This window comes from Bacillus sp. JZ34, assembly GCF_053903205.1.
In genome coordinates this window covers 3,905,645-4,020,987 of record NZ_CP096403.1, presented here as the reverse complement: position 1 = coordinate 4,020,987, position 115,343 = coordinate 3,905,645, and the positions used below count along the sequence as shown (strand labels likewise).

Genomic DNA, 115,343 nt, shown 5'->3' with positions numbered 1-115,343 from the left:
AACAAGAGCGGGCATGTGTGCCGTATTTGGACGGAAAAGTGACACTGACTCAGAAGAAAGGGGAGACGGCTGAGCGCTATGAATCAAGAGATTAATATTCAAAACGCCCTGGTCAATGATGATGAATGGAAGCAGATCATCAAGAAGCCGCTGCCGGAGAGAACCCCGTATGAAAAAAACGGACATCTGATGATAAGCCGTCTGGCGGGACGGATTCTCGGAACGCCGCACGATGAAACGGATTACTACATATATCTCCATGAGCTGTATGAGTCCGGTGATGTGCATGTGTTAAGCGAGACGCTTGATAAGACCATTTCTCCGGAAAGGTTTCAGGCCATACAGCGCATCCATATGGTCAATCAGAAAGAAAAAGGGCTTTCCGTCAATCGGTTTGCCGCTTTTCTCGACGGGGAGCAGCTCATTCCTAAGCACCCTGACGCCGCGATGCACCGCCATTTAAGGAAGGCGCTTATCGAAGTGCTGCAGATGTTTCAGTCCTTTCATGAAAAAGGATTGAACGATTCGGAGTTTCGCCGGGTCCTCCTCGACCTTGTCAAATGGATGGGCAATCATTTGGAGAAGTGGCTGAAAGAAGCCGACTGCGAAAATGCGATGCCGAAAGTGGTTTGGTATGGGGACACCACAAAGAGCCAACGGTATTTTTTATACTATTTGATGCTTGTCGGATGTGATGTGCTGCTGTTTCATCCGGAGGGAAAAGACGAATTTCGGCAGCTTGATCCTGAGCAAAAGCTTTCTTTTGTTTTCACATACCCGGGCACGTCTGCATTAGAGCCGTTCCCGACTGAAAAGCCTCAGCGAAAATCAACGGTGGCGTACCGTTCCGCGAAGGAGCTGGATACTGTTCTGCACAATGAGGATTCGCTCATGTACAAACCTTGGCAGTTCAGGGAGCATACCCCGGTCTCCGTGACTTTGAAGACCACGTATGATGAACTGTTTTTAATTGCGAAGGAACGCGCCTTTATCAGACCCGATTTTCAAGCGTCTCAATCAACGGTCAACATTCCGAACTTATTCGCGATGGTCATGGGCGTCTCCAGCAATGAAAAAGAGTATTGGGACCGTCTGCAGACGCTGACGGAGTATAAGGAGTCGCATACGATCCGACGCTTCCCGTTTACAAAGGAAGAGACGTCCAATTATCAATTCCATTACAGCCATGCGCTTGATCAAACGGGGGCGATCGATCCGGGCCGATTAATGGAGAGCAATATATGGCGCTACAAGCATTTGCCTGAGGGAGTGCAGCGCGGCATTGCCCAAGCGGTTTCCAGGCTGTGCAAAAGCCCGAAGATGCTGGCCTTGAACAATGAAAAATCAGCCGATGTGCAGCTGTATTTGTTTACCCAGGCGGTACAGCTTCCGGCAGCGCTTTTGAATATGATTCAGACATTTGACTATTCACAGACAGTGCCGAAGCTGATCTTGTACCACACTGAACAGACGGGAACACTCACCCGTTCAGACGCGGCCGCCTTGCTTTTGTTAAATGAAATCGGCATCGATATCATCATCTATAATCCGCCGGGCTATAAGTGTATTGACCGCTATATCGATGGACAGCATTTCGATACCCATTGGCTTGATGACATGTCCTTCAACCAGGAATTTAAAGAGCCGTCAATCGTCCGGAAGTTCATCAATAAAATCTTTTAAGGAGGGAGCCACTCTGATGGCAAATCCAAATGAAACAAGCATCGTCAATATCAGCAAAGAGGAAGAGATCACGATTGAAAAAGCGGAAGACATCCGTGCCAAACTCCGCCGGGAGCCCGATGTGCAAGCTCTGACACGGCAAATTGACGTAAAAAACCAAGTGGAGCTTTTAGAATTCGGAAAAGAGCCCGCTCTTGAAATATCCAAGTTCTCAGACCGTATTCTCTCTATGATGAGAACAAACAGTGTGACAGATTCAGGTGCGATGTTGACGCAGCTCGGTAAAATCATGGACCGCTTTGACAAGAATGACTTTGAAGAACAGAAAGGCCTGCTTTCCAAGTTATTTAAGCGCGGCAACAGCATGATCGAGAAAATATTTAAAAAATATCAAACGCTCGGCGGTGAAATCGAAAAAATCAACGTCGAAATTTCGAAATATAAAGATGAAATGACAAAATCGACCGTGACGCTTGATGAAATGTATGAAAGCAACCTCAATTACTATGTGGAGCTGGAGAAATACGTCGTAGCCGGCCAGATGAAAATAGAAGAATTGCAGCAGCTCATCCCTGAATATGAAGCGAAAGCGGCCAGCGGTAACCAAATGGCACAGATGGAGCTTGATACGCTTCGAAATGGTATTCAAGCGCTGGAAGAACGGGTGTATGACCTCGATATGGCGCGGATGGTTGCGATTCAAACCGCGCCGCAAATCCGTCTGCTCCAGCGCGGAAACACAAAGCTGATCGGAAAAATCAACTCGGCATTCATCATTACGATTCCGATTTTCAAAAACGGCATCATCCAGGCGGTGACCGCCAAGCGCCAAAAGCTTGTCGCCGATTCAATGAGCGAACTCGACCGCCGCACCAACGAAATGCTGAAGCGAAACGCGGAAAATATTTCGAGCCAGTCCGTTGAAATCGCGAGAATGTCCGGAAGGCCGAGCATCGATATTGAAACGATCGAACAGTCTTGGAATACGATTGTCAAAGGCATGCAGGAGACGAAGCAGATTGAAGATGAGAACAAACGCCTGCGCGAAGAAGGGGCAAAACGCATATTGGAACTTCAGGACAATATGAAAAAAGCCGCTTTAAACGGTTAAAAAGGATAGTGAAGAAGCCGTCCGCCGGATGATCTGGCGACGGCTTCAAATATACAAAAAATCACCGCCATGATAGGCGGTTTTTTATGTTATGCTAGAGAAAGAGAATCACATGGTAAAAAATATATAAACATGAAGGGGATGGAAGTATATGGCCGCTTTATGGCTGGCATTCGGCGGCGGTTTCCTGTCGTTTATTTCTCCGTGCTGCCTGCCTTTGTATCCATCATTTATTTCCTACATCACCGGGATTTCGGTCAGCGATTTGAAAGACCGAGATGCAAAGCGCATCAAACAATCGGTGATGATTCACGCGGCTGCTTTTTTGGCCGGCTTTTCTGTAATTTTTTACATATTGGGTTTCTCCGCCAGCTCGTTTGGCCTGCTGTTTTTGCAATACCATAACTTGATCCGCATGCTGGGTGGAATATTTGTCGTCGTCATGGGCCTGTTCCTCCTCGGCGTTTTCCGGCCGGCTTTCATGATGAAGGAGCGGCGCCTTTCGTTTAGAAGAGGGAAAATAGGCTTGTTGAATTCAATGCTTGTCGGAATGGTTTTTGCGGCGGGCTGGACGCCGTGCATCGGGCCTATATTCGGAACGATCGCATATGCAAATTTTCAGAACCCTGATTTTGGGAGCGCATTCATGATGATCACCGCATATTCTCTAGGTTTTGCCATTCCTTTTTTGCTCATGGCGTTTTTTATCGGAAACATCAGGCCGCTTATGAAATATTCGAATATGCTCATGAAAATCGGCGGCGCGCTGATGATCGTCATCGGCATCCTGCTTTATACGGACAACATGATATGGATGAATATCTGGTATTCGAATTTGACGAATCTCTTTTGAAAAGCTTCCCGCGCCGCATTATGCGAGTAAGATTGTGAAAAACAGCAAAATCGCGGAGGATATCATGTGCTTGTTTGATCACTCATTTAAGGGACATGAGGATTTAGCAAATCGATTTTGGAAGGTTCGCAAATCTGAAGAGCCAAACGGGCTTTATCCGCTCGATAGCGGGATGCTGGAATTCGCGAAAAAAGTGCTTGAATCTTCATTTCAACAATCGGGAGGATCAGGGGGATATACGCTGCTTCTATTCACACGAGCATCCAATCGTCACGGTCCTGGCAGGAATAGAAAACCGCCCGAAAAGAATCGAGCGGCTCCCTTTATATTCGAATTGATTTCTCCTCGGTTTTCCACTGTTTTTTCCATCCGGCCTGAGCAAGCAAAAGCAGTCCGAGTGCCAAAAATGCGATAACGGTAAAGGTGAGGAATCCGCTTGAATACGTACCCGTGATTTGCTTCAGCGTTCCGAGAATATTCGGGAGGAAGAATCCGCCGATTCCCCCCGCAGCGCCCACGACTCCCGTCACCATCCCGATCTCTTGCTGAAATCGCTGCGGTACAAGCTGGAATATCGCGCCGTTCCCCATCCCGAGGCAGCCCATGCCGATAAATAATACGGCTGTGACAACGCCAAGAGACGGGAGCATACTGACTGAGAACATGCACAGAGCCACCCCGATAAAGAGGAATTGCAGCAGACGCACGCCGCCGATTTTATCGGCAATCAACCCGCCGACAGGGCGGAGGCAGCTTCCCGATGCAACGACGAGCGTGACAAATTCGCCGGCCCTTACCGCCGGAACGGCATACTGGGATGCAAAAAAGTAGCTTAAAAAGTTGGACAAGCCGACAAAACCTCCGAATGTTACGCTGTAGAGAAGGCAAAAATACCAAGTGTCCCTTTCTTTGAAAACAGCAAAATAGTCTTTGAGCGGTTTAGGCGCCGGCTGATTCGGAGGTTCTTTTGCCATAAGGAAATAGCTGAATAACACGAGTATCAGAGGAATCAGCGCCAATCCCATGACGCCGTTCCAGCCCACTTGCTCCGCCAGGCGAGGGCCGAATAGTGTAGCGAGCAGTGTTCCGCTGTTTCCCGCTCCGGCGATCCCCATGGCAAGGCCTTGCAAGTGCGGCGGATACCAGCGGCTCGCCATCGGAAGGGATGCGGAAAAGCTTGCGCCTGCCACACCGAGTAAAATTCCGATGATATACAGCTCGGCGACCGATGAACCGAACTGCCACCCCCATATCAGCGGAATCATCGTCAGCAGCATTCCGCCAATAGCCGTTTTTTTCGGTCCGAAACGGTCGGTTAAAATGCCGAGCACAATCCGGAAAAACGATCCGGCCAAAGTAGGTATGGCGACAATCAATCCGACCTGTGATGGAGATAAATCAAAATCAGCCGTAATATAAACACCAAGCGCCCCCAGCAACACCCAAATCATAAAGCTGACATCGAAATATAAAAAAGATGACAACAAGGAAGGCGCGTGTCCGCTCTTCCTCAAATCCGCCAATTTCAATTGCAACACTCCCCATCCGATAGATTCTAGAATTTATCATGACAAAATAGAATAGGGTTGGCAGTATTTTTGTCAGCTTTACTAACAAACTAAAAGATTGAATATTTAAAATGTTAATTTGGACGGCATTATACCCGGCGATGATTGAATGTTGCTGAAGATTTGATGTGTTATGACTGTTGAAAAGGGGAAACTTAGATTGGAATGGGCCTGATGCACTTGCAGATAAAGCAGTCTTTTGCAGCACGTTTACCAATTTTTCTTTAGCTGTAAGGCATATTTTTACCAAAAAATGTACAAATTTAAGGAAGAAGTATGTAGAGACACAAAATAGACATAAATAAAAATGTATATCACTTGAAAAAGTATGTGAAGTATTGCACAATATGAATGTGAAGAGTTTCACAAACAGCTTAGATTTTAAAACAAACGGCAAAGGAATGATGAGTCATGAGAAACCAAAAAGTCAACCGTACAGTTTTGATCGGTGCGGGTTTTGTTGGAAGCAGTTATGCATTTACGTTAATTAACCAAGGTATCACAGACGAACTTGTGATCATTGATTTAAATAAAGACAAAGCAATGGGCGATGTCATGGATTTAAACCACGGTAAAGCATTTGCCCCACATCCTGTGAAAACATGGTACGGCACATATGAGGACTGCAAAGACGCCGACATTGTCTGCGTATGCGCCGGAGCAAACCAAAAGCCGGGTGAAACCCGTCTGGATCTTGTCGAAAAAAACCTGAGAATTTTCAAAGGAATTATCGGAGAAGTCATGGCCAGCGGTTTTGACGGCATCTTCCTTGTCGCTACAAACCCGGTCGACATCTTGACTTACGCGACTTGGAAATTCAGCGGACTTCCGAAAGAACGCGTGATCGGAAGCGGTACAACACTTGATACAGCCCGTTTCCGTTACTTGCTCAGCGAGTATTTCGGTGTCGCTGCCCACAATGCCCACGGCTACATCATTGGTGAACATGGAGATACGGAGCTGCCTGTCTGGAGCCACGCGAATATCGGCGGAGTTCCCGTCAGCGACTTGCTGAAAAGAAATGAGAAATACAAAGCAGAAGATCTTGATCAACTGTTTGACAATGTCAAAAACGCCGCTTACCACATTATCGAGAAAAAAGGTGCGACATACTACGGAGTTGCCATGAGCCTCGCGCGTATCACGAAAGCGATTTACCGCAATGAAGAAGCGATTTTAACCGTGAGCGCACATCTTGAAGGCGAATTTGGGGAAAATGATGTTTATATCGGAGTTCCGGCGGTTGTCGGCCGATGCGGAGCGAGGGAAATTGTTGAGCTCGACCTGAATGAAAAGGAAAAACAGCAATTCAAGCATAGCGCAGGTGTGTTAAAAGCAATTTTAAAACCGCATTTTGAACTGCAGGCATAACTGAACATCATGAAGATACTAACACCATGAAGATTGCGAGATGATGAAAATGTGGCAGCAGATATACGATCCGTTTGGGAATCTGTTTATCAGCGCTTTTGCCGCCATTCTGCCGATTCTTTTCTTTCTCCTTGCATTGACCGTGCTGAAGATGAAAGGAATCATCGCGTCATTTTTGACGCTGGCGGTCAGCTTTATTGTAGCGGTTTTCTTTTTTCACATGCCGGCTGCGAAAGCTGTCTCAGCCGTTTTACTTGGAATTGCAAACGGTCTTTGGCCGATCGGATATATTGTCCTGATGGCTGTATGGCTTTACAAAATTTCTGTCAAAACCGGAAAGTTTAAAGTGATCAGAGCGAGCATTGCCGGGATTTCGTCTGACCAGCGGCTTCAGTTATTGCTGATCGGGTTCAGTTTTAACGCCTTTTTGGAAGGCGCGGCAGGCTTCGGCGTGCCGATTGCGATCAGCGCCGTTCTTCTTGTCGAGCTTGGTTTTAAACCTTTAAAAGCGGCATCTCTATGTTTAATTGCGAATGCGGCATCCGGGGCCTTTGGAGCGATCGGAATTCCGGTAATCACAGGAGCACAGATGGGAGGCTTGACACCGGTTGAGCTTTCCAGAACGCTCGCTTTGATGCTGCCGTTCATCACTTTCTTTGTCCCGTTCCTGCTCGTTTTCATACTGGACGGGTTTAAAGGAATAAGGGAAACGCTGCCGGCTCTCCTTGTATTAAGCGGAAGCTATACGGCGGTGCAGACTTTAACGATGATTGGATTGGGGCCGGAACTTGCGGACATTTTGGCCGCTTTAATCAGTATGGGAGCGCTGGCGCTGTTTTTGAAAAAGTGGCAGCCGCGCCACATATACAGAGAAACCGGGAATGAACATGAACCCGCTGAAAAATATCATGCAGCAGACATTATGAAAGCCTGGTCTCCGTTTTATATCTTGACCGCCGTCATTGCGGTGTGGAGCCTGCCCGGTTTTAAAGGACTTTTTCAGGAAGGCGGATGGCTGAAACAATCGACGATTTTATTCAACATGCCTTTTCTTCACCGGGAAGTGCTGAAAACGCCGCCAATCGCTCCGGAACCGGCACCGCTTGATGCCGTGATGAAGCTTGACTTCATTTCAGCGACGGGTACGGCGATACTGATCGCCGTGATCTTCACGATTGTGCTGAGCCGAAACATCAGTTTCCGCGGAGGACTTTCCAGCCTGAAAGAGACGGTCAAGGAACTGTGGCTTCCTGTTCTGACCATTTGCTTTGTGATGGGTTTTGCAAACCTGGCCAATTATGCCGGATTGAGTTCAACCATCGGACTGGCGCTTGCCAAAGCAGGGGATATTTTTCCGTTCGTCAGTCCCGTATTGGGCTGGATCGGCGTGTTTATCACAGGTTCAGTCGTCAGCAACAATGCATTATTCGGCCACCTGCAAGCTGTCACCGGAGCGCAAATCGGGACAAGCTCAGCGTTGCTGCTTGCCGCCAATACCGCGGGAGGCGTGATGGCCAAGCTGATCTCACCGCAGTCGATTGCGATTGCAACAGCCGCGGTCCAAGAGACAGGGCAGGAATCAAAGCTTTTCAGCCAAACCGTTAAATATAGCTTGATCCTGCTTTTCATCATTTGCATTTGGACATTTGCACTTTCAAAGCTTGGCATATAAAGAAGAGCCTTTTCCCGCAATGGGAAAAGGCTTTTTAATCTGTTTGTTCTATCATCTCCTCTTTTTGAATACATTGTACAAGTTATCCGCGGAAGGAGGACGAGATATGATAAACATCTTCCTGAGTTATGTGTTTTTGGGCTTGTCTTTGGCCGCACCTGTCGGCCCTGTGAATGCGGCGCAGATCGACAGGGGGATGAAAGGTGGCTTCTTTCATGCCTGGCTGTTTGGTCTTGGCGCTGTGACGGCGGATGTCTTATATATGGCTTTGATCTATTTTGGAGTCGCTCAATTTTTGACAGCGCCATTTTTAAAAACATTTTTATGGCTGTTTGGTTTTTTTGTTTTGACCTATACGGGGATCGAGAGCCTGGTCAAGGCGAAGGAAGTATCGCTGATGAGAGGTGCGGGAGAGAAAGGTTCATACCGCAAATCTTTCTTGTCTGGGCTGGTGATCTCCCTTTCAAACCCGCTGAGCATCATGTTCTGGCTCGGCATTTACGGAAGCATTTTGGCGAAAACGGTAGAGACGTACGAATCATACCAGCTGCTAATATGCAGTTCAGGCATTTTAATCGGACTTTTTTTGTGGGACTTGGCCATGTCTTTTCTTGCGGGGACATTCAGAACATTTTTAAGCCCGCGGATGATCCAAGCAACGACTTGGCTCGCGGGCATCAGTCTAATTGTTTTCGGATGTTACTTCGGCTATCAGGGGATGCTCGAACTGCTGAAGGCGGGAGGCTGATTATGTCTGCCCGTTTTTCTGTTCCTGATGGGCCCACCTTTTTTTCATCAGCATTGTCACAACAGCAATAACGGCAAGAAACAGAAGGCTCACAAAAAAGCCGGGTCTACTGTTTTTTTCAAATAACGTACCTGAAACGGCAAATAAAATCAGGACAAGCGCTGTGATAATCTGGACATTCCCTTTCATTTTTGGCTTTGTGAGCTTTTTGCTGGAAAGCAGGATAAACATCCAGTTATAGAGCAGCATTAAGCTGGCGGCCGTTGTCATATGTTCATAAAGCTGCTTCGGCAAAAGCAGTGACAGAACGATGGAAGCAGCGAGAACGAGCACCGTCAGGCCGAGTGCCGGCCACGATACTTTCGCCTTTTCTTTTTTCGCAAAGCAGGCCGGTGCATCTCCATTTTTCGCCATTGTTCCCATTAGTGTGGTGACAGCGAACAGGGAAGCAGTCAGCGTTGAAAAACCGGCGATAATGAAAATGCCGTTGAAAATATCCATGATCAAATCGAGATGAAAGTCTTTTAATGACGTAATAAACGGGCTGTTCTGTTCGGTAAATGCCCCGTGGGGGACTAGGAGCATGGCCAGTCCGATCGATGCGACGTAAATCACAGCAAGGGTTATGAGCATCAGGCTCCCTGATTTTGATGAATCTTTCGGGTCTTTTAAGTGAATCGCCATCAGACCCATGACTTCTATTCCTCCATAGGCGTAAAATGTGTAAATCAACCCCGTCCATAATCCCATAAAGCCGAAAGGGAACAATTCGTGAACCCGATCAGGGAACTGCGCGTCAGGCGTTTTTCCTGGCAACAGCCCGCACAATGCCAAGACAGCGATGATGATAAACATTAAAATGGCCGCCGTTTTCAACACGGCCAGTATGTTTTCCGTTTTTTCAAAACTGCTGCGCCCTGTGAAAATGACGATCAGCCCGAGAATCGCATAAATGGAGGCGAACACCCACAGCGGAACCTGGTTAAACCAATGGCGTGTAAACAGGGAGATCGCCGTCAACTGACTCCCGATAATCAGCATTTCCGATGACCAGTAGACCCAGCCATTGCTAAACCCCGCCCAATTGCCGAAGGCCTCCCTGGCATAAGAACAAAAAGACCCTTCAACAGGATGATCCGCCGTTAATTTCGCCAGCTGCTGAAAGACGAGAAAAGTGCCAAGGGCAGCAAGAAGAAAGGCGGCTAATACGGAAAAGCCGCTTTTCTTAATCGCGATGCTTGAACCGAGAAAAAACCCCGTTCCAATTGTGCAGCCGACTCCGATCATGGAGAGCTGCCACCATTTTAAATCTCCTTTTTTCGCTTGTCGTTTCATCGTTTCAACCCCTCTAAATCTTCTTGTTATTTTGCCATGGGGAGCCTTTTTTATTCACGAAGAAAAGAGGGAGGAAAGGCTCTCTGCGCACCTCAATATTCACTTTGAAATAAAACATATGCTATAGTTAAAGACATAATCATTACGGTTCATTCAGTCAAAAGGAGGAATGACGGATGACTTTACAAGAAAAAATCATGCAGGAACTGAATGTAAAGCCTTCTATCGAACCGAAACAGGAAATTGAAAAAAGGGTCGGTTTTTTAAAAAGCTATTTGAAAAAAACGGGTGCCAAAGGTTTTGTTTTAGGCATCAGCGGAGGACAGGACTCCACATTGGCGGGCAGGCTTGCCCAGCTGGCTGTTGAAGAATTGAGAGAAGAAGGCGTTCAGGCGGAATTTATTGCGGTCCGCTTGCCTTACGGCGTTCAGCAGGATGAAGATGACGCCCAGCTGGCACTCAAATTTATCCAGCCTGACAAGTCTTTTGCTTTTGACATTGCTTCAACTGTAGGCTCATTTGCTGATCAATATCAGTCAGTCACGGGAGAGGCGCTTGCCGATTTTCACAAAGGCAATGTAAAAGCAAGAGTCCGGATGATTGCCCAATATGCGATCGGGGGTCAAAATCAGCTGCTAGTGATCGGAACAGACCATGCTGCAGAAGCTGTTACCGGATTCTTCACAAAATACGGAGACGGAGGGGCAGACCTTTTGCCGCTAACAGGATTGACAAAGCGCCAGGGCAGAAGCCTGCTGGAAGAACTGGGAGCGCCGGAGCGGCTTTATACGAAGTCTCCGACCGCCGATTTGCTTGATGAAAAACCTCAGCAATCCGATGAAACAGAGCTCGGCCTGACGTATGATAACATCGACGACTACCTTGAAGGAAAAGCCGTCTCCAGCGAGGTGGCCGAGGCGATCGAAAAACGCTATAAGGCATCCGAGCACAAACGCCAAGTCCCTGCTTCAATGTTTGACGACTGGTGGGAATAGCAAAAAAGAGGCTGACTTCAGCCTCTTTTTTTATTAACAGGCACCCTATATCATTCAAGCTGAATTTGCCATATAATTAAGATATTTGATTCCTTTATGCAAGGAGGAGTAGAAGCTGGAAATGAATGCCGCAATGAGAGATAAGAATATCGTGCTGATCGGGTTTATGGGCGTCGGGAAAACAACCATTGGTCAGCTTCTGTCAAAGAAATTAGACCGCGACTTTATCGATATCGACCAGCAGATTGAAAATGACTTTCAAATGACTATTCCGGAGATGTTTAAACAAAAAGGGGAAGCGTTTTTCAGACAGACTGAAAAAGAATATATTTTTCAGATGTGCGAACATACAATGGGCAGCATCGTATCTTTAGGGGGAGGCGCTTTCCAACAGGAGGACATCAGAAAGAAGTGTCTCGAACACTGCTTTGTCATCTTTCTGGATTTAACATGGGAGAGTTGGAAGCAGCGGATGGATCTCTTGATTGAGAACAGGCCGGTTCTTCATAACCGCTCAATCGAAGAAATGAAACAGCTGTTTAATGAGAGAAAGAGCATGTATGCATTCCACAACTTGAAAGTCGAAACAGATCACCGGTCTGCCGAGGAAACGGCCGACTACATTGTGGAGATGCTGGGGCTTAGCTGATCTTAAACAAACGTTTAATTAAGCTGTTTCTATCGCTGTGTCAATATATTGAGCCAATGATTTGTCTGATCATTGGCTCTTTCGGTCTTGTTTGACCGTTTGGCGTCCCGCCGCCATAAAAACGGGCAGGCCAAAGAATACACGGCAGCCACTTCTCTGGATAAGATCTTTTCTGGCTCTGCGACCGCAAAAAAGTCGCTTAATGCCTGAGCAGACACTATAATGTAAATAATAGAAACGATAAACTGGCGGTGCACTTATTATGAAACAGCGAATTCAAGAAGAACTGAAAAACATTGAAGCGACATACGGTGTTAAAATCCTCTATGCGGTTGAATCGGGCAGCAGAGCCTGGGGCTTTCCCTCACAGGACAGTGATTACGATGTCAGATTTATTTATGTCCATCAAAAAGACTGGTATCTGTCAATTGATGCAAAGCGCGATGTGATTGAACTGCCGATTGACGATTCTCTCGATATCAGCGGTTGGGAGCTGACAAAAGCGTTAAGACTGTTTAGGAAATCAAACCCTCCGCTTCTCGAATGGCTTTCCTCGGGAACGGTTTATTATGAAGCCTATTCGCTGGCGGAAAACATGAGGCGGCTGAAAAGCCGCGCCTTTTCTCCAGTCTCCTGCATGTACCATTATCTCAATATGGCATCAGGGAATTTCCGCCACTATCTGCAGCGGGAAGAAGTGAAAATCAAAAAATATTTTTATGTGCTCCGCCCAATTCTGGCTTGTCAGTGGATTGAAAGCCGCCGGACGGTTCCTCCGATTGAATTTCAGGTTTTGCTTGACGAACTTACGGAAGATGGACCGCTGAAAACGGAAATCCAACAGCTGCTTGAGAGGAAAAAGAAAGGGGAGGAGTTCAATCTTGAACCTCAAAACCCTATCCTCCACGCATTTATTGATCGTGAATTGGAGCGGCTTCAGACGGTTGCCAAAGCATATAAAACAGATCATGAAGATCTGACGAAGGAGCTTGACCGGCTGTTTATAGAAACGCTAGACGAGGTGTGGGCATAACATAGTATTCCCTTTAAGTATTCTTAAAGGGTTTTTTCTTTGCATTCATAGGGAAATGGTTGAGTATAACAGAAAGCGTTTTCAAATAAAGCGGCGCGGAACGGCAGAAAGGGCATTCGCAAAAACGGGTTCGCCGAAAACGCATCCTGTTCTTTACCGAAGTTTCTTCCTGATTCTATTGTCGTATACCATCCAAGTTTTAGGAAGAAAGTTTCTGAAAAAATCCCAGCAGATGTAAAACATTGTGGAAAAACCACAAAAATCGTCAGCTTTTTTGTTTTTTCGAAATATTGTGAATCGACCCTTTGCTCTTATAAAATTAAGAATATAAAGAAATATTTCATGAGATGGCGGGGTGTGATAATGGAAGTGATAACAAGAGACTTTTTCCTATTCTTATCTAAAAGCAGCATCCTGAATCGCCTGGCGAGAAATTGGGGGAGTTCCGTCGCGACCGGAAAAATTATCGGAGGAAAAGATTTTGAAGCTTCAATTCCGATTATTAAGGGGCTGAACGAACAAGGATTGACTGTCACAGTTGATCATTTGGGCGAATTTGTAGACAGCAGGGAAGTCGCAAGGGAACGCACGCAGGAATGCATTCGGGCCATTCAGCTGATTGCTCAGGAACAGCTTAATTCACATGTTTCATTAAAGATGACGTCACTGGGGCTCGATATTGACCTTGACCTTGTCAGGGATAATATGACCAGCATTCTGGAATGTGCCGAACAGCACAAAGTGATGGTCACAATCGATATGGAAGATGAAGTACGCTGCCAAAAGACGCTTGACCTCTTTAAGGAGTTCAGGCAGAAATACGAGTATGTCAGCACGGTCCTGCAGGCTTACTTGTACCGGACCGAACAGGATTTGGAGGAGCTTAATCCGTATAATCCGTTTTTCCGACTTGTGAAGGGAGCTTATAAAGAATCGCCGCAAGTGGCGTTTCCTGACAAAAAAGATGTGGATGAGAATTACAAAAAGCTCATTAAAAAGCAGCTGCTGAGCGGCCATTACACAGCCATCGCAACTCATGACGACAAGATGATTGATTACACCAAAGAAATTGCGAAAGAGCATCAAATCGGCAAAGACCGCTTCGAATTTCAAATGCTGTACGGGATGCGCAGCAAAACTCAGGTGGAATTGGTGAAGGAAGGCTACAATATGCGTGTGTATCTTCCTTACGGAGACGACTGGTACGGATACTTTATGAGACGGCTTGCCGAACGGCCTGCCAACATCGCTTTTGCGTTTAAAGGCATGACGAAGAAATAAAACGATAAAAAGGGGAGATTAGCATGACAACACCTTACAAACACGAACCATTTACAAATTTCGGGATCGAAGAAAACCGGAAGGCATTCGAAAAAGCTCTGGAAACGGTAAATAACGAATGGCTGGGTCAGTCCTATCCTCTTGTTATCGATGGAGAAAGGTATGAAACGGAAGACAAGATCGTATCGATCAATCCTGCAAACAAAGAAGAAGTTGTAGGCACGGTATCCAAGGCTACTCAGGATCATGCGGAAAAGGCCATCCAGGCGGCTGCGAAAGCGTTTGAAACTTGGAGATACACAGATCCTGAAGAAAGAGCGGCTGTTTTATTCCGCGCGGCTGCCAATGTGCGCCGCAAAAAGCATGAGTTTTCTGCGCTTCTAGTCAAAGAAGCAGGTAAACCTTGGAATGAAGCGGATGCGGATACGGCAGAAGCGATCGATTTTATGGAATACTATGCGCGGCAAATGATTGAGCTTGCGAAAGGAAAGCCGGTTAACAGCCGTGAAGGCGAACGAAATCAATATGTGTACACACCGACTGGTGTAACGGTTGTTATTCCGCCTTGGAACTTCCTCTTCGCGATCATGGCCGGAACGACGGTTGCGCCGATCGTGACAGGAAACACGGTTGTTCTGAAGCCTGCAAGCGCAGCGCCTGTCATTGCTGCCAAGTTCGTTGAAGTGCTTGAAGAAAGCGGACTTCCAAAAGGAGTAGTTAACTTCGTCCCTGGAAGCGGAGCTGAAGTCGGGGATTACCTGGTGGATCATCCGAAAACAAGCATCATTACGTTTACAGGTTCAAGGGAAGTCGGAACGCGCATTTTTGAGCGCGCAGCGAAGGTTCAGCCTGGTCAGACACACTTAAAACAAGTGATTGCTGAAATGGGCGGAAAAGATACGGTCGTCGTTGATGAGGATTGTGACATTGAATTGGCTGCACAATCAATTTTCACATCTGCCTTCGGCTTTGCAGGCCAAAAATGTTCAGCAGGTTCACGGGCTGTCGTGCATGAAAAGGTATATGACGAAGTATTGAAGCGCGTAATCGAAATTACGGAGTCCAAGAAAGTCGGAGAGCCTGACAGCGCGGACGTTTATATGGGACCTGTCATCGACCAGGCATCGTATAATAAAATCATGGACTATATCGAAATCGGAAAAGAAGAAGGCCGCTTAGTCAGCGGAGGAAAAGGCGATGATTCAAAAGGCTACTTCATCGATCCGACGATCTTTGCCGATCTGGATCCGAAAGCCCGGTTAATGCAGGAAGAAATTTTCGGACCTGTTGTTGCTTTCTCAAAAGTCAGCAGCTTTGATGAGGCGCTGGAAGTTGCCAACAACACCGAATACGGCCTGACAGGCGCGGTCATTACTAAAAACCGCGACCATATCAACAGAGCAAAACAAGAATTCCATGTCGGAAATCTGTATTTCAACCGCAACTGTACAGGGGCGATCGTCGGCTACCATCCGTTTGGCGGTTTCAAAATGTCGGGAACTGATTCTAAAGCGGGCGGCCCTGATTATCTTGCGCTTCACATGCAGGCGAAAACGATCAGTGAAACGTTTTAAGGTGTAAGAAAAGGGGTTAAACAGGGGGACGAAGGCAGCCTTTCATAGGCTGCCTTCAAAAAAAGAGAAATTAGTCTAAAAATTTAGATAAACGGCAACTTGGGGGGAGATTCTTATTCAGAACGTACAATTGATCATTTCCATCGTGATTTACATGGTAGGGATGCTTTATATTGGGTATTACGCTTACAAACGGACAGCAAACCTCTCAGACTATATGCTTGGCGGACGGACGCTCGGGCCTGCTGTCACGGCGCTCAGCGCCGGCGCATCAGACATGAGCGGCTGGCTTTTGATGGGGCTGCCGGGCGCCATGTTTGCAACAGGCCTGAGCGGTTCATGGATTGTCATCGGCCTTGTACTCGGTGCATGGGCGAACTGGATTTTTGTGGCGCCGCGCTTAAGGTCATACACCGAGGTAGCAGGCAATTCGATCACCATCCCTGCATTTTTAGAAAACCGCTTTCATGACAAATCAAAGATCCTGCGAATATTTTCCGGAGTCGTCATTATTACCTTTTTTACGTTTTATGTATCATCAGGAATGGTTTCCGGGGGCGTTTTATTTAACAGCATGTTTAATTTGGATTACCATACAGGGCTGTGGCTCATTTCGGGCGTCGTCGTGGCTTACACGCTTTTCGGCGGGTTTTTGGCAGTCAGCTGGACGGACTTTGTCCAAGGTATCATTATGTTTGTCGCGTTAGTTCTTGTTCCGATTGTGACGGTCATTCAGACGGGAGGACCTGGAGAAGCCTTCAGCGAAATCCAGTCGATCGATCCTAACCTCCTCAATATTTTTAAAGGAACGAGTGTCCTTGGCATCATCTCCTTGTTCGCATGGGGCCTCGGCTACTTTGGACAGCCTCACATTATCGTGCGCTTTATGGCGATATCCTCTGTCAAGGAAACGAAGAAAGCGCGCCGGATCGGCATGGGTTGGATGATCTTTTCAAGTGCGGGCGCACTGCTGACCGGATTGCTCGGTATTGCGTATTACTCGAAGAATGGGCTTCACTTGGATGATCCGGAAACGATCTTCATTCAATTGGGGAACATCCTGTTTCACCCTCTGATCACAGGCTTTTTAATCTCGGCGATTTTAGCAGCGGTTATGAGTACAATTTCCTCCCAGCTGCTAGTTACATCAAGTTCTCTAACTGAAGATTTATACAAAACGCTATTTAAACGCTCTGCATCTGACAAAGAACTCGTCTTTTTCGGACGGCTTTCGGTTCTGGCGGTTTCCATTGTCGGACTCTGTCTCGCCTGGACAAAAAACAATACGATTCTCGGTCTTGTCAGCTATGCTTGGGCGGGTTTCGGCGCGTCGTTCGGCCCAGTGATCATCTTAAGTTTGTTTTGGAAGAGGATGACAAAATGGGGGGCGCTTGCCGGAATGGTTGCCGGAGCAGTTACCGTTATCATTTGGGCGGAAGCCGGACTTTCCGATGTTCTTTATGAAATGATTCCGGGCTTTGCCGCCAGCTTGCTGTTTGTGTTTGTCGTCAGTCTATTGACATCAAAACCGGAGCAGCAGGTGCTTGATGAATTCGAGCAATACAAACAAACACTGCAACGATGATGGAGATGGGGAACCATTCTCCGTCTCTCTTTTTATAGGCCTTCTCCCCCCTTCTAACAGGGGATTGATCCCATTTTTTTAAAAGTCGCATATAAGTCTATACAAGAGTGTAAAGGAGAAGTATGATTAAGTTAAAAACGAGTAGGAGAAAGGATATGGAAGAGCTATTAGAACAAGTTGTTTCTCTTTCAAACATTAATGAGATCATTGACTTTATCAGCGGCGAGCTGAAAAAGCCGGTCATACTGGAAAGCGCAGATTTTTTCTTATTAGCTTATAACTCCTATTATATTAACCATTTTGATGCAGCAAACCAGCAAACGATTTTCTCCAAAAAATGTCCGCTGCCGATCTTTGAAAAGTTCGTCGAAGAAGGCATTATTGATCAATTGAAAACGATTCCGACTCCTTTTAGGGTAAAACAGATTGAAGAAATCGGGTTAAACCAGCGGGTTGTCGTCAGCGCCAAGTATAAAGACGAAATTATGGGCTATATCTGGGTGCAGGAGATTGAAGACGACCTGTCTGATGAAGAGCTTGATTTCTTATACAAAACATCCTTTCATGTCGGGAAGATCATTTATAAGAAAAAACGCCTCAAACAAGAAAAAGAAGAACAGGCGGAAGAGCTTTACAAAAAGGCAATTAACGATCAGTTTCAAACGGAAAAAGAGCTGAAAGCAGCCGCCGATAAGGCGAGCGTTGTCCTGCCGGCCGTGTTTACCGTCATGGTGCTTCAAGTCGTTGACGGGGAGGATGAACTGCTCGAGGATCTGAAGGAAACGATCCGGTCTTATTTAAACCTGAAAGATAATATCAGTCACGTATTGGAGGATCATTCAAATATCGCCATCATTGTCGGCAGTGTGTCGCGCAAGCGTTCCGCGCTGGCTGCGGCCTCAGAACTGATCAACCGTCTGTTGACCCATTTGCGCTCGCAAATGCTGCCTCTTATTTTAATCGGGGTCGGCAATGAGTACAGCAGCCCGCTGTCCCTTGGCAGAAGCTACAGAGAGGCACTCCAAGTGACGAAAGCAGCGGAAATCACGGGAAGCCAGGAACACATTCCCTATGAATACCAAAAGCTCGGGCTTTTCAGGTATCTTGACCAAATCGCCGCAAAAAACGATCATCTGCAATATGTAAACCCGGACCTTCAGCTGCTGAAAGAAAAAGATAAAGAAAGCCACACCGAATTTTTGAGAACGCTTGAAATTTATCTCGTCAACAACTGCAAGGTCAAGCCATCCGCAGAACAGCTGTTTATCCACCAAAACACGCTCAACTACCGTATCAAACAAATATTAGAAATGACATCGATCGATCTCAATGATTTTAATACTAGATGTCAATTGTTTATCGATTTAATGCTGATGAAGAAAGCAGGCTACAAATCGTAAACAGAAAAAGAAAAGCCGGTGCATGAAGTGCCGGCTTTTAATATGTCCGATAAACGTAAGGATCTTTCGGCTCTTTTATAGGAGACCAATCCTTCACCTTCATCACGGGAATCGTAGATTTGAAAGGCTGATAGTATTCGTTAGACAGCGTTCCTTTTACATGGAGCCACTGATCGTCTTTAATATTCGTATGTTCAGGGAATTCGACCAGCATACCGTAGACTCCCGAGTCGGCGATGCAATGAATGATTCCGAAGCGGAGAACAAACAGCTGTTTATCATTGATCGCTTCCCCTTTAAAGGCAAAACCGTCGAATTCGATCGTTCGGTCAAGGAATTCTCCCGGATATTGATAGATCGTTTCCATGCCCTTCAAAAAATCATCGTCTTTTAATGAAATATGCTGTTTTCCTTTATAATTTTTCAGCGCTTTATTCATCAATTCATCGTACCCTTCCTCGCCGTAGTAGATGCTTGTATCAGGGCGCAGGTACTGGGTTTGGGCATAATGCTCCGGCTGTTCGATCGCTTTGAACGAGAAGCCCTTCGACTTGACGATATTGGAATCAAGCGTCGCTGCCGGCAGAAAAAGTCCGGTGCATAAAGGGAAGATGAACACGAAATAAATGAACATCCTTTTCAGAAAAGGCTTATCTTTTTCATGATCGTGATCATGGCCGCATCCGCAGTCGCGGTCACATCCTTTTTCGTCTGAGCCTTTCATATAAATGTAGAATTGCACCGCTGTCAAAATGGCCAGAAGAAAAATAGCGATGTATGAAAGGTAAGCATATTTCATATTAATATATTTTGTCAGATTGCCGGATGCATGAAGATGAAAAAAGAAAAACGTAAACAACATTAAAATGAATGTGCGAAACATGTTCTCACCCCTTTACCAACAGTGATCCGGCTAAGACAATAACGGCGATGTAGGCGATTAAGACAAACACAAAGCGTTTTTTAAAGATGCCGAGCATCATCAGCAGATTTTTGATGTCCACCATCGCCCCGAATACAAGAAAGGCGATAAGTGAGCCGAGTGAAAACGTGCTGCTGAAAGAAGAAGCAATAAAAGCGTCGACCTCTGAACAAAGGGACAGCACAAATGACAGCCCCATCATAACAAGGGAGGAAGATACATCATTCTGCCCGATCGCCAAAAGGGTAGATGTTTTAATATACGTCTGCATTGCCGCTGCGACAAATGCGCCGATGATCAAATATTTTCCGACTGAGAAAAACTCGTCAACTGCATGGCGGAGCGTCCCGCCGAGCTTTTGCAGGAAAGACTGGTTCACATGGGCATGGTGGTGATGGCCGCGTGTCCCGTTCTCGATCAGCTGATTCCCTTTAAATTGATAAGAGATGATCAGCCCGGCAATGAGAGACACCGCAATCGCCAACCCGCCGCGATAGAACACAACATCCCATTTGTTCCCGAAAGCGATGAATGTCGAGAATAACACAATCGGATTGATGATCGGGGCCGTCAGCATGAAGGCGACCGCTGCGTGAAGCGGTACGCCCTTTAAAAGCAGCCTGCGGGCAATCGGAACGATGCCGCACTCGCAAGCCGGAAACAATACCCCGGCAAATGTCCCTGACAAAACGGCGAGAAATCGGTTTTGCGGGATGATTTTCGCCATCATCTCCTCCGTCACAAACATTTGAATCAAACCTGATATAAAAACCCCGATCAAAACGAACGGAATCGCTTCTATTAATATACTGATAAATATTGAGTTCAGCTGCAGAAAGGATTGTGAAGCCACAAAAAAACCTCCGCGCAAATGCATATTTTTAGTTTCAATCTAGCATTATAACATAAATTGAAAAAGCGGTTTTGTGCGGCGGGGTCAGATAATGGGAGGAGCAGAAGTGACAGAATCAATACATATAAAATCCATACACAGCCTTGAAGGGGAATGTTATGATAAGAATATTCAAAAAATGAAAAGAAGAGGGGAAAGACAAGATGCAGCAGCCTTATGATATGCCGCTAGAACAGCTTTACCAGTATAAACCGGAACGGACGGCACCGGCTGATTTTGAAGAGTTCTGGAAGGGTTCATTGGAGGAATTGTCAAATATAAAAGCGGAGCCTGAGCTTGAACCGCATGAATATCCGGCTGACGGGGTAAAAGTCTACTGGCTTACATACAGAAGCACCGGGGGAGCGCGAATCAAAGGCTGGTATGCAGTACCCGACCGCCAAGGGCCGCATCCTGCGATCGTCAAATATCACGGCTATAACGCCAGCTATGACGGAGACATTCATGATATTGTCAATTGGGCTCTTCACGGTTATGCGGCATTCGGTATGCTGGTCCGCGGGCAGAGCAGCAGTGAAGATACAGAGACCTCTCAACACGGACATGTACCCGGCTGGATGACAAAAGGAATCCTCGATCCGAAAACATATTACTACAGAGGGGTCTATTTAGATGCCGTACGAGCAGTCGAAGTGGTCAAAGGTTTTGCTGAAGTCGATGAAAAGCGGATCGGAGTGATCGGGGCAAGCCAAGGAGGCGGGCTGGCTGTCGCGGTTTCGGCGCTGTCCGATATTCCAAAAGCAGCCGTGTCCGAATACCCTTATTTAAGCAATTTTCAACGAGCGATCGATATAGCGATCGACCAGCCTTATCTCGAAATCAACTCCTTTTTCAGAAGAAACACCAGCCCGAATATTGAACAGGCGGCCATGCGGACCCTGTCTTATTTTGATATCATGAACCTTGCTCAAGCGGTCAAAGCGCCCGTTCTCATGTCGATCGGACTGGTTGACACCATCACACCGCCATCCACCGTCTTTGCGGCTTACAATCACTTGAAAACGGATAAAGAAATAAAAGTGTACCGCTATTTTGGACACGAATACATCCCGCCGTTCCAAACCGAAAAGCTGGCGTTTTTGAGAAAGCACCTGAAATGAATAAAAGTGAACACCCGGTGAAGCCGGGTTTTTTTATGTCTTGATTTAAGAATATATCGTATTATAAGATATAATTAGAGAGGGTGATGAAAATGAATACAGAGAAAATCATAGAAATGATGAATCAGGACTGGACGGATATTTACTACCATCTGCACACAAAGCATGATGATCATTTGTCTCACCACGCGGTTAGAATGCTTCAGCATATCGAAAAAAACCGCTTGGTGACCATTGGCCATTTAGCAAAATTATTGGATGTCTCTCATAATACGGCATCAGAACATGTGAAAAGACTGATACAAAAAGGACTTGTACAGAAAAACCGGGACAGCAGCGATGAACGCAAAGTCTACGTCACGTTAACGCCTGAAGGTGAAGAAGCAGTGAAACGGCATACGAGACTTCATCCGAAAAAACTGCAAAAGGTGCTGGAGCAATTAAATGAGGAAGAAGTCGAAATGATTAAAACAGCATTTTCCTTGTTGAGCCGGGAGGCAAAATCATGTTTTTAATAGTGAAAATCGGGGTTTCTGCAATATTGATCGCCATTATAACCGAAATTGCACGAAAATCGCCTGAAATGGGTGGAATGATTGCGGCATTGCCTCTTGTCAGTCTGCTGAGTTTATTTTGGTTTAGTGTACAAGGGGAATCTTTAAAGCATTTAAGCCAATTCGCGAAAGGCGTGCTATGGGGGTTTCCCGCCACGGCGGTTCTCCTTTTGATCGTGGTTTTGAGTTTAAAAGCATCATTTCCGGTTGTCATTTCTGTTGTGTTTGGAGTATGCGGATGGGGCGGGTGTTTAATGCTGCAAAAGGCTCTCATCCATGCGATATTCGGGTGAAGGGGAATGGAATAAGAAGCCGCTTGTGCTGCCGCACAAGCGGCTGAAACGATCAGGGAGCGGCATACCCCCCCTGTATGAGACTGTCACGTATAAAGCTTGGAGTAATAAATCATCCTCGCCGGAAAAGGAACGTCTCTGTATGGCCCCTCGGGCGGGATGGATGTCGACAGAAATCGGAAATAATGGCTCCCGAGTATTTTTAAGTTTATCGGATAAGTCTGGACGGTTTCAGGAGCGAGTTCATAGGAGAATGCTTGAGCTTTAGATTGACTGACCATGAACTTTTGATATTCCCCGTTTTCAAAGCAATATAAATAGCCCTTTAAACGATGCGCTTCCTGGTTGACCAAAGAGATATACAGATCTTCTCGGCCGTTTTTTTCAACCGGGTTTCCTGCTTTGTCAGACAAGTAAATCAATCTTGTTTGAGATGGGCTGCCGCTGTTCATTTGACAGTTAACAGGTTCAATGCAAGCAGGATGAGTCGAGAGCCGGTCAGAATGCGGGGCATGTGAAATCAATTCAAAATAGTAGGGTGCTACATCGTCGGCATCCCGATTCCATTTGCAATCGTGCTCAGCCTTTGGGTCGAACATGAAGGACTGGGTGATGATATAAACGATGTGTCTGCCCGCAGGAACATGCTGGAACCTGATTTTGATTTCCTTGGACGAATGAGCGGGAACGATGGATGGAAAGGTTTGCGAGAGCCGGTCATTTCCTTCAAAGAAAACGGATATATGGATGCGGTCTTCGGCATTCGTATGGTTGCAGCAGACGTATGATGCTTGGAAATGGCCTGATGGATCGGTTTGATAGCTTAATTTGTTTCTGTCGATCGTATAAAGGTGATCTGCGTGAAAATAAGTCGATCTGAGGATATGGATAATACCGCCTCCGTTTCACAGTATGGAAAGCCGCCGGAGCACCCGGCAGCTTCTTGCTATTTTTTGATATAAACCTCTGTCCGCTTCTCCAGGAAATCCTGGAGCAAAGCGATCGCCGAGCAAACGGCCCAGTAAATCAAGGCAACTAAAATATACATCGTCATATAGTCGAACTCCCGTCCGCCGACGATCTTTGCCTGTTGAAACAATTCAGGCACGGTGATCATGGCGGCGAGGGAAGACGCTTTAACGAGATCAAGCATTACGTTTGCAAGAGGCGGGAGTGCAATTCTAACCGATTGAGGGACAATCACGTGGCGCATCGTCTGCCAGTAGGAAAAGCCGATCGATTTTGCAGCGTCCCACTGCCCTCTGTCAACGGACGACAGGGCCGAGCGGATAATCTCGGCAATGTATGCGGCGCTGTTCATGCTGAAGCCGATTAAGGCAGCAGTCAAAGCCGTAAATTGGATTCCGATATAAGGAAAACCAAAATAAAGAATAAATAGAATGACAAGGATCGGAACGCCTCTCATAAACGAAATATAGATTCTTGCCGGCCAACGAAGCAAAGAGATCTCCGACATGCGCCCAAGCGCGATGAAAAAACCGAGAATTAAACCGGCAAACATGCTCGCAAATGAAATAAAAAGCGTATTCCATATGCCTTGCATCACATAAGGAAACGATTTCGCAGCCAATTCTGCATTAAAAATATACTCCCATTGAATAGAGCCCAATTGACATCCCTCTATTTATTCATATCGACATCGACAAAGTCGATATCCTGCTTTTTCGAAACGTCGGCACCGCCGAAAAACTTTTTCGAAATCTTTTTAATTGTGCCGTCCTTCAGCATTTCGTCAATCGTTTTGTCGAATTGTTTTTTTAGTTCTGCGTTTCCTTTTTTCATGATCATGCCTTGCTGATGCGGATAGTATTTAAGATCGGGATGAATAGTCAGATCCAGATCAGGCATTGCGGCGAGCGCGAGTTTTTGAAGGTAGTAGTCGTTTAAGATGACATCGGTTCTTCCATTCGCTACATCCTTTAAAAATTGGTCATTTGTTGCGTTGTCGTAAATGACTTCCTCAGCTCCGTATTGGCGCGCGATATCCATGTAAACTGTCGTAGCTGCGCCAGCGGCTTTCTTTCCCTTTAAGTCCTCAAGCGTGTGGATGCCTGATAGATCTTTTTTGCGGACGATAGCCGTTCCGAATGAATATTTATAAGGCGTAGAGAACAAAAACTTTTCTTTGCGGTCGTCGGTCATTGTAATATCGTTGGCAGCAGCGTCCACTTGTCCGCTCCCCACCGCCGTCAGCATGCCGTCAAAGCCCATTTCTTTAAATTCGACATCCAGGTCGAGCCGTTTAGCCGCTTCACGGATGACTTCCACTTCGTAGCCGGTCAGCTTGTCTTTGCCGGAATCAGTGTCATGATATGAAGTAGGATAAAGGGTTCCCGAAGTCGCCACAACGATCTTCCCTTTTTCCTTTATCTCATCCCAGGCTGTTTTTTGATTTTCAGCCGTATTTTGAGTAGTGCTGCATGCAGCTGTTATAAGAGCGAGCGCTAACACCGTTATCAACAATGAAATGCGCTTATACGTATGCAATTTATTCACTTAAAAAATCCTCCTATTCCTTTAGTCAAGTAAACCATAGCACTGAAGTAGGGATTAGGCAATAAGATAATTAGTATTGGGAAAAAATAAAATAATTGATTGTGCAACCTGCTTTACTTTTTAAGGTGAAAGATGGAATCATAAAGATATTGGTAAATTGAAACACAAGGAGGATAAGAAAAGATGAAAAATATTTTAATCATCAACGGACATGAAGCCTATCCCCATGCAAGAGGACAGCTAAATCACACTATTTTTACAGCGATGGCGGACAAGCTGGGTGAAAAATATGAAGTGAAAAAAACAGTGGTGGCAGACGGCTATCAAATCCCGGAGGAGCACGAGAAATTCAAGTGGGCTGATGCTGTTATTTATCAGACGCCTGTTTACTGGTTCAGTGTTCCTGCTTTATTTAAAAAATATATTGATGAAATTTATGAGTACGGGCTTTTTTATCAAGGGTCTGAAGACTACGGCAGAGGCGGGCTGTTTACAGACAAAAAGTATATGTTTTCAACCACATGGAACGCGCCCAAGGATGTATTCTCCAAAGAGGGGACATTCTTCGAAGGTAAAAGCCTTGATGAAGCGCTCTTTCATTTGCACAAAATGCAGGAATTCGTCGGCATGAAGCCTTTAAAAACATTCTCTGTCCATGATGTCATCAGCAATCCGCAAGTAGATCAATATTTAGCTGATTTGGACGCCCATTTAAAAGAAGTATTTTCGATTTAAGTCAAGAGGTTTGTGCTCAGGCGCAAACCTCTTTTTTCGTTATCCTCTAAGAAAACGTGATACAGTTGAGTAAAAGCAAAGCAGGGGGTGCTCGCATGTTTTTAAAAAAGCTGACTTTACTTCGGGAAAAAGTTCCTTCTTATGCAAAATATCCATTTTCAATTCCTGCTATTCAACATTTAAAAGAACTGACGTTTCAAAAAAACGTAACATTTTTTGTGGGGGAAAACGGATCAGGCAAATCGACGCTGCTTGAAGCAATCGCAGATAGATGCGAATTTAACACGGCTGGCGGGGGAAGAAATAATACATATGAAGTGTACGGTTCCGGTTCGGGTTTGGGAGACTATATCAGATTGTCATGGCTTCCTAAAGTAACAAACGGCTTTTTTCTGCGCGCCGAATCTTTTTATCATTTTGCCACTCATATTGATGAAGTAGACATCACCGGTTTTCGAGGCTACGGAGGCAGATCTCTTCACGAGCAATCACACGGTGAATCTTTTTTATCGCTTTTCAAACATCGTTTTAAAGAGAAGGGAATCTATCTTCTCGATGAGCCTGAAGCTGCTTTGTCCCCGGCAAGACAGCTGGCATTTTTGAAAATTCTTCATGATTTGACGAAATCAAACCAAGCTCAGTTTATTATCGCCTCTCACTCCCCCATTTTATTAGGGTATCCGGAAGCCGACATCTTCAGTTTTGATGGTGAACGAATCACTGAAGTGAACTATGAGGATACGGATCATTACACCTTAACCAAGTATTTTCTTCAGCACCGGGAAAAGCTTCTGGCGGAGCTGTTTTTAGATGATGTTTGATCTGAAACGCGTTTCATAGGATATGATAAAGTGCATCCGGATCAAAATACGAAACAGGAGTTGAGCCATATGATTCATCAGCAATTACGCCCATTTCCAAACCATTTCCTATGGGGATCAGCTTCAGCAGCCTATCAGATCGAAGGGGCCTGGAAGGAAGACGGCAAAGGCCTCTCGGTTTGGGATGTGTTCACAAAGATTCCCGGCAAAACGTTTAAAGGAAGCAATGGAGACATTGCGGTCGACCATTACCACCGTTTTAAAGAAGATGTTGCTTTAATGGCCGAGATGGGGTTAAAAGCATACCGTTTTTCAGTCAGCTGGCCGAGGATTTTTCCCCAAGGCAGGGGAGAAGTCAATGAAGCGGGCTTGAGATTTTACGATGACTTGATTAATGAGCTCCTTGCTCATGATATTGAACCCGTTTTGACGCTTTATCATTGGGATCTTCCCCAGGCTTTAATGGATGAATACGGCGGCTTTGAATCCAGAAGGATTATAGAGGATTTCAATACGTATTGCGTTACGCTCTATAAGCGGTATGGGGACAGGGTCAAATATTGGGTGTCCCTTAACGAGCAAAATTACAATTTTAATCATGCCTTTATCACAGCGATGCATCCTCCGGGTGTGAAGGACAGGAAACGCTTCTATGAGGCTAACCATATTGCATTTCTGGCGAATGCAAAGGCAATCGATTCTTTTCGCCGGTATGTTCCCGATGGAAAAATCGGACCGAGTTTTGCTTATTCGCCTGCATATCCGCTCTCCAGCCGTCCGGATGATATCCTCGCTTTCGAAAATGCTGAGGAATTTACAAATTATTGGTGGCTTGATGTGTATTGCCGGGGAACATATCCGGGCATTCCTTTGAAATATCTGAAGGAAAAAGGCTGGGCGCCGACAATTGAGGAGGGGGATATGGAGCTTTTAGCAAAAGGAAAACCTGATTTCGTCGGTGTGAATTATTATCAAACCATCACATATGAAATGAATCCTCTAGACGGAGTAGCGGAAGGAAAGATGAATACGACCGGCCAAAAGGGCAGCAACCAGGAAACAGGTATGCCCGGTTTATACAAAACAAAGAGGAATCCTCATCTTGAGACATCGAATTGGGATTGGGCCATTGACCCGATCGGTCTAAGAATCGGGCTTCGCAGGATTTCCAGCCGCTACGGGCTTCCGCTTTTCATAACGGAAAACGGGCTTGGGGAATTCGATAAGGTCGAAAATGACGGCACAATTCATGATGATTACAGAATTGCCTACTTGCGTGCGCATCTTGAACAGTGCAGACAGGCTTTAAACGACGGAGTCGATTTAATCGGCTACTGCAGCTGGTCTTTTACAGATTTATTGAGCTGGCTGAACGGCTACCAGAAAAGATACGGTTTCGTTTATATTAATCGTGATGAAGAGAATGTAAAGGACTTGAAGAGGATTAAAAAAGACAGCTTTTACTGGTACCAAAATGTCATTCAGACAAACGGGGAAGAGCTTTAGGAGAAGGGCGCCGGTGACACCGGCGCCTTTATTCTTTGATCAGGCCTGTTTAAAATCGAGAATATAGGTGATCTTCGCAGTGCTGCTTTGATCAGGCATAATCGTATAGCATGTCAGCTGATAGACGCCTTGCGGGATGTCGCATGACAATTTCTTGGATAGGACGCTTGCAATTTCGACCCCGCCATGAAGCACGTCGAAAGAAACGGTGACGCGCCTGTTAAAGGAGGGAACCTGTTCCTGGACATTCAAACGAACTTCTACTAATGATGCCGTATTATCGAGAGCTTCAAACGAGACCGCGTGTTCTCCCGCTGTGTAGCCTCTTTTAATATCCTCGTCTGTCCAATCCATAATGGGCGGCTTTCCGCCTTTTTGATAAACGGTAAACTGATGGTATGACATCGTCATTTCTTCTGCTTCCCACTTTTTGATCAAAGAACGTACCTCCAGTGTTATTTAATCTTGAAAAGTATTTTCGTGCCGTCCGGATAATCGCTTACCTGATTGCCCACCCAAGATCCTGCTCCACGGTTATCAGAAGGACTGATATACTCGACGGAAGCACCTGTTCCGCCTTCTTCGCACATGGCCATCGGCCACTCGTCGCGGTCATAGCCCGATTTGGAAGGAACATCTTTTAACGATTCCTTTCGGCGTTCGTCGGCTCCGTCCCTGTCGATCGTACAGATTTTAGAATGCCCTTTCTTGATGGCCTTTCGAATGTGCGCGCCTGTTTCAGGATAGCGGTCCGACGGGAAAATCAGCACTTCATCATAGTCTGAGCCGTTTTGCCGGCCTGAAGGCTGGTGTTCTGAAGTGAAAAAATCGCCGGATATAATGCCGATGATCACGACGGCGACGGCGAGCAAGGTGATCAGCAAAGATTTAATTTTGTCCATTCGTGTTGTCCTGCTTTCTTATAAGTTGAATCACTCAGCCGCAGCGGGCCGGAAGTAAATACAACTTTATTATCGTAAAAATGATTTGAGAAATAAAGGGGAGATTAATAGGTTTTTCCTCCTGAAAAGCTGAATTTTAGTCTATCATATCGCCTTTTTTAAAAATTTTGCCGGTTCGTTTAGAAGGTTTTAGAGGTTCAAAATTTAAATTTCTCATATGGAAGAAAAACTTTCGAGCCCCCTTTATCAAGCTTTCCTGCGCGAATGATATGAAATACAAGACATAAAAGGAGCTGACTGAGTTGCTTCGTAAGCTATTGAAGGCACTTCAAAACGGTAAAAACCGACGATACAGCAGCAGTGACTACGGACGGAAATCATACAAAAAATACAGCAGCAGCGATTATAAAAGAAAAGGGTACGGTCATCACCATTACAAAAGAAAGCATAAGAAATTTTTCGGCAGCAGCTAAATCGCGTGAAAACATTGATGAGATGGCTGTTTGACCGCCCGCTCAAAAAAGGAACCGTCTTGGAGGGGAGATATCGAATCAACCGTGTGCTCGGGATGGGCAGCTACGGTATCACATATCTTGCCGAAGAACTTGGGAGAGCCGGTTTCCGCGTCATCAAGCAGCAGAGAAAGACAAAAGCATGGACATCAGCCGGCCGGAGGTCTTTCAACCGCGAGGCTGAAATTTTGCGGGAATTGGATCTGCCTGCCGCGCCCCGTATATATGAGGTGCTTCAAGCGGCCGGCGAGCGGTTTATCGTAATGGAATATATCGAAGGAAAAACCTTTGAAGATTTGCTCTTTTATGATGGACATGTCTTTGATGAACAGCAAACGATCAGCATATTGAAGGAAGTGCTTCACAGCGTTTCATTTCTTCACAGGAGAGGGATTATTCACCGCGATTTGAGGATTCCCAATTTGATTGTGAGCGGAGGAACGATCCGCATTATAGATTTCGGACTAGCATGCCATCTGACTGAAAGAGAACGTGTTGATGACCGGCACCCGGAAAAAAGGCTGATGCGTGCTGTTTCCGTCAAAAGTGACTTTTATGCGCTGGGACATTTCGCATTGTTTCTCCTGTACTCCGAGTTTACTCCGTCCGGCGAGGAAGAAAAAAGCTGGGAAGAAGAACTCTGCCTATCGTCCGGGTTTACATCCGTTCTGAGGAAGATGTTGCAAATTGATCAGCCGTATGAGCGTGCAGAAGATATTATCGGCGACTTGACTTCCTGTACGGCGAAAAAGATGAAGCAGCCGTTTTAACGACAGCCCAGCGTGTCGACAAACCCTCGCAGTCGTTGTCAGGCCTGCTAAGTCGGTCTGACGAATAGAAGGAGGATCGGGAGGCTGACGTTCTGAGGCGTCCTGCCTGAATACCGCGTCATTATATCCTGTGAAAGTCTTCTCCGATGCTCGGCATTCTTAGACTACAAGGGATGAGGGTCACGCTGAAAGGATGACAAAATCCCAAAACTAAAAGTCGTTTTGGGATTTTGTCAACGCGAGAAGATTAATTTTTGTCCCCATTTTCAATTTAAATCGTTTTCTCTTTTACTGCATTCCCCCTTTTGTTTCACCAGTATATACATATCGGTTAAGACGGAGACGTTTTGACAAGATGAACAAAAAACCCCGTTGTGAAAACGGGGTTTTAAACAATTTGAAAGCCTAAAGTTCCTCTGCTTTTTCGGCTTTTTTTGTTTCATACTGTTTTTGTTTATTTGCGATGTAGCTTCTAGCCTCTTGATGCATACGCTGTTTCAGTTTGTAGACTTCGCTGTTTTGATAGATATGTGAATTGTAGTTTAGCGGAGATGCATTTTTCCCTTTTCCTGTTGCGTCGATCAAGGCGGAGTAGTCGGACTGGATCATTTGCTGAATTTGCTCAGAGGCCGAGTATTCTCTTTTGAGCAGCCCGTCAAGATCCTCGACAGCTTTAATCGTGTCTTTTCTGTTTTGGTTTGCAGCATCGAGCTGCTGTTTGATTTCATCGGAAGAGAATGGCTGTAGCGATATTAAATCATCAATCTGTCCTAAAATATTCGACAGTTCTTGTTGCTGTGCAGAGACCATGTTTTGAGAGTGAATGTGGACATTTGCAAGCTCCTGTTCAAGAAATTGAACATCAACGAATGTGTCCTCTGAAAGTCCGGCATTTTCGGCGGCAGCAGATACACCATTCAGAAACTGAATCTGCATATCAGCTAAATCCAGCCAGCCGTCTACGATCCCTGATTGGTCTCTGTAAAACGCTTTAATGGCATCGGCGCCTTTTCCTTGGAACTCATCAAGTTCTGCGATGCTGTTTAACGATTGTTTTAAGCTGACGAGCTGTTCTCTCAAGTTTTTATATTCATCAGATCTTTGCTTCATAGCTGATAATAGGGTTTCCGCTTCGTAGACTTTCATTGGAAATCTGCCCTTCCTGCGACTTATTTAGTACAGAGTGTACCACTTTGTCACATGGGATTGGGCAATAAATCCTGAATATCCATGAAAATGAATCTTTGTGATCAAATTTGTAAGCTCTTTAGGCTTTTTGTCGTGATAGGAGACTTTTGATTTAATAGTTAATTAGTCCCTTTTATGGCGGAGTTGTGTCGTCAGACTGAAGAAAAGCAGACAACTAAAAATGTGAAATACTGTGAACAACACAATTGAAAATGTGATGATATGGTATCTTAAAATTAAATATTAAATAAAAAAGACTCGGAATATTGTAATTAAACATAATTGACTACTTTCTCATGCTTGATTAGTATAATAGTAAAATATTTTTAAAAAAGGATATTTTTAAAAGGGGGGGATCGGGATTGAATGAAGAAGGTTATCGGCTTGGAATTGATATTGGAGGAACTTTTACCGATCTTACATTGTTAAACCAGGCGGACGGGAGCATGACCGCAGTTAAAACGCCGACCGTTCCCGAAGATCCGGCCCAAGGGATCATCAACGGTTTGGCTCTCTTGAAGACCCAGGGTGTTCACCCTTCAGAAATTCATCACTTCGTACACGGCATGACAATCGGTTTGAACACATTATTACAACGCAAAGGGGCTGATATTGCTTTATTCGTAACCGAAGGTTTCCGTGATATTCTTTCGCTTCAACGCCTCCGGCTTCCGATACCGTACGATTTTAGATCGAGAATGCCGGAGCCCCTTATTCCCCGGAAAAACGTGTTTCCCATTCAAGAAAGAATGCTTTATGACGGCTCTGAAAAGCTGCCGCTCCATAAGGAAGAGATCGATGAGGCGGTTGGACAAGTTTTAAGAAAAGGATTAAAAGGAATCGTTGTTTCTTTTTTGCACAGCTATCGGAATCCGCTTCATGAACGCCAGGCTGCAGAACGGATCAGACAAATAGCACCTGAGCTTGAGGTTGCAACGTCTGCGGAGCTTTGGCCGCAAATGAGGGAATACGAACGGACGGTTATTGCCGTCGCAAACCTATACATCAAACCGAATGTCCATCACTACTTTCGAACGCTGAAAGAGAGGCTCGCCCTGGAAGGAATTTCAGCACAGCCGTTTATCACCCAGTCTAACGGAGGACTGATGGACATTGAATCGGCTGCCGAGGCACCTGTCAAAACGCTTTTTTCCGGACCGGCAGCAGGGGTCATCGGAGCCATCAGAACGGCGGAAACCGCCGGAGAGGCGAATATCATCACATTTGATGTTGGAGGAACTAGCGCGGATATTTCGATTGTTGAAGAAGGGGAGCCGACTTTTACACAGTCAAATCAAATCTCTGGATTTCCGATTACGATTCCGTCTGTAGCGATGTATTCGATCGGTGCTGGCGGAGGATCGGTGGCATGGATTGACAGCGGAGGTCTCTTGAAAGTAGGACCGGAGTCAGTTGGATCTGATCCGGGGCCGGCTTGTTACGGAAAAGGAACAAAGGCCGCACTTACAGATGCGTTTCTTATATGTCATTATTTAAATCCAAACCGGTTTGCATCAGGAAATATGAAACTGTACCGGGAAAGATCCGAAAAAGCGCTCCTCCCGGTTGCCAAATATTTAGGCACAGATGTGGAGCAGGCCGCGGATCAGATGATTCAGGTTGCGCTTGCCAATATGTACACGGAACTAAGCAATGTTATGGAGCAAAACGGGTTTGACCCGCGTGAATTCAGCCTCATGGCCTTTGGAGGCGCAGGACCGGTCACTGCTAATTTTTTAGCGGAGGAAATTCAGGCCAAAAATGTGCTGATCCCGCCGCATCCGGGAACCTTGTCCGCTTTGGGCGCACTGACGGCGGATTTTATTTATGATGCTGTATGTTCAAGACAGGTGCTGCTTGAACAAATAAAAACGGCCGAGTTAAAAGCGGAGTTTGTAAGGCTGCAAGAGCAAGCGGAAACATGGCTGCGGAAACAGCAGGCGGAGATGCTGCCGGAAACCTCTCTTCTTTACTTGCTTGATGCCCGTTATAAAGGTCAGGCATACGAAATTGAGCTCCTTGTTTCACCGGAATGCCTGGAAGGCAAAAGCACGAGTGAAATCGCGGACTCCTTTCACCTCTTACATGAAAAGCAATATGGACACAGCGATGAGAAAGCAAGCATTGAGTTGATGAATATACGCGTCCGCATCATAGGCAAGACACCGAAGCCGCCAGGCGGAAAAGGAGGCCGAAGTGAGCTGCCCGAGGCTGAACCGGTCAGCCAAAGAAAGATCATCATAAAAGGCGGTACATATCAAACCGCTGTATACCAACGTTCAGATTTAAGGTGCGGTCAGAGAATAAATGGGCCGGCCATTGTTGAGCAAGATGATACAACGACGCTGATTTTGCCAAATTGGAGCGGAAAAACTGATCATGCCGGAAATTTGATCATTGAACGGAAGGAGAGCTGACCATGCGCACAGATCCTGCCCGGCTGGAAATGATGAGAAGCTACTTTAACGCGATAGCCGCGGGAATGGGACACGTTATTGAACGGACGTCCTTTACCACATTTGTAAAAGAGTCAGCTGATTTCGCTACTGCGCTTGCGACGCCGGAAGGGGAGTTTTTCGTTTATCCGAAAACGGTCGGCGTCACGATTTTTTTAGGCCTTTCATTAAAACGGATCATCGAAGAAAGCGGCCCATTTGAACCGGGAGACATTATCCTCACAAATGATCCCTATACAACGGACGGATTAGCGACCCACTTGCCTGATATACATGTAGTGAAGCCGATTTTCATGGAGGGCGAGGTCATCAGTTACGCGTGGTGTTTTGTCCATTGCAGCGATGTCGGCGGCCTTGTTCCGGCAAGCATTTCGCCGACAGCGACAGACATCCATCAGGAAGGCCTGAGGATACCGCCGGTGAGAATTTACAAAGCGGGAAGAGAAAATCGCGATATATTGAATGTGCTGCGGGCAAACAGCAGGGTTCCCGACTTAAATGAAGGGGATATTCATGCGATGGTGGCCGCGGTCAATACGGCGGAGAACCGATTGACAGAGATGGTCGGCAAGTTTGGAAAAGAAGCGGTCCAACAAGGAATGGATGATTTGCTCGAACAAGCAGCGATGAGAGCCGGCCGGGTTATCAGCGGGATTCCGGAAGGCACATACAGTTTTTCAGACTATCTTGATGACGATATGATTTCTGACGTTCCGATCCGCTTAGCTGTTACGGCAAACGTCTCGGGAGGGGAAATCACATTGGACTTTTCAGACTGTGATCCCCAGGTGAAAACCGCATTTAACCTTGTCACTAATGGAAGCAAACATTCATTTCTATTTCAGGGCCTGATCAACTTTATCATAAGTGAAGACCCGTATATTCCGGTTAACGGGGGACTGACAAGGCCGATCAAAGTCATCGCTCCGAAAGGTACACTGGTTCATCCGGAATATCCAGCGGCCGTCGGAATTCGTCATTCGATTACGATGAGACTTTATAATGCCGTACTGGGCGCTTTGGCCAAGGCGCTTCCGAAAGCTGTGCCTGCAGCAGGCGCCGGTCAGTCAGCGATTGTCGTACTGTCGGTTCCCGACGAATCAAAGGGCGGCCGGAAGATGTCTGTGGTCGAACCGATGGGAGGCGGAGGAGGCGGCCAGCATGACATGGACGGAGCAGACGGTATTGACCATGCATCCGGATTTTTGAAAAATACGCCGATTGAAAGCCTTGAACAGCACATTGACATCCATGTCCGCCGCTATGAACTGATTAAAGATACCGCCGGAGCCGGTTTTCACAGGGGCGGCCATGCAATCGGGCTGGAGTTTGAAGCGACGGCGCCAGAATCGATTGTGACCGCAAGAGGGATGGAGAGAATGCGATTTCATCCGTGGGGGCTCGCCGGGGGAACGGCAGGAGCGCTCGGACGGGTGCGTCTTTATCCGGAGCAGCCTCAGGAGAAAACGATTTCGAAGATCGACGTTTTAAAGCTCAACAAAGGGGATGTTATCAGCATTCATTCGCCTGGCGGCGGAGGCTGGGGAGATCCATACAGCCGGGAAGCTGAATCGATTTTGAGGGAAGTTGAATCGGGCTTGCTGAGCCCGGAAGCGGCATACCATCAATACGGCGTTGCTGTAAAAGAAAACGATGCAGGCTCATTCATTATTGATCTGGAAGAAACAGCTGAAATCAGAAAAAAGAAAGCAGGCGAACCTCGGAAACATTGGGATTTCGGGCTTGCTAGAGAAGAATACGAACGGTGCTGGACAGAGGAAGCCAGCAGCACATTGGCCCGGATTCTGCGACAGTTTCCGGCTCATCAAAGATCACATGTTAAACATCTAGTCCACCGTTATTTTTCAAAAGAACATAACGGTTCGATCAGCAAAGGCGATGTTGCGGCCGCTGTGGAAAAACTGGCTGGCAAAAATAACACGGGAATGGTGAGATGACAATGAAAAGTAAAATTTCTGCTTTATTTATTCTGTCTCTTGTAGCGGTGCTCCTTCTTTCGGGCTGCGGCGGAAAAGGTAGTCAGGAAAGCAAACAATCAGATACAGTCGTTATCGGCGTCTATGGAGGCGATTGGGAAAAACATATTAAGCCTAGCCTTGAATCTTTTGAAAAAGAAACAGGGCTGAAGGTCAAAGTCGTCGCAGGGACAGACTCTGAGTGGTTTACAAAGCTCAAAGCTGCAAATGGCAGAAATGCTCCGTATGATCTCTTAATCCTGCAGCCGGATACGATTCACAGGGCACAGTCGGCGGGATTACTGGCGCCGATTGATCAGGAAAAGGTTCCGAATGTCCGCGATCTGTATCATTCCGTTCAGAAACGCTTCACTGATGATGGAAAGCAGTATGCGGCCGGTTTCAGTATGGGGCAGCTCGGAATTGTCTACCGAAAGGACCTTGTACCGCAGGAGCCTAAACGCTGGACGGATCTTTGGAACAGCAGCTATAAAGGTCATGTGGCCATATCATCGCCGGCTTATTCGGCGGGACTTCAGTTTTTTGTAGGATTAATCAATGCCCAGGGCGGCCTGGAGTCAAATGGGAAAGACGTGGATAAAGCGTTCAACAGTTTGACGGATTTAAAGAACAACATAACAGCCTATCCCGATAATCCGGGCTCGATACAAACGCTTTTGGAACGCGGGGATGCATGGGTTGTCCCGTTTTGGGACGGACGCGCTTTTTCTTTGCAGGACGCCGGTCTTGACCTGGGATTTGCATATCCCGAGGAAGGTGCCGTCGCAGCAGTTGCAAGCTGGGCTTTGATGAAAGGAAGCCCTAATCAGGATAACGCATACAAGCTGTTAAATCACCTGCTCAGTCCAAAAGTGCAAGGAGATTTTGCCGATAGAACATTTTACGGCATGGCCAATAAAAAAGTGAAATACAGCGATAAATTAAAAGGAAAGATTAAAGTAGGGGAGGACTATTACAGGAATTTAAAATGGGTTGACTATGAAGTCGCGGCAAAAGATCTAGGCGATTGGACAAATCGCTGGAATCAAGTACTTGGCGGAAAATAGGTGACAAACATGAGCGCAATTCAGATTCAGCATGTCAGCCGGCATTTCGGAAACACCATCGCATTGGAAGACGTACAGCTTGAAGTCAAAGAAGGGGAATTTTTCTCTCTCCTCGGTCCGAGCGGCTGCGGAAAGTCAACGCTCCTTCATATCATTGCCGGGTTCCTTGAACCGACGTCAGGGTTTGTATATATAGGAGGAAGAGATGTAACTGATTTGCCGCCATACGACCGACATATTGGAATGGTTTTTCAGGATTATGCTTTATTCCCGCATCTCAGCGTATTTGACAATGTTGCATACGGATTGAAAGTTCGAAAATGGCCCCGCCGCAAGATTGAAGAACGGGTGATGGAAAGCCTCGCCCTTGTCAGGCTTGAAGCGTTTGCTAATCGCATGCCCCGTCAGCTGAGCGGGGGCCAGCAGCAGCGGGTGGCGATTGCCCGGGCATTGGCGATTCAGCCGTCTGTGCTATTGCTAGACGAGCCGCTGAGCAACTTGGATGCGAAACTTCGAAAAGAAATGCAGACGGAGCTGCGCAGCATCCAAAAGCGCGTCGGTATTACAACGATTTTAGTGACGCACGATCAGGAGGAGGCTTTAAGCTTATCAGACAGAATTGGAATCCTCGGCTGCGGCAGGCTTCAGCAGCTTGGCACTCCGTTGGACGTGTACCGCACGCCTGCTAATCAATTTGTCGCCGAATTTATCGGACAGGTCAATTTGCTGAAAGCGCGTGCGTCGAAGATACAGCCTTCATCAGGCGTTTATGGCTATGAAGCGGTCGATTTTGAAATATATGAAGGTGTTCCGCTGACTTTTGAAATCAGCCGGAATCTCTTAAAAAAATCCTCTGTATTGTTCATGGTGCGGCCCGAGAGAATCTCAGTCTCTTTCGAGAAGCAGAAGAACAGGCTGATTGAAATGCCTGCAACGATAACGGAAGTCAGTTATGCCGGGCATGCTCTCAGGCTGAAAGCCGCTGTTTTCAAAGGAGAATGGATCATTCAGGCGCCCGATCCTCAATTTCCAAGATTGCCGAAGGCGGGGGATCAAGTGTATCTTTCTTTGGATCCGGACGATTTTGTTCCGCTCGATGTAAAGGAGGATGCAGATGGGTGCTCTTGAACAAAAACGGTTTTATTGGGTTTTGCTTGTTCCCGTCCTTTTATTTCTCGGCGTTTTTCTCGTGTTGCCGCTTGTTCTGCTGCTGTTATTAAGTTTCAGAGACGTGGACGCTATGATGAATACGCTCGATACGTACAGTTTTTCTCAATATGTCGAAGTGTTCTCTTCGGACATTTATTTGAAAACAATCGGTATAACGCTTTGGACGGCGTTGAAGACCACTGTATTATGCCTTGTGATGGCGTATCCGGCGGCATATTTACTCGTTAAGGCGCCGACCGGCAGGCTGCGGGCTTTGTTTTATATATTGCTTGTTTCTCCTTTACTGACCAGTGTTGTCATTCGGACGTTTTCCTGGATTGTGCTGCTTTCGCAAAACGGGATCGTCAATGAGGCGCTTATCAGCTTGAAGCTGATTGAAAAGCCCCTGCCGCTTTTATGGAATATGAACGCCGTCATCATCGCATATGTCCAGGTTATGCTGCCGTTTGCTGTGCTGCCGCTTGCCGGTTCTTTAAACGAAATGAAACCGGATCTTAAATTTGCTTCGATGAGCCTTGGAGCGGGGAGGCTGCGGACATTTTTTTTCGTGACCTTGCCAATGACGGTTCCAGGATTGCTGACAGGAGCAATGATCGTGTTTTCGCTTTCGGCCGGAAGCTATATTACGCCTCTTCTCGTCGGCGGAAGGATGCAGCCGCTGCTGCCGTTATCAATCTATCAGCAGGTCATGCAAGTCTTTCATCTTCCTCTTGCAGCAGCTATGTCGATTACTTTATTGGCCGTTGTCAGCGTGGTTATTGGAATCCTTGGCTTTTTCCAAAAGCGTTGGGAGGCGAGAATAAATGGGTAGACAATTGCGCCGTTTGTCTGGGGGAAAGTGGATTGATGTGTGCGTTTGGGCGGCGGGTTTATTGGTATACCTTTTTTTGGCGCTGCCTGTATTTGTGATTATACTGTCGGCTTTCAGCCCGGACGAATATCCGAAGTTCCCGCCATCCGGCGTCTCGCTGCGCTGGTTTGCCGGAGTTTTCAGCAGCAGCGGCTGGATGGAATCGATTTGGGTCAGCGGTATGCTGCTTCTCGTTGTAACGCCTCTTGCGGTGATCCTCGGAACAGTTGCAGCTTATGCATTGGCGCGGCTGAACTTTCCTGGAAAACAGGGCATTCAGGCTTTTATTTTATCGCCGTTGATGATTCCTCAAATCGCATTAGGCGTGTCATTTCTCTATTTATTGACAATGCTTGGGGTAAACGGCACATTTGCCGGCCTGGCTGCCGGGCATATGCTGATCAGCCTTCCGTATGTCTTACGGACGGTCGGGGTCAGCATGGCGAACGTGGATCCGAAGCTTGAACTGGCATCCATGAATCTCGGCGCAGGTCCATGGTATACCTTTTTTCATGTTACCTTGCCGCTCATTAAACCGGGAATCATTGCGGGAGCCGTTTTTGCCGCTGTGACGTCATTCGGGGAAGTATCAATCAGTCTGTTTGTTTCTTCACCTGCTGTCACGCCTGTACCGGTGCGCACGTTCAGCTATATTGACCAGACGTTTGATCCGAGTGTTAATGCGATTTCGGTTATTTTTATCACAGTTTCAGTGATCGCGCTGATCATCATCGAGCGGACGATCGGGCTTTCAAAAACCGTGTAGCAGGCGAAACTCAGCCTGCTTTTTTGTATGGAACGCCGAAAGTATTTCAAGATACCGTTTAGGAGGAGACAGTTCAGTGATTTTCCGTTCTGCTTCAATGTTTTCGCAAGCTGTTTGTCTTTTCTCGTATTAGTTTAAACGGCTGGGTAAAAGAAACGTTTTATTTGAATGAACATTGTAAAAGAAAACGCCTAAGCCTTAACGGATTTTCATGATTTATTCATGAAGTTAAGGCTGTTTTTTTAATATTTTAATATATTCTTTATCTAGGATTTGGAATTTTTTGCGGAATTAAGCGGTTTTTTTCGTTTTCCCGCATATTTTTTTGTCAATTTCGGTATCACGCATTAACATTCATGGATAACATTCGGCATCCCGCATGAAACTTTTCACCTATTTTTCGGTGAAAAAAACAAAATTTTCATTTAAAGTGAACTGTGAGCAGAAAATGAATTTATAGCAATAAAAGCAGATAAAGGCAAACCTGCGGAAACGCAGGGACGCAAAGCCATGGCCTAAGGTACTGACGGTGCTACGGTTGACAGGTTGCCGAATAAACAGGGAGTTCGCCCGTTTTTATTCGGGTGGACTCTTTTCTTTTTTATTTCCAAAATAATGTTTTATTGGAAATGACAAATCTGTGACAGCGTTTTTCGCTCATCGCAATACCGCAACATTGCATTGCGGCTTGGCTGTTCGCATCGTCATACATAGCAAAAGATAAAGGAGGAATAAAAAATGGGAAACACATGTTACCCGCTGACACATGCTCAAAGGAGAATTTGGTACACTGAAAAGTTCTATCCCGGCACAAGTGTTTCAAATTTGAGCGGCTTTGGAAAATTAAAATCTGCCTCCGGAATCGATTCCGGGTTATTGACTGAAGCCATTCGCCAGTTTGTCCGTACAAATGAAACCATGCGATTCAGACTGTTGTTTGATGGAGGGGATGAGCCGAAGCAATATATAGCGGAAGACGAACCTTTCCGGATTGAATATTTCGACGCTTCAGAAATCGGAGGAGCGGACGGCGTTCTTAAATGGGGACAAGCTGAGGCGCGTCGACCCCTGCCTTTGTATGAAAGTCCGCTGTTTAAATTTGCCGTCGTTCGCATTAGTGAGGAAGAAAGCTGGTTTTTTGCAAAAGTTCATCATATCATTTCCGACGGTATTTCGATGACGATCTTGGGCAACCGCATTACAGACATTTATTTGAAGCTTGCTAAAGGGGAAACCGGCCTCGAACCTGTTCAGTCATTATTTACGGAACATATTCAGAGTGAATTGGAGTATGAAAATTCGAAGCGGTTCCAGAAGGATAAAGCATATTGGAACGCACAATATGAAGTGATTCCGGAGCCCGTATCGTTAAAGGCGAGCGACACGTATCAGAGCCAATTGGATGCAGCCCGCTTTTCAAAAGAGATTTCCCCTGCCCTGTATAAAAAAATTCAAACGTATTGTAAGGAACATAACATAAGTGTACTCTCCCTGTTCTTATCCATTTTGCACATTTATATGCACCGGATAACCGGACAAAAAGACGTCGTTCTCGGAACATTTATGGGTAACCGGACAAATGCAAAAGAAAAACAGATGCTCGGGATGTTCGTATCGACGATTCCAATGAAAGCCTCCATTGATGTACACCAGGACTTTAGTGCATTTGTGCAGGAAAGAATGAAAGATCAGCTGAAGATCATTCGGCATCAAAAGTATCCGTACAATCTGCTGATTAATGATTTGCGGGAAAGACAGCCGCATGTCAGCAAATTGTTCGCCGTCTCACTGGAATATCAAGTTATGCAATGGCAGCGGAAAGAAACGTTGTCATTTCTTACCGAGCCGATTTTCAGCGGCAGTGAAGTAAACGATATTTCCATTCACGTGAAAGAGAGATGGGACACAGGGACGCTTGCGATTGATTTTGATTACAGGGAGGAGCTTTTCACCTGTGAAGAAATGGCCGTTTTATATGAACGGCTGATGACGCTGCTTGAAGATGCCCTGTTGTTTCCGCAAAAAACAATCGCTGAACTGGAGATTGTTCCCGCATTTGAAAAAGAGCGGCTGTTAAAGCGTGCATCAAGCCAAACCATCGCATATGACAAGAACATGACCCTGCACGGTTTATTCGAACAAAAAGCAGCCGATCATCCCGAAAAAACCGCCGTTGTATATGAAGGACAAAAACTTTCGTACCGTGAGCTGAATGAACAATCGAATCGTCTGGCAAGGGCGCTTCGAAGAAGAGGCATCGGGCCTGACGCTCCGGCTGCGATAGTGATGGAGCGGTCAGAGCGGGTTATTACGGCGATGCTGGGCGTTTTGAAAGCCGGCGGAGCTTATGTACCGATCGATCCCGGATTTCCGAAAGAAAGAATTCGCTTTATGCTGGAGGATTCAAAGGTCAAAGCGGTTATCACAGACAGCGGGCTGACTTTTGAAACGGCCGAAACTGTGCGGTTCAGCGAAGCGCTTTCTGAATCGTGGGAAAACGGTTATCCGTCTTCAGAGGCAGGCGCCGGGCACCTTGCATATATCATTTATACTTCCGGGACAACGGGCCGTCCAAAAGGCGTCATGATTGAACACAGGCAGGTCCACCACCTTGTAAGAGGGCTTCAGCAGGCCGTTGGTGCATATGATCAGGATGATTTGAAGCTGGCACTTCTGGCTCCGTTTCATTTTGACGCTTCCGTTCAGCAGATTTTTACGTCTCTATTGCTTGGCCAAACGTTGTACATCGTACCGAAAAAGACGGTTTCCGACGGACGCGCTTTATCGGATTATTACCGCCGCCATCAAATCGATGTGTCAGACGGTACGCCGGCTCATTTGCAGCTTTTGTCTGCTGCCGATGATCTTTCAGGTGTCAAACTGAGGCATATGCTTGTTGGAGGAGAGGCATTATCAAGGGCCGCAACGGAAAGGCTGCTTCAATTATTTGCAGAAACAGCTGAATCCGTGCCTGCTGTTACGAATGTTTACGGCCCGACTGAAACTTGTGTGGATGCTTCTTCTTTTACGATGACAAACCACGCAGATCTTCAAGGCGATACGGCCTATGTCCCGATCGGTAGACCGATTGGAAACAACCGTTTTTATATTTTGGATGAAAACGGTGCACTCCTTCCTGATGGTGTCGAAGGGGAATTGTATATTGCAGGAGACGGAGTCGGCCGAGGCTATTTGAACTTACCTGACATGACCGCAGACAAGTTCTTGGAAGACCCGTTTGTCCCCGGAGGTTTCATGTATCGAACAGGGGATGCAGTACGTTGGCTTCCTGACGGTACGGTTGATTTCATCGGCCGAAAAGACGATCAAGTGAAAATCCGCGGCTACCGGATCGAGCTTGGCGAGATAGAGTCGGTGCTGCAAGGAGCCCCTGCTGTCGGAAAAGCAGTTGTCCTCGCGCGGCCCGAAACCGGCGGCAGCCTTGAGGTTTGCGCTTATGTCGTGCCAAAACAAAGCGGGGAAATTCACCTTCAGGGGCTGAGGGAGCATTTATCCAAGCATCTGCCTGACTATATGATACCTTCCCACTTTGTCGAGCTTGATGAAATACCGCTGACGGGAAGCGGCAAAGTCGACCGGAAAGCGCTGCTTCGCCATGAAGTCTCTGTCAGCGGGACTGCAGAGTATGCGGCACCGAGAAATGAATATGAAGAAAAAATGGTGGGTATATGGCAGGAAGTGCTCGGAACTGAACAAGTCGGAATCCACGACCAGTTTTTTGAACGGGGCGGCCATTCTCTCAAAGCGATGGCCATGCTGGCAAAAATTTATAAAGCTTTCGGTGTCGAGGTTCCGTTGCAAGTCCTGTTCGAAAAACCGACAGTGGCGGCGTTAAGCGGCTTTGTTTCTGAAGCGGAGAAAGACGGATACACGGTAATTGAACCGGCGCCGGAAAGTGACGATTATCCTCTCTCATTGGCGCAGCAGCGAATTTATATCGTCAGCCAGCTGGAGGATGCCGGAGTCGGCTACAATATGCCGGCCGCGGCGATGCTTGAGGGCACCCTCGATGTTCAGCGCATTGAAGCTGCTTTTCAAAAACTGATTGACAGGCATGAGGCGCTGCGGACTTCGTTTACAGTTGTCGATGGCGAGCCGAGACAGAATATTCATCAAAGGGTTCAGTTCAAGATTGAGAAGGTTGAAGCAGATGGGAAGCCGATCGAACAAATGGCAAAATCTTTTGTCCGCCGCTTTGATCTCGCCAAAGCTCCGCTGATGAGAGCCGGTCTCGTCCGTCTCGCAGACGGCAGACATGTGCTGTTGTTCGATATGCATCATCTTGTGTCTGACGGCGTGTCGATTTCGATCATATTGAATGAGCTGGCCGCACTGTATAAAGGGGAAGAACTGCCGGAGCCGAATTTGCATTACAAAGATTATGCTTTCTGGCAAAGGACGCAGGCACAAAAAGGTTTTCAAAAAGAAGAGGCTTATTGGCAAAGCGTGTTCGCCCGAGAGCTTCCCGTACTGCAGCTGATAACGGATGAGCCGAGGCCGTCTATTCAAAGCTTTGAAGGAGACAGGGTATCCGCAGTCCTGCCAAAAGACATGAAAGAAAAATTAGCCGTGCTGGCAGAGCAAAACGGCGCGACATTGTATATGGTCATGCTGGCCGCATACAACATGCTGCTAGCAAAGTACTCCGGGCAGGAAGATGTGATCGTCGGAACGCCGGCGGCCGGCCGCAGACATTCCGATCTGGAAGGAATCATCGGCATCTTTGTCAATACGCTGGCGATCCGTTCAAAAGTGGAGTCGGGCAGAACGTTCAGAGACTTCCTGCATGATGTAAAGAAAACGGTAATCGACGCTTTTGAGCATCAGGATTATCCGTTTGAGCGGCTTGCGGAAAAGGTTGGTGCATCGCGCGATTTAAGCCGTCATCCCGTCTTTGACACGATGTTTATTTTGCAAAATGCATGGGAAGACATTCCGATGCTCGGCGATTTGCACCTCTCGATTTATGAAACGAACTTCAATATTGCAAAGTTCGACCTGACGCTGCAGGCGAAAGAAGAGCAGGGAGAATTGATTCTCGATTTGGATTACAGTACGAAGCTGTTTAAAAAAGATACGGCAGAAAGGATGCTGAAAGCATATTTGCACCTTCTGGAGGGCATGACGGCTGATCCGCTGCGCAGAATCGGCGAGTACAGCCTTTTGACAGAAGAGGAAACGAATCGTCAGCTCGTCGCGTTCAACCCCGCGGCAAGCGATTATCCGCGGGAGAAAACGATCGTTCAGCTATTTGAGAAACAGGCGGCAGAAAGAGGCGGACATCCCGCCCTGCAATTTGAAGACAAAGTATGGTCATACGGTGAGCTCAATCGGAAAGCGAACCAATTGGCGAGGCGCCTCCGCGAAAGAGGTGTGCAGCCCGGCACGACGGCAGCCATTCTCACCGCCAGATCGGCTGAAATGGTCATCGGCATTCTCGCTGTGCTGAAAGCTGGCGCTGCTTATGTGCCGATCGATCCGGATCATCCTGAAAAACGTGTGCAACATTTCTTCGAGGACAGCGGAGCGGCGGTTCTTTTAACACAAAAGGCGATGAAGCCGTTCGCTGAGGCGGCTGAATTTGGCGGCGACATTCTATTTCTTGAGGATGAACACCTTTATCTGGGAGATGCGTCTGATTTGCGCCTTCCGATTTCACCGGAAGCAATGGCCAATCTAACGTATACATCCGGAACGACTGGGACGCCTAAGGGCAATATGGTTTCTCACCGGAATATATTGCGTACGGTAAAAAACACAAATTACTTGGATGTGATGACATCCGATATCGTTCTTTCAATTTCAAATTACGTGTTTGATGCCTTTATGTTTGATGTGTTCGGTTCATTGCTGAACGGCGCCAAGCTGGTGATAGCTCCAAAAGACACGATTCTTGATATGAGCCGGCTCGCACATGTACTTGAAAAAGAAAAGGTTACCGTCTTAATGATCACGACCGCATTATTCAATCTGCTGACAGACATGCGGCCGGACAGTTTGAAGGGACTCCGCAGGGTTCTGTTCGGCGGCGAACGTGCATCTGTCGATCATGTCAGAAGAGCTCTGAACACAGTTGGCAAAGGACGGCTGCTTCATATGTACGGCCCGTCTGAGAGCACTGTCTTTACAACCTATTATCCAGTCAACGAAGTGCCGGACGATGCGCAGGCTATACCGATAGGAAAGCCTGTCAGCAATACGGAGGTTCTGATTCTTGATTCATTCGGCAATGTACAGCCGGCAGGGGTTGCGGGAGAATTGTGCGTCGGCGGAGACGGCCTTGTCCGCGGCTATTTTAACCGCTCTGAACTGACGGCTGAAAAGTTTACGGAACATCCGTTCAAAACCGGTGAGAAGATTTACCGGACGGGCGATATGGCGAGATGGCTTGCCGACGGATGTCTCGAATTTATCGGACGGATTGATCATCAGGTCAAAATTCGCGGACAGAGGATCGAGCTGGGCGAAATCGAGCACCATCTCCTCACACATGAAATGGTTCAGGAAGCCGCTGTTCTTGCTGTTGACACCGGGAAGAGAGATCAAATGATCTGTGCTTACTTTACGGCCGATCAGGAGCTTTCTAGTGAAGAGCTTCGCCGATATGCGGCAGAAGGTCTGCCGGGCTACATGATTCCGTCCGTGTTTATGCAGCTGCAGGAGCTTCCGCTCACAGGCAATGGAAAGGTCGACAGAAGGGCGCTGCCTGAGCCGGATGTCACGCAGGCCGCGCAAAAGGAATATACGGCGCCAAGGAGCCGAACAGAAGCACAGCTTGCCGATCTTTGGCAGGAGGTGCTCAATGTACCGAAAATCGGTGTGCATGACAATTTCTTTGAACTTGGCGGACACTCTTTAATCGGAATGACGCTCATTGCCCGTATCCAGCAAGAGATGAATGTTGATCTGCAGCTGAAAGATTTGTTCCAGGCGCCGACAATCGAAACCCTGGCGCAGGCTGCGGAAAAAACTGAGAAAAAATCAGCCGTTTATATTGAAGCGGTGCCGGACCGGGAAACGTACCCGGTATCTTCGGCGCAAAAACGGCTGTACGTCCTACAGCAGATTGAAGGCGCTGAGAAAAGCTATCACATGCCGGCCGTTCTCCAGCTTGAAGGGAAGCTTGATTTGAAGCGCCTCGAGTCTGCCGCGCAAATGCTGATCAAGCGCCATGAAGCATTCCGCACGACATTTGAAATCAAGGACGGCGAACCTGTTCAGCGGATTTGGGAAGCTGCGGAATTGACCATTGATGTCATCGATGCAGATGAACAAGAAGCGGAAAAGCTGATTAAAGAATTCATCAGGCCGTTTGATTTAACAAAAGCCCCGTTATTTAGAATGAGCATCATACGTTTCACGGGAGAAAAACATCTTTTGCTTGTGGATATGCATCATATCATTTCAGACGGCGCTTCTGTCAGCGTCCTGATCGATGAAATGACAAAGCTTTATGCGGGAGAGGCGCTTGAACCGCTGAGGATTCAGTATAAAGACTTTTCTGTATGGCAGCAGCATCTGCTGACAGAACGGCACAAAGTGCAGGAGGAATACTGGCTCAAGGAGCTGGCCGGCGAGCTGCCTGTTTTGACGCTTCCGGCAGACTATCCGCGTCCTTCTATTCAAACGTTTGAAGGAAGCCGTCTCAGCTTTGCGCTGAAACCGGAGCTTGTCCAGCAGCTGAGAAAACTGGCCAAGGAAACGGACAGCACTTTATACATGGTGCTCGCTGCCTCATACAGCGCGCTTTTATCCAAACTGAGCGGACAGAGCGAGGTCATTGTCGGCTCTCCGGCTGCCGGGCGGCCGCATACTGATTTGAGCCGGATCATCGGCATGTTTGTCAATACGCTTGCAATAAGAACGCGTCCTGAAGGAGACAAGCCGTTTTCTGCATTCCTTGAGGAAGTGAAAGAAACGACGCTCGGCGCGTTTGAGCATCAAGATTACCCGTTTGAAGAACTCATCGAGAAGCTGAACATCCAGCGCGACATGAGCCGAAACCCATTGTTTGATGCCGTCTTTTCAATGCGAAATGCCGATTTGAAGGACTTGTCAATGGAAGGGATCACACTCAAGCCGTATGATTTTGCCCATCAGACCGCGAAGTTTGACCTGACGCTGACAGCGGCGGAAGAGGACGGACTTCTCGTTTTTGAAATGGAATACAATACAGCTCTCTTTAAGCATGAATCGATCGAGCGCTGGCGCGGGTACTGGGTCAATCTGCTCGAAGCGGTTGCCGAAAATCCGGATGCCCGCCTTTCAGAGCTTTCGTTTCTGGATGAAGCAGAAAAACGGCGAATCGTCCAAAATTGGAATGAGACGAGACTGGCTGTGCCGCAGGACAAAACGATCCATGAGCTGTTCGAAGCGCAAGTTCTCCGCACGCCTGACCGTGGGGCAGCGGTGTACAACGGCGTGAAGTGGACGTATAAAGAGCTGAACGCACGGGCGAACCGTCTGGCTCGGCTGCTGATCGAAAAAGGAGCCCGTCCTGAACAGCGGATCGGGATCATGGTCAAGCCTTCGCTTGAAATGGCCGCTGGCGTGCTCGCGATTTTGAAAGCGGGAGCGGCCTATGTGCCGATCGATCCTAGCTATCCGGCTGAACGGATCAGATACGTGCTGAAAGACAGTGGCGCAGAGCTGCTTCTGACGCAAACAAACTTAGCCGCACCTGAAGAATTCAGCGGTGAAACACTTCTTCTCGATTCGATGCTGAGCGAAGAAATCACAAAAGACGATGAGGTGAACCCACAGGCAGGTACACAGTCTGACAACCTGGCCTACTTGATCTACACATCGGGCACGACCGGCCAGCCGAAAGGCGTCATGGTCGAACACCGGTCGCTTGTGAATTTGTGTTATTGGCATAATGACGCCTTTAAGGTCACCGAACAGGACAAAAGCGCGAAATATGCCGGCTTCGGCTTTGACGCTTCCGTTTGGGAGATGTTCCCGTATTGGATCGCCGGAGCGGAGCTTCACATCATTGATGAAGCGACCCGGATGGATATTACGCGCTTAAATCAATACTTTGAAGAGAACAAAATAACGATCACGTTCCTGCCGACACAGTTGTGCGAACAGTTCATGGAGCTGGACAACCAGTCGCTGCGCGTGCTGCTTACGGGCGGAGACAAGCTGAAACGGATCGCAAAACGCTCCTACACGCTCGTCAACAACTATGGACCGACGGAAAACACGGTCGTCGCGACGAGCACGGCGATTGATCCTGATAAAGGAATGCTTTCAATCGGAAAGCCGATCGCCAATACGCGGGCGTATGTGCTAGGACAAAACAACGAAGTCCAGCCCGTCGGTGTCGCGGGTGAGCTGTGCATCGCCGGCCGCGGGCTTGCGCGCGGCTATCTGAACAAGCCAGAGGAAACGGCGAAGCGTTTTACGGAAGACCCGTTTGTGCCGGGCGAGCGCATGTACCGGACGGGGGACGCGGTCAAATGGCTGGAAGACGGACGGCTTGAGTACATCGGCCGAATCGACCAGCAGGTGAAAATCCGCGGCTTCCGGATCGAACTTTCTGAAATCGAAGTCCAGCTCGCGCGGCTCTCCGAAGTGCAGGAAGCCGTCGTCACCGACATCGAAGACGCCTGCGGCAACAAAGCGCTGTGCGGCTATGTCGTTGCGAATGAACAGCTTGATACAGAAAGCCTCGCCCGGAAGCTGGCGCAGACGCTCCCGGACTACATGGTACCGTCATTCTGGGTGCAGCTTAAAGAGCTTCCGGTTACGGCGAACGGAAAAGTCGACCGAAGGGCGCTGCCTCAGCCTGACGTCGAAGCGCAGACAGCCGAATACAAAGCGCCGCTTACAGAAACGGAACAGCTGTTGGCGGACATTTGGCAGGAGGTTCTCGGTATAGACCGAATCGGGATCACAGACAATTTCTTCGCGCTCGGCGGAGACTCGATCAAAGGAATTCAAATGGCAAGCCGGCTTCAGCAGCACGGATGGAAGCTGGAGATGAAGGACTTGTTTCAGCACCCGACGATCGGAGAGATCAGTTCGTATATTGAATGGGCCGATGCTAAACCGATCAATCAAGGACCTGTCGAAGGGGAAGTCACATTGACGCCGATTCAGCGCTGGTTCTTTGAGCGCCGATTTACGAACGAGCATCACTGGAATCAGTCGGTCATGCTTCACGCTTTAACGGGATTCGACCCGGAAACGGCAGGCAAGGCTTTAAGCAAGCTGATCGAACATCATGACGCACTTCGCATGGTTTATCAACGAAATGGAGACGGGATTGTTCAGTACAACAGAGGGCTGGAAGAAACAGCGGTTCGCCCTGAAGTCATCCGCTTCAATGAATCGGGCGCTGAACTTGAAGCTGCCGTGTTGAAGGCATCAAACCGGATTCAAAGCAGTATCGATTTAACCGAAGGCCCGCTTTTGAAAGCGGCGATCTTTAAAACGGATCAAGGCGATCATCTTCTCATTGTTATTCATCATCTCGTTGTGGACGGAATCTCATGGAGAATCCTCCTTGAGGATTTCGCCGCCGGGTACGCCCAGGCTGAAAAAGGGGAGCCGATTATTCTTCAAGACAAGACGCACTCTTTTGCTGAATATGCGGCTCGCCTGGAAGAATATGCAGGGTCAAAAGCTTTCGCAAAAGAAATCGGCTATTGGCAGGAAATCGAACAGGCGGAGACGGCAGCGCTCCCGAAAGACGATGAAGCAGAGGACAAGCGGATGCGCCATACGAAAACGGCTGAGTTTTCCCTCTCAAAAGAAGAAACGGAACAGTTGATGACAAAAGTTCATGAAGCATATAACACGGAAATGAACGACATTTTGCTTACGGCGTTGGGCTTGGCGCTGAAAGAGTGGACGGGGCAGGAAGACTTTATCATCTGCTTAGAGGGACACGGCCGGGAGGACATCATAGACGGCTTGAATATTTCCCGGACGGTCGGCTGGTTTACAAGCCAGTTCCCGGCGCTGATTCAAATGCGCCATTCAGGGGATATCGGCTATCAAATCAAACAGATCAAAGAAGAATTGCGCCACATTCCGAATAAAGGAATCGGCTATGGCATTTATCGTTATTTGACCGAAGAAGGCAAAAAGGCGAAGCCGATCAAGCATGATATCAGCTTCAACTATTTGGGCCAGTTTACAGAGATGGCGGATTCGGGTCTGTTCACGAGATCAACTTTGCCATCCGGCGATCCGCTCAGCCCGGAAACGGAAAAACCGAATGCGCTGGACATCGTCGGCTATATCGAAGACGGTATTTTGACAATGTCAATCGCTTATCATTCACTCGAATATAAAGAAAGCACCGTCGCCGCTGTCGCCGCAAGCTTTAAAACTTATTTGCTGCAATTGATCGATCATTGCTTAGAGCGGGATGGGGGCGAACTGACCCCGAGCGATCTTGGAGATGACGAACTCACGCTTGAAGAATTAGATAAATTGATGGAGATTTTCTAACAAAAAAACGAGGTGCCTTATGGGGAAACAAAAGATTCAAAAGGTGTATCCTTTGACACCGATGCAGGAAGGGATGCTGTACCACGCAATGCTTGATCCGGAATCTTCCTCTTACTTCACACAGCTGGAGCTATTCATAGACGGGGAATTTGATTTGGGGATCTTTGAAAAAAGCGTGAATCAGCTCGTGCGTTCATACGATATTCTCAGAACGGTTTTTGTTCACCAGCAATTGCAAAAACCGCGCCAGGTTGTCCTGGCTGAACGGCAGGCAATAGTGGAATTTGAGGATCTTGCGGACTTGGATGAGGAAAGGCAAACAAACCGCATTGACCGGTATAAACAAGAGGTACAGGCTGCCGGGTTTAATTTGGCGAAAGACATGCTGTTTAAAACGGCGGTCTTTCGGCTTGACCGGAATAAGTACCTTCTCGTCTGGAGCAACCATCATATCGTGATGGACGGCTGGAGCATGGGGATATTAATGAAACGCCTTTTTCAAAACTATGAAGCGTTTCGAGCAAACCGGACGGTTCCGCTTGATCAGGGAAAACCGTATGCGGACTATATTAAATGGCTCGGCCGGCAGGATAAGGGTGAAGCGGCATCCTACTGGGAACACCGCCTTTCGGGTTTAGAAAGTCCGAGCGTCATTCTCGGCGGCAAACCGCGGCCGGATTCAGAATCGTACCGGAACGAGGAGTTTACGTTTGTTTGGGACAAGAATATGGTGGATGCCCTTCAACAGGCGGCAAACCGCTATCATGTCACAGCTCCCAACCTTTTTCAGGCGATTTGGGGAGCGGTTCTTGCCAAATATAACAGAACCGATGATGTGGTGTTCGGCACGGTTGTGTCCGGGCGCCCGTCGGAAATTGACGGAATCGAGCATATGGCAGGGCTATTCATCAACACGATCCCTGTCCGTTTAAAGGTCGATCAAAACGCATCGTTTGCCGAGCTGTTCAAACAAGCACAGCAGCATGCGATTTACGCGGAGCGGTACGACTACCTACCGCTCTATGAGATTCAAAAGCGGTCGGCATTGGACGGCCGCTTGATCAGCCATCTTGTCGCGTTTGAGAACTATCCGCTTGATAAGGAGCTTGAAAACGGAACGATTCATGAGAGGCTCGGCTTTTCCATCAAGGCTGCCGGAGCTTTTGAACAAACGAATTACGACTTTAATTTGATCGTTTATCCGGGAGCTGAGTGGACGATCAAATTGAAATACAACGGTGCGGCTTTTGATGCGGCTTTCATTGAGCAGGCCGCCGGGCATTTAACGAGACTTGCAGAAGAGGCGATTGCAAATCCCGAGTCAAAAGCAGCCAGCGCCGCCATGTTATCAAAACAGGAGCAACAAACGCTGCTCGCTTTTAATCAAACAAAATCCGATTATCCAAGAGAAAAGACGATCCCGGAGCTGTTTGAAGAACAGGTTAAAGCGTCTCCTGACAAAACGGCTGTTGCCGCTGACGGAAGAAGCCTGACTTACCGCAGGCTGAATGAGAAAGCCAATCAGCTCGCGAGAAGACTGAAAGCTAAAGGCTTGATGCACGGAAATGCCGCCGCCATTATGATGGAGCGGTCGCTTGAAGCAGCCGTCAGCATGCTGGCGGTGCTGAAAGCAGGCGGCGTGTACGTGCCGATCGATCCCGGATATCCTGAAGAGCGGATTCGCTTTTTGCTCGAAGACAGCGGGTCAAAGATCGTCCTTACAAAAGACAGTACGCAGATTTCGCTGGAAGGGTATGAGGTGCTCGCCGTAAATGCGATGGATGCAGAAAAAGAAGATGCCGCCAACCTTGAACATGTCAACAAGCCCGAAGATCTTGCCTATTACATTTATACATCCGGATCGACGGGCAGGCCGAAGGGCGTTATGGTCGAACACCGCAATATCGTCCGCCTTGTCAAAAATGCGGGCTACATCCCGCTGAAGAGCGGCGTGAAGATGGCGCAGACAGGGGCTGTCAGCTTTGATGCCAGTACATTTGAAGTATTCGGCGCACTGCTAAACGGAGGAACCCTTTATCCCGTCCCGAAAGAGACGCTCCTTGATGGAAAAAGGTTCAACATGTTTCTGAAGGAAACCGGAATCACAACAATGTGGCTGACTTCGCCTCTTTTCAATCAGCTTGCTCAGCAGGATCCGGGAATGTTTGCAACCTTGAACGATCTGATTATCGGCGGAGATGCCCTTGTTCCGGGAATCGTCAACAGAGTCAAACGCGAATCACCGGAACTGTCGCTTTGGAACGGATACGGGCCCACCGAAAATACGACATTTTCGACCTGTTTTTTGATCGATCAAGCATATGAGAGAACGATCCCGATTGGAAAGCCGATCGGAAATTCAACCGCCTATATCGTTGATGAACACGGCTCGCTTCAGCCGATCGGCGTGCCCGGTGAACTGTGTGTCGGCGGAGACGGGGTGGCGCGCGGCTACTTGAATCAGCCTGAGTTGACAGATGAAAAGTTTGTCGGCGATCCTTTTGCCGAAGGGAAGCTGATGTACCGTACGGGCGACTTGGCAAAATGGCTTCCCGACGGGAATATCGAATTCCTCGGCCGAATTGATCATCAAGTGAAGGTTCGCGGCTTCCGGATCGAATTAGGCGAGGTTGAAGCGGCTTTAGCCCGCCTTGAGGGGATTTCAGAAGCGGCCGCTGTCATTCGGGAAAACAACGCCGGAGAAAACGAGATTTGCGCCTATTACACTGCCGTTGGCACGAGGCCGGCCGCGCAGCTGCGGACAGAGCTGTCCCGGTCGCTTCCGGAGTATATGATTCCGGCCCATTTGATCGAACTCGACAGCATGCCGCTGACAGCCAACGGAAAGGTTGACAAACGTCAGCTTCCGGCTCCTATCGCTGAAGAGACTGCTAGATTCGAAGCGCCAAAAAATGAAACGGAGGAAATTCTGGCGGCAATCTGGGAAGAGATTCTCGGCATCAAGCAGCCGGGAATCGATGACAACTTCTTTTCCATCGGCGGACACTCGCTGAAGGCGATGATGCTGACTGCCAAAATACAAGAGCAGCTCCAAAAAGAGGTGCCGATCAAAGTATTATTTGAAAAACCGACGATCAGAGAGCTGGCCGAATTTCTTCAAGGAGAAACAAAAGAGGAAACCGCTTCGATTACGCCGGCACCATCCCGTCCGAATTACCCGGTTTCGTCCGCCCAACGGCGCATGTACATCCTCAATCAGCTCGAAGAAGCAAGCACGAGCTACAATGTGCCGGCGGTTCTGCTTTTGGAAGGCGAATTAGATAAGGAGCGTTTGGAAGCCTCGTTTCGGGCTTTGATCGGCCGCCATGAAACATTGCGGACATCGTTCGAATTAATCGATGGAGAAATCGTTCAAAGCATCCATCAAGACGCGGTTTTTCACCTGACGGAATCAGTGGCGGAAGAAGCGGAAGCCGAAGCGGCGATCAGAGAATTTATCCGGCCGTTTGAGCTGAATAAGGCGCCGCTCGTCAGGGCGGAGCTCGTGAAGCTTGAAGAAAAACGCCATCTGCTGATGATCGATATGCACCATATTATTACGGACGGAAGCTCCACCGGCATACTGATTCGCGACCTGGCCGGCTTCTACCACGGAGAAGAGGCGCCTGCCCCTAAGCTCCACTATAAAGATTTCGCTGTGTGGCAAAACGGACCGGAGCATCAGGAGAAATTGAAAGAACAAGAACAGTATTGGCTTGACGTTTTTAAAGGCGAGCTGCCTGTTCTCGATCTGCCGTACGATTTTCCACGGCCGTCAAAACGCAGCTTTGAAGGTGACCGTGTCGTCTTCGGAATCGATCAAAAACTGACGGCAGACATTCAAAAGCTGCTTTCTGAAGCTGATGCGACACTTTATATGTTCCTGTTGGCTGCATTTGATATCCTGCTTTCCAAGTATGCGTCACAGGATGATTTGATCGTCGGATCGCCCGTGGCAGGCAGAACCCATCCGGATTTGCACAACATTCCGGGCATGTTTGTCAATACGCTGGCGCTCCGCAATCGTCCTGAAGGAGAAAAAACGTTTAAGCAGTTTTTGCAGGAAGTCAAAGAGACAAGTCTTCAAGGCTTTGCCAAGCAGGATTATCCGCTTGAAGAACTGATTGAAAAACTGCCATTGCCGCGGGATACAAGCCGAAATCCGCTGTTCAGCGTCTTTTTCAACATGCAGAACATGGAGGTCCCGACGCTGAAACTCGGAGATTTGCAGATTTCGTCTTACTCGGTGCGCCACCGCACGGCGAAGTTCGATCTGTCGCTTGAGGCTGTGGAGCATGATGGCGAAATCGGTTTGAGTTTTGACTATGCCGTATCCTTATTTAAAGAAGAAACGATTAGGCGCTGGAGCGGTCACTTCTTAAATGTGATTAAAAAAATCTGCGAAAACCCCGGCATTAAGCTCAGGGACATCGAACTGCTTTCAGTCAAAGAGCGCGCACTTCTGCTCGAAGAAGCGAGGCGCAGCCAGGCGGAGCGCCTTGAGGAGCGGCCGTTTCATGTACAGTTTGAAGAAAAGGCGGACGAAATGCCTGATCAGCCGGCCGTTGTCTGCGGGGAAACGATCCTCACATACCGCGTGCTCGACGAAAAAGCAAATCAGATCGCAAATGTGCTGCGCAGTGAAGGCGTCGGAAAAGACGATGTTGTCGGCATTATGCTGAATCGTTCTGCAGAGGTCGCCGCAGCGATTCTAGGTGTAATGAAATCAGGAGGCGCTTTTTTGCCGATTGATCCGGAAATGCCGACGAGCAGGGTGCAATATATGCTGGAAGACAGCGGAGTCCGCTGGCTCTTAACAGAACCTTCCCATCAAGCGGATCTCGCGGATTGGTATACCGGGAGACTGATAGATGTCAGAAAAGACACGCTGATGGCAAGTAATAAACGGCCGCATCCAACTACGGACGGAGCGAGTTTGGCGTACATCATCTACACATCCGGAACGACTGGCCGGCCGAAAGGTGTTCAGCTCGAACACCGGAATCTGGCAAACTATGTTTCCTGGTTTATCAGTGAGGCGCACCTGTCAGCTTCGGATAAAACGATGCTTTTGTCTTCCTATGTGTTCGATCTCGGATACACGAGCTTTTTCCCGGTGCTGCTTGCCGGAGGAGAGCTGCATATCGTCCCGAAAGAAACGTATACAGAACCGGAGGCATTTACTCATTATATCGGTGAACAAGGGATCACATATATGAAGCTGACGCCGTCGCTTTTCCATACGGTCGTTCAGCCGCAAAGCTTCGCTTTGGCAAAGGGGCTTCAGTCATTGAGACTGATTGTACTAGGGGGAGAAAAAATCAATCCGAAAGATGTGGAGCGGTTCCATTCCCGCTATCCGGACACCAGATTCATCAATCATTACGGTCCGACGGAAACGACGATCGGAGCAATCGCTAAACCGCTCGAGCCGGACATGATCGGACAATTCGCCGAGCGTCCGACGATTGGACGGCCGATTTCGGGCGCCGGAGCACTGGTATTAGACGCCTCCCACCGGCTTGTTCCCGCCGGAGCAGCAGGCGAGCTGTATATAACGGGAAGCGGGCTTGCAAGAGGATATGTGAACAACCGGGAACTCACGGCTGCGAAGTTTGTCGAAAATCCTTACACGCCGGGCACATTCATGTACCGAACAGGGGATCTCGTCCGCCGTCTTCCGAATGGAGAGATTGAATTTTTGGGGCGGACGGATGATCAGGTGAAAATCCGCGGCTACAGAATCGAATTGAAAGAAATCGAAGAAGCCTTTAACGGGCTTGATGATATAGAGCGGGCTATCGTTCTTTCCTTTACGACTGACTCGGGGTTAGACGAATTGTGCGCTTATATTCAAGCGAAACGACAGCTGCCGGTTTCCGAACTGAGAGAGCGTCTTTCCGAGCGGCTGCCGTCGTACATGATCCCGTCATACTTCGTAACGGTGGATAAAATGCCGCTTTCGGCAAACGGAAAAGTGGACCGCCGCGCACTCCCGGAGCCGCAAGGTCTAAACGGACGAAGCGATTCGTATAGAGCGCCGTCAACCGAAATTGAAAAAGCCCTCTGCGGCATTTGGGAAGAGGTGCTTGGCGTTCAGAAGGTCGGACTTGACGATAATTTCTTCGATCTTGGCGGACATTCATTAAAAGGAATGATGCTGACAGCGGAAATCCAATCCAAGCTCGGAAAAAAAGTACCGTTAAAAACATTGTTCGATTGTCCGACAGTCGGCTTGCTCGCCCGCAGTATTGAAGCATCCGAAGGACAGTCACAACAAAGCGGGATTCAGCCTGCCGAAAAACGCGACTGGTATCCGGTTTCATCCGCTCAGCAACGGATGTATGCCCTCCATCATTTTGAAAAGAACGGAACGGGCTACAATATGCCGTCTGTTCTCATGATGGAAGGCGTGCTTGATACGGATCGTTTAAGACGGGCGTTCGCCGACTTGGTGAACCGCCATGAATCATTGCGGACCGTATTTGTTGAAATCGATGGCCGTACCGTTCAAATTGTGCATGAAAAAGCGGACATTGACTTAAAGGTTATTCATATTCATGAAGACGACGCAGAAGCGGAAATCAACCGCTTTATTAGACCGTTTGATCTCAGCATGGCTCCGCTGATCAGAGCCGAGCTGCTCTCCATCAGCTCTACGCGCCATCTGCTTTTGATTGATACACATCATATTATTGCGGACGGCGTTTCCAGAAGCTTTTTCGTCAAAGAAATCGCACAGCTTTATAAAGGCGCTTCGCTCCCTGAACCGAAACTGCACTATAAAGATTATGCGGTGTGGCAGCAAGAACCTGACCAGCAAGAAAACATCCGGAAACAGGAAGAGTTCTGGCTTCGGCAGTTTAAGGAAAGCGTTCCGGAACTTAGCCTTCCGCTCGACTTTCCGCGTCCACCTGTCCAAAGCTTTGCCGGGAATCGGGTTCACTTTAAAGTATCAAAAGACACCGCCCTTAAAATCCGCCGTTTGACGGCGGAAACGAACACGACGCTGAATATTGTGATGCTCGCCGTTTTTAACCTGTTTTTAAGCCGCCTTGCCGGCCAAAAGGATATTGTTGTCGGCTCAGCGGCAGCGGGCAGAACGAATGCTGATCTGAAAGACATGCCGGGGATGTTCGTCAATTCGTTGGCGCTGAAAAACCATGTACCTGATCAAGCATCATTCAGCGAGTTTTTGGAAGAGGTCAAAAACAACAGCCTCGCAGCCCTCGACCATCAGGACTATCCGTTTGAAGAGCTGATCGCCAAGCTTGATTTGCCGCGCGATATGAGCCGGAATCCGCTGTTCAATGTCATGCTGACAACGGAAGATCCTGATAAAGAGACGCTCGATTTAGACGGTCTGACAATCAAGCCGTATGAGATTTCACATGCTGCTGCCAAGTTCGACCTGACACTGGGGGCTTTTGAAAAAGATCATGAAATCGGCCTTCAGTTCGAATATGCAACAGATTTGTTTCAGAAACAAACGATTGAACGCTGGAGCGGATATTTGCTTAACCTGCTCGAAGCGGTTGCCGAAAACCCGGATGCCCGCCTTTCAGAGCTTTCGCTTCTGGATGAAGCGGAAAAACGGCGGATCGTTCAAAATTGGAATGAGACGAAGCTTGATGTGCCGGAGGACAAAACGGTCCATGAGCTGTTCGAAGCGCAAGTCCTCCGCACGCCTGACCGCGGGGCAGCGGTGTACAACGGCGTGGAGTGGACATACAAAGAGCTGAACGCGCGGGCGAACCGCCTGGCTCGGCTGCTGATCGAAAAAGGGGCCCGCCCTGAACAGCGGATCGGGATCATGGTCAAGCCTTCGCTTGAAATGGCCGCTGGCGTGCTCGGAATTTTGAAAGCGGGAGCGGCCTATGTGCCGATCGATCCTAGCTATCCGGCCGAGCGGATCGGATACGTGCTAAAAGACAGTGGCGCAGAGCTGCTTTTGACGCAAAGCGGATTAACGGTGCCGGACACATTTACCGGAGACGTGATCGATTTAAATGGAAAAGGCTCCATTCTGGACGGCGAGCTTTATCCAGAGGATGACATGAATCCAAACGCGCAAGCTCAGTCAGACAACCTGGCCTACTTGATCTACACATCGGGCACGACCGGCCAGCCGAAAGGCGTCATGGTCGAACACCGGTCGCTTGTGAATTTGTGTTATTGGCATAATGACGCCTTTAAGGTCACCGAACAGGACAAAAGCGCGAAATATGCCGGCTTCGGCTTTGACGCTTCCGTTTGGGAGATGTTCCCGTATTGGATCGCCGGAGCGGAGCTTCACATCATTGATGAAGCGACCCGGATGGATATTACGCGCTTAAATCAATACTTTGAAGAGAACAAAATAACGATCACGTTCCTGCCGACACAGTTGTGCGAACAGTTCATGGAGCTGGACAACCAGTCGCTGCGCGTGCTGCTTACGGGCGGAGACAAGCTGAAACGGATCGCAAAACGCTCCTACACGCTCGTCAACAACTATGGACCGACGGAAAACACGGTCGTCGCGACGAGCACGGCGATTGATCCTGATAAAGGAATGCTTTCAATCGGAAAGCCGATCGCCAATACGCGGGCGTATGTGCTAGGACAAAACAACGAAGTCCAGCCCGTCGGTGTCGCGGGTGAGCTGTGCATCGCCGGCCGCGGGCTTGCGCGCGGCTATCTGAACAAGCCAGAGGAAACGGCGAAGCGTTTTACGGAAGACCCGTTTGTGCCGGGCGAGCGCATGTACCGGACGGGGGACGCGGTCAAATGGCTGGAAGACGGACGGCTTGAGTACATCGGCCGAATCGACCAGCAGGTGAAAATCCGCGGCTTCCGGATCGAACTTTCTGAAATCGAAGTCCAGCTCGCGCGGCTCTCCGAAGTGCAGGAAGCCGTCGTCACCGACATCGAAGACGCCTGCGGCAACAAAGCGCTGTGCGGCTATGTCGTTGCGAATGAACAGCTTGATACAGAAAGCCTCGCCCGGAAGCTGGCGCAGACGCTCCCGGACTACATGGTACCGTCATTCTGGGTGCAGCTTAAAGAGCTTCCGGTTACGGCGAACGGAAAAGTCGACCGAAGGGCGCTGCCTCAGCCTGACGTCGAAGCGCAGACAGCCGAATACAAAGCGCCGCTTACAGAAACGGAACAGCTGTTGGCGGACATTTGGCAGGAGGTTCTCGGTATAGACCGAATCGGGATCACAGACAATTTCTTCGCGCTCGGCGGAGACTCGATCAAAGGAATTCAAATGGCAAGCCGGCTTCAGCAGCACGGATGGAAGCTGGAGATGAAGGACTTGTTTCAGCACCCGACGATCGGAGAGATCAGTTCGTATATTGAATGGGCCGATGCTAAACCGATCAATCAAGGACCTGTCGAAGGGGAAGTCACATTGACGCCGATTCAGCGCTGGTTCTTTGAACGCAAATTTACGAACGAGCATCACTGGAATCAGTCGGTTATGCTTCACGCGCCTTCAGGGTTTGACCCGGAGCTCGTTGAACAGACATTGGCGGCATTGACAGAGCATCATGATGCCTTGCGCATGGTGTATCAAAAGAAAAACGGCCGCCTCATTCAGTATAACCGCGGGCCGGGCGACCGTTCGTTCGCCTTTCGAGTGGTTGACCTTCGATATGTCACTGACATTGAAACGGAAATCGCCGCCCAGGCAAACCGTCTTCAGGCAAGCCTTGATCTCGAAAACGGGCCGCTTGTAAAGGCAGAACAGTATCAGACTGCGGAAGGCGACCATTTGCTGATCGTCATTCACCATTTGGTGATCGACGGCGTGTCATGGCGGATTCTGCTGGAAGACTTTGCATCAGGCTATTCGCAAGCCGCACAGCAGCATGACATTGTCTTCCCCGACAAAACCAATTCGTTTAAAGACTGGGCAAAAGAGCTTGAGGCATATGCACAAAGCGAACGCTTTCTTAAAACGGCCGATTATTGGCGCAGACTTGAACAAGAGCGCATTTGCGAGCTGCCGAAAGATCGGGCTGCCGCAGAAAGAAAAGCGGAAAACACTTCTGCAGTTACGTTTGAATTAAGCGAAGCGGAGACGCGTCTGCTGCTGACGAAAGTGCATGAGCCGTATGGAACGGATATCAACGACATCCTGCTTTCCGCCCTCAGCCTGACAATCAGAGAATGGACGAACGGCTCCAATATTTGCATCAATATGGAAGGGCACGGCAGAGAGGAAATCATTCCGGGGATGAATATTTCGAGAACGGCGGGATGGTTTACCGCGCAATATCCGGTTATTTTAAAAAGCGAAGCAGCGGCAGGATTGCCTGAGACCATTAAAAACGTCAAAGAAACCCTTCGGCGCATTCCTGACAAAGGAATCGGCTACGGCATTCTTCGCTACTTAACAGACCGGAAAAAAGCCGGTGCCGATTTCTCGATCAAGCCTGACATCAGCTTTAACTACCTGGGGCAGATCGACAGGGAGGTGCAGACCGATTTCTTCGGACCTTCTTCTTATGATATGGGCAGACAGGTTTCTGAAAGGTCTGAAGCGCTCTATGCGCTGAGCTTCAGCGGCATCATCAGCAAGGAAAAATTCATCTTGTCATGTTCATTCAATACAGAGGAATATGACAGACAGACCGTACAAGGGCTGATGGACAGATTCAAAGCTTCCCTAACGGCATTGATCGACCATTGTACAGCTAAAGAGGAGCGCGAATTTACACCGAGTGATTTTTCTGCCGGCGATCTTGAGATGGAAGAAATGGGCGACCTGTTTGACGTTCTTGAAGAAAACTTGAAATAAACACCGAGGACTTGCCCGCTTGTTAAGCGGGCGAGCCTATGAAAGGGGGATACGATTTTGAGCCAGTTCAAAAAAGAACATGTCCAGGACATATACTATTTGTCGCCGATGCAGGAAGGGATGCTTTTTCATACGCTGCTGCATCCGGGACAAGGCTTTTATATTGAACAAATCAGCATGCAGGTGAAAGGCTCTTTTCAAAAAGATATATTGGAAAAAAGCATGAATGTCATCATCGGCAGGTACGATATATTCCGAACCGTTTTCGTTCATGAAAAAATGAAACGTCCGGTTCAAGTCGTTTTAAAGGAAAGGTCGTTTCAGGCAGAAGAAATTGATCTATCAGGACTTTCTGAAGCAGAACAAAATAAGAGAATCGAAGATTATAAACGAAAAGATAAAGAAAAAGGGTTTAACCTCTCAAAAGACATTCCGATGAGAACCGCGGTTTTTAAAAAGGGACAGGACCGTTACGAATGGGTGTGGAGCTATCATCATATTCTTCTGGACGGATGGTGCTTCGGGATCGTCGTACAGGAACTGTTTGAAGTGTACAACGCGCTCCGCGAAAACAGGCTATACAGCCTCGGGCCCGTCAAACCTTACAAAGACTATATTAAATGGCTCGAAAGTCAGGACAAACAAAGATCGCTGGCTTACTGGGAACATCATTTAGCCGGATTCGAAGGGCAGACGACATTCAGCGAACAGCGGAAAAAACCGGAGCAAGCCGGCAATCAGCCGGAAGAACTGCTGTTTACACTTCCAAAAGAAGATACAGAAGTGTTCACACAGCTTGCAAAAGAGCATCATACCACGTTGAGCACGGCTCTTCAGGCGGTGTGGTCGGTGCTGCTCAGCCGCTATCAGCGATCCCGCGATCTGATCTTCGGTACAGTTGTGTCAGGCCGCCCCGCTGACATTCAAGGTGTCGAGCACATGGTCGGTTTGTTTATCAATGTCGTCCCGAAACGGGTAACCTTTGGCGCGCAAACGACCTTTACAGAGCTGGTCGCTGAATTGCAGAAGCAGGCGCTTGAAGCTGAGCCGCATCAATATATGCCGCTCTATGATATCCAAAGTCATATAGCAGCGCCGAACTTGATCGACCACATTATCGTTTTTGAAAATTATCCGCTGCAAGAAGCCAACAAACAGCACGAAGAAAAAAATCTCGGCTTCACAATGGATGATATCACCGTTTTCGAAAAATCGAATTATGATCTGAATTTGCTTGCCTCACCGGGTGAAGAAATGCTGCTGAAACTCGCATACAACAGGAATGTCTTCGAACCATCTTTCATCTTGCAGCTAAAAGAACAGCTATTGACAGCTATTCGCGAGATCATCAGAAATCCGGAGCAGCCGCTTGACGACATTTGTGTCGTATCCAAAAAGGAAAAAGAGCGCCTTCTCCATGAATTTAACGGTCAAGTCCAACGGAAGCAAACCGGGCTGACGATCCCGCAACGGTTTGAGCAATGTGCTGAAGCGCTCCCGGAACAACCCGCGGTATCAGCGGCCGGGCGGACGCTGACATATCGGGAATTGAACGAAAAGGCGAACAAGGTTGCGCATCTTTTGCGCAAAAAGAACGTCGGCCGCGGCGAACCTGTCGCTCTTTTGTTCCGTCGTTCGCCAGAAATGGTCATCGCGATACTCGCCGTCTTAAAAGCAGGGAGCGCCTATCTGCCGATTGACCCGGAATATCCTGAAGCGCGGATTCAGTATATGCTGGAGGACAGCGGGGCTGTTTGCATGCTGACACAAGAAGAGCTTGCCGGACATGCGGCGTCGCTTTCTTTTCATCAGAATACGATCTTGATCGACGATCCGGCGGTGTCTGCAGAAAGCGGGCGAAACCTTGAAATTGCCGCCGAACCGGACGACCTTGCTTATATCATGTATACGTCAGGCACAACGGGAAAACCGAAAGGCAATCTGACGACCCATGCCAATATTACAAGAGTTGTAAAAGAGACAAACTACATCAGCCTTTCCGAGAAAGACACCTTGCTGTCCCTTTCAAACTATGCGTTTGACGGCTTCACATTTGATGTGTACGGCGCGCTTTTAAACGGAGCAAAGCTGGTAGTGGCCGATCAGGCGACGATTCTCCATATCGGCAAGCTGACAGAAACGATTCAGAAGGAGAACATCACGGTCATGTTTGTGACAACGGCGCTGTTCAACCTCCTGGTCGATGCGGGAACAGAGTGGATGAAAGGGATTCGCAAAGTTCTGTTCGGCGGAGAGCGCTCATCTGTCAGCCATGTCAAGAAAGCATTTGCCGCCATGGGACCGGACAGGATCATTCATGTATACGGGCCGACGGAAACGACCGTCTTCGCGACGTTCTATCCGGTCAACCGCATTGAGGACAGCGCGGTTTCCATTCCGATCGGCAAGCCGATAAACGAAACCAATGCATACATTCTGACGGAAAATAACCGGCTTCAACCGATTGGAGCGGTAGGTGAATTGTGTCTGAGCGGTACAGGGGTATCGCGCGGCTATTTAAACAGGCCGGAACTGACTGCGGAAAAATTCGTGCCGCATCCGTTCAACAGCGGTGAAACGATGTACAGGACAGGGGATCTGGCCCGCTGGCTGCCGGACGGCAATATCGACTTCATCGGCCGGATCGATGATCAAGTGAAAATCCGCGGCCACCGAATTGAGCTCGGTGAAATCGAAGAGGAGCTGATGCGCTGTCAAGACGTAAAGGAAGCCGTTGTAATCGCCAAGAAAAGCGGGAATGGGGATGCGGCGCTCACCGCCTATGTCGTCCCGGTGCGGGGAGCTGTGGTTTCGAACGAGGAGGTTCGCCGCCAACTGGCTCGGAATCTCCCGGCTTACATGGTGCCGGATGCATATATCATGCTTGAAGAGCTGCCGCTCACCGCAAACGGAAAAGTCAACCGCCGCCTTCTTCCTGAAGCAGATGGCCGGCCGAATCCAACAGAGCACCGTGCACCTCGCAATATGACGGAAGAAAAGCTTGCGATCATTTGGTCTGAGGTTCTCGGTAGACAGCAGATCGGAATAGACGAGAACTTTTTTGAAATCGGGGGACATTCATTGAAAGCTATGGCTGTCACCTCCCGGATGCTGAAAGATCTCGCCATCGATGTTCCGGTGAATGTGTTGTTTGAAATGCCCACAATCGAGGGCCTCGCGGCTTATATCGACCAGGGCGGACATACGGATGACGTGAAAAAAACCGTCTTCAATCAGGAAAGCACCCGCCATTTGTTCGCATTCCCACCTGTCCTCGGCTATGGCATCGTGTACGGCAAACTGGCCGAACAAATGCCGGAATACAAGATTCATGCGTTTGACTTTATAGAAAGCGATGACCGCGCCGTGCGCTACGCAGAAGCCATCTCCGGCCTTCAGCCTGAAGGGCCGCTGACATTGATCGGCTATTCGGCCGGCTGCGGACTCGCCTTTGAAGTGGCGCAAACACTCGAAAAGAACGGGCGGAAAGTCGAAAAGCTGCTGATGATCGATTCATATATGAAGAACGGTGTCAGCGATTTAGAAGGGCGGTCAATTGAAGCTGATACAGCTGCTCTGATGGAAGCCAACAAGGACAATGAATATATGAAAATCAAGACGGTTGCCGATGGCATCGCCAAAAAGATGGCAGCCTATTATTCTTACTTTGTTAACCTTGTCCATCAAGGAACGGTCAGCTGCGAGATTCACTTGATCAAATCAGAGCACGCGAAACCGCTCCCGGAATGGCTTTCGACGTGGAAAGAAGGAACGGAGTCTTCTTATGATGAATATCAAGGTGCTGGAAGACATGATGAAATGCTCGCGGACGTCTTTGTCAAAACCAATGCAGATCTGATCAGACAGATTTTGGGCGAACGTGCCGCTGTAATCGGGGGTGCATGATAAATGAACGAGATCATTAAGCAGTTTGGAGCGCCGGCAGGCGGCACGCAGTTGATCTGTTTCCCGTTTGCCGGGGGATATTCGGCATCATTCAGACCGCTTTATGAACATTTAAAAGCAGATTTTGAAGTACTGGCCATCGAACCGCCTGGACACGGAACAAATCGAATGGCGTTTGTCGACAATTTGGAAGAACTCGTCGATCTGTATATAGCGGCGCTCAAGCCGAGGCTCTCCGCTCCATTCGTACTGTTCGGCCACAGCATGGGCGGGATGGTTGTTTACAGGTTGACGCAAAAGCTTGAACAAGAAGGCATCTTTCCGGCAGCTGCGGTGATTTCAGCGATTCAGCCGCCTCATATTCAGCGGCAAAAAGTGTCTCACAAAAATGATGACGCATTTCTCGACCATCTCATCCAGCTTGGCGGAATACCCCAACAACTGAAAGATAACAGGGAAGTCATGAACTTTTTCCTGCCGTCATTCAGAGCGGACTACAGAGCGCTTGAGACGTTCTGCCATACGGATCATACGCCGCTCATGTCGCCTGTTCATATCCTGAACGGAGATCGCGATGAAAAATGCATGAAGGATGCGCATGGCTGGAAAAAGTGGGCGCGTACGATCGATTTCCACTATTTCAAAGGCGGCCATATGTATCTTTTAGCAAAAACGGAACAAGTAGCCGCGAAGATCAAAACGATTGCCGCGGCCAGCCGCAAGGAGGCCGGCCCGGCAATATAAAGAAAAACGGAAAATCGGTGTGTTGAAACAGCCGATTTTCCGTTTTTCAGCCTTTTTTCAGCCGACTTTCCGGCCTGACCATCGTCGCTCCGATCAGTCCGGCAATAATCATCCCCGTTCCTGCGAAGTGAAACCATTCAAGTGATTCTCCCAGCCATATGATCCCAGCCAAAATCGTCACCAGTGTCGCCAGATGATTAAACATGCTGATTTTCGCAGCTTCTATTTTTGAGAGAGCATAATTAGATAAAAATGATGTCGCAAACGATGACAACACGCCCAAATACAAAACCGAAAGAATAAACACCGGATCAGTGAAGGGAGCAAAAAATCCGCTCAGCGTGCCGTCTGCCATGTGACTGATCCCGGCGATGCCGTTGAAAAAGAGAAATCCCGCACCAGTGGTCACATATGTTAATTCAAGCGAATTGAAGGTGCGTGTCATCTTTCTCGCGAGCACACTGTAGCCCGCCGATGAAAGCGCCGAAAGCAAAATCAGCGCCGCCCCTCTCAAATCGGAGCTTCCGGTGCCTGCGCTTTTCATCATAAAGATGCAGGCCACCCCCGCCGCTGACAAGACGGTGAAAAAGAATTGCCGCTTCGTAAACCGTTCATTTAAAAAATAAGCGGCGAATATCATCGTAAAGATCGGGATCGCCGCTTGAATGATGCCGGCTTCAGACGAAGACGTGTAGACGAGCCCAAACACTTGAAAAGCAAAAAACATGACAGGATAAAATAAAGCTAAAGGCAGTACCTTCAGCGCATCTTTCATGCTGATGCCGATCTTTACCCATCCAAGCAGAAGGGGAAAAAGCGCGGCCAAAAAAGCGACCGTAAAGCGATGGGCCAGAATATCGACCGGATTCGCTGCAGTGAGAGCCAATTTGACAAAGAAAAAAGAAAACCCAATGATAAAAGCATAGAGCAAAGCTGCCGCATAAGCAGATTTGTTCAAAGTCGATCATCTCCGTTAAAGTATGCATGCAATACAGATATTTTACCGGCTTCTGTCATCTTATACGGAAGCGAAATCTGATACAATACAAAAAAACGGAATCTGTACCGTTACAGATTGGCGAAGGAGACGAACATGCACAAATATGTAGCGCTGATGAACGAATTGGAGGATATGATCGAAGACAAATCCTTTCAGGAAGGGGACAGGCTGCCGTCCATCCGCGAGCTGTCCGTACGCTTCAAAGTAAGCAAAAGCACGGTCATCAGGGCGTTTAGCGAGCTGGAGAGACAGCACCTCATCTACTCAGTGCCGAAAAGCGGCTATTACGTCGTGAAAAAAACGAATCAGCGACCAAATCCCGGAAAGGCTGTGATCGATTTCTCAGCATCTGCTCCTGATCCTGATGTCTTTCCATACATCGATTTTCAGCATTGCATCAATAAAGCCATTGACACATACAAAAACGATCTGTTTATCTATGGGACGCCGAAAGGTCTTCCGTCATTAATCGAGGCCATACAAAAAGAGCTTGCCAACGGCCAGGTGTTTGCGAAAGAGGAACACATTTTTATTACATCAGGCGTGCAGCAGGCCCTCGCTCTGCTCGCTTCAATGCCTTTTCCCAACCGGAAGCGGAAAATTCTGATCGAACAGCCGAGCTATCATTTACTGATTCAATACCTTGAAGTTCACGGCATACCCGCAATCGGCATCGAGAGAACCGCTGAGGGCATCGATATGGACGAGCTGGAGCAAACTTTCCAAACCGAAGACATCAAATTCTTTTATACGATGCCGAGATTCCACAATCCGCTCGGGACTTCCTATACGGAACGGGAAAAAATGGCCATCGTCAAGCTGGCGGAAAAGTATGACGTCTATATCGCCGAGGATGATTTTTTAGGAGATTTGGAGAATCATAAAAAGGCGGACCCGTTACATTATTATGACGTTTCTTCACACGTCATTTATTTGAAAAGTTTCTCCAAGATTATTTTTCCGGGTCTGCGGGTCGGAGCCGCTGTGCTGCCCGATTCTCTGACAGATGTGTTCAACCGGTACAAACAGCTGCTCGACATTGACAGTTCCATGCTGTCTCAGGCCGCTTTGGAGATCTATTTGAAGAGCGGGATGTTTGAAAAGCATAAGCAAAAGATCCGTTCTTCCTATCAAAAAAGATCATGCCTTCTGCATGATCTGCTAAAAGAATGTGCCGCGTCACTGGGGGATGTGCTTGAATTCCATCCACACGGCCATCCGGCCATCCACACCCACATCGAATTGGACCGGACGATCCCGGCGTCCCGTCTGATCAAAAGCTTACAAAAACGGAACGTCCTGCTCGAACCGGTAAACGCTCATTATATGTCGGCCTTTCCAAAAAAAAATCTATTAAAAATCAATACGTCCAATGTAAAGGAAGACGACATCCGCCGCGGCATCGACCGCTTGCGGCAAGCGGTGGAAACCGCTTATTTTTAGAGCGGAACTTTTTAAAGCGTTGACAGTTCAGCGCAGCTTTTCATCACAATGCGGTCTGGAAATTCAGGTGCGGCGGAACACACCGCCATTTTATAGCCTGGGTCAATTTCATAGGCTTGGATATAGCAAGGCGGATAGCATGGGGGAGTTTCCACCGAAGCGCGTCCTTGTTCGTTCAGTTTGACGGAGAAGGAATCAAGCGGCAGAGACAGGCCTTTTCCCGCCTGTTTGATAAAGCTTTCTTTCATCGTCCACAAATGATAGAAATACGACAGGCGCTCTGAGTCGTCCTTTTCCATGAGATCATGGTACTCTGAAGGAGAAAAAAACCGCTCGGCAATGTCGAAATTGATCGGCTTGATTTTTTCGACATCCACTCCGATCGGCTTGGTGCCAGCTCCGCACACGATCCAGTTTCCGGAGTGGGAAATGTTGAAATGAAAGTCGTTCAGACCTTCAGCAGCCGGTTTGCCGTACCTTCCTTCCGTAAAACGGATCTGATCGTTCGGTAAATGAAACGTTTCACTGATGATGTGCCTCGCCAGCACTTCCCCGATCAGCGTCCTGCTGGCATCTTCGGGATATCTGTATCTGCCCACTTTTTTGCGCTTTTCTTCAGACACCATGGCCATCATTCGGTTAAATTGGCCGGCTTCCGGCAGCTGATCCATATAAACGGCGTAAATCTTCATCAAATGCAACCTCTTCACATGATATTTTTTCTGCTTTCATTTTAGCAAACAGGCAGCAGGAAAGATAGGCATGATACCTGTGCAGAATGGAGTGATGAACATGATAGACGGAACATTGATAAAAGATACATACTTCGGGAGGGAGCTTTTGATCTATCTTCCTCCTTCATACGGAAGCAGTAATAACCGCTATCCCGTCCTATACGTACACGATCTGGGCGATTTGTTCGATCCGGCACACAGCGGCAGTTTGCCCTCAATCGAAAAGCTGTTTTCGAATCAGGAAGTGCCGGAATTGCTGCTGGTCGGAGTGGCTCCGAAAGACAGGGAAAGCGAATACACGCCTTTTCCCAAACCGCATTTGCTGCCGAATAAACGGGCGTACGGCGGGAAGGGCAACGAATATGCCGCTTTTTTGGCCAATCGGCTCAAGCCCTATATCGACGGGCGCTACCGAACAAATCCAAGCCGTGAACATACAGGAATCATCGGAAAGTCGTTCGGCGGATTGATCTCGGTTTACACGGCGTATTTAGCATCTAAGACATTTGGGAAAATCGGATCTTTGTCAGGGTCTTTCTGGTTTGAAGGAATGACCGAGTTTATGAAGAATAACCGCTTTGAAAATGAGCATCTGCGCATTTATATGGATGTTGGAAGCATGGAAGGAGCAGACAGGAATAATCTGCAGAAGGAGATGATACCGAGGACGAAGAAAGCCTTCAGCCTGTTAACCGAAAGCGCCGCCTCTGAAAAAGAACTGAAATTTGTCATTGATGAAGGAGGCTCACATCGGCTTGAGAGGTTCGCAAAGCGTTTTCCGGAAGCCGTCAAATGGCTGTTCGGCTCCTGTCACAACAACGCACGGAATGACCGGAATTTCTGATTGGCATGAAGTATCGTTGTAAATGAGAGGAGCGGAAACAATGGACATTCTGAATCGTTTGGCTGAAAGCATCGATTATATTGAAAAGCATTTGGATCAGCCGCTGAAACACGAAGAAATCGCCCAAATCGCATACTGTTCGAAATTTCATTATCAGCGGATGTTCTACATGCTGACGGGTGTTACCCTTGCCGATTACATTCGGAAAAGAAGGCTGACAGTCGCCGCGCAGGAGCTGGCTGCTTCACATATAAAAGTGGTTGATGCTGCTTTTAAATACGGCTACAACACACCGGAATCATTTTCAAAGGCATTCAGCCGCCTTCACGGTATCAGCCCTTCACAGGCCCGTGAAAAAGGCAGGACGCTCAGGGCATTTCCGCGTCTATCCTTTCATATTCAAATAAAGGGAGTGGAGGATATGAATTACAAGATTGTTGAAAAAGAACCGTTTCAGGTGATCGGCAAAGCGTTGGGGGTTACGGTGAAGGATGATCAAAACAAAAAGGACATTCCGGCTTTTTGGAACGAATTAAATCACAACGGCTTTACCGATTCTTTAAAGCCGGATATCGGCCCGCTCGGCTTCCTTGGCGTCTGCATGGATTTTAACGATCAAGCCGATACGTTCAATTATGTCATCGGGGTCGAAAAAACAACCGCCGATACGCCTGCCGGCTGTGTCGAAAAATCGATTCCCGCCGCAACTTGGGCCGTATTTGAGGCCATCGGTCCCGTCAATCCGGCTGTTCAAGCCACATGGGAAAGGATCTTCTCAGAATGGTTTCCGGCGACGGGCTATGAACTGGCGAACGCGCCGCAATTTGAAGCCTATCCTGAGGACGGGGATATTATGGCGCAAGACCATATCACCGAAATTTGGATACCGGTGGTAAAACAGAAATAATCTGAACGAGAAAAACGGATGAAACGCTCATCCGTTTTTTTTCAGCGACATATGTACAGGCTTGGCAGCTCTGATGCGCCTTCCTGTCATAGCTGTTTTTAAAAGCTGTTTGGACTGAGGCAAAGAAAACCGCAAAATCAGGCCTGTTAAAATGGCGGTTAAAACAGTGCCGATGCCGATCGGCCCGCCGAGCAGCCAGCCGATCAGTAAAATCGTCAGCTCCATTCCGTTGCGGACCCACTGAACGTTCCAGCCCGTTTTCTCGGAAATCAAAAGCATCAGGGAGTCGCGCGGACCCGCACCAAGATCTGCCGACACATAAATGCCGACTCCGTAACCGATAAAAATGACGCCGATCACGAATACGACAGTGCTTGAAATATACGTTTCCGGGTCTGGAAGAATATAAGTAAAGAAATCTATAAAAATACCGATTAACAGCATATTAAGCACGGCGCCGATTTTCGGCCATGCTTTTGTAAATAAGGACGTTAAACCTACGATAACCGCCCCGACAATAATCGCCCATTGGCCGACTGTAAGGCCCAAAAGCATATACAACCCGTAGTGAAATGCATCCCAAGGACCGATGCCGAGCACTTTCCCTTCAATCGTAAGAGAAACCCCAAAAGACAAAACAATCAATCCGACAAAATAAAAAAGCCAGCGCAAAACAAGTTCCCGCTTCAATGGATTCCCCTCTTTTCAAAAAAACAATCGATTGTCATTGTATCACATTCTTCAGAACGGATAAATGCGGATTTCGGAATGCGGCTCTTCAATTTACATAATTATGATTATATTCCAATTGATGAAAATGATGTATGATAGCTGTAGAGATACATTTTCCATTGTGGAGGGGAGAAATTCAGAGTCTGATAAGGGTCCTGGACCCTTTTGTTTCTTTCGAGGAAGCATCATCTGCCAGTTCTATTCGACAGAGCCAATGGGCGAACCGAGCGCTTGGGCCGTTCTTGTAGGCTGGCTCTTTGCTGTCATTGCGGTTCAGCAGTTTGCAGGGAAAAAACAGCAGATGTTATGAAAAAAGGAGGGGAATGGCGTTGATTTTTTTAGTAAGGCTGATCTGTCTTTCCGTTTTAGCCTGTCTCGCACTGTTGCTTATATTGAACTATGCACCTTTTCTGGCGATGCCCGTTTGGATTGCTTTGATCATTGCCTTGATCGTCTGTCTGTATCTTGCCTTTAAAGAGGAAACGAAGGAATGGAGAAGACGAAAGCACTAAGTTTTTCTTCAGCGTTTTTTCTTGAATGAAAGAACATTTGCCAAAACGAAATAGATGATGGCCGTCCCGGACACAAACAAAAAAATTCTTTCCACTCTCTTGCCGTCATGTATACAAAGCGGCAGATCTCGAGATGTTCATCCAAGTAAAAAGCCTGGGTATATGCGCTGACTATCATGCCGGTAAAGACGAATAGGCCGACCATATTGAGCAGCATTCTCATACTGAATGTTTTTTTCTCATTTTCTTGTTTCATTTTAAAGAAATCCTTTCCAATATGAATTTATCATTCTATTGTACGGAAATAGCGCTCAAATGTTTCGAAAACTTCTTAATATATCGTTAAGAAGTTTTTTTATTTAAAAGAAAATGTAAAAGATTAAACAATTTCATGAACTTTTTGAGCGAAGGCCTAAAAATATAGGAATATTATACCGATATGGCAAGTGAAAACTTTTTCCGAAATATTAAAGACAAGGCAGGAGAGAAAATCATGCAGCAACGCAATACACCGGATGTACAGAAATGGTTTCCGAGCGAGGACGGAAATGAAGCGAAAAGACATGAATTCCTATCATTGATTGAACAGCTGATCGAGGGAGTGGACGAGCTGAAAAATCCAGATCAGGTCAACCTTGGCCGCGAGAAGAACCGTGAGGGCTTCTTTTATGAAAAGCTGGTCGCAGAGAGCCGGATTCCGCACGAAGGTGCGCCGATGAAAGAGGTCAACGAAGAGCTGTTGAAGCTGTTGCACGGCCATCCGTATCATACCAAATACTTTTTCACAAACATTCTGCCGATGGCGAGCATCCCGGGGATATTAGGCATGCTTACGACGTTCATGGTCAATGGGAACAACCTGTGGGATGTGTACGGTCCAGCCGGAGCGGAGGCGGAAGTGAAAGTTACGGCGATGATGTCAAAGCTTGCGGGGTATGATGCCGAAACAAGCGGAGGCTACACGACGTGGGGAGGACAAGGTGCGGTATACAGCGGCCTCAGAATCGCGATTGCCAAAATGGCGCCGTCATCGCTGAAAGAAGGGGTTCCCGGCAATTTCTACGCGTTTTGTTCTGAAGCGGCTCATTACAGCTTGTATAAGTCAATGGAAGCCGCAGGACTCGGGAGCGATCATTTAATTAAAGTCAAAACAAATCTCGACCATTCCATGGATACGGAAGATTTGCGGGCGAAGCTTAGACAAGTCTGCGAAGCCGGGGGGATTCCCGTTTATATCGTAGCTACAACAGGAACGACAGATGCGATCGGCATCGATGATGTGAGCGCTGTCCGCCGTGCGGCTGAAGAAACGGCGAAAAGCTTCGGGCTGCCGGTTCCGCATATCCACGCCGATTCCGCCCTGGGAGGATTTTTTGCCTTTTTTAATGAGTACGATCTGAATGAGAACGCTTTATCCTTCAGTCCCGGTGTTCTTAGCATGATCAAGCCGATTCAGGAAAAAATGAGGCATCTGCACGCAGCCGATTCGCTTTGTTTTGATTTTCAGAAGCTCGGACAGACGCCTTATGTGACGAGCCTGTTTCTTGTGAAAGATCGCAATGACTTAAAACGGATCGATCTGGATCCTGATGAGACGCCGTATGTCGGCCACCGCGGCTATGGGGACTACCATACGGGCTACACGCTGGAATGTTCGCGCATGGCCAGTTCGATCAGTATGTACAGCGCGTTGATGGCATTTGGCTATGAAGGCTATCAAAAGCTGCTCGGACAGTTTCTTGAAGTCAACCTGCATTTTAGGGAACAGCTTTCTCAGCAGATTCCGGAGGCCGATATTGTGAACCCGGACAACTTCGGCATGTCTACGCTGTTTCGCATTTATCCTGAAGGTGCCCCTAGATTTGAAGACGAAATTTCGGGAGCATGCACCATTCAAGAGCTGGAAAGAAACAATGCACTCACTGAAAAACTATTTGAAAAGCTCGGAACAAAAAGGGACAAGATGTTTTTTGGCGATACGAAAAAGCACTTGCTTGTGAAATCCTGTGAAGGGACTGAGATACCGCTTTGCGTCAGCAAATTTTTCGTCATTTCTCCGTATACCATGCCTGAACATGTCCCGGGAATTATCGATTATTTAAAAGAAAATATTGAGGAAGTCTGCCGGGAGCATGGATCTCTCATGACAAATTAAAGGGGATATAGACGATGAAAACGTTGAAGAAAAAGCTAACAGAACACATTTCAGTCAAAATTATGATTGGCGTCGCCTTAGTGCTTTTAATCACGATCGCATCATTTTCAGCTGTGTTTACTTATATCAGCAAAGACTTGTCAGAGCAGCTGAGACAGCAGTTCCAAAACCGTCTTTATACCGATATTCATCTTGCTGAAAACCAAATCAAACGTCTGGACGGGAATCCGCTTGAAATCGATTCTGCGGACAATCCGCTTTACAAGCAGACAAAAATGGCTGTGGACAGCCTGAAAAAGAAAAACAATCTTGAAAATATCTATATCCTTTCCAATGAGGGCGGGAAGGAGCGGATTCTCGTGCTGTCGGATACGTCCGATGATTTCGGCACGGATTACAGTTTTTCTCCTGAAATGAAAGAAGCCTTAACGACAAACAAAGAGACGGTAAGCGACGTGTATGAGGATGAATACGGCATTCACCAGTCGATTTTTCAGCCGCTTGAGAACAGCTCCGGCGAAAAGGTGGGAATTTTGGGGATCGATCTTGATGCTTCCGTGATTCCGGCGACGGCTGCAAAAGCGAAGTGGTATACAATTGCGATCGCAGCATTTGTCTTGCTGCTCGGAATGGCCATGGCCTATTTTCTCGGTTCTTTTATCGCGAAGCCGATCAGGCAGCTGATGAAGGCATCAGAAAAAATTGCCGACGGCGATCTGTCGGCCGACATTTCTGTCAAGAGCCGTGATGAAGCCGGAAAGCTTGCCGAATCGTTCAAGCGGATGAGCGAAAATTTACAACAATTGATTGGACAAATTTCAGCTTCCTCTGAAGAGGTATCCAAGACGAGTCTCCAGCTGAAAAATGTATCGGCTGAATCGAGCGAAAGCGCGGCCCAGGTGGCTGAATCGATGAACAGCATGAGCGAGGGGATCAACGAAGTGGTCTCGTCCGTTTCGGATTGCCACACATCGGCTGCCGAAATCGATCATCAGCTTACACACGTCACAGAAGAAGTGAACGAGATGAAGAATGTTGCCGAAGGCGTCAGCAAGGATTCCAAGACCGGACAGGAGCTTGTCGAAGAAACATTGCGGCAGACCCAGACGATTAAAAACGTGATGGAAGAGTCCAAACAAGCAGCAGCAGAGATGCAAAACCATACCGAAGAAATTGAAAAAGTCATCGGAATGATTTCCTCTATTGCCGAACAGACGAATTTGCTGGCGCTCAATGCTTCAATTGAAGCCGCCCGGGTCGGTGAAGAAGGCCAGGGCTTTGCTGTTGTAGCGGGAGAAGTCAGAAAGCTTTCTGAACGCTCGGCAGATGCCGCTTTATCCGTTTCCCAGCTTGTGGCGGGCACGCAGGAGAGCAGCCGGCTTGTCATGGAACGCATTCAGGAAGGAAACGCAGCGGTTGACAAAGGGCAAATATTAATCAATGGCACTTACGAGAACTTTTCAGGAATTTTTAAAGGGATCTCTCAATTTGCCGAACGGACCGATCAGTTGCTTCAGTCTTTGTTAAAAGTCGAAAAATCGTATCAAAACATTTCGGCTGCGATGGAACAGATTTCCGCCGTTACCGAAGAGCAGGCGGCAGGTTCTGAGGAAGTCGCGGCAGCAGCGGAGCAGCAAAGCGCCGGCATGCAGGAAATCGCATCGGCCATTCAGCAGCTCTCCGCTTTGTCGGAAGAATTGAATCAAGCGGCATCCAAGTTTAAACTGGCCGCAGAATAAAAAAGAACAGCCTGATCCAGAGAGATCAGGCTGTTTTGTTTATACAGGATTCAAAATCCGGTTTAAAAACTGTTTTGTTCGTTCTTCCTTAGGGGCTGAGAAAATTTGTTCAGGCGGACCCTGTTCGACGATGACGCCGCCGTCGATAAAGACGACTTCGTCTGCGACATCCTGCGCGAATTTGATTTCGTGGGTGACGACAACCATCGTCCAGCCCTCATTTGCAAGGTCTTTCATGACTTTCAGCACTTCACCGACCAGCTCGGGGTCAAGCGCCGATGTGGGCTCGTCAAAAAGCATCAGTTCTGGCTTGATGGCCAGAGCACGGGCGATCCCGACGCGTTGCTGCTGTCCCCCGGAAAGCTGGAATGGATAAAGGTCCATTTTGTCTTCTAGGCCGACCTTTTGCAGAAGCTGAACGGCTTCCTTTTTGACTTCTTCTTTATTGCGCTTTTGCACTTTTACCGGCCCTTCCATCACATTTTCAAGCACGGTGCGGTGCGGGAACAGGTGATAGGCCTGAAACACCATTCCCGACTTTCTCCGCAGTCGAAGGAGGTCAGCCGGTTTATTTTTCTTGGAAAAATCGATGGTGAAATCGTCAAAAGAAAGAATGCCGCGGTTCGGAATTTCCAAAGCGTTCAGGCAGCGAAGCAGCGTCGTCTTGCCGGAACCGGAAGGCCCTAAGATGGCGATCACTTTTCCTTTTTCGATGTTCAGGTCGATTTTTTTTAAGATCTCGTTTTCGCCGAAGGATTTATTCAGCCCTTTGATCGCAAGCATTGTCTATTTCCCTCCTTACCTGGCCACATACCGGTCCAATCGCCGTTCAATCTGCTGCTGAACAAGCGCGAGAACAAAGCAGATGATCCAATAGATGAATGCGGCTTCCATATAAATGATTAAAATTTGGTCTAGATTGCTGGCCCCGATTTCCTGGGCTTTCCGGAATAATTCAGCAACAAGAATTTGTGACGCAAGCGATGTGTCTTTAACCAAGCTGATGAATGTATTGGATAATGGCGGAATCGACACGCGTACAGCCTGCGGCAGGATGACCCTGGTAAGGGCCGTTTTTTGAGTCATTCCAATCGAATAAGCCGCTTCCCACTGCCCTTTCGGAACGGAAAGGATGGAAGCCCTGATGATTTCCGAAGCATATGCGCCGACATTTAATGAAAAGGCAATGATCGCGCTCGGAAACGGGTTAATCGTGATTTGAAATGCTGGAAACAAGTAAAAAATAATGAATAGCTGAACGAGCAGCGGCGTTCCGCGGATCGCTGAGACATAAATGCCGAAAACCGCTCTTAAAATGCGGGATTTGGACATTCTCGCCAGCGCCGTGATCAATGCGATGATCATACCGAATATAAAAGAGAGAATGGCAAGGGGAATCGAGTAATAGATTCCCCTTAAAAAGATCGGCCAAAATGATTCACGCACAAGATCCCAGGGGATCGCCGCGCCGATGGCCGCCGCTTGTATATTATTTAGAAACATCTTCGCCAAACCATTTCTTCGCTATTTTCGCGAGTGTGCCATCCTCTTTCATGTCTTTCAGCGCGGAGTTGACCTTGTCAACCAGCTCGCCGCTTCCTTTGCGGAAAGCAAAATGCGTAGTTTGCGGCTCGCCTGTTTCAAAAGCGACTTTCAGGTTTTTGTTTCCTGATGTCTTCAAATAGTTCAGCACCGCCAGTTTATCGTTAAAGGTGAGGTCGACACGGCCCTGCTGAATCAACTGAAACGCTTGAGCCATTCCTTCCACGCCTTCGATTTCAGCGCCGGCGTTTTTCGCAAGGTCATTATAGTTGCTTGTCAAAGATTGTGCAGCTTTTTTCCCTTTGACGTCCCCTTCAGCTTTTATATCGTTGTTGTCCGCTTTTGTGACAACGACGGCTTGGGAAGTTGTATATGAATCGGAAAAATCATACTGATTTTCACGGTCTTTTTTCCCGACTTGGTTGGCAACGACGTCAAAACGCTTGGAGTTGAGGCCGGCAAACATGCTGTCCCACTGCGTTTCTTTAAATTCAGCTTTCAGGTTGAGGCGCTTGGCGACTTCCTGCATCACTTCGACATCATAACCTGTTAATTGATCTGTTTTTTTATCGTGGAATGTAAATGGTTCGTACGTTCCTTCAGTACCGACGGTCAAAACGCCTTTATCTTTAATTGAAGACCAGAGGCTGTCGCCTGCTGCGTTTTTATCCTTGGAATTGTCCCCTGACGCGCCGCATGCGGCCATCACGGTGATCAACAGCGTCAGTAATACAGCGAATATTGCTTTCTTCATTTTATTCCCCACTTTTCTGATTGGATTTAGTTGATATGATTGTACTTAACGGTCTTACAAAAGTAAAGCATAAACCTTTTTTAGTATGAGTCAAGAAATTCGTTTTTAGTGATAATCATTCTGATTCCTGATCAAAACGGATCTTCCATTTTTTAAGCCTGTATTGCAGGCTCTGCCTGCTGATCCCCAGAACCCGCGCCGCTTGGGACACATTGTAATTGCATTTTTTAACGGTTTTTTGAATATAATACTTTTCGGCATTCTCGATTTGTTCCTTCAAAGGAGCTGCCGAGACGGAAGGAAGCGGGGCGAACAGATCATAGCCCTGCTGCGGCAGCTGCTTTTTTGCCGCTGGTTTTGTCCTGTATTGCAATGGAAGGTGCGTGAGCTCGAGTTTGTCTTCGTAAGACATCAAATTCATGGCGCCTTCAATTAAATGTTCAAGTTCTCTGACGTTTCCCGGCCAATCATATGAAAGCAGAAACCGCTGCACTTCTTCTTCAAAACCTTTGACCTCCATTTGGAACAATGCGTTGTATTTGTCGATAAAATGCTGGGTGAGCGGCATGATATCTTCCTTTCGATCTTTTAATGGAGGAATGAACAAGGTGACGACACTCAGCCTGTAATACAAATCTTTTCGAAGTCTTTGCCCGCTGACCGCGTCGACTGGATCTTCGTTCATCGTCGCGATGATCCTGACATCGATCGGAGTATCCTTCGAAGCGCCGATCCGCCTGATCGTTTTTTCTTGAATCGCGCGCAAAAGCTTTGCCTGCAAGCTGAAGTCCAAAGAATTGATCTCGTCAAGGAGAAGTGTGCCGCCGTCTGCTTGTTCGAAAAGACCCGGGCGATCGACGGCACCCGTGAATGCGCCTTTGGCCGTGCCGAATAAAAGGCCTTCAACGAGGCTTTCCGGGAGGGCTGCGCAGTTTTGTGAGATGAATGGGCCAGTCGACCGCTGGCTTCCGTTATGTATACTTTGGGCGAACAGTTCTTTTCCGGTTCCGGTGTCGCCGACAATGAGAATGGAGGAAGAGGTCCGGGTCGCCCGCTTTGCATGTTCAATGACTTCCTTGAACGCCGGGCTGACGCCGATCAGACTGTCAAACGTATACTTTGTGTTTTCTGTTTTGTTCATATTTTCTCTGATCAGCCGTTCAAGCTTTGTGACATCTTTGGCAATCTCAACCGCTCCTTTCGTATTCCCGTTTTCCATAATGGGAAACGTATGATTGACGGTCGTAATTTCCTGGCCCTTGTTATTGAAGTAGGTCTGCTTGACGTTTTTGTTCGTTTTCCCGTGATGCAGCGCCTGCAGGAGAGTGCTGTCATATTGGCTGGCAAAGGTAAACACGTCCAGCACGTTTTTGCCGAGCACATCGTTGACATCCATCCCTTCAATCTGGCTCATTTTTTTGTTATAGACAACAGATGTGCCGTTTTCGTCGACGACATGCAAGCCGATATCGATTTCATCTATAATTCTTTGAAAAATAAGCTTGAGTAAATCATAATTCTTCAGCAAGTGACATCCCCCTTTGTTCGTAACTGTCTCTCCATTGTAAGTGAAGATTTGATAAGGGTGCAAAAAAATATGCATTTATTTTTGCACCTTTGAATAAAGACCGCAAAATTTTTTGCGAATTATACATGCAATGTTCTGAAAATTTGCGGTTTTAAGGATTGGCACGATCCTTGCATATAAAATAGTGTGAAACAAAATACGACATCTGGCATGTATGTCCAAAAATAAGAAGGAGGAATCAGAATGACGGTTCTATCAAAGTCCGAGAAAATTATGAAGCAAACCGCACATTTTGGCGCGAATAACTATCATCCTCTGCCGATCGTGATTTCTGAAGCGGAAGGCGCGTGGGTGAAAGATCCGGAAGGCAACCGATACATGGATATGCTGAGCGCTTATTCCGCAGTGAATCAAGGGCACAGGCATCCGAAAATCATCCAGGCGTTAAAAGATCAGGCCGACAAAATCACATTGACGTCGAGAGCTTTTCACAATGACCAGCTTGGTCCTTTCTATGAAAAGGTCGCTTCATTAACGGGGAAAGATATGGTTCTGCCGATGAACACCGGAGCGGAAGCGGTTGAGTCCGCGATTAAAGCAGCCCGGCGCTGGGCTTATGATGTAAAAGGCGTTCCGGACAATAAGGCTGAAATTATCGCATGTGTAGGCAATTTTCACGGCCGGACGATGCTGGCTGTGTCGCTTTCATCAGAAGAAGAGTATAAACGTGGTTTCGGGCCGATGCTTCCTGGCATCAAGCTGATTCCATACGGGGATCTGGAGGCGCTGAAACAGGCGATCACACCGAATACGGCCGCTTTCTTAATTGAGCCGATTCAGGGTGAAGCGGGTATTGTCATTCCGCCGGAAGGCTTTTTGAAACAGGCTGCAGAAGTCTGTAAAGAACGCAATGTCTTGTTTATCGCTGACGAAATACAGTCAGGGCTTGCACGAACAGGCAAAATGTTCGCCTCTGATTGGGAGGATGTCACACCGGACATGTACATTTTAGGAAAAGCGCTCGGAGGCGGCGTGTTCCCAATATCGTGTATTGCTGCAAACAGGGATGTGCTTGGCGTGTTTAATCCCGGCTCACACGGGTCGACTTTCGGAGGGAACCCGCTTGCATGCGCCGTATCGATCGCCGCCCTTGAAGTGTTGGAAGATGAGCGGCTCGCTGAACGGTCGCTGGAGCTCGGGGAATATTTTAAAGAGAAGCTCTCGCAAATCGATAATCCAAAAATCAAAGAAGTGCGCGGCAGAGGGCTGTTCATCGGGGTTGAGCTGACCGAGGCGGCGCGTCCGTATTGCGAGCGTTTGAAAGAAGAAGGCCTGCTCTGCAAAGAAACGCATGAAACGGTGATTCGCTTTGCGCCTCCTCTTGTTATTTCAAATGAGGATTTGGATTGGGCGATTGAAAAGATTACCCGTGTTTTGTCGAAGTAAAGCGGACGGCTGAACAATAAGGGGATTGTTCAGCCCGTTTTTTCGCCGCATGTGCGAAGTTTGTCAAAAATTGAAATATCAGGAAAATGTTCAGAAGATTTAAAAAATAGTCTATATGTCATAGGGGGAGATGACATTAGGGAGAATGGAAACGGAAGGGGTGAAGGCGGTTTGAACCATGAAAACCGTGAACAATATACACTGAAAAGAACGATGAAATCACGCCATTTGTTTATGATCTCGCTTGGCGGCGTCATCGGAACCGGCTTTTTTCTTGGAACAGGATATACGATCAATGAAGCCGGGCCGATCGGCGCGATTCTTTCTTATTTAGCGGGCGGAATGATCATGTATTTTACGATGCTTTGCCTCGGGGAGCTCGCAGTGGCAATGCCGGTTTCAGGCTCTTTTCAGACGTACGCGACAAAATTTATCGGGCCTGCCACAGGATTTGCCGTCGGCTGGATCTACTGGCTCGGCTGGTCGGTTACGGTTGCTTTGGAATTTCTGTCGGCGGGGCAGCTGATGAAAAGGTGGTTTCCCGATGTCGGCGTCTGGATATGGTGTTTGATTTTCGGTCTGCTGCTTTTTTCGCTTAACGCGCTATCGGCGAAAGCCTTCGGGGAATCGGAATTTTGGCTGTCCGGCATTAAAATTATCGTCATCCTTCTGTTTATTATCCTCGGCGGAGGCGCGATGTTCGGATTTATCGATATGAAAGACGGACAGGCTGCACCGTTCTTTTCCAATCTGATTGGAGACGGAATTTTTCCAAACGGATTCGGCGCGATCTTTATCACGATGATCACCGTCAACTTTGCCTTTCAAGGGACAGAGCTGATCGGGATCGCGGCGGGGGAAAGCGAAAATCCGGAAAAAACGGTGCCCCGCTCCATCAAACAGACGGTCTGGCGGACACTCGTGTTTTTCGGCCTGTCCGTATTTGTCCTGGCGGGGTTGATTCCATGGGAAAAAGCGGGGGTTGTTGAAAGCCCGTTCGTTGTCGTATTTGAACAAATTGGCATTCCGTATGCCGCCGATCTGATGAACTTTGTTATTTTAATTGCTTTATTATCGGTGGCGAATTCGGGTTTGTACGCATCGACAAGGATGCTTTACTCTCTTGCGAAAGAAGGAATGGCCGCTCAGGCTTTAAGCCGGGTCAATAAAAGAGGGATCCCGATGAATGCGCTGTGGATCACGCTCGGTTTTGCGGGTTTGTCCCTCGTCTCAAGCGTAGTTGCCGCGGAAACGCTCTACATCTGGCTTCTGTCTCTAGCCGGTTTAAGCGCACAAGTCGGCTGGATCACGATTACGGTATCACAGCTGCTATTTCGCAGAAGATATGTTAAAGAAGGCGGTAAGGTTGAAGACTTGAAATTTAAAACGCCTCTTTACCCTTATTTGCCGCTGACGGGATTTATTTTAAACAGCGCCGTCCTTGTGAGCCTTGCCTTTGATTCAGAGCAGAGGATGGCATTGTACTGCGGGATTTTGTTCATGTCGGCCTGCTACTTTGTTTATCACGTATTTGTGAAAAAACGCCAGGGTCTTGAGCGACAAGAAGCATTGATCTATCAAAACAAAACAAACGATGAGGTGGTTATTGATGAATAAGCAAGTTTCTCTGATTGGAATGCCGATGGACTTGGGACAGGCGCGGCGCGGTGTGGATATGGGACCGAGCGCGATTCGCTACGCTCATATCGTGGAACGTCTGACCGAGCTTGGCTATGATATCGATGATCTGGGCGATGTGCCGATCAATCGCGATCAGCCAAAAGGAGACGAAGGGCTGAAAAATTTAGTTTCCGTACTCGAAGGAAACCGCAAGCTGGCTGATATCGTCGACAATGTCATCGAGCAGCGCCGCTTCCCGCTCGTGTTGGGCGGAGACCACAGCATAGCCATCGGGACATTGGCGGGGGTAGCCAAGCATTATCAACAACTCGGCGTGATTTGGTATGACGCACACGGCGACTTAAATACGCTGGAGACATCGCCGTCAGGCAACATCCACGGTATGCCGCTGGCGGTAAGTCTCGGTGTCGGCCACGAAAAGCTGGTCAACCTTCACGGCTATACGCCGAAAGTCAAGCCGGAGCATGTCGTCATCATTGGTGCCCGCTCGCTTGATGAAGGAGAGCGCAAATATATCCGTGAAACCGGCATGAAAGTCTACACCATGCACGAAATCGACAGGCTTGGCATGACGAAGGTGATAGAGGAAACGATCGAGTATCTGTCAGCAAATTGCGACGGGATTCATCTGAGCCTCGATCTGGACGGTCTTGATCCGAGCGACGCTCCGGGAGTCGGCACCCCTGTCGTCGGAGGCATCAGCTACAGGGAAAGCCATTTGGCGATGGAAATGCTTTATGACGCAGATATCATTACTTCTGCCGAGTTTGTTGAAGTCAACCCGATACTTGATCATAAAAATAAAACCGGTGAGGCGGCCGTCGAACTGATCGAATCGCTGTTAGGGAAGAAGCTGCTATAACCAATGAAAAGGAGAAGGCATCGGCATGATGCCTTTTCTTTTTTATTATCAAAATAAAGCCAAAAACTCTCTTACGGGCTTCGGCAGAAAACTGCCGGCCCGCCAAACGACAGATGGCTGCAGAATAAACGGATTGTCTTGAATCTCCAATGTCTGAACATGACGCGCAAAATGCGCCGGCAGCATGGACAGCGGCAGAATCGTTGCTCCGAATCCCGAGGTGACAAGGCTGAGGAGCGTTGTAGAATCATGGCACTCACAGACGACCCTCGGCTCAAGGTCCAATGAGTGAAAGTGATGGACGACCTCATCATAAATCCCTTTTCCGTGCGACGGTCTGAGCAGAATCAGCGGCAGACCGGCAATTTCTTTCATTCCGGCTTCCCCTTTTAAGCCATACGACTGATTCCCCGGAAGAACGAGCTTGCATGGGACCTCCGGCAGGCTCTTTGCTTCGATATTTTTGCTGTGGAAAGGCGTTGTCGTGACCGCCGCATCGATCTGCCGGTTTTCCAAGAGCCCGCTCAGCCGTGAAGGCTCACCTTCCCAAATGTTAAACATTAAATTCGGGTACATTTCCCTGATCTTCGAGACTTTTGAGAGCAATAGAGCCGCACAGTAAATCGTTGAACCGACGGCAAGGGTTCCGTTGACTTCTTCACGCAGCTCCCGAACCTCCAAGATGGAATCCTCAAGCTTGTGCAGGATTTCTTTTGCTCTTTTCAAAAACACTTCTCCTTCATAGGTCAGCGTCAGGTTTTTCTTTTTGTTCCGGTCAAATAAAACGACTCCGAGCTCCTCTTCCATCTGCTTCAACTGTCTGGAGAGGGGCGGTTGGGCGATATGAAGCCGTTTCGCCGCCGTTGTAATCTTTCCTTCCTGTGCGATCGTAACAAAGTACTTTAACTGGCGAATATCCATTTTCTCGGCACTCCTTTTTATACCTTTAAAGTATTATATATAGATTTAACAGATATTTTCAATATGGTAAATAGAGGCGTATCATTTTAACTGAAGCACCAAGAGGGAAAGGGGGGCGCATATGAACATCATCGTCGGAATTACGGGCGCGACCGGCGCGATATTTGGCGTGCGGATGCTGGAGTGGCTGAAGAAAACCGACGCAGAGACACACCTAGTCATCTCTCCGTGGGCAGCGGCAACGATTCTGCACGAAACGGGATATACGATGAAAGACGTAGAAAAGCTCGCATCTTTTACGTATTCCCACAAAGACCAGGCGGCCCGCATTTCAAGCGGTTCCTTTCAAACGGACGGAATGATTGTCGCACCGTGCAGCATGAAGACGTTGGCGGGCATTCGCACCGGTATGGCGGATAACCTGTTGACCCGTTCGGCGGACGTCATGCTGAAGGAACGGAAAAAGCTTGTGCTGTTAACAAGGGAGACGCCGCTGAACCAGATTCATCTTGAAAACATGCTTGAGCTGACAAAAATGGGCGCGGTGATCCTGCCGCCGATGCCGGCTTTTTATAATCATCCCCAAAATCTGACCGAAATGGTCGACCATATCGTATTCCGGACGCTGGACCAATTTGGAATCCATCTGTCTGAAGCGAAGCGCTGGGAAGGAATGAAACAGAAGAAATAAGGAGGATAACAGAATGGCTTATCAAGATTTTAGAGATTTTTTAAACACGCTGAAAAAAGAAGGACAGCTTCTTGAAGTTCAGGAAGAGGTGAAGCCGGAACCCGATTTGGGTGCCGCTGCACGCGCCGCCAATAACCTCGGAGACAAATCACCCGCTCTTTTATTCAACAACATTTACGGCTATAACAATGCCCAAATCGCCCTGAATGTCATCGGCTCCTGGCCGAACCACGCGTTAATGCTCGGCCTTCCGAAAGACACGCCGGTCAAAGAACAGTTCTTTGAATTCGCACGCCGCTATGATCAATTTCCTGTAAAAGTGCAAAGAGAGGAGACAGCGCCGTTTCACGAAAACGACATCACAGAAGACATCAACCTGTTTAACATTCTGCCGCTCTTCCGCATCAATCAGGGCGACGGCGGCTTTTATTTAGACAAGGCATGCGTCATTTCCAGAGATGTCGAGGATCCGGAACACTTCGGCAAACAAAACGTCGGCATGTACAGACTGCAGGTAAAAGGAAAAGACCGTCTCGGCATTCAGCCCGTCCCGCAGCATGATATTGCAATCCACCTGCGTCAGGCTGAAGAGCGCGGCGAAAACCTGCCTGTCACGATTGCGCTCGGCTGCGAACCGGTCATTGCAACGGCGGCATCCACACCGCTCTTATACGATCAATCAGAATACGAAATGGCAGGGGCCTTGCAAGGTGAACCTTATAAAATCGTCAAATCAAAACTGTCTAACTTAGATATCCCATGGGGCGCGGAAGTGGTTCTCGAAGGTGAGATCCTGGCGGGCGAACGCGAGTATGAAGGCCCGTTCGGCGAGTTTACCGGCCACTATTCAGGCGGAAGAAGCATGCCGATCATCAAAATCAAGCGGGTCTGCCACCGCAACAACCCGATTTTTGAACACCTGTATTTAGGCATGCCTTGGACTGAGGTTGACTACATGGTCGGCATTAATACATGTGTGCCGCTTTACCAGCAGCTAAAAGAGGCCTATCCGAATGAAATTGTCGCGGTAAACGCGATGTATACACACGGCTTGATCGCCATTGTCTCAACGAAAAGCCGCTACGGCGGATTCGCCAAAGCTGTCGGCATGCGCGCGCTGACGACGCCGCACGGCCTCGGCTACTGCAAAATGGTGATCCTCGTTGACGAAGACGTCGATCCGTTTAATCTCCCGCAAGTGATGTGGGCCATTTCAACGAAAATGCATCCAAAACACGATGCAGTCATTATCCCGGATTTATCCGTTCTGGCGCTTGACCCGGGTTCTGAACCGGCGGGAATCACCCACAAAATGATCTTGGACGCGACAACACCTGTGGCCCCGGAAACAAGAGGACACTATTCACAACCGCTCGATTCCCCTATAGGAACGAAAGAGTGGGAAGCGAAACTAATGAATCTGCTAAATCAATAAAAGAGGAGAGTGTTTCATCATGCATACATGTCCGCGCTGCGAATTAAAAAAAGCGGAAACCGTCAGCAAGTCACCCGTTGAAGGAGCCTGGGAAGTTTATCAATGTCAGCACTGCTTTTTCACTTGGAGATCATCGGAGCCGGAGACGATCACAAATCCTGAAAAATACAATCCGGCCTTTAAAATCGACCCTTCTGAAGTCGAAACAGCCGTACAAGTGCCAGCGGTTCCAGATCGGAAAATCTAAAGGGAGGCATCCGGCATGGCTCAGCTATCAAACGAATTATTTCAGCTGTTAAACGGAGAGAAACTCGCCGGAAAGCGGCGCGAAGCGATGATGCTCCAGACCGTCACAGAAGAAGGCTGGCCGCACACAGCGATGATCAGCGCCGGCGAAATCCTCGCCTTGAACAAAACCGACATCCGCCTGGCTCTCTGGCAAGGCACAACGACAACCGCGAACATCGCGAGAACAGGCCGGGCGCTCTTCGTCACTTGCTGGAAAGGCAAAGCACATTATGTGCGGCTGTCTTTAAAAAAACTGCCCGAATTAAAAGACGCCAAACACCCGAGAGCGCGCTTCGCCGGCACCGTCGAAGCGGCCCGGGAAGATATCGCAAAATACGCCGATATCATCTCCGGCGTTCAGATTGAGCTGAAGGATGAAGCGGCGGTTTTGCGGCGGTGGGAAGAGACGCTGGAGGAGCTGAGGAACTGAAGAAAAGGACCATGGCGAACCATGGTCCTTTCAATTATTTCTGCAGCATCTTATTCGTCACTTTATAAGCCAAGATACAGCCAATTGTAATAAAAATAATCGCGATCGAAAGGATCACGAGCTTTTCAGCAACGGTATATATCGACATAGGAAGAATAACAGCGCAGACGGAAAACACGCCGCCAAAATAAACAAACAGGATCAGCGGCTTTTTGTATTTTTTCCAAATTACTTGATTAATCCCGTTTCTTTCGGGGGCTGCCGGATGTTTGCGGTCTTCATCTTTCATCAGTTTATTTAGCAGCACATAAATGAGAAATGCGAATAAAGTTGCCGAGAAAATATTAAAACAGAGGATAAACAGCTTTTCTCCCAGACTCATCACCGGATTCAGAACAGAGCTGAGAACGGAGCCGCATACGAAAAACAGGTAGACGGATAAGATAGCTTTGTTTCTTGGTTTTTGTAGAAATTTAGACATTCAGATCTCTCCAATCGTAAATGATTTAAACGCTGAAAATGAGATGGATCAGAAAAGAAAAAATATAAAAGATGATGATGCTTAAAATGCCTCTGCCCAGAAGATAGAGGGCGAAATACAGTTTTCTCAGGAACCAGTTGTATTTTAATAGCCGTTTGTAAACAAAGTAACCGGTTCCGACAAGAAGAAAAACGAGTGTATTTGTGATTTTATGGGACCATTTTTCAGGTTTTAAAAAGACCATTTTTTCATATTCAATGATCATGTGACTCGCAATGATTAAAAAACCCAAACTGTAAGCGAAATGAGCGGCCAACATACCGGCGATGAAATATTCGGTATATTCAACAAAAGTTTCTGGTGACATCATTACTCCTTTATGAATGGCGGACTCCAGCGTTTTTTAACAAAACTTTTTTTCTGCTAAAAAAAGCTTCTCATTCTTCGTCAGGCATTCTTTCCAAACAAGACCGGTTCAGCATTTGATTCGCCGTTTGATAAACAGTAAAAAAGCCGCCAGATATCACGGCAAACAAAATTGCAAACACGCCGGATTTCCAAGCGAGTGAGAGTTCGGGCATGAAAAACACGGATGTTCCCACAATCAGGATGCCGACGAAGTAGAAAGAGAGCATGAACGGTTTTCTGTATTTCTTCCAAAAGATTTTCGCGACGATGTTGCATCGGGGCGCGCTTTGATCTTTCTTCGGCTTATTTATGAACACATAAGTGATGATGGCGAATAAAGAAATTGAAACGAACATAAATCCGATGACGGCAAGCTTTTCCTTCCAGTTCATTGAAGGTTTGACAAGGCCGGTCAAAATAATGATTGCTGCAAGTAGGGAATAAACTGAGAGAATGATTTTATTTCTGCCTTTCAAACATGACCTCTCCTTGTGTGCCTTAAATCCTATGCTGTCTGATGATATCTTGATTCGCTTTGATGAAGAAGTATTTGTGGATGAATTTGACCCCCATCATAGAAAATAAACAAGCCATAAGCAGATAGACGGTACACATCAACAAATAAACGGCAGACTCGGAAACTCGCAAAACGGCATGACTTATTACAAAACCGCCTGCCGGAACAGCTGCCAGGAGCATCCTTGTCGGAGCTGCTGTCTCCCTTTTGCCTTTTTTAGAATCAGGGAAAACAACCAGGTAATACCGGATGACGAGGAAGATAAAGGCGGCAAAAATGAATAGGGACAGACTGATCAGCGGTACATGAAAACCGATAGCAGAAACCATCATTTTTAGCGCTGTGATCAACTGGCAATATGACATCCCGCTGAATGATACACCCATAAAACGAACATATTGAAGGTGATGATGATATCCGGTCATGCTTTTGGTATTCATGATGATCATCCATATATTGATCAGGATAGCAACAGGAACAGCGGCGAATATGAAAAAATCTACTTTGTTCACCAGCACAGGTAATATGCTTAAAATATCCAGCATCAACACGATAAAACAAGCCATTCCCCATTTCGTTTCCCGGCTGATGGGAGCTGTCAAATGAGACTGAATATTGGTAGGTAAATCTTTGTATAGTATAGTATCTTTCAATTTAAGCAAGCTGTCTTTCCTCCGGTGTTGAAAATGAACATAAGAGAAAGCATCCCGGGAGAGATGCTTTCGGAAAACATTTACTTATTAGTGTGATTGATTAATAATTGTACAATGTTTGTATATTTTTTTACCTATTTGAAACTCCCTAAGAAAATTCTGTTGCATATCTTATAACCTATAAAGATAACTATACTCAACATAACAAATTGAATGGTAAATAAACCTAGTCGTTCGCTCCATGGTATATCAGGAATGACTACAGCGCTAAACCCTATTCCAAATGTAAAAAAGCAGTAGATGAATATGACTATCTTTTTTCTGTAATTCTTCCAAATTTCCAAATGTTAAATCTCCTTATCGTGCATTTTAGGACCTAAAGTTTTTTTGTAGTTGAGTTCTTCATTTGTTACATAGCCCATGTAAAGGATTTCTTCTATCATATGGTGATTAAAGAATAGGTTGTAGTCTTCGGTAATATTGCCTTCAGGATATGGGACTGAAACATAATCGAATTTTTTTTGGCTGGATGATTGAATTTGATTTCTTCCATAAACCATGACAGGTTTGCGGACGCTCTTGATTTTCACTACTGTACCGATAGGAAGCCAATCTTCAGATATATGTTCTTCGTCTTTTTTTTCGTTAAACATGATGCTTATTCCTCCGATTTTCCATTTTTTCGTTGTAATTCAGGATGTTTTTTAAGCCAAATTTTTTTTCTGTAAATATGTAAGATGATTGGAAAAATGAAAAAGAATATGCTAATAACTGATATTGCAAATGGAATCTCTGAAGGCGCTTGTTCTGCTAGGCCCCATATCGCCATGATGACAAAAAAGATACCTACTACAGGGAATAAAATAGTGAAGATTATCATAGCTTCATTTATTTTTTTATTTAGAAAATCCTTTCCATGATTCATAAAAAGCCTCCTATTCGTCTTTTTCGGCTCCTAATTTTAAACCGATGCCCACACCGGCGGCGACTTTAAGTTCAGTTTCTGTCCCGAGTTTAGCTTCAACACCTGCTCCTCCAAAAGTAAATTCAACACCGATATACGGATTATAATCCCAGCCAAACCATTCTTCAAGAGGTTTATAGCCGTTCCAGTTAAATGGGCTGACAACGACTTCTGCGTCTGCAATGCTTGCCGAAGCTCCTATGCCGACTCCATAGTCTTCTATACCTGCACCTGCCTCGGCATGACCGATATCAATACCAACACGCACAGGTGAATTTTCGTGATCGAAGTTTGCCTTTATTCCATTAACTTCTCCTTTAGCACCCATGAAATTGTTTGTAGCATAATTGTCTACAAATTTATCTGGATGATATGGAACACTGATTTCGCCTTCGACGTCTCCCAACTGAAAATAAGTTTCTTTTTCATCTTCTCCTTTATCTTTAAAACCTTTATTTGTATCTAAAATACTTGCATCAAAATTCATATCAACTTCATAATCTTTTCTTGAATACTTAAAACTGGCATTTCCAGCACCAGAATACCCAAATCCCCCTGTTACTTCTGTTTTAAATTCTCCGTCAACTTTCTCGTTACTTGATGTATTACCTATACCATAAAACTCTTTTACAGTGTTCGACTTTTTACCATTCTTAATATTATCAATTTCAGTTGAACTAGTATTCCTTTTCTGCAATTCATTAAACAGGTTTTGAATTGCAGGTTCTTTTTTTAAAACACTGGAAGAGTAATTTTGAATCTCAATCTTCGGCCCCGTATACATCCTCTCCAGCTGCTGGATGTACTGCTTCATTGTGTCGAGGTCATCCCTCGCCGCTTTTAGCGCATTTGTCTGTTCGCGGTCAAAGGTATGAAGCTTTTCAAGCGTCTCGCTGATTTGTCTTTGGGCTTTTTTGGCGTTTTCGTTGACGGCTGAATCGTCGAGATCGGGCAGGTCGACGATGTTTTTGACCGTTAGAATAGTCATATTGGCTTTTGACGTCAATCTGCCTGTCAGCGATTCGGCTTGACTGACGCCGTCATGGAGTTCGTTTTCAAGAAAGCTTTGCGAGATAAAGCCGTTTTGGTTCGGTTCAAGGGAATGAAGTGCGCTTTTCGTCTTTTCTAAAAGTCCTTTATAGTCGGAAATAAAAGATTCATAAAAAAGAAGAAAAGTGGTGTGGCACTCTTCATAGAACGAGCGGATCGCTTCACCGCCCGCGCCTTTTAAGGCGTCGTCAAGGGAGGTGAGACCTTTGACGCTTTGTTTGACTTTTGAAATCTCGTCAGTCTGGTTTTTTAATTCGGTCAGCGTTTTGTCTAGGCCGGTTTGAAAAGCCTGAACATCTAGAGTTTTCAATGCGTAGTCCCTTCCTTCTACTTGGCTTTGATCGATGACGACAGCTTTTTGTCGGCGTCTTTTATAGCGTTGACAGCCTGTTCGGTTTGCGCAATCTGTTTAGCGAGAGCCGAAGCGTATGCTTTTGTCAGGCTTTTCAAATCTTTGTTCATGCTTTCGATTTTTTTGACGACGTCAAGGTTGTTTTTGCCGCTGATATCTGTCGGCACGTTCGGTTTTACAGCTTGGGCTGAATGCTTCAGCTTCGAGAGCGCCTGTTTGACTTCGCCTGTTTTGACTTTGATTTCTTGACCCATCGTAATCACTCCTTTAGCGGCGGGCTTCTCTTTCTTCTTTTTCCAGCTTTTCAATTTTCGTTTTTAATGAGCTGATATCCTTACCTAGTGAATCAATGTCATCATTTAAGGAAGAGATTTTCTCTTTTAATTGTTTAAACACTTCATTTAACTGTTTTCCGCAAATATCATTGTAGGCCGTTTTCATATCGCTTCTAACATTTTTAAAAGAATCAGCAAGGCTGCCCTGCCATGTTGTCGGCGACAGTTCGGGCTTTTTGATGCTGTCTTTTGAATCGTCAAATTCCTTTTTATCTGCTTCTAATTCAGTTTGGCAATTTTTCAGTTGTTCGAGCTGTTGTTTTTTGATGAGAAGTGTACCTTGCAGCCCGTATAAAACTGTTTTTTCCCAGATCATGTTACTGCCACCTCCCGGAAATTTGATTCAAATGACCTGTTGGGATCCGTTCATTAAAGGACCTTATTAATGTTACAACATGGTATAAATGAGTTGAATAGGAAAAATGTACCGTGATTAAAGGATCGAATCAAGCGGTGGAGCAGGGGATTCCTTATTATGACTGCGATTTTGCACATTTCTCCATTTTCTTTCAAGGACAAAGGTCATGGTTCCTAGGGCTGTGTTTTTTGTGATATTTATTTTTTGTTTCACAAACTTTAAGGTAATTTTAAGAAAGAGGCGATCTTGTCGAACACTAAACAAGGTTTTTCGGGCAAAATGTCAAATAGATTAGATATTTCATATAAACAAGGGGGGAAATTGTCTGTTTGTGATGAAAAAGGGGACGGGCGAAATTTCTGTCAGGATGCCTCAGCTGGATTCTAAGAAAAATATGCGGCCAAATATATACTTCATGATAGATTGTAAACGCTGTCTTGTCCTCTGACCAACAGGGGGATGAAGATGAAGAAGCTGTTAGTTGTTTATGCCGTGATGCTTTGTTTGTTTTTTCTGTATGTCTACGACTACTCCCGGGGCGATAAAACCGGATCTACAGAAGCAAGCAAAAGGCCGGCGGCCGGAAGTCTGTCCGAAAAATATGTGATGGTCACGTTTCAATCGGGAATCGAATATTGGAAGAGCGGCCTGAAAGGCTTTGAGGATGCCGCGCAGCTTTTCAACGTCTCTGTCGAGTATCGGGGGGCGGCCCATTATGATGTCCATGAGCAGACGACCGTCCTTGAGCAGGTCATTGCAAAAAAGCCGGCGGGGATCGCACTTTCGGCAATAGATCCCAAAGCTTTAAACCCTGTCATCGACAAGGCGCATGAGCAGGGTATCCCGCTCGTTTTATTCGATTCAGACGCCCCGCTCAGCAAAGCCTCTGCATATGTCGGCACAAATAATATGAAAGCGGGTGCTGAGGCCGCAAGGCGAATGGCCGAGTTTTTAGATGGAAAGGGAGAAACCGCAATCATTACCCAGCCGCGGCAGTACAATCACCAGGAAAGGACGAAGGGCTTTGAACAAACGATCAAGCAAAAATACCCGAACATGAAGGTCGCCGCGGTTTTGGACGGAAAAGGGGATGAGCTGACGTCGAAAAAAGAAGCAGCGAAGATTCTGGAAAAAAATCCATCCATTAAAGGGATTTTCACGACAGAAGCCAATGGAGCGAACGGTGTGGCCCGGGCTGTGAAGGCGGCGGGACTTGAAAGGGAAGTATGTATTATCGGCTTTGATAAAGACAAGAAAACGCTGGACGGCATCAAAAGCGGGTCGATTTCCGCGACAATGGGTCAGGACACATGGCAAATGGGCTATTGGTCGCTGCACATGCTGTTTTTCTCAAATCACCATTTGAAGCATGAACGCCCGCTTCCGGCAGCGATCGATACAGGCATTACGATCATAACGAAAGAAAATGTGGCAGCCTATTATGCGAATGATTAAACGTTTGATCAACAATGCGCCGATCCGTCATAAGCTGATCAGCCTTCTCTTGTTAATCAGCATGCTGCCGACGATCGGCCTCGGTATTTTATCGGGATGGGCCGTTGAAAATATTATTGAAAAACAGGTGATCGACCAAACACTGCAGCTGATCGGCGAAGTGAACAAGACGGCTGAAGTATATGTCAGCCACATGCAAAACCTGACATATTTAATATCAATGAATGAAGAAATGGAAGCATTTTTTAATCATGAAAAGGAGGATGGAGAGGCGGATTATAAGCGAAGGACGTTTTTGCAGGGCCTGACTTCTTTATATTCCGAAGCCGCGGGCATTCTCGTCGTCAATGATAAGGGTGAGATGATCAGCAATGAGATGTATGAACGGACGCCGACAGATTTGACAAAAGAACCGTGGTATCTGGCGGCTGTAGCTAATGAAGGGATTTTCAAGATGATCGGAAAGCCTGTCAACCGGAATATCAGAAGCCATGTGCACTACAGAGAAGACGAGGTCGTTTCTGCCGTCAGAGCTGTTATCGATCCTGAGACACAGCGTGTGAAAGGTGTTGTACTCATCGATTTGAAGCTGCGCGTCCTCGCAGAAGCGACAAAAAATATCCGCTTGGGGAAAACGGGTTATTTGATGATCATGGATGAAAATGGCGGCAATATTTATGCACCGGAGACCTCAAAGCTGTTTCTGCCGAAAAAGTGGTTCAGTCAAGACCGGTCCGGATATTTTTCGAAGCGGATCAAGGGAGAGGAATATCAATTCATTTATGAGACGTCTTCCTTTACGAACTGGACAACGGTCGGCGTTTTTAAAGCGGGTGAACCCGTATTCGAAGTGAAGGAAATCCACTTGTATGTGCTTTTGTTTTTACTGACGGCGGCGTTTCTCGGAATGTCTGCTTCCTATTATTTGTCCCATTCCATGTCGCGGCCGATTTTGAAGCTGAATGCTGTCATGAAAACGGCGGAAAGCGGGAATTTTTCAACATTTTATCAGGAGGAAAGGGAAGATGAAATCGGGCTTTTGGGAAAAAGCTTCAATCGCCTGATGATGAGAATCAGAGAGCTGATGTCGGTCACAGAAAGACAAGAGCGCCAAAAAAGAGAAGCCGAATTAAGGGCGCTGCAGGCGCAGATCAACCCTCATTTTCTCTACAACACGCTGGATACAATCAATTGGATGGCGAGGAAGAAAGGAGCGGTAGAGGTCAGCGGTCTTGTGCAGGCTTTATCCAAGCTGTTCCGCATCTCCTTGAGCAAAGGGAAAGATATCATTCCGCTGTCTGATGAATTTGCACATGTTGAAAACTATTTGAAAATCCAAAAAGCGCGATACCGCGAAAAATTAAACTACTCAATCGAAATGGCCGGACTTTGTGACGACCGCCTGATATTAAAGCTCGTGCTTCAGCCGATTGTCGAAAATGCGATTTATCACGGAATTAAAGAAAAAAAGGGGCCGGGTCATATTACGATCAAAGGCATGGAGGAAGACGGCTCGCTGATTATCAAAATCGAGGATGACGGAGCCGGAATGGATGAAGAGACGCTAAAGCAAATAACCGATCAATTCAAACACAGGGATGATACAGCGGGCTACGGCATGATCAACGTCCATGAACGGATCGCCCTTACATTTGGCGAGCCGTACGGTTTAACGGTTCAAAGCCGAAAAGGAGCCGGAACCGCCGTCACAATACGGCTCCCAATCTTAACAAAAGGGGGAACAAGCCTTGAGTGAATGTTGGCGCGTACTGATTGCCGATGATGAACCGTGGATTCGGGAAGGAATACGGGATGCCGTCTCTTGGGAGCGCTATCAAATGTCGGTGTCGGCTGAAGCGGAGAATGGCGAGGAGGCATTTGAGCTCGCTCTCAAACACGGCATCGACTTATTGATTGTCGACTTGAATATGCCGATCGTCAACGGAATCACGCTGATGAAAAAGCTCCGCGGCGCCCTGCCGCAGTGCCGCTTTGTCATCGTGACGGGCTACGATCAGTTTGCATACGCGCAAGAAGCAATCCGGCTGAATGTCGATGATTATTTGTTAAAGCCGGTCGATCCCGCTCATCTGGAACAAGTGCTCGAAAAGATCAGCTTGTCGCTGGCAGCTGAAAAAAAGAAGCTCAGCGAGCAAAAGCTTGCCGAGCAGCATATTCAACAAAACCTCGGCCTTCTGAAAGAGCATGTTTTCAGAAGCTGGATCGAAGGCCGGGCAGTGGAAGAAGGCGTTTACCGGCAGCTCGAATGCCTCCGTCTGCCGGCCCGCGATCCTGAGACGCTCGGTGTCATCGCGGCCGGGCATGTATGGAACAAGCCGTTTGAAGCCGACAGTCTGAAAGAAAAAGTAGAACGCTTCTTTGTCGCTGAACGGGATAAGGCTGTTTTTTTCGACGGAGACCGCCTGATCGTCGCCTGCCTGTGGCGCTCTGTTACAGAAGCTGAACAGCAGGCGCTTGCAGAGATGATCGAAGCTGAAATGCAGGCAAGCGCCGCCGTCTGCTTCGCGAAGCTTGCTGAAAACGGCCGCTCAGCCGCGCAATGCTATCAGCATTGCAGACAGCAAGTCTCGAAAGCATTTAATATCTCGCCGGTTGTCACGAGGGCCAAAGAATATATGCAAAAGCATTTCACTGAAAGGGAGTTTTCTTTAAAACAGACGGCGGATGCGCTTCAAGTCTCGTCCGTCTATTTGAGCAGGATCATGAAGAAGGAGCTCGGCATGACATTTGTTCAGCTTTTGACCGAGATGCGCATAGATCAAGCGGTTCACCTGTTAGAGACAACCCCTCTTTCGATTCACGATATTGCCGAACAAACGGGGTATGATACACAGCACTATTTCAGCACGGTATTTAAAAAAACGATGGGGGTATCTCCCAATCAGTACCGACGCATGTCGGGAATTGAACGAACAGGGAGAAAATTGTAATGTAAGCGCTTTAAAAAAGTATGATTTTTATAAAAATAGTTAATTAATTCAAAAGACGGACCTTCGAAAGACATGGTACAGTTGGCATGATTCATGATGGGAGAAATCAAAAGGGGGATACCAAGCATGAAAAAATGCTGGCTGTTGATCACTGCAATGCTTTTCTGTCTTATTGTTTCCGCCTGTTCGGGGAATCAGGCGAGCGGAGGTGGAGACAAAGGCTACGTCGGAATCTCAATGCCGACAAAGTCATCGGAACGCTGGGTGTATGACGGGAAATATATGGTGAAAGAGTTTGAAAAACTCGGGTATAAAACGGATCTGCAGTATGCGGAAGATGTCGTTGAAAACCAAGTCTCACAAATCGAGAATATGATTACAAAAGGCGTCAATGTCCTCGTCATTGCTTCGATTGACGGGGAAGCGCTGACCGACGTCCTTGAAAAAGCAAATAAGCAGGATATTAAAGTCATTTCCTATGACCGGCTGCTTATGAACAGCAAACATGTCGACTATTATGCGACATTTGACAATCATAAAGTCGGAGAACTCCAAGGGAAATATATTGAAGAAAAGCTTGGCTTAAAAGACAAAAAAGGGCCGTTCAACATCGAATTGTTCGCAGGATCGCCCGACGACAACAACGCGCATTTCTTTTTTGACGGCGCCATGTCTGTTTTGAAGCCTTATATCGATTCGGGCAAATTAAAGGTATTGAGCGGCCAGACTTCATTTGAGCAAGGTGCGACGCTCAGGTGGGACGGCGCAACCGCGCAATCCCGGATGGACAATTTGCTGAGCGCGCATTATACAAAAGCGAAGCTTGATGCGGTGCTTTCACCTTATGACGGGATCAGCATCGGAATCATTTCCTCTTTAAAAGGTGCGGGCTACGGATCGAACAAGAAGCCGCTGCCGGTTATTACGGGACAGGATGCGGAGCTTGCTTCCGTGAACTCGATCATTAAAGGGGAGCAGACCTCAACCATTTTCAAAGATACGAGAGAGCTGGCGAAAAAAGCCGTTGAGATGGCGACATCCGTCTTAAAAGGCGAAAAAGCGGAAGTCAATGACACAAAGACGTATGACAACGGAGAGAAGGTCGTTCCGTCCTATTTGCTTGAGCCGGTCGTCGTCGATAAAGAGAACTATAAAAAAGTGCTCGTTGACGGCGGTTACTATAAAGAATCGGAATTAGGGAAGTGATCCGATGTCCGATTGCATTTTGGAGATGAGAGGCATCACGAAGGAGTTTCCCGGCGTCAAAGCGCTCGACAATGTCCACCTCCGCGTTAAAGCGGGCGAAATCCATGCCCTCTGCGGAGAAAACGGGGCGGGCAAGTCGACTTTGATGAAGGTGCTGAGCGGTGTATATCCGTACGGTACGTATACGGGCGACATTTTGTATAAAGGGGAAGTATGCCAATTCAAAAATATTAAGCAAAGCGAGGAAGCGGGGATCGTCATCATCCACCAGGAGCTGGCGCTCGTCCCCCAGCTTTCCATTGCGGAAAATCTTTTTTTGGGCAATGAACAGGCGAGCCGCGGCGTCATCAATTGGCGAAAAACGAAGCTGGAAACGCTCGAGTTAATGAAAAAAGTCGGGCTTCATGAATCTCCGGATATGCTTGTTTCCCAAATCGGCGTCGGAAAGCAGCAGCTTGTTGAAATCGCCAAAGCGCTGGCGAAAAAGGTGCAGCTCTTGATTTTGGATGAACCGACTGCGGCTTTAAATGAAGCGGACAGCGAGAATCTGCTGCGGCTCTTACTCGAACTGAAAAAACAGGGGATCTCTTCAATTATGATTTCCCATAAATTAAATGAGGTTACGAACGTCGCAGATTCGATTACCGTGCTCCGCGACGGACAGACGATCGAAACGCTTGATGTGCAAAGCGGGCAATTGACCGAAAACCGGATCATCAGAGGCATGGTCGGCAGGGAGCTGCAAAACCGCTATCCTGCCAGAAGCGCCAAGATCGGGGACGTCATCTTTGAAGTGAAGGATTGGACAGTTCATCATCCTCTTCAACAGGACCGCAAAGTGGTAAACACGGCGGCCCTTTCCGTCAAAAGAGGAGAGATCGCAGGAATTGCCGGCTTGATGGGCTCCGGAAGGACGGAGCTGGCGATGAGCATCTTTGGAAGATCATACGGAAAAAACATCTCCGGCACAATCGAAAAAGACGGGCGGGAGCTTTACATCCGCCACCCTGAAGAAGCCATTAAAAACGGCATCGTCTATGTGACGGAGGACCGGAAAGGAAACGGTCTGATTCTGGATGACAGCATTAAAGAAAACATTACGCTGTCCAAACTGGAGAAGGTGTCGAGCCGATTGGTGATGGACGAGCGCCGCGAAAAACATGAAGCGGAGGATTTTCGCAGGAAATTGAACATCAAGACGCCCGACATCGGCCAGCGGACCGGAAATTTAAGCGGAGGCAACCAGCAGAAGGTCATGCTGAGCAAGTGGATTTTTGCGGAGCCTGACATTTTAATTTTGGATGAACCGACGCGCGGCATCGATGTCGGCGCCAAATACGAAATCTATGGCGTCATCAATCAGCTTGCCGAAGCAGGTAAAGCGGTTATTATGATTTCTTCGGAGCTTCCCGAGCTGCTGGGAATGTGCGACAGAATCTATACGATGTGTGAAGGGGAAATCACCGCTGAATTTTCCAAAGAAGAAGCTGATCAGGAGAAGCTGATGAAATATATGACCATCCGCATGAAGAGAGGGGGAGAGGCGTATGCAGACACCGGTGCAAACGGATAAAGACCGCGCTCAGCCCGGTTACTTTCAGCTGTTTCGCGACATGTATAAGCAGAACATCCGGAAATACAGCATGGTCATTGCGCTCGTGTTTATTATGCTGCTGTTTCAAATACTGACAGACGGAATTTTGCTGAGGCCGCTGAACATTACGAACTTGATTTTGCAAAACAGCTACATTCTCATTTTAGCCATCGGGATGATGCTCGTCATCATTACGGGACACATTGATTTATCAGTCGGTTCAGTCGCCGCTTTTGTCGGCGCCGTCTCCGCGATGATGATCATCGAAAACGATATGCCGCTGTTTGCGGCGGTCGTTCTGTCGTTGCTTCTGGGAGCGGCAATCGGCGCCTGGCAGGGATTTTGGATCGCTTATGTCAAGATTCCGGCCTTCATCGTGACGCTGGCGGGAATGCTATTGTTCAGAGGACTCACGATGATCGTGCTTGAGGGGAAATCGATCGCTCCATTTCCCGTGTCCTTTCAAAAAATGGCGTCCGGCTTTATCCCGGACTGGCTGAACGGAGGCGCGCTCCATATGACGACGATTGTCGCCGGAGCGGGAGTGTCGATTCTTTATCTCGTGTATCAGCTTCAGCAGAGAAACATGCAGAAGAAATTCCAATTTGACTTGCAGGGAAAAGGTCTGTTTGCAGTTAAGGTGTTTTTTATCATCGCCATTATCAACCTTTTTACCTACATTCTCGCGACGTACGAAGGCATACCTCTCATTTTGATCACATTGTTCATCTTAATCGCCGGGTATACATTCGTTATGAAAAAAACCGTCATCGGGCGGAGAATCTACGCAATCGGCGGCAATGAAAAAGCAGCCGAGCTTTCAGGAATCAAAACAAAACGGCTTACCTTTATGGTTTTCGTCAATATGGGCGTCTTAGCTGCTCTTTCCGGATTGATTTTTGCCGCCCGTTTAAACGCGGCCACTCCGAAAGCAGGAAACCTGTTTGAACTTGACGCCATTGCGGCCTGCTTCATCGGCGGTGCTTCAGCTTACGGCGGAATCGGCACGATCGGCGGGGCCATCATCGGCGGCCTTGTCATGGGGGTCATGAACAACGGCATGTCGCTGCTCGGTCTGGGCATCGACTGGCAGCAAGCAATTAAAGGCCTCGTCCTTCTGATTGCCGTTGCATTTGATATTTACAATAAGAATAAAACTTCTTAATTGATAAAGAAAAACCTGTTTTTGAACATCAAAAACAGGTTTTTTCATTATTGCTGGACTGAACGTCCTTCCTGATTCAGTGTGGGGTTTATTTTTTTAGGTTCCGGCAGCAGGATATTCAAAATGCTTGCTGCCGCCAAAATAACGATTGAAAGGTAGAAAGACAGGTTATAGTTGCCTGTTTGGCTGTACCAGACGCCCGGCAAATAAGCGCCGAGCGCCGAACCGAGCTGGTGGCTGAGGAACAGCCAGCCGAGAATGAACCCGACGGAGTACTGCCTGAAATACTGGGTTGCGAGCATTTGCGTCGGGGCGACGGTCGCAAAGTCGACCAAACCGAACAAAACCGCGAAGCAAAGCAGGAGGACCGAGTTGTGGCTCGACAACAAAATGACAAGCGACAGCGCCCTTACGGCATATAAAAAGCACAAAATTTTTCGGCTGCTCCAGCGGTCAGCGACGACGCCGGAAATCAAAATTCCGATGATGTTAAACCCGGCCAGCAGGCTGACAGCGGCGCTTGTTACTTCGGTCGAAAACCCGTGGTCATGCGAAAAAGGGATAAGATGGGTATCCATTAACCCCGTCGTTGTAAATCCGCAAATGAAAAACGGCAAGACGAGGAACCAAAACGTTCTTTTGAGAAAAACGGCTTTGTATGGAATTTTTTTAGGCTGGGCGTCCGGCTCTTCTTTTATCTCGCCGCCCTGAGTGCCGCCGATCGGCTGTACATTTTTTTCCGAAGGATGATTCCGCAATAACAAGATGACGATCGGAAATACGATAACAGCTAAAAACAATCCGAGAACGATGACGGTCACTTGCCAGTTAAACCAGTGGATCAACATGAGCGATCCAGGGACAAGCAGCATCTGCCCCGCGCCGAATCCCGCTTCCATAATGCCGAATGCAAGCCCCCGCTTCTCATTGAACCAGTTGGTCACGATCACGGTCGATGCGACATTCGACGCACCGCCGACGCCGAGAGAAACGATGATGCCGTACAAAATAAACAGTTGCCACGGAGAAGTCACGAGATATGTAAAAAAGATGCTCAAGCCGACCAGAAGCGTGCTGAGAGATAAAATGATCCGCGGTCCGAACCGGTCGACAAGCCTGCCGATTACCGGCTGGGATACGCCGTAGACAATGAAGCTCAGCATGGAAATAAGCGAAATCGTGCCCCTGTCCATTGAAAATTCCTCTTCCCAAGGCTGAATAAAGGCCCCGAAAGAAAGGCGCACTCCTTGGACGGCCAAAAGCGTCAAAAACGTCACAAAAACGATAATCCAGGCGTAGTGTATTTTCCGTTTCATAGATCCTCCATTTCGTCAGCCTAACTCGGCATCCCAGCGTTCTTCCCGGAGCCGCTGTCCCCATAATAAAGTCTCGTCTTTCACTTCCGTCAGTCTGAATCCGAATTTTTCATACAAAGGCCGCGCTTCAGCCATCGTACTTACCGTCCATAGAAAAATCCGCTCAAATTGATTGTCTTTACAATAATCGATGAGATGCTTCAAAAGGCGCGTGCCGACTCCCTGATGCCGAAAAGCGGCATCGACCAGAAACCATCTGAGCTGTACGGTTTTGCCGGGATGTTTGACGAGCCCGACGCATCCCGCAAACCTTCCGGCGCTCTCTGCGATCCAGATGTTTTCGATATCGGCATCAAATGTTTCGTGAAGGTAATCCAAAAATGAATCGTCCCAGCCGTGTGTCTCCGCATAAAACGCACGTTGTTTTTCGATCATTAGTTTGATATCGTCCGATATATAGTAATCTCTTATGGAAACGTCCGATTTTTCGGGCGGCAGGTGTTCCGACAATATGGATTCAATTGTATTCATCGCCTCCGTCAGCTTTTCCTGATGAGGGCCGTCGATATGCTTCAGCATGTATTCGATTTGCTGATTGGCTTTTGCCTCCAGCTTCTTATAAATGGATTCGCCGAAGCTTGTTAAATAGATATAGTGGTTGCGGCTGTCCTCCTCGCTTCTCTTTTTATAGACCATATTTTCCTTTTCGAACCGTTTCAGGATCCGGCTGACATAGCCCCGGTCCAGGCCGAGCGTATCTTGAATCAGCTTGGCTGTACAATCGGCCGTATTGTGAATTTCGAATAATATCCGGGTTTCCGTCAATGAAAAAGGGCTGTCATAAATATGTTCATTCAGAAAACCGAGCACATTTGTGTAGAATCGATTGAACTTTCTGAATTTTAATGTGATAGAATGATTGATTTCTGTCATCTCAAAACCTCTCTTTCTATAAATCGTTGCTTTAATCAATTATAATAAAATAGTTGATTTAGTCAAGTGTATGGAAATAAAGTTAAAAATGTTAATGATAGATTATATTTTACAAATAAAGAAAGATAAATTCAATCGTACAGGAAAATTCATCCACCAGGCAGGAAAGAGGGAAGAAAACAGAGTATATAATCTAACAACCTGTTTTTGTAAGCGTTTAATGTCTGTCTCCGCGTCATATGAAAACGAGGAAGAGAGGATGAAACTTTACGATGGTCAAACCGTATCCCCCGATCAGCCGGAAAGTTCCCCGACTATTGCATGGAGCCGATTACAACCCTGATCAATGGCTTAAATATCCGGACGTTTTAAAAGAAGATATCCGCCTGATGAAGCTGTCCCGCTGCAATGTGATGTCTGTCGGCATTTTCTCATGGGTTTCGCTCGAGCCTGAAGAAGGAAGGTTTACATTTGATTGGCTCGATCAGGTTCTTGATACTTTCAAGGAAAACGGAATTTATGCGTTCTTGGCTACACCGAGCGGTGCCAGACCGGCTTGGATGTCCAAAAAGTATCCCGAGGTGCTGAGAACGGAGCGCAACCGGATCAGAAACCTTCACGGAAAGCGGCACAATCATTGCTATACGTCGCCTGTCTACCGCAGGAAAACGGCGATTATAAACGGAAGGCTTGCGGAGCGCTATGCGCATCACCCGGCTGTCATCGGCTGGCATATCTCCAATGAATACGGCGGAGAGTGTCATTGTGAACTTTGCCAAGATAAGTTCAGAGAGTGGCTGCTCGCGAAATATAAAACGCTGGACCGCCTTAACCATGCATGGTGGACATCGTTTTGGAGCCACACCTATACAGATTGGGACGAGATCGAGTCGCCGGCTCCGCACGGCGAGGATGCTGTTCACGGTTTGAATTTGGACTGGAAGCGTTTTGTCACGGATCAGACGGTTGATTTTTGCCGGCATGAAATTGCCCATGTCCGTTCTTTTAACCCCGACCTGCCCGTGACGACGAATTTTATGGGAACATACGCGGGATTGAATTATTGGAAGTTCGCCGACTTGCTTGATGTCATCTCGTGGGATTCTTATCCGGCATGGCACAACAGCCGGCAGGAAGACAGCCGGCTTGGAGCCGATATTGCTTTTGTTCATGATATCAATCGGTCTCTTAAAGGCGGCCGGCCGTTCATGCTGATGGAAAGTACGCCGAGCATGACGAACTGGCAGGACGTCAGCAAGCTGAAGCGCCCCGGTATGCACGAATTGTCATCATTACAGGCAGTCGCTCACGGATCGGACACTGTTCAGTATTTTCAATGGCGGAAAAGCCGCGGCTCAAGCGAAAAGTTTCACGGGGCAGTCGTTGATCATGCGGGATCAGAGCATACGCGCGTTTTCCAGGAAGTAAAAAAACTTGGGGAAAAGCTCGAAAAACTTGAGGATGTCGCAGGAACGACAGTCGAACCCGAGGCCGCGATTATATTTGACTGGGAGAATCGCTGGGCCTTGGAAGACGCCCAAGGTCCGCGCAATATCGGCATGCATTATGAACGGACAGCCAAATCGTTTTATGAACCGTTTTGGCGTGAAGGTGTACCGGTTGATGTGATTCATATGGAGGCCGATTTCTCCCGCTATAAGCTTTTGGTCGCCCCGATGCTCTACATGCTGAAAGAAGGCACCGCCGAAAGGATTGAACAGTTCGTTCAAAACGGGGGTACATTTGTCGCCACTTATTGGTCGGGCATTGTCAATGAGAATGATCTTGTGTTCTTGGGAGGGTTTCCTGGAGGCTTAAGAAAAACGCTCGGCATTTGGTCTGAGGAGATCGATGCGCTTCATGACGGACAGAAAAATACGATTGTGATGGATGCAGATAACCGGCTCGGGTTAAGCGGGAGCTATGAAACCAGCGAGCTTTGCGACCTGATTCATTTAGAAGGAGCCGAAGCGCTCGCTCTGTACGGGGAAGATTTTTACGCGGGCCGGCCCGCGCTGACGGTCAATTTTTTCGGAGACGGGAAGGCCTACTATATCGCTTCAAGGAATGAGGCGGCGTTCCAAGAGGCGTTTATATCGAGGCTCATTGAAGAGTGCGGGATTGCCAAAGTGCTCGATACAGAGCTTCCGAAAGGCGTCACCGCCCAGCTCCGCACAGACGGCCGCCACGATTATATTTTCGTGATGAATTTTACAGCGGAAAACCGCACGGTCTCGCTTCCGGAAGAAACATATACGGACGTCTTAAAAGGAACCCGGAAAAAAGGCGCTCTCAAACTGGTTCCATACGGAACGAGCATTTTGCGGAGAAGCCGCAAAGCCTAGGAATCCTCATTCTTCAGGCCGACGCTTCGTGCAAAATGCAGCAGCGAGCAGGAAGATGACAGCTGAAGTATACGCCAACACACCTTGATCGAAAACGCAGAGAAGCACCACATTTGATAAAACCGCCAACATGATAAACACTACAGCATAAAGATTTAGACGCAATACCATCCCTCCATTAATTGTTATCTTAACATGAAGGGATGTGAAAAATCCGCGGGAAATACCCGCGGATCCGTCCTTATTTGGCTCGGTTTTTCAGTTTTCGGGGATCGACCTGATCATCGATATCAGGTTTGTCGTCCAGCGCGTCGGCGATTTTTTCCCAGGAGACAATTTTGAAGTTCTGATTGGCCGGTTGTCCATTTTCCGTATTTTCGCCGTCTTGGGCGACAAAGATGCCGTATGGATATGTTTTGCCGAGGCCGAAGCCGATGACGTCGATTCCATCGGTATCGCTTGTCCCGTCGATTTCTTTGCCGTCCTCAATTGAAAAAGCAGTGACGTAGTCGTTTTTCCCGCGCCGGTCATAGATGGCATAGCGGTTATCGCCCTGACTGGACGCGATCAAATACCCTTCTCCGTCTTCTCCGTAGTAAATCGTCAGCCCTTCAATATCAGCGGTTAGATGCGGTCCGTCGGCACGATCGACGATTTTTCCTTTATCTCCGCCGTCCGGCTCGGCGCTGAAAGACCAAATCGCAACGTCTTCTTCGGCGATGTACATTTTGCCGTATTCATCATCTGCCGCAAGCCCTTCTGTTTGAGAGCTCATTTTGAATGAGCGGACCTTTTTGCCCTCGACTTGTCCTTTTCCGTTGTCAAACAGTTCATATTGCTCGAATTCTCCGTTCTTTCCGGTCACCATGGCGTAGAACTTGCCGGTTTTCTGGCTGTGATACAGGCTGAAGCCATATACCTCCTGGATATCGGTTTGAATAGGTTTTTGAGGATTGACGATGTTCTTCAGCTTGCTTTTTTCGCCGTCAAAGGCGTAAATTTCAACCGTGTTTTTGCCGTCTGACCGGTTTGAGGCCCCGGCAATATCAATTTTTTTGCCATCGAGCGGAAAATTGTAGCGCAGGTCGACATTGTTTAATTTGCCAAACGGATAGGCCGCAAGCTGTTTTCCCTTCAAATCATAGACGATTAAGCCCGACTTTTTGTTTGTGGTGATGAGCCTGCTTTTTTCAGGTTGCTTCGGATGAACCCAAATCGCCGGGTCATCTGCCGCGTCGTCAGGGGTATCCACCGGCTCTGTCTCTGCATCGGCAGTCACCGTGAATTCTTTGTGAGCCGCAGCTTCGTTATGGGGGAGACTGCTCCATGAGGGAGACCATAAGGATGCTGCGAGTGTTGATAAAGCGAGCGTTTTGTAAAAGTTCATATATTAACCTCCTTTAGATAACATTTATCCTAGCAAACCAATGAAAATTATCATTTGAGGGTATGTAAACTTTTGTTAAAAGTGATGGCTAAAAAAGACCGCCGATACTCTAGAGTACGAAACCGCAAAGAAAACCCCCGGAATTTTTTCCGGGGGTTTTCTTTAACATCGCTATCTCTCAATGAATCGGAATGTATATTTCAAACGCAAGTTCGTTTAAATCCCCATCCATCGGGTAAAATTCCAATTGTGTAAAAGCGTCACAATTTAAACGAAGACCTTGATCTTTGATCCATTGATATACTTTTTGATAAGTCACTTCAGGCCGCTCATGCTGCGGATGCCTTGTCTGAGCATATGTCAGAGCGGGCGCCTGATAGCTGATCATTCCTTCCGGAAGGGTTTCAGGGAGGCTCTCCGTCTCCATTAATATATAAAAAGTGAATTCCCCTTCGCCGTGATGATCCGATATGGCCCACATGCCGCTGTCTTCTTGAACACCGACTATTTCTCCGCGCCGGTCTTTCAGCTGCTGAATGACGCCGTGGAGCTTTTTCGCCCGGGCTTCTTCGAATGAAACGGTTTGTGAAAAGCCAACACCGGCAAATCCGGCCTTTGCCGTCTTTTTGATCTCCAAATTTTATCCTCCCATCCTGCACCGATTGGTTATTCAGTTATTCGCCGGACAAGAAGCAAATCCTTCAGAAAAGGAGTATCGCCTGTTGCTTTTTAATTGACACCCTTCATAAATTTCTGAATTTTCGGTGACAGCAACATCAAAATGATTCCGAGCAGGATGGATACACCGCCGATGACTCCAAAGTAGGCGATCTCTGTATCAGCGCTGTAAAATCTGACGATCTGTGCATTGATAGCCTGTGCAGAAGCGTTTGACAGGAACCACAGGCTCATCGTCTGCGCTGAGAATGCCGCAGGAGCCAGCTTTGACGTTGCGGATAGCCCGACTGGAGACAAGCACAATTCCCCTAGAACGACGATCAGGAAGCTGAGCACAAGCCACATTGGATTGGCAAGCGATTCAGTGCCGTTGATATAAGCAGGGAAAATCATGACGACAAATGAAAGTCCGGCTAAAATCAAGCCGAGTGAAAATTTCGTCGGCGTTGAGGGCTGACGGTTGCCGAGCCTCATCCAAATCCATGCGAAAACCGGTGCAAGCACAACGATGAACAACGGATTCAGCGACTGGAACCAAGATGAGTGCAATTGGACACCTAAAAATTCTAAATGAGTGCGTTTATCTGCATAGGTGGCTAAAATATTGGCGCCTTGTTCCTGAATCGCCCAAAACATCATCGATGCGACAAACAGCGGAATGTAAGCTGTGAGACGGGAACGTTCATCACTCGTCGTTTTGGAGCTTTTAAACATAACGATGAAATAAATCAGCGGGATCAAAATACCGAGACAGCTGACAATCATCGTAAACAGCTCAATTGTCATCCAGCCCATAAAGACGGAATAGCCAAAGATGGCAGCGATCACCAAAACACCGATTCCAATCCGTCCGAACACCATTTTTCTTTCAGCGGGTGTCAGCGGATTCGGTACCGTTCTTCCGGCAGGTCCGAGGTTTTTCTTCCGTGTCGCCAAATAGGTCAGCAGCCCGAACAGCATGCCGATGGCAGCAAGGCTGAAGCCGAGATGGTAGTTGTATGTCTGGCCGACTGTGCCGACGATAATCGGCGCAAGAAATCCGCCAAGGTTGATCCCCATATAAAAGATGCTGAAACCTGAATCGCGGCGGGTGTCTTCAGGGCTGTATAACTCGCCGACAACGCTTGATACGTTTGGTTTTAAAAGGCCTGTCCCAATGATGATCAAGAACATGCTGATGAAAAACGCGGGGACGCTTCCCGGGAATGACAAAAGAATGTGTCCGAACATAATGAGCACGCCGCCGTAAAACACGGTGTTTGCAGTTCCGAGGAGCCTGTCCGCTATCCAGCCTCCGATGATGCCGGACATATAGACGAGGGAACCGTATACGGCCATAATCGAGTTTGCTGTGGTTTGATCAAACCCAAGGCCGCCTTTTGTCACCTCTGTATACAAATAGTAGATAAGGATGGCTCTCATACCGTAGTATGAAAAACGCTCCCAAAATTCAGTGAAGAATAAAGTGAAGAGTCCGCGGGGATGTCCAAAAAACCCCTTTTGCGGAATGTTTTGAAAAGTTTCTTTTTGATGGTTTGACATTCGCAATACTCCTTCTCTTTCTATGTCTATTATAAAAATCATATTCTTATATAATGTTCGTGTCAATACACCTTCAATCGATTTGAATTTTTGATCGCTAATGCAACAAGTTGTGAAGCGCTTTACAAGCGGATAGTAAAAACTTTTGGAAAAAAAATTAGATGAAAAGATTTTTTAATAAAATTTTACCTATCTTATGTACAAGCGGATTTTACTAGATTGGCATATATATATCGGAAACCGTTTTACAAAAGGAGGCTGAAAACAGCGTGCAGCAGCAACCTGAGGAAATGAGAATGACAGTGGTTGACGCGACAAAGTTCGGTGCTGTCGGCGACGGCAAAACAGACTCCACAAATGCGATCAACGAATGTTTGGCGTGGACAAAGTCGATGGGATACAACACGGTATGGATACCGAACGGCACGTACCTGATTGACGGGACGAAAAACAGCGACCCGCGTGCTCCGTTTCGCGGAGCCGGCATCAATGTTCCGGGCAATATTGAAATTTTGATGGACGCAGAGACCGTCATCAAGGTAAAACCGAACAGCTCATGGGGATACGCTGCTTTTTATATAGGCGGAACATCCAATGTGAAAATATCCGGAGGCAGCATCATTGGGGAAAGGGATGAACACACATATACACCGGCGCCGAGACCGACCCATGAATGGGGATTCGGAATTTGTATCGAAGGGGCGTCAAATGTCGTTATTGAACATGTGAGAATAGCCGATTTTACAGGAGACGGAATCATTATCAGCAACGGAGGAGACGGCTATAAGCCGTCAAAGCGTATTAAGGTAACCAATTGTGAAATCAGGCGCTCCAGAAGAAATAATTTGTCAATCACAGGGTGCGACAATGTTCTTGTTGAAGGATGCGAAATTGCAGATGCGGGGACAGGCAACGGCACGGCTCCCCGTTTTGGGATTGATATAGAAGGCTACAGTGAAGGAAACATCGTCTATGAAGAACCCGTTAATGTCATCATCCGAAACAACGTGTTAAAAGGCAATGTCAACAATGCCATTTCCAATTTTAACGGCACTTCTGTCATCATCGAAGGCAATATCGCAGACAGTACCATTTCATACGGATACGGGACGAGTACGACGATTGCAAACAATATCATCAAGAAAAACCCCGAATCCACCGGACAGAGCATCGGAATTAACGGCCTCGGTGTAGGGGCTTTGGAAGCAAGAAGCGATGCCGTTATAAAGGGGAATTTGATTTCGGGTTTTACGACAGGCATCGATATCCGCGGAAAAAGCGTTTTTGCCACGGGAAATCAAATCCGTGATTTTGTAAATGCCGGAATTCTTGCTTATCAAGCGTCGCAAATCTTCATTGAAGGGAATAATATCGAAAACGACGTGCCTGAGCAAAGGTCCGGCACCGCTCTCAGCATCACGCAATCAGACAATGTAACGTTTTCCGGCAATCAGATCGCAAATGTCGTACTTGCGGTCAGGAGCACAGGCAATGACGTCCAAATAAAGGATAACGTCATCAAGCAATTCTCCAGAGGCATCTGGATATCGCAAGGAAATGCTGTGATAGAAGGAAACTTTATTTCGCCGGCCGGCTTTCAAACGGTGCCGGAGTCATATGCCGTATCCGTCACAAATACGGCTTCTGCAGTCATTCGGAAAAACACCTTCACCCGCTTCAGAAACTTTCCAATATACTGCTCGACAAATGAGCATACAAAAATTATCGGAAACGACATCGAAGATTCACCGCTGATTGTCACGCTGTATCTCACCCGCGGAACCCACGAGATTATTGGCAATACGATCACGCTCGGCAGGCCGTCCTTGCCGGCTATCCTCATTTATCTCGACCAATCGTCGAACTCGGCGATCCTCGACAACACGCTCCGCAGCAATACCGCTGCAAGAGTGACGGCAATTCAAACCAATACGTCCAGGCAAACGCTGATCATCGGCAATACGGTTGTAAAAGGTATGATCCATTCCCACGAGACAGATACGGTTCATGGAAATATTGAAGTTTAAGCTCCCTTTTGATAGGGAGCTTTTTATGTCCTTTTTTTCTTGCGGAAGTTCGCCGAGGCTTCGAGAAAAATGATAAACAAAAATAAAAGGATCATGATCCACTCGCCTACCTCTAAGATGGCAAACGTCAGGGAGTTTATTACGGCTCTTTGCAAGGTCATGCCTTGAAATACATCAAGCATGACAGCAAAAGTCTCTAAGGAAACAAATAATAAAAGCCCGATTCCGATCAGTTTCAACTTTTCACCACTCTCCGTTCCCCGTTATTTTTTCTCTTTTCATAAAGCACTATTCCCCCGGGAATAGTATAAATGTGCTTTTGCAAGGAAAAATATGAAAAACGAAAAGGGGATTCTGACAGCCATGCCATTCTTTTTTAAAGGTCGTCATCAAAAGGATAACAAACAAGAATCTCTTATGAGCGGAGATAAAAACCCGGAAACCGTAAATGTATCCGGGTTTGTGCGTCCCTTGCTTGCCGAAAACCTGAGCGTGATTAAAGAAATAACCGGAAACAGCGCAGATGTCGTCATCCGCAAATTAAAAACGGGCGCTGACGAGAAAATCGAATTGGCCGTCGTTTATGTCGGCGGCATTACAGATGAGAAAGCCATCCATGACTTTTTGCTGGAATCGATCATGAGCTCTGAAGAATTAGCGAAAAAGGAGTACGGACGGGATGTTCTTGAGACGATTGCAGGTGATGCCGTTGCGCTGGGCGGTGTCGAAAAAGAAAAGCGATTGAACAAGATGCTTGAATCGTTGATGGCAGGGGATACGATCATTTTGGCCGAGGGAACGGAAACAGCGGTTATTACGACCACGAAAGGCGGGGAAAAGCGTACGATCAAGGAGCCTGAAAATCAGCAGGCATTCCGCGGTTCACGTGAGGGATTTATCGAATCTCTCGACACGAATATTTCTTTGGTGCGCCGAATCATTAAAAACCCAAATCTTTGGGTTGAAAAAATGACGATGGGAAGCGTCACAAAAACCGATGTGGCGATCATGTATATCAACGGGGTGTGCGACCCAAAAACGGTGAAAGAAGTCAAAAAAAGGATGGCTGGCATTGAGATCGACAGCATCCTTGAATCGGGGTATATTGAACAGTTTATTGAAGACGCTGTGTTTACGACCTTTCCAACGATATATCATACCGAAAGGCCGGACATGGTCGCAGGGAATCTGCTTGAAGGAAGAATCGCCATCTTTGTTGACGGTACACCGTTTGTCCTGCTTGTCCCTGCCGTTTTTATTCAATTTTTTCAATCTGTTGAGGATTACTATTCACGCTTTGACATTGCGACGTTCATCCGCTTTTTACGCGTGTTGATCTTTTTTATTTCGCTTATTGCACCTGCCGTCTACGTCGGTGCGACGACGTTTCACCAGGAAATGATCCCGACAGAGCTTTTGATCGTAATTGCCGCGCAGCGTGAAATCGTGCCGTTCCCGGCTGTGGTGGAAGCGCTGATCATGGAAATTTCGTTTGAAATTTTGCGAGAGGCGGGCATCCGGCTTCCGAAAGCGATAGGTTCTGCCGTTTCGATTGTGGGAGCCATCGTCATTGGACAGGCGGCTGTTCAGGCGGGGATTGTGTCGCCGGCGATGGTCATCGTCGTAGCGATCACAGCGATTTCAAGTTTTGCCACACCTTCCTTCGCCATGGCGATATCCGCCCGGCTGGTTCGGTTTTTCTTCATATTAGCCGCGGCGACGACGGGTTTTTACGGCATTATTCTTGGACTGATCATCATGTTTGTCCATTTATGCAGCCTCCGTTCGTTCGGTGTTCCATATATGACTCCTTTTGCGCCGTTTATTCTGAAAAACTGGGGCGACTCCATCGTTCGTTTGCCTTGGTGGACACATGAGAAGCGGCCTGAACTGATCGGTAATGACAATAAGGTGCGTCAAGGAGAATACCAGAAACCCAATCCGCCGGAATCAGGCGATATGAAGACAAAACAAGAAGATGGTGATCCAAATGAAACGAAGCCTTAAGATTGTGCTCCTGCTGGCCGCCATTGTTCTTCTTCAAGGATGCTGGGATAAAAGAGAGCTGACAGATTTGCTGCTGATCACCGCCATCGGTATTGATAAAGGTAAAAATACAGATTACGAATTAAGCTATCAGATCGTCAATCCGATCAATGTGACAGGAGGCCTTCAAGGTGGACAGGGAGGAGACAGGCCGCCGGTTTCAAGCTATTCTGTGACGGGCAATAATCTGACGGAAATGAGCAGGCACGCGTCGGCGAAAATGTCGAGGGAAATTTATTACTCCCACACGAACCTCGTGGTTGTTGATGAAAAACTCGCCAAGGAAGAAGGCTTGATTAAAATTCTTGATGTTCTTGACCGGGACACCGATTTTCGTTCAACGGCGACGATTATTATTTCCCGCGGCCAAAAAGCGAAAACATTCATCCGGACGCTGACGCCGATCGATAAGATCCCGTCAAATAAAGTAAACAAAACACTGCAATTTACTGAAGAGCATTTGGGAGAACATATGAAGACGAGCGTGCAGGATGTCATCAAGTGCTTGACATCGAAGGCAAAGCACCCGATTATTACTTCTTTTAAAGTATCCGGAAACAAGGAGAAGGGTGAAAAGATGGAAAACGTGCAGTCTACATCTCCTGAGGCAATAGTCGAAGCGGACGGGCTGGCAGTCATTAAAGAGGGCAAGCTCGTCAACTGGCTTGAAGGCAAAACCGCGCGGGGCGTTTTATGGCTGCGCAATAAAATCAGCAGAACGTATTTGACAACTACATTGAATCACGAAAAAGACGCCGTCACATTTGATGTCATCCGCCAAAAAACAAAAATCAGATCACATCTTAAAAACGGCAAACCGGCGATTTCGGTTGAAGTAGACATGGAAGGGGACATCGGCGAAACCACTGTGCCGATTCACCTGGATGATCCAAAAGTGCTAAGCGACATCGAAAGGAAGGTGGCAAAGGAGCTGAAAAATGAATTGCAGAATACCATTGCCGTTGTTAAGCGAAACAAGACGGATGTTCTGCAATTCGGTGACGTTGTGTATCGCAACCACCCAAAAGTGTGGGAAAAGATGGAGGGCGAATGGAGCAATCGGTATTTTCCTGATACAGATGTCGACATTACGGTTAACGCATATGTACGGAGAACAGGTTTAAGGAACAACCCGAACATTTTGAATCATCACGAAGGGCGTTCTTGAATGAAA

General features: G+C 47.5%; 90 protein-coding genes and 1 riboswitch (1 of these 91 cut by a window edge). Of the genes, 56 read left to right on the top strand and 34 right to left on the bottom strand.

Annotated features, from left to right (window positions below; all coding sequences use genetic code 11):
• From M1D90_RS20310 to M1D90_RS20295, 4 genes are all read left to right on the top strand, one after another.
• A protein-coding gene (locus M1D90_RS20310) for a helix-turn-helix domain-containing protein (protein WP_003178729.1) crosses the window boundary here: on the top strand, nucleotides 1–73 show its 3' end. The gene continues 149 nt to the left of window position 1, outside the view; the window shows 73 of its 222 coding nt (coding positions 150–222); the start codon falls outside the window, past its left edge; its stop codon occupies nucleotides 71–73.
• Between the two features lie 5 nt (nucleotides 74–78).
• Nucleotides 79–1,683 (top strand): YceG family protein, encoded by a 1,605-nt coding sequence (locus M1D90_RS20305; protein ID WP_095292829.1) that lies wholly within the window; start codon nucleotides 79–81, stop codon nucleotides 1,681–1,683.
• 16 nt (nucleotides 1,684–1,699) lie between these two features.
• Nucleotides 1,700–2,794, top strand: coding sequence for a toxic anion resistance protein (locus M1D90_RS20300; RefSeq protein WP_020450069.1), 1,095 nt, complete (start codon nucleotides 1,700–1,702; stop codon nucleotides 2,792–2,794).
• Between the two features lie 151 nt (nucleotides 2,795–2,945).
• On the top strand, nucleotides 2,946–3,647 hold the full coding sequence (locus tag M1D90_RS20295) for a cytochrome c biogenesis CcdA family protein (protein WP_105980690.1): 702 nt from the start codon (nucleotides 2,946–2,948) through the stop codon (nucleotides 3,645–3,647).
• A 323-nt stretch (nucleotides 3,648–3,970) separates the two neighbouring features.
• On the opposite strand, the gene M1D90_RS20290 is transcribed toward M1D90_RS20295, so the two are convergent.
• Entirely contained in the window at nucleotides 3,971–5,176 is a 1,206-nt protein-coding gene (locus tag M1D90_RS20290) for a nitrate/nitrite transporter (RefSeq protein WP_456283016.1), read from the bottom strand.
• A gap of 450 nt (nucleotides 5,177–5,626) precedes the next feature.
• Here M1D90_RS20290 and M1D90_RS20285 point away from each other — a divergent pair, with 450 nt between their 5' ends.
• From M1D90_RS20285 to M1D90_RS20275, 3 genes are all read left to right on the top strand, one after another.
• A complete protein-coding gene (locus M1D90_RS20285) occupies nucleotides 5,627–6,586 on the top strand; it encodes an L-lactate dehydrogenase (RefSeq protein WP_095292831.1) in 960 nt (319 codons plus the stop codon).
• Nucleotides 6,587–6,635: 49 nt separating this feature from the next.
• Nucleotides 6,636–8,258, top strand: a complete 1,623-nt coding sequence (locus M1D90_RS20280) for an L-lactate permease (RefSeq protein WP_025810793.1) — start codon at nucleotides 6,636–6,638, stop codon at nucleotides 8,256–8,258.
• A 109-nt stretch (nucleotides 8,259–8,367) separates the two neighbouring features.
• Nucleotides 8,368–9,006 (top strand): LysE family translocator, encoded by a 639-nt coding sequence (locus M1D90_RS20275; RefSeq protein ID WP_023855684.1) that lies wholly within the window; start codon nucleotides 8,368–8,370, stop codon nucleotides 9,004–9,006.
• Here M1D90_RS20275 and M1D90_RS20270 read toward each other — a convergent pair whose 3' ends face one another.
• Entirely contained in the window at nucleotides 9,007–10,341 is a 1,335-nt protein-coding gene (locus M1D90_RS20270) for an amino acid permease (protein WP_023855683.1), read from the bottom strand.
• Between the two features lie 176 nt (nucleotides 10,342–10,517).
• Between M1D90_RS20270 and nadE the strand changes: the two genes are divergently transcribed.
• The 7 genes from nadE (at nucleotide 10,518) to M1D90_RS20235 (ending at nucleotide 18,858) form a co-directional block, all read left to right on the top strand.
• Nucleotides 10,518–11,336 carry an ammonia-dependent NAD(+) synthetase gene (gene nadE / locus M1D90_RS20265; RefSeq protein ID WP_095292833.1) on the top strand — a complete coding sequence of 273 codons (819 nt, stop codon included), beginning with the start codon at nucleotides 10,518–10,520 and terminating at the stop codon, nucleotides 11,334–11,336.
• Between the two features lie 121 nt (nucleotides 11,337–11,457).
• Nucleotides 11,458–11,985: a shikimate kinase gene (locus tag M1D90_RS20260; protein ID WP_020450078.1), complete on the top strand. Its 528-nt coding sequence runs from the start codon at nucleotides 11,458–11,460 to the stop codon at nucleotides 11,983–11,985.
• Between the two features lie 262 nt (nucleotides 11,986–12,247).
• Complete coding sequence (locus tag M1D90_RS20255; protein WP_145624677.1) at nucleotides 12,248–13,018, top strand: nucleotidyltransferase domain-containing protein; 771 nt, start codon at nucleotides 12,248–12,250, stop codon at nucleotides 13,016–13,018.
• A gap of 369 nt (nucleotides 13,019–13,387) precedes the next feature.
• Nucleotides 13,388–14,299 carry a proline dehydrogenase family protein gene (locus M1D90_RS20250; RefSeq protein WP_171866290.1) on the top strand — a complete coding sequence of 304 codons (912 nt, stop codon included), beginning with the start codon at nucleotides 13,388–13,390 and terminating at the stop codon, nucleotides 14,297–14,299.
• A gap of 23 nt (nucleotides 14,300–14,322) precedes the next feature.
• Nucleotides 14,323–15,873 (top strand): L-glutamate gamma-semialdehyde dehydrogenase, encoded by a 1,551-nt coding sequence (gene pruA / locus M1D90_RS20245; RefSeq protein ID WP_023855681.1) that lies wholly within the window; start codon nucleotides 14,323–14,325, stop codon nucleotides 15,871–15,873.
• A 163-nt stretch (nucleotides 15,874–16,036) separates the two neighbouring features.
• Nucleotides 16,037–17,458: a sodium/proline symporter PutP gene (gene putP, locus M1D90_RS20240; protein ID WP_229029969.1), complete on the top strand. Its 1,422-nt coding sequence runs from the start codon at nucleotides 16,037–16,039 to the stop codon at nucleotides 17,456–17,458.
• A gap of 155 nt (nucleotides 17,459–17,613) precedes the next feature.
• Nucleotides 17,614–18,858 (top strand): PucR family transcriptional regulator, encoded by a 1,245-nt coding sequence (locus M1D90_RS20235; protein ID WP_456283015.1) that lies wholly within the window; start codon nucleotides 17,614–17,616, stop codon nucleotides 18,856–18,858.
• A 37-nt stretch (nucleotides 18,859–18,895) separates the two neighbouring features.
• On the opposite strand, the gene M1D90_RS20230 is transcribed toward M1D90_RS20235, so the two are convergent.
• On the bottom strand, nucleotides 18,896–19,741 hold the full coding sequence (locus M1D90_RS20230; RefSeq protein ID WP_035337281.1) for a TIGR03943 family putative permease subunit: 846 nt from the start codon (nucleotides 19,739–19,741) through the stop codon (nucleotides 18,896–18,898).
• 4 nt (nucleotides 19,742–19,745) lie between these two features.
• The gene (locus M1D90_RS20225; RefSeq protein ID WP_050820827.1) at nucleotides 19,746–20,657 is read right to left on the bottom strand and encodes a permease; all 912 of its coding nucleotides are present in this window, start codon (nucleotides 20,655–20,657) and stop codon (nucleotides 19,746–19,748) included.
• 179 nt (nucleotides 20,658–20,836) lie between these two features.
• Between M1D90_RS20225 and M1D90_RS20220 the strand changes: the two genes are divergently transcribed.
• From M1D90_RS20220 to M1D90_RS20210, 3 genes are all read left to right on the top strand, one after another.
• Entirely contained in the window at nucleotides 20,837–21,793 is a 957-nt protein-coding gene (locus M1D90_RS20220; protein ID WP_026580505.1) for an acetylxylan esterase, read from the top strand.
• Nucleotides 21,794–21,879: 86 nt separating this feature from the next.
• A complete protein-coding gene (locus tag M1D90_RS20215) occupies nucleotides 21,880–22,308 on the top strand; it encodes a MarR family winged helix-turn-helix transcriptional regulator (protein ID WP_025810789.1) in 429 nt (142 codons plus the stop codon).
• Nucleotides 22,299–22,640, top strand: coding sequence for a DUF3147 family protein (locus M1D90_RS20210; RefSeq protein ID WP_456283014.1), 342 nt, complete (start codon nucleotides 22,299–22,301; stop codon nucleotides 22,638–22,640). The genes M1D90_RS20215 and M1D90_RS20210 overlap by 10 nt, the downstream gene beginning before the upstream one ends.
• 86 nt (nucleotides 22,641–22,726) lie before the next feature.
• Here M1D90_RS20210 and M1D90_RS20205 read toward each other — a convergent pair whose 3' ends face one another.
• Nucleotides 22,727–23,053: a hypothetical protein gene (locus M1D90_RS20205; protein WP_229105605.1), complete on the bottom strand. Its 327-nt coding sequence runs from the start codon at nucleotides 23,051–23,053 to the stop codon at nucleotides 22,727–22,729.
• Between the two features lie 213 nt (nucleotides 23,054–23,266).
• On the opposite strand from M1D90_RS20205, the gene M1D90_RS20200 reads away from it, so the two are divergent.
• Nucleotides 23,267–23,428, top strand: coding sequence for a hypothetical protein (locus tag M1D90_RS20200; protein WP_456283013.1), 162 nt, complete (start codon nucleotides 23,267–23,269; stop codon nucleotides 23,426–23,428).
• A gap of 158 nt (nucleotides 23,429–23,586) precedes the next feature.
• On the opposite strand, the gene M1D90_RS20195 is transcribed toward M1D90_RS20200, so the two are convergent.
• Both M1D90_RS20195 and M1D90_RS20190 read right to left on the bottom strand, forming a co-directional pair.
• Nucleotides 23,587–24,270 carry an amino acid ABC transporter permease gene (locus tag M1D90_RS20195; RefSeq protein WP_105979339.1) on the bottom strand — a complete coding sequence of 228 codons (684 nt, stop codon included), beginning with the start codon at nucleotides 24,268–24,270 and terminating at the stop codon, nucleotides 23,587–23,589.
• 11 nt (nucleotides 24,271–24,281) lie between these two features.
• Entirely contained in the window at nucleotides 24,282–25,157 is an 876-nt protein-coding gene (locus M1D90_RS20190) for a transporter substrate-binding domain-containing protein (protein WP_456283012.1), read from the bottom strand.
• 183 nt (nucleotides 25,158–25,340) lie between these two features.
• On the opposite strand from M1D90_RS20190, the gene M1D90_RS20185 reads away from it, so the two are divergent.
• The 3 genes from M1D90_RS20185 (at nucleotide 25,341) to M1D90_RS20175 (ending at nucleotide 28,219) form a co-directional block, all read left to right on the top strand.
• Nucleotides 25,341–25,892: an NAD(P)H-dependent oxidoreductase gene (locus M1D90_RS20185; protein WP_039073173.1), complete on the top strand. Its 552-nt coding sequence runs from the start codon at nucleotides 25,341–25,343 to the stop codon at nucleotides 25,890–25,892.
• Between the two features lie 95 nt (nucleotides 25,893–25,987).
• Nucleotides 25,988–26,713, top strand: coding sequence for an AAA family ATPase (locus M1D90_RS20180; RefSeq protein ID WP_456283011.1), 726 nt, complete (start codon nucleotides 25,988–25,990; stop codon nucleotides 26,711–26,713).
• Between the two features lie 69 nt (nucleotides 26,714–26,782).
• The gene (locus M1D90_RS20175) at nucleotides 26,783–28,219 is read left to right on the top strand and encodes a glycoside hydrolase family 1 protein (RefSeq protein WP_020450094.1); all 1,437 of its coding nucleotides are present in this window, start codon (nucleotides 26,783–26,785) and stop codon (nucleotides 28,217–28,219) included.
• Between the two features lie 39 nt (nucleotides 28,220–28,258).
• Here M1D90_RS20175 and M1D90_RS20170 read toward each other — a convergent pair whose 3' ends face one another.
• Nucleotides 28,259–28,657, bottom strand: coding sequence for a competence protein ComJ (locus M1D90_RS20170; RefSeq protein WP_316072836.1), 399 nt, complete (start codon nucleotides 28,655–28,657; stop codon nucleotides 28,259–28,261).
• Between the two features lie 17 nt (nucleotides 28,658–28,674).
• Nucleotides 28,675–29,121, bottom strand: coding sequence for a NucA/NucB deoxyribonuclease domain-containing protein (locus M1D90_RS20165; protein ID WP_020450096.1), 447 nt, complete (start codon nucleotides 29,119–29,121; stop codon nucleotides 28,675–28,677).
• Nucleotides 29,122–29,423: 302 nt separating this feature from the next.
• Between M1D90_RS20165 and M1D90_RS20160 the strand changes: the two genes are divergently transcribed.
• Nucleotides 29,424–29,594 carry a hypothetical protein gene (locus M1D90_RS20160; protein ID WP_023855671.1) on the top strand — a complete coding sequence of 57 codons (171 nt, stop codon included), beginning with the start codon at nucleotides 29,424–29,426 and terminating at the stop codon, nucleotides 29,592–29,594.
• A gap of 5 nt (nucleotides 29,595–29,599) precedes the next feature.
• A complete protein-coding gene (locus tag M1D90_RS20155) occupies nucleotides 29,600–30,403 on the top strand; it encodes a serine/threonine protein kinase (protein ID WP_095292852.1) in 804 nt (267 codons plus the stop codon).
• A gap of 405 nt (nucleotides 30,404–30,808) precedes the next feature.
• Here M1D90_RS20155 and M1D90_RS20150 read toward each other — a convergent pair whose 3' ends face one another.
• Complete coding sequence (locus M1D90_RS20150; RefSeq protein ID WP_268509504.1) at nucleotides 30,809–31,549, bottom strand: ribonuclease YeeF family protein; 741 nt, start codon at nucleotides 31,547–31,549, stop codon at nucleotides 30,809–30,811.
• Between the two features lie 404 nt (nucleotides 31,550–31,953).
• Between M1D90_RS20150 and M1D90_RS20145 the strand changes: the two genes are divergently transcribed.
• The 10 genes from M1D90_RS20145 to licTE all read left to right on the top strand — a co-directional run bounded on the left by M1D90_RS20145 (nucleotide 31,954) and on the right by licTE (nucleotide 66,802).
• The gene (locus tag M1D90_RS20145; protein WP_456283010.1) at nucleotides 31,954–34,008 is read left to right on the top strand and encodes a hydantoinase/oxoprolinase family protein; all 2,055 of its coding nucleotides are present in this window, start codon (nucleotides 31,954–31,956) and stop codon (nucleotides 34,006–34,008) included.
• Nucleotides 34,009–34,010: 2 nt separating this feature from the next.
• Complete coding sequence (locus tag M1D90_RS20140; RefSeq protein ID WP_456283009.1) at nucleotides 34,011–36,005, top strand: hydantoinase B/oxoprolinase family protein; 1,995 nt, start codon at nucleotides 34,011–34,013, stop codon at nucleotides 36,003–36,005.
• On the top strand, nucleotides 36,002–37,090 hold the full coding sequence (locus M1D90_RS20135; protein WP_020450101.1) for an ABC transporter substrate-binding protein: 1,089 nt from the start codon (nucleotides 36,002–36,004) through the stop codon (nucleotides 37,088–37,090). Before M1D90_RS20140 ends, M1D90_RS20135 begins: the two co-directional genes overlap by 4 nt.
• 9 nt (nucleotides 37,091–37,099) lie before the next feature.
• Complete coding sequence (locus M1D90_RS20130; RefSeq protein ID WP_020450102.1) at nucleotides 37,100–38,218, top strand: ABC transporter ATP-binding protein; 1,119 nt, start codon at nucleotides 37,100–37,102, stop codon at nucleotides 38,216–38,218.
• Complete coding sequence (locus M1D90_RS20125) at nucleotides 38,205–39,071, top strand: ABC transporter permease (protein ID WP_020450103.1); 867 nt, start codon at nucleotides 38,205–38,207, stop codon at nucleotides 39,069–39,071. The genes M1D90_RS20130 and M1D90_RS20125 overlap by 14 nt, the downstream gene beginning before the upstream one ends.
• Nucleotides 39,064–39,876, top strand: a complete 813-nt coding sequence (locus M1D90_RS20120; RefSeq protein ID WP_023855666.1) for an ABC transporter permease — start codon at nucleotides 39,064–39,066, stop codon at nucleotides 39,874–39,876. Before M1D90_RS20125 ends, M1D90_RS20120 begins: the two co-directional genes overlap by 8 nt.
• Nucleotides 39,877–40,343: 467 nt before the next feature.
• Nucleotides 40,344–40,430, top strand: a riboswitch (cyclic di-GMP riboswitch).
• A gap of 184 nt (nucleotides 40,431–40,614) precedes the next feature.
• Nucleotides 40,615–51,363: a lichenysin non-ribosomal peptide synthetase LicA gene (licA, locus tag M1D90_RS20115; protein ID WP_456283008.1), complete on the top strand. Its 10,749-nt coding sequence runs from the start codon at nucleotides 40,615–40,617 to the stop codon at nucleotides 51,361–51,363.
• Between the two features lie 19 nt (nucleotides 51,364–51,382).
• The gene (gene licB, locus M1D90_RS20110) at nucleotides 51,383–62,152 is read left to right on the top strand and encodes a lichenysin non-ribosomal peptide synthetase LicB (protein WP_456283007.1); all 10,770 of its coding nucleotides are present in this window, start codon (nucleotides 51,383–51,385) and stop codon (nucleotides 62,150–62,152) included.
• Between the two features lie 57 nt (nucleotides 62,153–62,209).
• Nucleotides 62,210–66,058 carry a lichenysin non-ribosomal peptide synthetase LicC gene (licC, locus tag M1D90_RS20105; RefSeq protein WP_456283006.1) on the top strand — a complete coding sequence of 1,283 codons (3,849 nt, stop codon included), beginning with the start codon at nucleotides 62,210–62,212 and terminating at the stop codon, nucleotides 66,056–66,058.
• Between the two features lie 3 nt (nucleotides 66,059–66,061).
• Nucleotides 66,062–66,802: a lichenysin biosynthesis thioesterase LicTE gene (licTE, locus tag M1D90_RS20100; protein ID WP_035337259.1), complete on the top strand. Its 741-nt coding sequence runs from the start codon at nucleotides 66,062–66,064 to the stop codon at nucleotides 66,800–66,802.
• 46 nt (nucleotides 66,803–66,848) lie between these two features.
• On the opposite strand, the gene M1D90_RS20095 is transcribed toward licTE, so the two are convergent.
• Nucleotides 66,849–67,760, bottom strand: a complete 912-nt coding sequence (locus M1D90_RS20095) for a DMT family transporter (RefSeq protein WP_020450109.1) — start codon at nucleotides 67,758–67,760, stop codon at nucleotides 66,849–66,851.
• 135 nt (nucleotides 67,761–67,895) lie between these two features.
• On the opposite strand from M1D90_RS20095, the gene M1D90_RS20090 reads away from it, so the two are divergent.
• Nucleotides 67,896–69,245, top strand: a complete 1,350-nt coding sequence (locus M1D90_RS20090) for an aminotransferase-like domain-containing protein (RefSeq protein WP_456283005.1) — start codon at nucleotides 67,896–67,898, stop codon at nucleotides 69,243–69,245.
• Nucleotides 69,246–69,256: 11 nt separating this feature from the next.
• On the opposite strand, the gene M1D90_RS20085 is transcribed toward M1D90_RS20090, so the two are convergent.
• Nucleotides 69,257–69,937, bottom strand: coding sequence for a 4'-phosphopantetheinyl transferase family protein (locus tag M1D90_RS20085; protein WP_456283528.1), 681 nt, complete (start codon nucleotides 69,935–69,937; stop codon nucleotides 69,257–69,259).
• Nucleotides 69,938–70,007: 70 nt separating this feature from the next.
• Between M1D90_RS20085 and M1D90_RS20080 the strand changes: the two genes are divergently transcribed.
• Both M1D90_RS20080 and M1D90_RS20075 read left to right on the top strand, forming a co-directional pair.
• The gene (locus M1D90_RS20080; protein ID WP_216921965.1) at nucleotides 70,008–70,823 is read left to right on the top strand and encodes an alpha/beta hydrolase; all 816 of its coding nucleotides are present in this window, start codon (nucleotides 70,008–70,010) and stop codon (nucleotides 70,821–70,823) included.
• Nucleotides 70,824–70,863: 40 nt separating this feature from the next.
• On the top strand, nucleotides 70,864–71,730 hold the full coding sequence (locus M1D90_RS20075) for an AraC family transcriptional regulator (RefSeq protein ID WP_271725738.1): 867 nt from the start codon (nucleotides 70,864–70,866) through the stop codon (nucleotides 71,728–71,730).
• Nucleotides 71,731–71,757: 27 nt separating this feature from the next.
• Here the strand turns inward: M1D90_RS20075 and M1D90_RS20070 are convergent, their stop codons facing one another.
• On the bottom strand, nucleotides 71,758–72,420 hold the full coding sequence (locus tag M1D90_RS20070; RefSeq protein ID WP_020450114.1) for a YczE/YyaS/YitT family protein: 663 nt from the start codon (nucleotides 72,418–72,420) through the stop codon (nucleotides 71,758–71,760).
• A 365-nt stretch (nucleotides 72,421–72,785) separates the two neighbouring features.
• Here M1D90_RS20070 and M1D90_RS20065 point away from each other — a divergent pair, with 365 nt between their 5' ends.
• The 3 genes from M1D90_RS20065 (at nucleotide 72,786) to M1D90_RS20055 (ending at nucleotide 76,868) form a co-directional block, all read left to right on the top strand.
• Nucleotides 72,786–72,974, top strand: a complete 189-nt coding sequence (locus M1D90_RS20065; RefSeq protein WP_020450116.1) for a hypothetical protein — start codon at nucleotides 72,786–72,788, stop codon at nucleotides 72,972–72,974.
• Between the two features lie 493 nt (nucleotides 72,975–73,467).
• Nucleotides 73,468–75,129 (top strand): pyridoxal phosphate-dependent decarboxylase family protein, encoded by a 1,662-nt coding sequence (locus M1D90_RS20060; protein WP_271725737.1) that lies wholly within the window; start codon nucleotides 73,468–73,470, stop codon nucleotides 75,127–75,129.
• Between the two features lie 14 nt (nucleotides 75,130–75,143).
• Entirely contained in the window at nucleotides 75,144–76,868 is a 1,725-nt protein-coding gene (locus M1D90_RS20055; RefSeq protein ID WP_020450119.1) for a methyl-accepting chemotaxis protein, read from the top strand.
• 39 nt (nucleotides 76,869–76,907) lie between these two features.
• Here the strand turns inward: M1D90_RS20055 and M1D90_RS20050 are convergent, their stop codons facing one another.
• The 4 genes from M1D90_RS20050 to M1D90_RS20035 all read right to left on the bottom strand — a co-directional run bounded on the left by M1D90_RS20050 (nucleotide 76,908) and on the right by M1D90_RS20035 (nucleotide 80,692).
• On the bottom strand, nucleotides 76,908–77,651 hold the full coding sequence (locus M1D90_RS20050) for an amino acid ABC transporter ATP-binding protein (protein WP_003178866.1): 744 nt from the start codon (nucleotides 77,649–77,651) through the stop codon (nucleotides 76,908–76,910).
• Nucleotides 77,652–77,666: 15 nt separating this feature from the next.
• Nucleotides 77,667–78,371, bottom strand: coding sequence for an amino acid ABC transporter permease (locus M1D90_RS20045; RefSeq protein WP_271725736.1), 705 nt, complete (start codon nucleotides 78,369–78,371; stop codon nucleotides 77,667–77,669).
• Nucleotides 78,358–79,164 (bottom strand): cystine ABC transporter substrate-binding lipoprotein TcyA, encoded by an 807-nt coding sequence (tcyA, locus tag M1D90_RS20040; RefSeq protein ID WP_020450122.1) that lies wholly within the window; start codon nucleotides 79,162–79,164, stop codon nucleotides 78,358–78,360. The genes M1D90_RS20045 and tcyA overlap by 14 nt, the downstream gene beginning before the upstream one ends.
• Nucleotides 79,165–79,279: 115 nt before the next feature.
• Nucleotides 79,280–80,692: a sigma-54 interaction domain-containing protein gene (locus M1D90_RS20035; RefSeq protein ID WP_023855659.1), complete on the bottom strand. Its 1,413-nt coding sequence runs from the start codon at nucleotides 80,690–80,692 to the stop codon at nucleotides 79,280–79,282.
• A gap of 243 nt (nucleotides 80,693–80,935) precedes the next feature.
• Between M1D90_RS20035 and M1D90_RS20030 the strand changes: the two genes are divergently transcribed.
• The 3 genes from M1D90_RS20030 (at nucleotide 80,936) to rocF (ending at nucleotide 84,641) form a co-directional block, all read left to right on the top strand.
• Nucleotides 80,936–82,138 (top strand): ornithine--oxo-acid transaminase, encoded by a 1,203-nt coding sequence (locus M1D90_RS20030; protein ID WP_020450124.1) that lies wholly within the window; start codon nucleotides 80,936–80,938, stop codon nucleotides 82,136–82,138.
• Nucleotides 82,139–82,351: 213 nt separating this feature from the next.
• Nucleotides 82,352–83,755 carry an amino acid permease gene (locus tag M1D90_RS20025; RefSeq protein WP_223254835.1) on the top strand — a complete coding sequence of 468 codons (1,404 nt, stop codon included), beginning with the start codon at nucleotides 82,352–82,354 and terminating at the stop codon, nucleotides 83,753–83,755.
• On the top strand, nucleotides 83,748–84,641 hold the full coding sequence (gene rocF / locus M1D90_RS20020; RefSeq protein WP_020450126.1) for an arginase: 894 nt from the start codon (nucleotides 83,748–83,750) through the stop codon (nucleotides 84,639–84,641). The genes M1D90_RS20025 and rocF overlap by 8 nt, the downstream gene beginning before the upstream one ends.
• Before the next feature lie 48 nt (nucleotides 84,642–84,689).
• Here the strand turns inward: rocF and M1D90_RS20015 are convergent, their stop codons facing one another.
• Nucleotides 84,690–85,562, bottom strand: coding sequence for a LysR family transcriptional regulator (locus M1D90_RS20015; protein ID WP_026580522.1), 873 nt, complete (start codon nucleotides 85,560–85,562; stop codon nucleotides 84,690–84,692).
• Between the two features lie 121 nt (nucleotides 85,563–85,683).
• On the opposite strand from M1D90_RS20015, the gene M1D90_RS20010 reads away from it, so the two are divergent.
• From M1D90_RS20010 to M1D90_RS19995, 4 genes are read left to right on the top strand one after another with little or no spacing between them, the layout of a single operon-like run.
• Nucleotides 85,684–86,253, top strand: a complete 570-nt coding sequence (locus M1D90_RS20010; protein ID WP_020450128.1) for a non-oxidative hydroxyarylic acid decarboxylases subunit B — start codon at nucleotides 85,684–85,686, stop codon at nucleotides 86,251–86,253.
• A gap of 13 nt (nucleotides 86,254–86,266) precedes the next feature.
• The gene (locus M1D90_RS20005; RefSeq protein WP_456283004.1) at nucleotides 86,267–87,688 is read left to right on the top strand and encodes a non-oxidative hydroxyarylic acid decarboxylases subunit C; all 1,422 of its coding nucleotides are present in this window, start codon (nucleotides 86,267–86,269) and stop codon (nucleotides 87,686–87,688) included.
• A gap of 19 nt (nucleotides 87,689–87,707) precedes the next feature.
• Nucleotides 87,708–87,935, top strand: a complete 228-nt coding sequence (locus M1D90_RS20000; protein WP_020450130.1) for a non-oxidative hydroxyarylic acid decarboxylases subunit D — start codon at nucleotides 87,708–87,710, stop codon at nucleotides 87,933–87,935.
• 15 nt (nucleotides 87,936–87,950) lie between these two features.
• On the top strand, nucleotides 87,951–88,406 hold the full coding sequence (locus M1D90_RS19995) for a PNPOx family protein (protein WP_020450131.1): 456 nt from the start codon (nucleotides 87,951–87,953) through the stop codon (nucleotides 88,404–88,406).
• Between the two features lie 34 nt (nucleotides 88,407–88,440).
• Here the strand turns inward: M1D90_RS19995 and M1D90_RS19990 are convergent, their stop codons facing one another.
• The 9 genes from M1D90_RS19990 to M1D90_RS19950 all read right to left on the bottom strand — a co-directional run bounded on the left by M1D90_RS19990 (nucleotide 88,441) and on the right by M1D90_RS19950 (nucleotide 93,482).
• The gene (locus tag M1D90_RS19990; protein WP_456283003.1) at nucleotides 88,441–88,887 is read right to left on the bottom strand and encodes a hypothetical protein; all 447 of its coding nucleotides are present in this window, start codon (nucleotides 88,885–88,887) and stop codon (nucleotides 88,441–88,443) included.
• 25 nt (nucleotides 88,888–88,912) lie between these two features.
• Nucleotides 88,913–89,254, bottom strand: a complete 342-nt coding sequence (locus M1D90_RS19985) for a hypothetical protein (protein WP_456283002.1) — start codon at nucleotides 89,252–89,254, stop codon at nucleotides 88,913–88,915.
• Between the two features lie 70 nt (nucleotides 89,255–89,324).
• On the bottom strand, nucleotides 89,325–89,771 hold the full coding sequence (locus M1D90_RS19980; protein ID WP_456283001.1) for a hypothetical protein: 447 nt from the start codon (nucleotides 89,769–89,771) through the stop codon (nucleotides 89,325–89,327).
• Nucleotides 89,772–89,793: 22 nt separating this feature from the next.
• Nucleotides 89,794–90,474 carry a hypothetical protein gene (locus tag M1D90_RS19975; protein ID WP_456283000.1) on the bottom strand — a complete coding sequence of 227 codons (681 nt, stop codon included), beginning with the start codon at nucleotides 90,472–90,474 and terminating at the stop codon, nucleotides 89,794–89,796.
• A 338-nt stretch (nucleotides 90,475–90,812) separates the two neighbouring features.
• Nucleotides 90,813–91,118: a DUF4176 domain-containing protein gene (locus M1D90_RS19970; protein WP_035400541.1), complete on the bottom strand. Its 306-nt coding sequence runs from the start codon at nucleotides 91,116–91,118 to the stop codon at nucleotides 90,813–90,815.
• A gap of 5 nt (nucleotides 91,119–91,123) precedes the next feature.
• Nucleotides 91,124–91,390: a hypothetical protein gene (locus tag M1D90_RS19965; RefSeq protein WP_026580529.1), complete on the bottom strand. Its 267-nt coding sequence runs from the start codon at nucleotides 91,388–91,390 to the stop codon at nucleotides 91,124–91,126.
• Between the two features lie 10 nt (nucleotides 91,391–91,400).
• A complete protein-coding gene (locus M1D90_RS19960; protein ID WP_229105607.1) occupies nucleotides 91,401–92,789 on the bottom strand; it encodes a ribonuclease YeeF family protein in 1,389 nt (462 codons plus the stop codon).
• A 17-nt stretch (nucleotides 92,790–92,806) separates the two neighbouring features.
• Entirely contained in the window at nucleotides 92,807–93,085 is a 279-nt protein-coding gene (locus tag M1D90_RS19955; RefSeq protein ID WP_020450144.1) for a YwqI/YxiC family protein, read from the bottom strand.
• Between the two features lie 13 nt (nucleotides 93,086–93,098).
• Entirely contained in the window at nucleotides 93,099–93,482 is a 384-nt protein-coding gene (locus tag M1D90_RS19950) for a YwqH-like family protein (protein ID WP_003178893.1), read from the bottom strand.
• A 507-nt stretch (nucleotides 93,483–93,989) separates the two neighbouring features.
• Between M1D90_RS19950 and M1D90_RS19945 the strand changes: the two genes are divergently transcribed.
• The 6 genes from M1D90_RS19945 (at nucleotide 93,990) to mmsB (ending at nucleotide 101,895) form a co-directional block, all read left to right on the top strand.
• Entirely contained in the window at nucleotides 93,990–94,979 is a 990-nt protein-coding gene (locus M1D90_RS19945) for a substrate-binding domain-containing protein (RefSeq protein WP_079289543.1), read from the top strand.
• Complete coding sequence (locus tag M1D90_RS19940) at nucleotides 94,972–96,735, top strand: cache domain-containing sensor histidine kinase (protein ID WP_396279215.1); 1,764 nt, start codon at nucleotides 94,972–94,974, stop codon at nucleotides 96,733–96,735. Before M1D90_RS19945 ends, M1D90_RS19940 begins: the two co-directional genes overlap by 8 nt.
• Nucleotides 96,728–97,930, top strand: a complete 1,203-nt coding sequence (locus M1D90_RS19935) for a response regulator transcription factor (RefSeq protein WP_025809532.1) — start codon at nucleotides 96,728–96,730, stop codon at nucleotides 97,928–97,930. Before M1D90_RS19940 ends, M1D90_RS19935 begins: the two co-directional genes overlap by 8 nt.
• A 126-nt stretch (nucleotides 97,931–98,056) precedes the next feature.
• A complete protein-coding gene (chvE, locus tag M1D90_RS19930; RefSeq protein WP_020450148.1) occupies nucleotides 98,057–99,136 on the top strand; it encodes a multiple monosaccharide ABC transporter substrate-binding protein in 1,080 nt (359 codons plus the stop codon).
• Nucleotides 99,137–99,140: 4 nt separating this feature from the next.
• Nucleotides 99,141–100,709, top strand: a complete 1,569-nt coding sequence (mmsA, locus tag M1D90_RS19925) for a multiple monosaccharide ABC transporter ATP-binding protein (RefSeq protein WP_023855646.1) — start codon at nucleotides 99,141–99,143, stop codon at nucleotides 100,707–100,709.
• A complete protein-coding gene (mmsB, locus tag M1D90_RS19920) occupies nucleotides 100,684–101,895 on the top strand; it encodes a multiple monosaccharide ABC transporter permease (RefSeq protein ID WP_020450150.1) in 1,212 nt (403 codons plus the stop codon). Before mmsA ends, mmsB begins: the two co-directional genes overlap by 26 nt.
• Before the next feature lie 47 nt (nucleotides 101,896–101,942).
• On the opposite strand, the gene M1D90_RS19915 is transcribed toward mmsB, so the two are convergent.
• Both M1D90_RS19915 and M1D90_RS19910 read right to left on the bottom strand, forming a co-directional pair.
• On the bottom strand, nucleotides 101,943–103,211 hold the full coding sequence (locus M1D90_RS19915; protein WP_026580532.1) for an MFS transporter: 1,269 nt from the start codon (nucleotides 103,209–103,211) through the stop codon (nucleotides 101,943–101,945).
• A 15-nt stretch (nucleotides 103,212–103,226) separates the two neighbouring features.
• Nucleotides 103,227–104,144 carry a bifunctional helix-turn-helix transcriptional regulator/GNAT family N-acetyltransferase gene (locus tag M1D90_RS19910; protein WP_020450152.1) on the bottom strand — a complete coding sequence of 306 codons (918 nt, stop codon included), beginning with the start codon at nucleotides 104,142–104,144 and terminating at the stop codon, nucleotides 103,227–103,229.
• Between the two features lie 272 nt (nucleotides 104,145–104,416).
• Between M1D90_RS19910 and M1D90_RS19905 the strand changes: the two genes are divergently transcribed.
• The gene (locus M1D90_RS19905) at nucleotides 104,417–106,489 is read left to right on the top strand and encodes a beta-galactosidase (RefSeq protein WP_145645834.1); all 2,073 of its coding nucleotides are present in this window, start codon (nucleotides 104,417–104,419) and stop codon (nucleotides 106,487–106,489) included.
• A 6-nt stretch (nucleotides 106,490–106,495) separates the two neighbouring features.
• On the opposite strand, the gene M1D90_RS19900 is transcribed toward M1D90_RS19905, so the two are convergent.
• From M1D90_RS19900 to M1D90_RS19885, 4 genes are all read right to left on the bottom strand, one after another.
• Complete coding sequence (locus M1D90_RS19900; RefSeq protein ID WP_165389270.1) at nucleotides 106,496–106,654, bottom strand: hypothetical protein; 159 nt, start codon at nucleotides 106,652–106,654, stop codon at nucleotides 106,496–106,498.
• Nucleotides 106,655–106,730: 76 nt separating this feature from the next.
• Entirely contained in the window at nucleotides 106,731–107,876 is a 1,146-nt protein-coding gene (locus tag M1D90_RS19895) for a phytase (RefSeq protein WP_128823407.1), read from the bottom strand.
• 178 nt (nucleotides 107,877–108,054) lie between these two features.
• Nucleotides 108,055–108,513 carry a GyrI-like domain-containing protein gene (locus M1D90_RS19890; protein ID WP_079289539.1) on the bottom strand — a complete coding sequence of 153 codons (459 nt, stop codon included), beginning with the start codon at nucleotides 108,511–108,513 and terminating at the stop codon, nucleotides 108,055–108,057.
• Nucleotides 108,514–108,605: 92 nt separating this feature from the next.
• Nucleotides 108,606–110,096, bottom strand: coding sequence for a peptide MFS transporter (locus M1D90_RS19885; RefSeq protein ID WP_020450157.1), 1,491 nt, complete (start codon nucleotides 110,094–110,096; stop codon nucleotides 108,606–108,608).
• Between the two features lie 290 nt (nucleotides 110,097–110,386).
• Here M1D90_RS19885 and M1D90_RS19880 point away from each other — a divergent pair, with 290 nt between their 5' ends.
• Nucleotides 110,387–112,123 carry a right-handed parallel beta-helix repeat-containing protein gene (locus M1D90_RS19880; protein ID WP_075213098.1) on the top strand — a complete coding sequence of 579 codons (1,737 nt, stop codon included), beginning with the start codon at nucleotides 110,387–110,389 and terminating at the stop codon, nucleotides 112,121–112,123.
• Nucleotides 112,124–112,146: 23 nt separating this feature from the next.
• Here M1D90_RS19880 and M1D90_RS19875 read toward each other — a convergent pair whose 3' ends face one another.
• Entirely contained in the window at nucleotides 112,147–112,362 is a 216-nt protein-coding gene (locus tag M1D90_RS19875; RefSeq protein ID WP_020450159.1) for a hypothetical protein, read from the bottom strand.
• Between the two features lie 124 nt (nucleotides 112,363–112,486).
• Here M1D90_RS19875 and M1D90_RS19870 point away from each other — a divergent pair, with 124 nt between their 5' ends.
• Both M1D90_RS19870 and M1D90_RS19865 read left to right on the top strand, forming a co-directional pair.
• Nucleotides 112,487–114,130, top strand: a complete 1,644-nt coding sequence (locus tag M1D90_RS19870; protein ID WP_456283526.1) for a spore germination protein — start codon at nucleotides 112,487–112,489, stop codon at nucleotides 114,128–114,130.
• Nucleotides 114,114–115,337, top strand: coding sequence for a Ger(x)C family spore germination protein (locus M1D90_RS19865; protein WP_105979298.1), 1,224 nt, complete (start codon nucleotides 114,114–114,116; stop codon nucleotides 115,335–115,337). Before M1D90_RS19870 ends, M1D90_RS19865 begins: the two co-directional genes overlap by 17 nt.
• Nucleotides 115,338–115,343: the final 6 nt, after the last annotated feature.

Bases quoted from the DNA above. Each gene is read 5' to 3' on its own strand.
- M1D90_RS20305 (WP_095292829.1), top strand. From the start codon at position 79: ATGAATCAAGAGATTAATATTCAAAACGCCCTGGTCAATGATGATGAA.
- M1D90_RS20300 (WP_020450069.1), top strand. From the start codon at position 1,700: ATGGCAAATCCAAATGAAACAAGCATCGTCAATATCAGCAAAGAGGAA.
- M1D90_RS20295 (WP_105980690.1), top strand. From the start codon at position 2,946: ATGGCCGCTTTATGGCTGGCATTCGGCGGCGGTTTCCTGTCGTTTATT.
- M1D90_RS20285 (WP_095292831.1), top strand. From the start codon at position 5,627: ATGAGAAACCAAAAAGTCAACCGTACAGTTTTGATCGGTGCGGGTTTT.
- M1D90_RS20280 (WP_025810793.1), top strand. From the start codon at position 6,636: ATGTGGCAGCAGATATACGATCCGTTTGGGAATCTGTTTATCAGCGCT.
- M1D90_RS20270 (WP_023855683.1), bottom strand. From the start codon at position 10,341: ATGAAACGACAAGCGAAAAAAGGAGATTTAAAATGGTGGCAGCTCTCC.
- nadE (WP_095292833.1), top strand. From the start codon at position 10,518: ATGACTTTACAAGAAAAAATCATGCAGGAACTGAATGTAAAGCCTTCT.
- M1D90_RS20260 (WP_020450078.1), top strand. From the start codon at position 11,458: ATGAATGCCGCAATGAGAGATAAGAATATCGTGCTGATCGGGTTTATG.
- M1D90_RS20255 (WP_145624677.1), top strand. From the start codon at position 12,248: ATGAAACAGCGAATTCAAGAAGAACTGAAAAACATTGAAGCGACATAC.
- pruA (WP_023855681.1), top strand. From the start codon at position 14,323: ATGACAACACCTTACAAACACGAACCATTTACAAATTTCGGGATCGAA.
- putP (WP_229029969.1), top strand. From the start codon at position 16,037: ATGCTTTATATTGGGTATTACGCTTACAAACGGACAGCAAACCTCTCA.
- M1D90_RS20235 (WP_456283015.1), top strand. From the start codon at position 17,614: ATGGAAGAGCTATTAGAACAAGTTGTTTCTCTTTCAAACATTAATGAG.
- M1D90_RS20230 (WP_035337281.1), bottom strand. From the start codon at position 19,741: ATGTTTCGCACATTCATTTTAATGTTGTTTACGTTTTTCTTTTTTCAT.
- M1D90_RS20225 (WP_050820827.1), bottom strand. From the start codon at position 20,657: ATGCATTTGCGCGGAGGTTTTTTTGTGGCTTCACAATCCTTTCTGCAG.
- M1D90_RS20220 (WP_026580505.1), top strand. From the start codon at position 20,837: ATGCAGCAGCCTTATGATATGCCGCTAGAACAGCTTTACCAGTATAAA.
- M1D90_RS20215 (WP_025810789.1), top strand. From the start codon at position 21,880: ATGAAAATGAATACAGAGAAAATCATAGAAATGATGAATCAGGACTGG.
- M1D90_RS20210 (WP_456283014.1), top strand. From the start codon at position 22,299: ATGTTTTTAATAGTGAAAATCGGGGTTTCTGCAATATTGATCGCCATT.
- M1D90_RS20185 (WP_039073173.1), top strand. From the start codon at position 25,341: ATGAAAAATATTTTAATCATCAACGGACATGAAGCCTATCCCCATGCA.
- M1D90_RS20180 (WP_456283011.1), top strand. From the start codon at position 25,988: ATGTTTTTAAAAAAGCTGACTTTACTTCGGGAAAAAGTTCCTTCTTAT.
- M1D90_RS20175 (WP_020450094.1), top strand. From the start codon at position 26,783: ATGATTCATCAGCAATTACGCCCATTTCCAAACCATTTCCTATGGGGA.
- M1D90_RS20165 (WP_020450096.1), bottom strand. From the start codon at position 29,121: ATGGACAAAATTAAATCTTTGCTGATCACCTTGCTCGCCGTCGCCGTC.
- M1D90_RS20150 (WP_268509504.1), bottom strand. From the start codon at position 31,549: ATGAAAGTCTACGAAGCGGAAACCCTATTATCAGCTATGAAGCAAAGA.
- M1D90_RS20140 (WP_456283009.1), top strand. From the start codon at position 34,011: ATGCGCACAGATCCTGCCCGGCTGGAAATGATGAGAAGCTACTTTAAC.
- M1D90_RS20135 (WP_020450101.1), top strand. From the start codon at position 36,002: ATGACAATGAAAAGTAAAATTTCTGCTTTATTTATTCTGTCTCTTGTA.
- M1D90_RS20130 (WP_020450102.1), top strand. From the start codon at position 37,100: ATGAGCGCAATTCAGATTCAGCATGTCAGCCGGCATTTCGGAAACACC.
- M1D90_RS20125 (WP_020450103.1), top strand. From the start codon at position 38,205: ATGGGTGCTCTTGAACAAAAACGGTTTTATTGGGTTTTGCTTGTTCCC.
- M1D90_RS20120 (WP_023855666.1), top strand. From the start codon at position 39,064: ATGGGTAGACAATTGCGCCGTTTGTCTGGGGGAAAGTGGATTGATGTG.
- licA (WP_456283008.1), top strand. From the start codon at position 40,615: ATGGGAAACACATGTTACCCGCTGACACATGCTCAAAGGAGAATTTGG.
- licB (WP_456283007.1), top strand. From the start codon at position 51,383: ATGGGGAAACAAAAGATTCAAAAGGTGTATCCTTTGACACCGATGCAG.
- licTE (WP_035337259.1), top strand. From the start codon at position 66,062: ATGAACGAGATCATTAAGCAGTTTGGAGCGCCGGCAGGCGGCACGCAG.
- M1D90_RS20090 (WP_456283005.1), top strand. From the start codon at position 67,896: ATGCACAAATATGTAGCGCTGATGAACGAATTGGAGGATATGATCGAA.
- M1D90_RS20085 (WP_456283528.1), bottom strand. From the start codon at position 69,937: ATGAAGATTTACGCCGTTTATATGGATCAGCTGCCGGAAGCCGGCCAA.
- M1D90_RS20080 (WP_216921965.1), top strand. From the start codon at position 70,008: ATGATACCTGTGCAGAATGGAGTGATGAACATGATAGACGGAACATTG.
- M1D90_RS20075 (WP_271725738.1), top strand. From the start codon at position 70,864: ATGGACATTCTGAATCGTTTGGCTGAAAGCATCGATTATATTGAAAAG.
- M1D90_RS20065 (WP_020450116.1), top strand. From the start codon at position 72,786: ATGGCGTTGATTTTTTTAGTAAGGCTGATCTGTCTTTCCGTTTTAGCC.
- M1D90_RS20060 (WP_271725737.1), top strand. From the start codon at position 73,468: ATGCAGCAACGCAATACACCGGATGTACAGAAATGGTTTCCGAGCGAG.
- M1D90_RS20055 (WP_020450119.1), top strand. From the start codon at position 75,144: ATGAAAACGTTGAAGAAAAAGCTAACAGAACACATTTCAGTCAAAATT.
- M1D90_RS20050 (WP_003178866.1), bottom strand. From the start codon at position 77,651: ATGCTTGCGATCAAAGGGCTGAATAAATCCTTCGGCGAAAACGAGATC.
- M1D90_RS20045 (WP_271725736.1), bottom strand. From the start codon at position 78,371: ATGTTTCTAAATAATATACAAGCGGCGGCCATCGGCGCGGCGATCCCC.
- tcyA (WP_020450122.1), bottom strand. From the start codon at position 79,164: ATGAAGAAAGCAATATTCGCTGTATTACTGACGCTGTTGATCACCGTG.
- M1D90_RS20030 (WP_020450124.1), top strand. From the start codon at position 80,936: ATGACGGTTCTATCAAAGTCCGAGAAAATTATGAAGCAAACCGCACAT.
- M1D90_RS20025 (WP_223254835.1), top strand. From the start codon at position 82,352: ATGAAATCACGCCATTTGTTTATGATCTCGCTTGGCGGCGTCATCGGA.
- rocF (WP_020450126.1), top strand. From the start codon at position 83,748: ATGAATAAGCAAGTTTCTCTGATTGGAATGCCGATGGACTTGGGACAG.
- M1D90_RS20015 (WP_026580522.1), bottom strand. From the start codon at position 85,562: ATGGATATTCGCCAGTTAAAGTACTTTGTTACGATCGCACAGGAAGGA.
- M1D90_RS20010 (WP_020450128.1), top strand. From the start codon at position 85,684: ATGAACATCATCGTCGGAATTACGGGCGCGACCGGCGCGATATTTGGC.
- M1D90_RS20005 (WP_456283004.1), top strand. From the start codon at position 86,267: ATGGCTTATCAAGATTTTAGAGATTTTTTAAACACGCTGAAAAAAGAA.
- M1D90_RS20000 (WP_020450130.1), top strand. From the start codon at position 87,708: ATGCATACATGTCCGCGCTGCGAATTAAAAAAAGCGGAAACCGTCAGC.
- M1D90_RS19995 (WP_020450131.1), top strand. From the start codon at position 87,951: ATGGCTCAGCTATCAAACGAATTATTTCAGCTGTTAAACGGAGAGAAA.
- M1D90_RS19990 (WP_456283003.1), bottom strand. From the start codon at position 88,887: ATGTCTAAATTTCTACAAAAACCAAGAAACAAAGCTATCTTATCCGTC.
- M1D90_RS19985 (WP_456283002.1), bottom strand. From the start codon at position 89,254: ATGTCACCAGAAACTTTTGTTGAATATACCGAATATTTCATCGCCGGT.
- M1D90_RS19970 (WP_035400541.1), bottom strand. From the start codon at position 91,118: ATGTTTAACGAAAAAAAAGACGAAGAACATATATCTGAAGATTGGCTT.
- M1D90_RS19965 (WP_026580529.1), bottom strand. From the start codon at position 91,390: ATGAATCATGGAAAGGATTTTCTAAATAAAAAAATAAATGAAGCTATG.
- M1D90_RS19955 (WP_020450144.1), bottom strand. From the start codon at position 93,085: ATGGGTCAAGAAATCAAAGTCAAAACAGGCGAAGTCAAACAGGCGCTC.
- M1D90_RS19950 (WP_003178893.1), bottom strand. From the start codon at position 93,482: ATGATCTGGGAAAAAACAGTTTTATACGGGCTGCAAGGTACACTTCTC.
- M1D90_RS19945 (WP_079289543.1), top strand. From the start codon at position 93,990: ATGAAGAAGCTGTTAGTTGTTTATGCCGTGATGCTTTGTTTGTTTTTT.
- M1D90_RS19940 (WP_396279215.1), top strand. From the start codon at position 94,972: ATGATTAAACGTTTGATCAACAATGCGCCGATCCGTCATAAGCTGATC.
- chvE (WP_020450148.1), top strand. From the start codon at position 98,057: ATGAAAAAATGCTGGCTGTTGATCACTGCAATGCTTTTCTGTCTTATT.
- mmsA (WP_023855646.1), top strand. From the start codon at position 99,141: ATGTCCGATTGCATTTTGGAGATGAGAGGCATCACGAAGGAGTTTCCC.
- mmsB (WP_020450150.1), top strand. From the start codon at position 100,684: ATGCAGACACCGGTGCAAACGGATAAAGACCGCGCTCAGCCCGGTTAC.
- M1D90_RS19915 (WP_026580532.1), bottom strand. From the start codon at position 103,211: ATGAAACGGAAAATACACTACGCCTGGATTATCGTTTTTGTGACGTTT.
- M1D90_RS19910 (WP_020450152.1), bottom strand. From the start codon at position 104,144: ATGACAGAAATCAATCATTCTATCACATTAAAATTCAGAAAGTTCAAT.
- M1D90_RS19905 (WP_145645834.1), top strand. From the start codon at position 104,417: ATGGTCAAACCGTATCCCCCGATCAGCCGGAAAGTTCCCCGACTATTG.
- M1D90_RS19895 (WP_128823407.1), bottom strand. From the start codon at position 107,876: ATGAACTTTTACAAAACGCTCGCTTTATCAACACTCGCAGCATCCTTA.
- M1D90_RS19885 (WP_020450157.1), bottom strand. From the start codon at position 110,096: ATGTCAAACCATCAAAAAGAAACTTTTCAAAACATTCCGCAAAAGGGG.
- M1D90_RS19880 (WP_075213098.1), top strand. From the start codon at position 110,387: ATGAGAATGACAGTGGTTGACGCGACAAAGTTCGGTGCTGTCGGCGAC.
- M1D90_RS19870 (WP_456283526.1), top strand. From the start codon at position 112,487: ATGCCATTCTTTTTTAAAGGTCGTCATCAAAAGGATAACAAACAAGAA.
- M1D90_RS19865 (WP_105979298.1), top strand. From the start codon at position 114,114: ATGAAACGAAGCCTTAAGATTGTGCTCCTGCTGGCCGCCATTGTTCTT.